The organism is Gaoshiqia sediminis, assembly GCF_025907915.1.
GTDB classification, from domain to species: Bacteria; Bacteroidota; Bacteroidia; order Bacteroidales; family Prolixibacteraceae; genus Gaoshiqia; species Gaoshiqia sediminis.
In genome coordinates this window covers 1-103,343 of sequence record NZ_JAPAAF010000013.1, presented here as the reverse complement: position 1 = coordinate 103,343, position 103,343 = coordinate 1, and the positions used below count along the sequence as shown (strand labels likewise).

General features: G+C 45.4%; 92 protein-coding genes and 1 tRNA gene. 64 read left to right on the top strand and 29 right to left on the bottom strand.

Going from position 1 to position 103,343, the window contains the following annotated elements; genetic code table 11:
- Window positions 1–273: 273 nt before the first annotated feature.
- From N2K84_RS10895 to N2K84_RS10875, 5 genes are all read left to right on the top strand, one after another.
- Entirely contained in the window at window positions 274–624 is a 351-nt protein-coding gene (locus tag N2K84_RS10895; protein WP_282591842.1) for a DUF5320 domain-containing protein, read from the top strand.
- Between the two features lie 164 nt (window positions 625–788).
- Window positions 789–1,727 (top strand): radical SAM protein, encoded by a 939-nt coding sequence (locus tag N2K84_RS10890; protein WP_282591841.1) that lies wholly within the window; start codon window positions 789–791, stop codon window positions 1,725–1,727.
- 929 nt (window positions 1,728–2,656) lie between these two features.
- Window positions 2,657–2,869 (top strand): helix-turn-helix domain-containing protein, encoded by a 213-nt coding sequence (locus N2K84_RS10885; protein WP_282591840.1) that lies wholly within the window; start codon window positions 2,657–2,659, stop codon window positions 2,867–2,869.
- 3 nt (window positions 2,870–2,872) lie between these two features.
- On the top strand, window positions 2,873–3,199 hold the full coding sequence (locus N2K84_RS10880; RefSeq protein ID WP_282591839.1) for a HipA N-terminal domain-containing protein: 327 nt from the start codon (window positions 2,873–2,875) through the stop codon (window positions 3,197–3,199).
- Window positions 3,196–4,203, top strand: coding sequence for a type II toxin-antitoxin system HipA family toxin (locus N2K84_RS10875; protein ID WP_282591838.1), 1,008 nt, complete (start codon window positions 3,196–3,198; stop codon window positions 4,201–4,203). Before N2K84_RS10880 ends, N2K84_RS10875 begins: the two co-directional genes overlap by 4 nt.
- A gap of 162 nt (window positions 4,204–4,365) precedes the next feature.
- On the opposite strand, the gene N2K84_RS10870 is transcribed toward N2K84_RS10875, so the two are convergent.
- Together N2K84_RS10870 and N2K84_RS10865 are read right to left on the bottom strand one after the other, a co-directional pair.
- Window positions 4,366–4,439 (bottom strand) — tRNA-Asn (locus N2K84_RS10870).
- A 287-nt stretch (window positions 4,440–4,726) separates the two neighbouring features.
- On the bottom strand, window positions 4,727–5,491 hold the full coding sequence (locus N2K84_RS10865) for a hypothetical protein (protein ID WP_282591837.1): 765 nt from the start codon (window positions 5,489–5,491) through the stop codon (window positions 4,727–4,729).
- Window positions 5,492–5,764: 273 nt separating this feature from the next.
- Here N2K84_RS10865 and N2K84_RS10860 point away from each other — a divergent pair, with 273 nt between their 5' ends.
- The 4 genes from N2K84_RS10860 to atpC all read left to right on the top strand — a co-directional run bounded on the left by N2K84_RS10860 (window position 5,765) and on the right by atpC (window position 11,050).
- The gene (locus N2K84_RS10860; RefSeq protein ID WP_282591836.1) at window positions 5,765–8,179 is read left to right on the top strand and encodes an efflux RND transporter permease subunit; all 2,415 of its coding nucleotides are present in this window, start codon (window positions 5,765–5,767) and stop codon (window positions 8,177–8,179) included.
- Window positions 8,179–9,162, top strand: coding sequence for a polyprenyl synthetase family protein (locus tag N2K84_RS10855; RefSeq protein WP_282591835.1), 984 nt, complete (start codon window positions 8,179–8,181; stop codon window positions 9,160–9,162). Before N2K84_RS10860 ends, N2K84_RS10855 begins: the two co-directional genes overlap by 1 nt.
- A 116-nt stretch (window positions 9,163–9,278) precedes the next feature.
- Window positions 9,279–10,790: a F0F1 ATP synthase subunit beta gene (gene atpD / locus N2K84_RS10850; protein WP_282591834.1), complete on the top strand. Its 1,512-nt coding sequence runs from the start codon at window positions 9,279–9,281 to the stop codon at window positions 10,788–10,790.
- 17 nt (window positions 10,791–10,807) lie between these two features.
- The gene (gene atpC / locus N2K84_RS10845; protein WP_282591833.1) at window positions 10,808–11,050 is read left to right on the top strand and encodes an ATP synthase F1 subunit epsilon; all 243 of its coding nucleotides are present in this window, start codon (window positions 10,808–10,810) and stop codon (window positions 11,048–11,050) included.
- A 34-nt stretch (window positions 11,051–11,084) separates the two neighbouring features.
- Here atpC and N2K84_RS10840 read toward each other — a convergent pair whose 3' ends face one another.
- Both N2K84_RS10840 and N2K84_RS10835 read right to left on the bottom strand, forming a co-directional pair.
- The gene (locus N2K84_RS10840) at window positions 11,085–12,254 is read right to left on the bottom strand and encodes a MalY/PatB family protein (RefSeq protein WP_282591832.1); all 1,170 of its coding nucleotides are present in this window, start codon (window positions 12,252–12,254) and stop codon (window positions 11,085–11,087) included.
- A 35-nt stretch (window positions 12,255–12,289) separates the two neighbouring features.
- Window positions 12,290–12,979 carry a 2-phosphosulfolactate phosphatase gene (locus N2K84_RS10835; RefSeq protein ID WP_282591831.1) on the bottom strand — a complete coding sequence of 230 codons (690 nt, stop codon included), beginning with the start codon at window positions 12,977–12,979 and terminating at the stop codon, window positions 12,290–12,292.
- A 240-nt stretch (window positions 12,980–13,219) separates the two neighbouring features.
- On the opposite strand from N2K84_RS10835, the gene N2K84_RS10830 reads away from it, so the two are divergent.
- Complete coding sequence (locus N2K84_RS10830; RefSeq protein ID WP_282591830.1) at window positions 13,220–13,810, top strand: hypothetical protein; 591 nt, start codon at window positions 13,220–13,222, stop codon at window positions 13,808–13,810.
- 255 nt (window positions 13,811–14,065) lie between these two features.
- Window positions 14,066–14,587, top strand: a complete 522-nt coding sequence (locus N2K84_RS10825) for a NanQ anomerase/TabA/YiaL family protein (protein ID WP_282591829.1) — start codon at window positions 14,066–14,068, stop codon at window positions 14,585–14,587.
- 152 nt (window positions 14,588–14,739) lie between these two features.
- Here the strand turns inward: N2K84_RS10825 and N2K84_RS10820 are convergent, their stop codons facing one another.
- From N2K84_RS10820 to N2K84_RS10810, 3 genes are read right to left on the bottom strand one after another with little or no spacing between them, the layout of a single operon-like run.
- A complete protein-coding gene (locus N2K84_RS10820) occupies window positions 14,740–15,429 on the bottom strand; it encodes a lycopene cyclase domain-containing protein (protein WP_282591828.1) in 690 nt (229 codons plus the stop codon).
- Window positions 15,430–16,263 (bottom strand): phytoene/squalene synthase family protein, encoded by an 834-nt coding sequence (locus N2K84_RS10815; RefSeq protein ID WP_282591827.1) that lies wholly within the window; start codon window positions 16,261–16,263, stop codon window positions 15,430–15,432. It abuts the gene before it with no gap.
- On the bottom strand, window positions 16,241–17,731 hold the full coding sequence (locus N2K84_RS10810) for a phytoene desaturase family protein (protein WP_282591826.1): 1,491 nt from the start codon (window positions 17,729–17,731) through the stop codon (window positions 16,241–16,243). The genes N2K84_RS10815 and N2K84_RS10810 overlap by 23 nt, the downstream gene beginning before the upstream one ends.
- A gap of 107 nt (window positions 17,732–17,838) precedes the next feature.
- On the opposite strand from N2K84_RS10810, the gene crtD reads away from it, so the two are divergent.
- Genes crtD through N2K84_RS10780 form a run of 6 tightly spaced genes read left to right on the top strand, consistent with a single transcriptional unit; the run spans window position 17,839 to window position 23,057 of the window.
- Window positions 17,839–19,308, top strand: a complete 1,470-nt coding sequence (crtD, locus tag N2K84_RS10805) for a 1-hydroxycarotenoid 3,4-desaturase CrtD (RefSeq protein WP_282591825.1) — start codon at window positions 17,839–17,841, stop codon at window positions 19,306–19,308.
- On the top strand, window positions 19,305–19,946 hold the full coding sequence (locus N2K84_RS10800) for a carotenoid biosynthesis protein (RefSeq protein ID WP_282591824.1): 642 nt from the start codon (window positions 19,305–19,307) through the stop codon (window positions 19,944–19,946). The genes crtD and N2K84_RS10800 overlap by 4 nt, the downstream gene beginning before the upstream one ends.
- A 1-nt stretch (window position 19,947) precedes the next feature.
- A complete protein-coding gene (locus tag N2K84_RS10795) occupies window positions 19,948–20,643 on the top strand; it encodes a fatty acid desaturase (protein WP_282591823.1) in 696 nt (231 codons plus the stop codon).
- Window positions 20,644–20,702: 59 nt separating this feature from the next.
- A complete protein-coding gene (locus tag N2K84_RS10790; protein ID WP_282591822.1) occupies window positions 20,703–21,248 on the top strand; it encodes a lysophospholipid acyltransferase family protein in 546 nt (181 codons plus the stop codon).
- Window positions 21,241–22,344 (top strand): glycosyltransferase family 2 protein, encoded by a 1,104-nt coding sequence (locus tag N2K84_RS10785; protein WP_282591821.1) that lies wholly within the window; start codon window positions 21,241–21,243, stop codon window positions 22,342–22,344. Before N2K84_RS10790 ends, N2K84_RS10785 begins: the two co-directional genes overlap by 8 nt.
- A complete protein-coding gene (locus N2K84_RS10780) occupies window positions 22,317–23,057 on the top strand; it encodes a tetratricopeptide repeat protein (RefSeq protein ID WP_282591820.1) in 741 nt (246 codons plus the stop codon). Before N2K84_RS10785 ends, N2K84_RS10780 begins: the two co-directional genes overlap by 28 nt.
- A 14-nt stretch (window positions 23,058–23,071) precedes the next feature.
- On the opposite strand, the gene N2K84_RS10775 is transcribed toward N2K84_RS10780, so the two are convergent.
- From N2K84_RS10775 to N2K84_RS10760, 4 genes are all read right to left on the bottom strand, one after another.
- Window positions 23,072–24,073 carry an SRPBCC family protein gene (locus N2K84_RS10775; RefSeq protein ID WP_282591819.1) on the bottom strand — a complete coding sequence of 334 codons (1,002 nt, stop codon included), beginning with the start codon at window positions 24,071–24,073 and terminating at the stop codon, window positions 23,072–23,074.
- Window positions 24,074–24,286: 213 nt separating this feature from the next.
- Entirely contained in the window at window positions 24,287–24,832 is a 546-nt protein-coding gene (locus tag N2K84_RS10770) for an SRPBCC family protein (RefSeq protein WP_282591818.1), read from the bottom strand.
- Between the two features lie 38 nt (window positions 24,833–24,870).
- Entirely contained in the window at window positions 24,871–25,971 is a 1,101-nt protein-coding gene (locus N2K84_RS10765) for a glycosyltransferase family protein (protein WP_282591817.1), read from the bottom strand.
- 34 nt (window positions 25,972–26,005) lie between these two features.
- Window positions 26,006–26,842: a UDP-2,3-diacylglucosamine diphosphatase gene (locus N2K84_RS10760; RefSeq protein ID WP_282591816.1), complete on the bottom strand. Its 837-nt coding sequence runs from the start codon at window positions 26,840–26,842 to the stop codon at window positions 26,006–26,008.
- Window positions 26,843–27,125: 283 nt separating this feature from the next.
- Here N2K84_RS10760 and N2K84_RS10755 point away from each other — a divergent pair, with 283 nt between their 5' ends.
- The 10 genes from N2K84_RS10755 (at window position 27,126) to N2K84_RS10710 (ending at window position 41,717) form a co-directional block, all read left to right on the top strand.
- The gene (locus N2K84_RS10755) at window positions 27,126–27,752 is read left to right on the top strand and encodes an RNA polymerase sigma factor (RefSeq protein ID WP_282591815.1); all 627 of its coding nucleotides are present in this window, start codon (window positions 27,126–27,128) and stop codon (window positions 27,750–27,752) included.
- Between the two features lie 66 nt (window positions 27,753–27,818).
- The gene (locus N2K84_RS10750; RefSeq protein ID WP_282591814.1) at window positions 27,819–29,015 is read left to right on the top strand and encodes a FecR family protein; all 1,197 of its coding nucleotides are present in this window, start codon (window positions 27,819–27,821) and stop codon (window positions 29,013–29,015) included.
- Window positions 29,016–29,170: 155 nt separating this feature from the next.
- Complete coding sequence (locus N2K84_RS10745; RefSeq protein WP_282591813.1) at window positions 29,171–32,419, top strand: TonB-dependent receptor; 3,249 nt, start codon at window positions 29,171–29,173, stop codon at window positions 32,417–32,419.
- A gap of 23 nt (window positions 32,420–32,442) precedes the next feature.
- Complete coding sequence (locus tag N2K84_RS10740) at window positions 32,443–33,987, top strand: RagB/SusD family nutrient uptake outer membrane protein (protein WP_282591812.1); 1,545 nt, start codon at window positions 32,443–32,445, stop codon at window positions 33,985–33,987.
- Between the two features lie 336 nt (window positions 33,988–34,323).
- Window positions 34,324–34,836 (top strand): thiol peroxidase, encoded by a 513-nt coding sequence (gene tpx, locus N2K84_RS10735; RefSeq protein WP_282591811.1) that lies wholly within the window; start codon window positions 34,324–34,326, stop codon window positions 34,834–34,836.
- A gap of 378 nt (window positions 34,837–35,214) precedes the next feature.
- Window positions 35,215–37,215, top strand: coding sequence for a PorE family type IX secretion system protein (porE, locus tag N2K84_RS10730; protein WP_282591810.1), 2,001 nt, complete (start codon window positions 35,215–35,217; stop codon window positions 37,213–37,215).
- Between the two features lie 121 nt (window positions 37,216–37,336).
- Window positions 37,337–38,593 (top strand): threonine ammonia-lyase, encoded by a 1,257-nt coding sequence (gene ilvA, locus N2K84_RS10725; RefSeq protein WP_282591809.1) that lies wholly within the window; start codon window positions 37,337–37,339, stop codon window positions 38,591–38,593.
- Window positions 38,547–39,245 (top strand): class I SAM-dependent methyltransferase, encoded by a 699-nt coding sequence (locus tag N2K84_RS10720; protein ID WP_282591808.1) that lies wholly within the window; start codon window positions 38,547–38,549, stop codon window positions 39,243–39,245. The genes ilvA and N2K84_RS10720 overlap by 47 nt, the downstream gene beginning before the upstream one ends.
- 272 nt (window positions 39,246–39,517) lie before the next feature.
- The gene (locus N2K84_RS10715; RefSeq protein WP_282591807.1) at window positions 39,518–41,062 is read left to right on the top strand and encodes a SulP family inorganic anion transporter; all 1,545 of its coding nucleotides are present in this window, start codon (window positions 39,518–39,520) and stop codon (window positions 41,060–41,062) included.
- Between the two features lie 85 nt (window positions 41,063–41,147).
- Window positions 41,148–41,717, top strand: coding sequence for an acetate uptake transporter (locus N2K84_RS10710; RefSeq protein ID WP_282591806.1), 570 nt, complete (start codon window positions 41,148–41,150; stop codon window positions 41,715–41,717).
- 126 nt (window positions 41,718–41,843) lie between these two features.
- Here the strand turns inward: N2K84_RS10710 and N2K84_RS10705 are convergent, their stop codons facing one another.
- The 8 genes from N2K84_RS10705 to N2K84_RS10670 all read right to left on the bottom strand — a co-directional run bounded on the left by N2K84_RS10705 (window position 41,844) and on the right by N2K84_RS10670 (window position 47,282).
- On the bottom strand, window positions 41,844–42,614 hold the full coding sequence (locus N2K84_RS10705) for a pyrroline-5-carboxylate reductase family protein (RefSeq protein WP_282591805.1): 771 nt from the start codon (window positions 42,612–42,614) through the stop codon (window positions 41,844–41,846).
- 18 nt (window positions 42,615–42,632) lie between these two features.
- The gene (locus tag N2K84_RS10700) at window positions 42,633–43,007 is read right to left on the bottom strand and encodes a putative zinc-binding protein (RefSeq protein WP_282591804.1); all 375 of its coding nucleotides are present in this window, start codon (window positions 43,005–43,007) and stop codon (window positions 42,633–42,635) included.
- Between the two features lie 11 nt (window positions 43,008–43,018).
- A complete protein-coding gene (locus N2K84_RS10695; RefSeq protein ID WP_282591803.1) occupies window positions 43,019–44,089 on the bottom strand; it encodes a hypothetical protein in 1,071 nt (356 codons plus the stop codon).
- Window positions 44,090–44,098: 9 nt separating this feature from the next.
- Entirely contained in the window at window positions 44,099–45,442 is a 1,344-nt protein-coding gene (locus tag N2K84_RS10690) for a permease (protein WP_282591802.1), read from the bottom strand.
- Between the two features lie 69 nt (window positions 45,443–45,511).
- Window positions 45,512–46,210 carry an aromatic aminobenezylarsenical efflux permease ArsG family transporter gene (locus N2K84_RS10685; protein ID WP_282591801.1) on the bottom strand — a complete coding sequence of 233 codons (699 nt, stop codon included), beginning with the start codon at window positions 46,208–46,210 and terminating at the stop codon, window positions 45,512–45,514.
- A 4-nt stretch (window positions 46,211–46,214) separates the two neighbouring features.
- Window positions 46,215–46,649: a nitrophenyl compound nitroreductase subunit ArsF family protein gene (locus N2K84_RS10680; protein ID WP_282591800.1), complete on the bottom strand. Its 435-nt coding sequence runs from the start codon at window positions 46,647–46,649 to the stop codon at window positions 46,215–46,217.
- Window positions 46,650–46,657: 8 nt separating this feature from the next.
- The gene (locus tag N2K84_RS10675) at window positions 46,658–46,891 is read right to left on the bottom strand and encodes a thioredoxin family protein (protein WP_282591799.1); all 234 of its coding nucleotides are present in this window, start codon (window positions 46,889–46,891) and stop codon (window positions 46,658–46,660) included.
- Between the two features lie 91 nt (window positions 46,892–46,982).
- Window positions 46,983–47,282, bottom strand: coding sequence for an ArsR/SmtB family transcription factor (locus N2K84_RS10670; RefSeq protein ID WP_282591798.1), 300 nt, complete (start codon window positions 47,280–47,282; stop codon window positions 46,983–46,985).
- A 307-nt stretch (window positions 47,283–47,589) separates the two neighbouring features.
- On the opposite strand from N2K84_RS10670, the gene rsgA reads away from it, so the two are divergent.
- A complete protein-coding gene (gene rsgA, locus N2K84_RS10665; RefSeq protein WP_282591797.1) occupies window positions 47,590–48,645 on the top strand; it encodes a ribosome small subunit-dependent GTPase A in 1,056 nt (351 codons plus the stop codon).
- A gap of 445 nt (window positions 48,646–49,090) precedes the next feature.
- On the opposite strand, the gene N2K84_RS10660 is transcribed toward rsgA, so the two are convergent.
- From N2K84_RS10660 to lysS, 3 genes are read right to left on the bottom strand one after another with little or no spacing between them, the layout of a single operon-like run.
- Window positions 49,091–50,434 (bottom strand): glucose-6-phosphate isomerase, encoded by a 1,344-nt coding sequence (locus N2K84_RS10660; protein WP_282591796.1) that lies wholly within the window; start codon window positions 50,432–50,434, stop codon window positions 49,091–49,093.
- A 5-nt stretch (window positions 50,435–50,439) separates the two neighbouring features.
- The gene (locus tag N2K84_RS10655) at window positions 50,440–51,435 is read right to left on the bottom strand and encodes an NAD(P)H-dependent glycerol-3-phosphate dehydrogenase (RefSeq protein ID WP_282591795.1); all 996 of its coding nucleotides are present in this window, start codon (window positions 51,433–51,435) and stop codon (window positions 50,440–50,442) included.
- Window positions 51,436–51,452: 17 nt separating this feature from the next.
- The gene (gene lysS, locus N2K84_RS10650; RefSeq protein WP_282591794.1) at window positions 51,453–53,174 is read right to left on the bottom strand and encodes a lysine--tRNA ligase; all 1,722 of its coding nucleotides are present in this window, start codon (window positions 53,172–53,174) and stop codon (window positions 51,453–51,455) included.
- Between the two features lie 308 nt (window positions 53,175–53,482).
- Here lysS and recJ point away from each other — a divergent pair, with 308 nt between their 5' ends.
- Window positions 53,483–55,204, top strand: a complete 1,722-nt coding sequence (gene recJ / locus N2K84_RS10645; RefSeq protein ID WP_282591793.1) for a single-stranded-DNA-specific exonuclease RecJ — start codon at window positions 53,483–53,485, stop codon at window positions 55,202–55,204.
- A 34-nt stretch (window positions 55,205–55,238) separates the two neighbouring features.
- Window positions 55,239–56,465 carry a uracil-xanthine permease family protein gene (locus N2K84_RS10640; protein ID WP_282591792.1) on the top strand — a complete coding sequence of 409 codons (1,227 nt, stop codon included), beginning with the start codon at window positions 55,239–55,241 and terminating at the stop codon, window positions 56,463–56,465.
- Between the two features lie 84 nt (window positions 56,466–56,549).
- Here the strand turns inward: N2K84_RS10640 and N2K84_RS10635 are convergent, their stop codons facing one another.
- On the bottom strand, window positions 56,550–57,059 hold the full coding sequence (locus N2K84_RS10635; protein WP_282591791.1) for a DUF4251 domain-containing protein: 510 nt from the start codon (window positions 57,057–57,059) through the stop codon (window positions 56,550–56,552).
- A gap of 688 nt (window positions 57,060–57,747) precedes the next feature.
- Between N2K84_RS10635 and N2K84_RS10630 the strand changes: the two genes are divergently transcribed.
- From N2K84_RS10630 to N2K84_RS10570, 13 genes are all read left to right on the top strand, one after another.
- Window positions 57,748–58,683 (top strand): glycosyltransferase family 2 protein, encoded by a 936-nt coding sequence (locus N2K84_RS10630; RefSeq protein WP_282591790.1) that lies wholly within the window; start codon window positions 57,748–57,750, stop codon window positions 58,681–58,683.
- A gap of 77 nt (window positions 58,684–58,760) precedes the next feature.
- Window positions 58,761–60,311 (top strand): MATE family efflux transporter, encoded by a 1,551-nt coding sequence (locus tag N2K84_RS10625; protein ID WP_282591789.1) that lies wholly within the window; start codon window positions 58,761–58,763, stop codon window positions 60,309–60,311.
- Between the two features lie 11 nt (window positions 60,312–60,322).
- Window positions 60,323–61,306 carry a nitroreductase family protein gene (locus N2K84_RS10620; protein ID WP_282591788.1) on the top strand — a complete coding sequence of 328 codons (984 nt, stop codon included), beginning with the start codon at window positions 60,323–60,325 and terminating at the stop codon, window positions 61,304–61,306.
- A gap of 1 nt (window position 61,307) precedes the next feature.
- Complete coding sequence (locus N2K84_RS10615; RefSeq protein ID WP_282591787.1) at window positions 61,308–62,423, top strand: polysaccharide pyruvyl transferase family protein; 1,116 nt, start codon at window positions 61,308–61,310, stop codon at window positions 62,421–62,423.
- 8 nt (window positions 62,424–62,431) lie between these two features.
- A complete protein-coding gene (locus N2K84_RS10610; protein ID WP_282591786.1) occupies window positions 62,432–63,394 on the top strand; it encodes a hypothetical protein in 963 nt (320 codons plus the stop codon).
- A 40-nt stretch (window positions 63,395–63,434) separates the two neighbouring features.
- The gene (locus N2K84_RS10605) at window positions 63,435–64,685 is read left to right on the top strand and encodes a glycosyltransferase family 4 protein (RefSeq protein ID WP_282591785.1); all 1,251 of its coding nucleotides are present in this window, start codon (window positions 63,435–63,437) and stop codon (window positions 64,683–64,685) included.
- A gap of 284 nt (window positions 64,686–64,969) precedes the next feature.
- Window positions 64,970–65,308, top strand: a complete 339-nt coding sequence (locus tag N2K84_RS10600; RefSeq protein WP_282591784.1) for an acyltransferase — start codon at window positions 64,970–64,972, stop codon at window positions 65,306–65,308.
- Complete coding sequence (locus tag N2K84_RS10595; RefSeq protein ID WP_282591783.1) at window positions 65,298–66,578, top strand: hypothetical protein; 1,281 nt, start codon at window positions 65,298–65,300, stop codon at window positions 66,576–66,578. The genes N2K84_RS10600 and N2K84_RS10595 overlap by 11 nt, the downstream gene beginning before the upstream one ends.
- A 49-nt stretch (window positions 66,579–66,627) precedes the next feature.
- Complete coding sequence (locus N2K84_RS10590; RefSeq protein ID WP_282591782.1) at window positions 66,628–67,524, top strand: glycosyltransferase family 2 protein; 897 nt, start codon at window positions 66,628–66,630, stop codon at window positions 67,522–67,524.
- A gap of 50 nt (window positions 67,525–67,574) precedes the next feature.
- On the top strand, window positions 67,575–68,486 hold the full coding sequence (locus N2K84_RS10585; protein WP_282591781.1) for a glycosyltransferase family 2 protein: 912 nt from the start codon (window positions 67,575–67,577) through the stop codon (window positions 68,484–68,486).
- A gap of 165 nt (window positions 68,487–68,651) precedes the next feature.
- Window positions 68,652–69,410, top strand: coding sequence for a WecB/TagA/CpsF family glycosyltransferase (locus N2K84_RS10580; protein ID WP_282591780.1), 759 nt, complete (start codon window positions 68,652–68,654; stop codon window positions 69,408–69,410).
- A complete protein-coding gene (locus N2K84_RS10575) occupies window positions 69,379–70,404 on the top strand; it encodes a Gfo/Idh/MocA family protein (protein WP_282591779.1) in 1,026 nt (341 codons plus the stop codon). The genes N2K84_RS10580 and N2K84_RS10575 overlap by 32 nt, the downstream gene beginning before the upstream one ends.
- Window positions 70,397–71,272: a hypothetical protein gene (locus N2K84_RS10570; RefSeq protein WP_282591778.1), complete on the top strand. Its 876-nt coding sequence runs from the start codon at window positions 70,397–70,399 to the stop codon at window positions 71,270–71,272. The genes N2K84_RS10575 and N2K84_RS10570 overlap by 8 nt, the downstream gene beginning before the upstream one ends.
- A 745-nt stretch (window positions 71,273–72,017) precedes the next feature.
- Here the strand turns inward: N2K84_RS10570 and N2K84_RS10565 are convergent.
- The 5 genes from N2K84_RS10565 to purE form a co-directional block, all read right to left on the bottom strand.
- Window positions 72,018–76,715 (bottom strand): cadherin domain-containing protein, encoded by a 4,698-nt coding sequence (locus N2K84_RS10565; protein ID WP_282591777.1) that lies wholly within the window; start codon window positions 76,713–76,715, stop codon window positions 72,018–72,020.
- 774 nt (window positions 76,716–77,489) lie between these two features.
- Window positions 77,490–78,653, bottom strand: coding sequence for a 1-acyl-sn-glycerol-3-phosphate acyltransferase (locus tag N2K84_RS10560; RefSeq protein WP_282591776.1), 1,164 nt, complete (start codon window positions 78,651–78,653; stop codon window positions 77,490–77,492).
- A gap of 38 nt (window positions 78,654–78,691) precedes the next feature.
- Window positions 78,692–80,692, bottom strand: coding sequence for a helix-hairpin-helix domain-containing protein (locus N2K84_RS10555; protein ID WP_282591775.1), 2,001 nt, complete (start codon window positions 80,690–80,692; stop codon window positions 78,692–78,694).
- Entirely contained in the window at window positions 80,689–81,510 is an 822-nt protein-coding gene (locus N2K84_RS10550) for a hypothetical protein (protein ID WP_282591774.1), read from the bottom strand. The genes N2K84_RS10555 and N2K84_RS10550 overlap by 4 nt, the downstream gene beginning before the upstream one ends.
- Window positions 81,511–81,672: 162 nt before the next feature.
- A complete protein-coding gene (gene purE, locus N2K84_RS10545) occupies window positions 81,673–82,179 on the bottom strand; it encodes a 5-(carboxyamino)imidazole ribonucleotide mutase (RefSeq protein ID WP_282591773.1) in 507 nt (168 codons plus the stop codon).
- A 173-nt stretch (window positions 82,180–82,352) separates the two neighbouring features.
- Between purE and hpt the strand changes: the two genes are divergently transcribed.
- From hpt to N2K84_RS10520, 5 genes are all read left to right on the top strand, one after another.
- Window positions 82,353–82,892: a hypoxanthine phosphoribosyltransferase gene (gene hpt / locus N2K84_RS10540; protein WP_282591772.1), complete on the top strand. Its 540-nt coding sequence runs from the start codon at window positions 82,353–82,355 to the stop codon at window positions 82,890–82,892.
- Between the two features lie 19 nt (window positions 82,893–82,911).
- Window positions 82,912–83,484 (top strand): adenylate kinase, encoded by a 573-nt coding sequence (locus N2K84_RS10535; RefSeq protein ID WP_282591771.1) that lies wholly within the window; start codon window positions 82,912–82,914, stop codon window positions 83,482–83,484.
- A gap of 86 nt (window positions 83,485–83,570) precedes the next feature.
- The gene (gene obgE / locus N2K84_RS10530) at window positions 83,571–84,563 is read left to right on the top strand and encodes a GTPase ObgE (protein ID WP_282591770.1); all 993 of its coding nucleotides are present in this window, start codon (window positions 83,571–83,573) and stop codon (window positions 84,561–84,563) included.
- A complete protein-coding gene (locus N2K84_RS10525) occupies window positions 84,560–85,255 on the top strand; it encodes a phosphatase PAP2 family protein (RefSeq protein WP_282591769.1) in 696 nt (231 codons plus the stop codon). Before obgE ends, N2K84_RS10525 begins: the two co-directional genes overlap by 4 nt.
- Window positions 85,256–85,257: 2 nt before the next feature.
- Entirely contained in the window at window positions 85,258–87,036 is a 1,779-nt protein-coding gene (locus N2K84_RS10520) for a MutS-related protein (protein WP_282591768.1), read from the top strand.
- On the opposite strand, the gene N2K84_RS10515 is transcribed toward N2K84_RS10520, so the two are convergent.
- Window positions 87,033–87,176, bottom strand: a complete 144-nt coding sequence (locus tag N2K84_RS10515) for a hypothetical protein (RefSeq protein WP_282591767.1) — start codon at window positions 87,174–87,176, stop codon at window positions 87,033–87,035. The two genes, N2K84_RS10520 and N2K84_RS10515, sit on opposite strands and share 4 nt — an antisense overlap.
- A gap of 343 nt (window positions 87,177–87,519) precedes the next feature.
- Between N2K84_RS10515 and N2K84_RS10510 the strand changes: the two genes are divergently transcribed.
- From N2K84_RS10510 to N2K84_RS10435, 16 genes are all read left to right on the top strand, one after another.
- Window positions 87,520–88,086 (top strand): UpxY family transcription antiterminator, encoded by a 567-nt coding sequence (locus N2K84_RS10510; protein ID WP_282591766.1) that lies wholly within the window; start codon window positions 87,520–87,522, stop codon window positions 88,084–88,086.
- 82 nt (window positions 88,087–88,168) lie between these two features.
- Window positions 88,169–89,215 carry an NAD-dependent epimerase/dehydratase family protein gene (locus N2K84_RS10505; RefSeq protein ID WP_282591765.1) on the top strand — a complete coding sequence of 349 codons (1,047 nt, stop codon included), beginning with the start codon at window positions 88,169–88,171 and terminating at the stop codon, window positions 89,213–89,215.
- A complete protein-coding gene (rfbC, locus tag N2K84_RS10500) occupies window positions 89,203–89,769 on the top strand; it encodes a dTDP-4-dehydrorhamnose 3,5-epimerase (protein WP_282591764.1) in 567 nt (188 codons plus the stop codon). Before N2K84_RS10505 ends, rfbC begins: the two co-directional genes overlap by 13 nt.
- A gap of 35 nt (window positions 89,770–89,804) precedes the next feature.
- Entirely contained in the window at window positions 89,805–91,046 is a 1,242-nt protein-coding gene (locus tag N2K84_RS10495) for a class I SAM-dependent methyltransferase (protein ID WP_282591763.1), read from the top strand.
- 103 nt (window positions 91,047–91,149) lie between these two features.
- Window positions 91,150–91,992 carry a sugar phosphate nucleotidyltransferase gene (locus N2K84_RS10490; protein WP_282591762.1) on the top strand — a complete coding sequence of 281 codons (843 nt, stop codon included), beginning with the start codon at window positions 91,150–91,152 and terminating at the stop codon, window positions 91,990–91,992.
- Window positions 91,979–92,620 carry a PIG-L deacetylase family protein gene (locus N2K84_RS10485; protein WP_282591761.1) on the top strand — a complete coding sequence of 214 codons (642 nt, stop codon included), beginning with the start codon at window positions 91,979–91,981 and terminating at the stop codon, window positions 92,618–92,620. The genes N2K84_RS10490 and N2K84_RS10485 overlap by 14 nt, the downstream gene beginning before the upstream one ends.
- A 155-nt stretch (window positions 92,621–92,775) precedes the next feature.
- Window positions 92,776–93,429: a GNAT family N-acetyltransferase gene (locus N2K84_RS10480; protein ID WP_282591760.1), complete on the top strand. Its 654-nt coding sequence runs from the start codon at window positions 92,776–92,778 to the stop codon at window positions 93,427–93,429.
- Between the two features lie 135 nt (window positions 93,430–93,564).
- Entirely contained in the window at window positions 93,565–94,680 is a 1,116-nt protein-coding gene (locus tag N2K84_RS10475) for a class I SAM-dependent methyltransferase (protein ID WP_282591759.1), read from the top strand.
- 178 nt (window positions 94,681–94,858) lie between these two features.
- Window positions 94,859–95,245, top strand: a complete 387-nt coding sequence (locus N2K84_RS10470) for a hypothetical protein (protein WP_282591758.1) — start codon at window positions 94,859–94,861, stop codon at window positions 95,243–95,245.
- A 63-nt stretch (window positions 95,246–95,308) separates the two neighbouring features.
- Entirely contained in the window at window positions 95,309–96,463 is a 1,155-nt protein-coding gene (gene gmd / locus N2K84_RS10465) for a GDP-mannose 4,6-dehydratase (RefSeq protein ID WP_282591757.1), read from the top strand.
- Window positions 96,464–96,552: 89 nt separating this feature from the next.
- On the top strand, window positions 96,553–97,647 hold the full coding sequence (locus N2K84_RS10460; RefSeq protein WP_282591756.1) for a GDP-L-fucose synthase family protein: 1,095 nt from the start codon (window positions 96,553–96,555) through the stop codon (window positions 97,645–97,647).
- A gap of 23 nt (window positions 97,648–97,670) precedes the next feature.
- A complete protein-coding gene (locus tag N2K84_RS10455; RefSeq protein ID WP_282591755.1) occupies window positions 97,671–98,735 on the top strand; it encodes a mannose-1-phosphate guanylyltransferase in 1,065 nt (354 codons plus the stop codon).
- Between the two features lie 8 nt (window positions 98,736–98,743).
- On the top strand, window positions 98,744–99,151 hold the full coding sequence (locus N2K84_RS10450; protein ID WP_282591754.1) for a VanZ family protein: 408 nt from the start codon (window positions 98,744–98,746) through the stop codon (window positions 99,149–99,151).
- A 327-nt stretch (window positions 99,152–99,478) separates the two neighbouring features.
- Window positions 99,479–100,273 carry a polysaccharide biosynthesis/export family protein gene (locus N2K84_RS10445; protein WP_282591753.1) on the top strand — a complete coding sequence of 265 codons (795 nt, stop codon included), beginning with the start codon at window positions 99,479–99,481 and terminating at the stop codon, window positions 100,271–100,273.
- Window positions 100,274–100,334: 61 nt separating this feature from the next.
- Complete coding sequence (locus N2K84_RS10440) at window positions 100,335–102,704, top strand: GumC family protein (protein WP_282591752.1); 2,370 nt, start codon at window positions 100,335–100,337, stop codon at window positions 102,702–102,704.
- 58 nt (window positions 102,705–102,762) lie between these two features.
- Window positions 102,763–103,146 (top strand): BT0820 family HAD-type phosphatase, encoded by a 384-nt coding sequence (locus N2K84_RS10435; protein WP_282591751.1) that lies wholly within the window; start codon window positions 102,763–102,765, stop codon window positions 103,144–103,146.
- Window positions 103,147–103,343 lie beyond the last annotated feature (197 nt).

Here is a 103,343-nt window from a genome sequence, read left to right as displayed (position 1 = left end):
TCGAAATTACGGATGGGACACCCATTTTCAAAATCCAGCTCAGTAAAATCAAGCCTTACAGAAGCATTTTTTGAAAAGTGCGGAAAACAGGAAAAGTTAGCGCTATTTAATGGAGATGCATAAAAAAACGGATTTCAAATATCTTTATGAACCTATGACCAAAACAAATTCTATATTTGTGTCGTATAATTTTTAGTCAGAGGCAATAAATATGAGTTTAAAAAATATTTGTTGGCTCATATAAACAGGTTAAATAATTAAAATTCTAAAATTATGCCAGCAGGAGATCGTACCGGACCCATGGGGCAAGGTTCCATGACCGGAAGGGCACTTGGATTTTGTGAGGGGAATGAAACCCCGGGTTATCACAGAGGATTTGGCGCAGGAATGGGCCGCGGTTTTGGATTTGGACGTGGGATGAGTCGTGGCCGCGGTTTTGGTTGCGGACGTCACTGGAACTGGTTTTCTACCGGCCTTGCCCCGTTATTGGGTTGGCATTCGGCTGTCAGCAAGGACGACGAAATCAAGGTACTCAAATCGCAAGCTGATATGCTGAAACGCTCGCAGGCTGACATTGAGAAGAGAATCAGCGATTTGGAAAGTCCGAAAAATCAGGATCAGTAATCTTGTTCTGCTTGGGAATTGAAGAGCCAACTGCGGGGACAGAATCTGGGGCGAGGGGAATTCCAATGCCACAGCGTGGTGGTTATATGCGTCCCAATCAAGCAGATATAATTGAGAGGTTTAAATTCAGTTAGAATAATTTATAAGCTAAAGAAGTTGTATTCATGATAGCATTTGGTCCGGTTCCGTCGAGAAGGCTCGGGTTGAGTCTCGGTATAAATAACATTGTTTCCCGAAAGGTTTGTTCATACAGCTGTGTTTATTGTCAAATTGGTGAAACCCAATCCAAATCGGCGTTACGAACTGTTTTTTATGAGCCGGGGAAACTTATTGAAAATGTTGGCAATCATTTGGAAAAGCTGGATGAAAGACATCAGCCCGACTACCTTACTTTTGTGGCCAATGGTGAACCCACACTTGACATTAATCTGGGGGAAGAAATCAGGTTATTGAAAAGATTCGGAATACCGGTAGCCGTTATTACCAATTCCTCGCTTTTGCACCTCCCCGAAGTGCGAGATGATTTGAGGGAAGCCGACTGGGTTTCGGTGAAAGTTGACACCGTAAACGAACTGGCTTGGCGAAAGATTAACCGGCCACCGGTTTTCCTGAAATTGAAAGAGGTACTTAGCGGAATCCGGCACTTTGCCAACGAGTACGATGGCAAGCTTCACACAGAAACAATGCTGGTTCAGGGTTTTAACGACTCGGAGAAGCAGATAAGAGAGACAGCGCAATTTATTTCAGGATTGAATCCGGCATCTGCTTACCTTTCCATCCCCACCCGTCCGCCAGCAGTCAAAAATGTTAAGCCTGTTTCGGAAGAAATCCTGACTGCAGCCTGGCAAATTTTTAGTGAATCAGGGATTAATACCGAGTTGCTCGCTGGATTTGAAGGAACCGACACCGGTTTCACCGGAAACGCTTTTGACGATATCCTTAACATTTGCGCTGTACACCCTCTACGTCAGGACACAATGCAGGAACTTTTAAAAAAGGATAATACGGATATGTCAGTTATTGAATCGCTGGTATTCCAGCGGCTAATAAAGAAAGTAAAATACGAAGGAATGGACTACTATCTAAGAAGTTATCATTTCTAAAATTGAGCATGGAGAGAAAAATCACTCCTAAATACTACGCCTTTTGCGGCAACTGATCGATAAACGTTGTCCGGTAGAATTTCAAAAAACAGCAGATACCAAACACGAAAAAATTAATTATCAAATTTGGCTTTTGCAGGATTTTGCCAACAATCACAAATTGTCAGCAAAAGATAAGCTCGGTAGTAATTTCATAAAATAGCATATAATCCCAAACAATTTTAGCCCTGAATTTGGGTTTGCTGGGGTGCTTACCGATAAGCGGACGTTTTCACAACAGCTTTAAGTTTTCAATGAAAAATCTATTCCGCGTTTTACTGTATTGGGGTGATTTATTCCGGGAATCTCAGTATTCAAAAATCTGTTTCCGGTCATCCTGTACACGAAAAGTCCAGACTATTTGCCACGCCATTCGTAAATTTATTAATCCGATTGGTTAGAAGTTCTGACATCAACATTGACTAGTTAATCCCTGCGCCCCACCTTCACCATCAGGCTCCTTTCTTGCTTTTACCCATTCATAAAAGAACAGCTGGAAAAGTATTGGGATAAACTCGATAAGCATCTATTGGCAAAAAACCAAAGACAGAACCAATACATGCCGGTTACCTTGATACCAATCACCGAATTGCTCCAATTAACAGAGCAGCCATTGACTTCTGAATAATCCGGACAAAACTACCCCATATTGAAGTTGCAAAATCCGGAGCATATTGACCTCCCTTCCCCAATTTCACCTGCAGGTTTCGGGTTATTACCGGCAAACAAATTACGAAACGAGAATCGAATGCCCGGAATCACATTATCATGTGATTTGTAGATGTTGAATTGATATCACCCTCTGTTTTTATTTCGATATCACATTAAAATATGATTTCTCTTGTTTTTATATACTAAAGCGATTAATTTTACCTCAAAACCACATTATAATGACAACTTCAGAAATAGGAGTGCAAATAAAAGAAAGAAGAAAGATACTTCGCATTACCCAGCCCGACCTTGCTGAAATGGCAGGGATCAGCATAAATACACTTTATAAAATTGAGCGTGGGCAGGCAAATCCAACGGTTGAGATACTGAATAAAATTGCGGATATTCTGGGGATGGAAGTAAAACTGGAAGTAAAACAACCCAAACTGTAAGCGATGCGAAAAGCGAATGTTTATAGAAATGGTGAACTGATGGGAGTACTCATCCAATTTTCACCCAACGATTACGAATTCAGGTACGATGACAATTGGTTTGCCAACGGAGATCTTCCGGCGATTAGCCTTACCATGCCGAAAAGCCAACAGGTTTACAGATCAGATTATTTGTTCCCGTTTTTCTTTAACATGTTGTCGGAAGGTGCGAACAGGCAGTTGCAAACCCGTTATTTAAAGATTGATGAAAAAGACTATTTCGGTTTGTTGTTAGCCACAGCTAAAACGGACACTATTGGAGCAATAACCATTTCGGAAATTAAAGAATGAGTTTACCAGAAATAAAATATTGTCCGGGGACATTAGCGGAAGGATTCGATACTTACAGTACAACCTGTTTAAGGAGGGTTTTTCAGGGGAGAAAAGTCAGCCATGTATTGCCTTACGCCCCACCGCAAAGCAATGAAGAGGATGCTGAAAAATTTATAGAGAACCGGAAACGGATTTCCATATCCGGCGTTCAGGAAAAACTATCGTTACTACTTGACAAAAATAAACTGCGTCTGACCGAAGAGGGGGAACAGGGAACTTACATATTGAAACCTGTCCCCAGGGATATTAGAAATGTTGATCAGGTTCCGGCAAACGAGCATCTGACTATGCAGATTGCCCGGCAGGTATATGGGTTGCAAACCGCCGAAAATGCATTGATTTTTTTCAACAACGGAGAACCTGCCTATATTACCAAACGGTTCGATGTAAAAGATGATGGTTCGAAATGGGGGAAGGAAGACTTTGCAACACTCGCCGGGAAAACAGAAGAAAATGCCGGGCACAACTTCAAATACGATTATAGTTACGAGGCGATGGGTGAATTACTAAAAAAGTATGTTCCTGCCTGGCGGGTGGAAATCGAAAAGTTGTTTTCGTTGATTGTTTTCAACTTCCTGTTTTCAAACGGCGATGCACACCTGAAAAACTTTTCACTCATCGAAACACCGGGGGGAGATTATGTATTAAGTCCGGCCTACGACCTGCTTAATACACGAATTCATGTAGATGATTCAGACTTCGCTTTGGATGGAGGATTATTTCATGACAGCTTCAAGTCGGAGGAAATGAAAAAAAGCAACCATCCCGGATTACACGATTTTCAGGAACTGGCAAGAAGATTTGAAATAAAGGAAAAACGAAGGGACAGAATCCTTCTGCTGTATTTGCAAAAACAGTCTATGGTAGAAGAATTAATCGACCATTCTTTTTTGAATGATAAAACAAAACCGGCTTATCTATTGCACTATCAGACTAAAAGGAATCATTTGAATAGCGCATAAAGAATATACTCCTGAAGCCTTTGCGAATACTGTATATTCAACAGTGTACAGTGTGATGGCAGTAAAACAAAAATGCAGAAACAACGATCGTCAATCCTCTCGTTGAAACCTCTTTAAATAAAAATAACGTGCTGAAATTCAACACGTTAATTTTATTTAGAGCTCCCCAGGTAGGACTTGAACCTACGACCTACGGATTAACAGTCCGCCGCTCTAACCAACTGAGCTACTAGGGAATTTTTTGTTTTTTGAACGCTTGCTTTGTGTTTCAAAAGCGTTGCAAAAGTAACAGCTTTTTCGAAAACAAAAAATTTTTCCTCAAAAAAATTAGCCTTCAAACAAAGAATTACCGGGGAGTTTTGGTCAATCACACAGCCCCTCCCTGGTTATTTTTCAGTATTTCAGATTTTTACTAAAGCCAGCCTTTGATTCACTTCTTTACTATTTTTTTCATGATTTTCCCAACTTGGCCTCCCCCCTTTTCAACTAGCTCAAACGTTTGACTTTTATCTCGACCGTCATGTCAGTAATGTTTCACCAACGCAGATCGCCACCAGTGAAAATATTTCCCTTCGAGGTCGGCTACCGACGGGAACGGGTAAAACAGGTAATGATCCTTGTCGCCCACAAAGAAGCCGGTTTTGATGGTGCGGTACGGAATGTCGTCGCGCAGAAAGCGCAGCACCGTTTTGGTTTGGCGACCGGGGGTTTCTTTCAGGCGTTTGATGCAGTCGCGTAAATGTTCGGGATTTGGGTAGGGCAGATCACCCAACGGCGCGTTGGGATTGTGCACCAGCTCATTTAACTTCAAATCGGCCATAAACACCTTGGGGGCCGAAACCGGCTTCGTGGTATCCGTCAGAAAACGGATAAAATCGGTAGGGTTCAACTTGCTGGCCACGCGGGTGGTGATGGGTACAAACTGCTGGTAGAGGTGAATGTCATCGGGCTTACTTTCCACAAAATCGCGCGGCTCAATCTCCAGCACACGACCATCGTCAGTGGCCAGGTATAGGTTTCGCAGCGCCCGAAGCGGAATATTCTCGAAGGTGCGGTAAATGGACAAATAAACGGAACGCTTAGGCTCCCCGTCGTCGTATTGTTTCATTTTCATGTTGATGTAGTCCTGATTCAGCTTGGTGCGGTCAGGATCAATTTCGAAGAAGATGGCTTGTCCCCGGATTTGCTTTTTGGCTCCAACAGCCAGGTAATTACCAAAATCGGACGGGGCCAGGTGGGAGGCAATCAACGATTCGGGGGTTGCCACCAAATAATAGTATTTTTTCATGGCATTCGTTTTTATACATGCTTGATTACGATATTTCAGGTAGAAAAGTTAATTACGACACGTAACACATCTTCCTGTTTGCCAACAGCATTCATTCCTGACAGAAACATTACCCATCAACAGGAAGCTTTCAGCAAACAAACCTGTTTCCCGTTGGAAGGATGCCCATTTTAATGAACATGTGCCGGAAAATTGCGAAAGATCGAAATCCTCCTTTCTTTCGTATTCTCAATATATTGACTATTTTCGCCAAGTATTTTTGAAGACTTTACTATGTGGGTTAGGCTCTCTCGAATCATCCTCCGGAACAGGATATTTTTACTCATCATGCTGGGCATCATCACGGTTTTCATGGCTTTTCAAGCCTCGAAAGTGGAGATGTCGTACGAGTATGCGCAATTGCTCCCGAAAAAGGACAGCGCCAATGTTGACTACCAGAACTTCAGGAAGCTGTTTGGCGAGGAAGGAAACTTGATTGTCGTGGGCATTGAAGATGCCGAATTTTTCAAGCTTCCGCATTTCAACCAGTGGGTACAGTTGAATAAGGACTTACGCGAAATTGACGGCGTGGAGAACCTGCTTTCGGCATCGAGCGCTTTCAATCTGAAAAAGAACGCCCCGGAACGTAAGTTTGAGCTGGAGCCGGTTTTTCCGGAAGAGATCGCCACGCAGGAGCAGCTTGACAGCCTGGCCAAAACCCTCCATTCGCTGCCATTCTACAAAGGACTGTTGTACAATCCGGCAGATCATGCCTATATGCTGGCCATTACGGTCAACAAAGATAAAATGCAATCGAAAGAACGCGAGAAGCTGGTGCTGGCCATTAAAGAACGCTGCGATACCTTTTCGGAAGAAACCGGGCTGGAGGTCCACTATTCGGGCCTGCCTTATATCCGGGTAATCAATTCGATCCGCATCAAAAAAGAAATTTACCTGTTCAGCGCCCTGGCCATGGGCCTGTGCATCATCACCCTGTTTCTCTTTTTCCGGTCGTTCAAGGCGGTGCTGATCCCCATGCTCATCGTGCTTACCGGAGTGGTTTGGGCCTTGGGCACCATGTCGCTGTTCGGCTTCAAAATTACGCTGCTCACCGGAATGATCCCTTCGCTGCTGATTGTGATCGGGATACCGAACAGCATCTATATGCTGAACAAGTACCATCACGAATTCCGCTCGCACGGCAACAAAATCAAGTCGCTGCAACGGGTCATCATCAAAATCGGGAATGCCACCTTCCTGACCAACCTGACCACGGCATCGGGATTTGCCACCTTTGTGATTACCAACAGCGAAATTTTGCGCCAGTTCGGGGTGGTAGCCTCGCTGAATATCATGACCTTGTTCCTGTTGTCGATTCTGATGATCCCGACGATCTTCAGCTTTTTCATTCCACCCAAGGAACGACACATTCAACATCTCGAAAACCGGAATGTGAAACGTATTATTGACAAGCTGGTAGATATTACCTATCACCACATCAAGTGGGTATATGCCTCGGCCTTTGTGGTGCTGCTGCTTGGATTTTACGGCATTACGCAAATCAAAAGCTCAGGCTTTATGGTTGACGACATTCCGGAAAGCGATGTCATTTACCAGGACCTGAAGTTCTTTGAAAACCATGTTGACGGGATCATGCCCCTGGAGATCATCGTGGACACCAAAAAACCTAATGGCGCCATGAACCTGTCCACCTTCAACCTGATTGAGAAGCTGGAACAGCATTTGGCTACTTACGACGAACTTTCCTCCTCCGTTTCGTTGCTGAACATCCTGAAATTTTCGAAGCAGGCCTTTTACAACGGTAAAGAACGATACTATTCTTTGCCCAGCAATCAGGAGAAAAATTTCATTTTGGCCTATGCCAATAACTCTACGCAAGCCGAAGATAACGGAATCGGCGCACTACACTCCTTCCTGGACAGCACCCAGCAAATTACCCGGGTAAGCATCCGTATGAAAGATGTGGGCACCAAACGCATGGCGGAGTTGTACAACGATTTCAGACAAGAGGTGGACTCCATCTTCCCCACCGAAAAATATAAAGTAACGGTTACCGGTTCGAGCATCACCTTTTTTAAAGGCACTCAATACTTGGTGAAGAACCTGTTTTCGAGCCTGGCTCTGGCTGTGTTGCTGATTTCCGCCTTTATGGCTATCATGTTCTATTCGTGGAGAATGGTACTCATGTCACTGATACCTAATATTTTGCCACTCATCTTCACGGCAGCCATCATGGGCTTCACGGGCATACCGATCAAAGCCTCTACCATTTTGGTATTCAGTATCGCCTTTGGGATTTCGGTGGACAACACCATCCACTTTTTGGCGAAGTACCGGCAAGAGTTGAATGTTACCGGCTGGGACATCCGTCGTTCGGTTAAACTGGCCCTGCGCGAAACAGGCGTCAGCATGCTTTATACCTTTGTGGTGCTGTTTTTCGGTTTTGGCGTTTACAGCGTATCGCAGTTTGGCGGAACCGCCGCCCTCGGCGTGCTGGTTTCACTTACCCTGCTGGTGGCCATCCTCTCGAACCTGATCTTGTTGCCCAGCTTGCTGATCGGCCTGGAACGACTGACCACCACCCGATCGTTCCGCGAACCGCTGCTGGCAATCTATAACGAAGAAGAAGATATTGAATTGGATGACCTGGAAATTCAGGAACTGCCGTTAAATAAAGAAAAGGAATAATGAAAAGCCTGACTTCTTTACAACAATTAATTGAGCGCCGGATTGAAGAAGAGGCCCTAAAAATTGGCGTCACGGCTCCTGTAAACTTGTACCAACCCATTGAATACACCCTCGGCATGGGCGGTAAACGCCTGCGCCCGGTGATGGTACTCATGGCCTGCGACTTGTTTGGCGGAACGATTGACGACGCGTTAAACGCCGCCCTGGCCGTAGAGATCTTCCACAACTTCACCCTGCTGCACGACGACATTATGGACCAGGCCGATATGCGCCGCAACCGGCCTTCTGTCCACAAAAAATACAACGAGAATGTGGCCATCCTTTCCGGAGATGCCATGTCGATTATGGCCTATCAGTATTTGCTGAAAACCGAAGGCCCGGCCTACCGCGAATTGGTCCAGCTCTTTTCTACCACAGCTATCGAAGTTTGCGAAGGACAGCAGTACGACATGGATTTTGAAGAAAAATTGGATGTTTCCATCGAGGATTATCTGAACATGATCCGGCTGAAAACTGCTGTACTTATTGGTTGCAGCTTTAAAATGGGAGCCCTTATCGGCCAAGCGGCCCCGGAAGATGCCGACCGCATTTACCGGTTCGGAATCAACCTTGGCCTGGCCTTCCAGTTACAAGACGACCTGTTGGATGTGTTTGCCAATCAGGAAAAATTTGGGAAGAAAATCGGCGGCGACATTGTAGCCAACAAAAAGACCTTCCTGTTGCTGAAAACACTCGAACTGGCATCGCCTCCCCAACGCGCCGAACTGCTATCGTGGATCGGGAAAACGACGTTCAACCCCGAAGAAAAGATTGAGGCAGTCCGGCAACTATATACCGAAGTAAACGTGCAGGAGCTGACCGAACAAACCATCAACAGTTTCTATCAAAAAGCAATGGCCGAGTTGGAAGCCATCCAGGTAGAAAAAACGCGGAAAGAAGAACTGATGCTGCTGGCAAAAACCATTATGCAGCGTGAACATTAGCCAACAGCAATTGTTGAATTGGCGGCATAAGTTTATCGAGATTATTCGAAGTGGAAATTTGTTCCTTAAGGAGGCATTTTGTAATTTCCGCATCCACAGCAATAAACGTATTTAGCATGAATCAAAATATTGGAAAAGTTGTGCAGGTCATTGGCCCGGTGGTCGATATCAGCTTTAGCAAGGCAGGGAGCGAACTCCCACAGATCTTCGATGCACTGGAAATTATCCGCGAAGGAATGAGCAACCTGGTGGTTGAATGTCAGCAGCACATTGGAGAAAATACCATCCGCACCATTGCCATGGATTCGACTGACGGCTTGCGACGTGGATTGGATGTCATCCAAACCGGCAAACCCATCACCATGCCCAAAGGACAAATAGCCCTGGGCCGTTTGCTCAATGTAACCGGCGACGCGGTTGACGGGCTGGAACAACTCCCCAAAGACGGGCTTCACATTCACAACAAACCACCGAAATACGAAGATCTGACCACCGAAAGTGAGGTCCTTTTTACCGGAATCAAAGTAATCGACCTGATTGAACCGTACGCGAAAGGCGGAAAGATCGGCTTGTTTGGCGGTGCCGGTGTGGGCAAAACAGTGTTGATCCAGGAGTTGATCAACAACATCGCCCTGGCACACAGCGGGCTTTCGGTTTTTGCCGGTGTGGGCGAACGTACCCGCGAGGGAAACGACCTGCTCCGCGAAATGATCGAGGCCAATATTGTTGATTACGGTCCCGAGTTTAAGAAATCGATGGAATCCGGGGGCTGGGACCTGAGCAAAGTAAACCAGGAAACCCTTAAAAAATCGAAACTGGCACTGGTGTTCGGACAGATGAACGAACCGCCGGGCGCACGTGCACGCGTTGCCCTGTCGGGGCTGACCATTGCCGAAAGTTTGCGCGATGGCGACGGAACACCCGGATCGGGAAAAGATATCCTGTTTTTTGTGGACAACGTGTTCCGCTTCACCCAGGCAGGCTCGGAAGTTTCGGCCTTGCTGGGACGTATGCCTTCGGCAGTGGGCTACCAGCCTACTCTGGCCTCCGAAATGGGGATGATGCAGGAACGGATCACGTCCACCAAGAATGGCTCCATCACCTCTGTGCAGGCCGTGTATGTGCCTGCCGACGACTTGACCGACCCGGCGCCGGCAACCACTTTCGCCCACCTGGATGCCACAACGGTTTTGAGCCGCAAAATCTCGGAGCTGGGGATTTACCCGGCCGTTGACCCGCTCGATTCTACTTCGCGCATCCTGACGCCTGACATTGTTGGCGAAGAACATTATCACTGTGCCCAGCGGGTGAAAGAAATTCTGCAACGCTACAAAGAACTTCAGGATATCATCGCTATTCTGGGGATGGACGAACTGTCGGAAGACGACAAAATGGTGGTTCACCGTGCCCGCCGTGTACAACGGTTCCTCTCGCAGCCATTTTTTGTGGCCGCCCAGTTTACCGGCCTCGAAGGGAAGCTGGTTTCTATTGAAGACACCATCAAAGGGTTCAACATGATTATGGATGGCAAGGTGGACAAATATCCCGAGGCAGCCTTCAACCTGGTGGGAACGATTGAAGAGGCTATTGCCAAAGGGGAAAAAATGATCGCCGAATCAGCCGGTTAACCAGGAAAATGCAGCCTATGTTTCTTGAAATCCTTACACCCGAAAAAAAATTATATGCCGGCGAAGTGGACTCGGTTCAACTTCCCGGCACCAAAGGCCTTTTTGAAATCCTGAAAAAACACGCACCGATTATTTCCACCCTTGATAAAGGGCGTATCCGGGTAATCGAACGCAGCAAACGCATGCTGTATATTGAAATTGGCGGCGGCGTTGTGGAGTCAAAAAACGAGCGTATTATTGTGCTGGCCGAACCTGCTTAGGTCCGGCCTATCCAAAAAGCATCCGTCTTTTCAATCACTTTTCTTCTTTCAACACAACCATCCGCTCCAGCGCCTGCTGTAACATGGCCCGGGTGCAGCCCAAATTAATGCGCATGTAGCCCGCACCACCTGTGCCAAACTGGACACCACGGTTCATGCCAACACCGGCTTCAAGCAGCTTGCTGTTCAGCTCGTCATCCGCCATCACCAAGGCTGAAAAATCGAGCCATGCCAGGTAGGTGGCTTCCGGTTTCATCGGGACTACCTGTGGTAAATTCTCCTTCAGCCAAGTTTCCAGAAAACGGTAATTTTCTTCCAAATAAACAACCAGCTGATCCACCCAGTCGGCCCCATGCTTATAGGCGGCCTCCAGTGCGACAGTCCCAAAAATATTTCCCATATGCAGGTGCGGAATCCTCAACGTACGTTCGTACCGGGCAAAATGCCGCTTATTGGGAATGATCACAAAGGAGGTAGTCAGTCCAGCCACGTTGAATGTTTTGCTGGGCGCCATGCAGACCACACAGTTTTGGGCAATTTCATCTGAAAGCGTGGGCAGTGGAATATGTTTGTGCCCTTCAAAAATTAGGTCGGAATGAATCTCATCCGAAATGATCAGGATCTTGTGCTTCATGCAAAGGCTTGCCAAAGCAGTCAGTTCCCCCTTTGTCCAGACCATTCCACCCGGGTTTTGCGGGTTGCACAAGAGCAACAGCTTGGTTTTCGGAGTGATCTTTCGTTCCAGGTCATCCAAATCGAACGTATAACGGCCATCCACCAGCGTCAGCGGATTCTCCAGCAATTGTCTGCCGGTTGACTTTACCGAGTCGAAAAACGGAAAATAAACCGGCGGCTGCACAACCACTTCGTCGCCCGGATTGGAGAAGGTTTCGATGGCCAGCGTTAAACCGGCAACCACTCCCGGGGAGAAAGAAATCCACTCCTTTTCTACCGTCCAGCCATGGCGCTCTTTCATCCAGTGAATAATCGCCTCGTAATAAGAATCGGGGCGAAAGGTATAACCTAAAATTTCGTGGTTCAGTCGTTCTTTTATAGCATTAATAATAAAGTCAGGGGTTTTGAAGTCCATGTCGGCTACCCACAGCGGCAGCACATCCTCCTTTCCGAAAAAATTCAGGCGGGCATCGTATTTCAAGCTGTTGGTTCCTTCCCTCGGAACCTGCTCATCAAAATTATATTTCATCTGGTCTATTTCTCCAATAATTGAGTTTTTACCTTTCAACAATCTATTTTTCTTAAATAATTGCGTCCCTCTTCCTGTTCCACTTTCAAGACGAAATCAAAGCGGTTCAGGCTTAGGCACAAGTCAAAATCGGCTGCCGGCGCCCATTCTTGCTTTTCGGGAGCAAAGAAACGGGCACCTGCCCCGGCACGGAGTATTTCCACCATTGCCTCAAAGTCAACCGGTTGGCCTTCGAGCTTCGCCTTCAGGTATTCAGCCAAAAAGGTATCCTCATCCGTTGGGTACGAACAAGCATACCCCATACACACCAACGAAAGCTTTTCGGGCTGTTGCTTTTCAATATACCGGATGATGGCGCCGGCGTTTACAAAGCTGCCGGTAATGATCCCGTCGGCGCGGGTAGCATTGGCAATGCCCTGCGTGCCGGAGCTGGTGGTGTGCACCATCGTTTTTCCATCGAGCCGGCCGGTCAGCAATTGCGAAGGCGAGTTACCGAAGTCGAAACCTTCGGGTTTTTTCTCGTTGCGCTCGCCCACCAGGATAAAGTCCGGATTTTCCTCTTTCAGGCGGTACGCCTGTTCGATATCGCCCACCGGATAAATCCGCCGGACACCATTCTGATAGGCATAACAGGCCACCGAAAATGCCCGGAACACATCAATAATCACGGTCAACCCTTCGGCCTGGCGTGCTCCATTCAATAATTGCAGGATTTGTATTTCCATTAATTTGAGATTAATTTAACATGTACATATTCTTGTTGGTACAGTTCTTGATAACTATCAACTCTACTTCCACAACACGCTAAAACACTGACCATTTTCCACTCTATATAGCAATAGTTTTCTTCTATATGTTGGACAACACAAAATTAACCTAGGCTTAACGTGTGTTTTACAGCATATGTTTTAAAGCATCTTATATTTGTAGTGTAATTAATGTTGAACTTTTAATAAGTCAAAACTATGAAAACAATTAGAACTTTAACAATGATGTTTGCTTTAACAATTCTGGCAAACATGGCCATGGCCACCGGAAACCTCCGTGTCGACATCCTTCCGTTAACAGCAGACCGCGCTGTAGTAGCTATCTCGAACAATGCCGAAAGCAAATTCGAAATCAGCATTGAAAATGCAAACGGTGAAATGATTTACTACAAGGAAACTGAGGGCAGCTTGACAGATTACCGCAAAGTTTACGATTTCTCGAAAATGGAAGCCGGTGACTACAAACTGGTAGTAAGTATTGACGGAGCTGCAAGCGAACGCGAATTCAGCGTAGGAAACAAAGCCATCAACGTTGGCAAACTGAAAAATGTGGTTGATCCCGTTTTCACATACAACGAAGATGTACTGCGAGTAGCTTACCTGAACTACCCGGGTGAAAAAGTGAACCTGATGATCTACGAAGGGAGCAATCTCATTTACACCAAAGCATTGGAAAATTCTTTCTCTGTAAATGAAGGCCTGAACCTCTCTAAATTGAAAAATGGAAATTACCAGGTAGTATTGGCTGCCGGAAACGACGTTTTCGATTATACAGTAGAAGTAAAGTAAGTTACTTCTACTTCTTTTTCCAATGCGGATCTCAAAAAGATACCGCATTTTTTTGTGCCTGCATGTTTGCCTACTCCCAGTTCTTCAGCCCGACTAGCATCTTCAAGATCAAGAAATGCCACGCGGTTTCCACTCCCCTTACAGTCATTTTTTCTTCCTCGGCTCTTTTTGCTTACCGGTTAGCAGAGTTCTTGTCCGTGAATTCGCGCAATTATCCTTAATTTTGTTTCTCACAAATCATCTAAAATGAAAGATATGAGCAACGAAAAAGAATGGTTTAACCAAGGTGAATGGGCCGAAGGAATTTCAGTCAAAGCACACGAATCCGTTGATGTAAAAGAGTTTCACAAACAATACCAGGCCAGGCCAGACGTATGGAAATCGGTATTTCAATTTCTAAAACAAGATTTGTCAGCCCTGGAAGTTGGCAAATACCCGCTGGCCGGTGATTTAGCCTTTGCCATGGTTTCGGAATACCAAACCAAGCTGCCCGAAAATGCCAAATGGGAGGCACATAAAAAGTACATCGACCTGCAATATGTTATTTCGGGTGAAGAAAAAATGGGCGTCCTGCCACTCGAAAAAGTTGCCAATCCAGAAGAATACAACGAGACCAAAGACCTGATTTTTTACGGTGAAAATGAGGGCGATTATTTTACGGCCACACCCGAAGCTTTTTTCCTGTTCTTCCCTACCGATGTACACCGTCCGTCCATTCTGGTTGGCGAATCGAAACCGGTAAAAAAAGTAGTGGTAAAAATTGCTGTTTCAGCATAAAGCATTCCTTTAAAAAAAAGATCATTGACCAGTAAGAAAACCCTGTCCGGCAAGCGCCGGATCAGGGACTTTCATCCAACACAACGAAAAGCCGCCAACGCCAATTCTCAAAATCGACATCTCCTGCTGGAGGCTATGGCGAAAGCCTGCTTTCAGTAATACCGTTGTTCCTTCAAGTTTTCGTAGATGGTGGTGTTCATCAGCAAAAGCAGAAAAAAATATCCGGCATCCTCAACGGGAATCGTCAAAATGCGGATGTTCAGGATATGGTCGGGATGGTACTCAACCACAGGCAGACCGGTTAAAACTCCGTTAACGATCAAAAAGGGAAGCATCGAAATCAGAAAAGTTGCGTAAAACTTGGTCAGGTGTTGTTTGAAGCGGTTCCGAAAAACAGTGTAGCCCAAATATACAGCGGCAAACAGAAAATTGAAAAAAGTGTAATACTGCTCCCGATGCGTCAGGCTTAAAACCGCAAAAGCAATTATCAAAACCAAGCTGAACGCGACAAAAAGGTTTGGAAACTCAATCTTCGGAAAATACGTTTTGAGCACCTCGTAAATAAACAGGCTGGCGTATGGGATGACGATAAAAAACAACCATTCTTCCAATGGCAAACCGTGGAAATGAATGCCTATTAAATAATCCGGATTGAAACTCCAGATGCTGGCTTCGGTAAATTTCACATCCCAAAGCAAAAACAAGACTGCCGGGATCAGGATAGCCGGGAAAATATATTTCCACCGGGTGAAAAAATGCACCTTTTTATCGAAACTCAGTGCCAGGGGAATCAAAATCGTGCCCAGCAACAAGCCGGCATAGGTCAACTGTTTGCATTCCATTTAAAAGATATTTAAAGCATTTCTAAAATATGCATTGGCCAAAAGATACATCTTTTTGGGATTGGAAACCCGGTAACGTTGCTTTAATATATGAGAAGGCTGTGCGCGCTTGATCTTCCTAAACAGGCGCAGGTAGTATATATACGCCAGGTAAACTCCAAACCGCACTTGCTTTTTGAGGGCTTTTATACCCTGGAAAGCCTCTTTAAAATCCTGTTCAATTTCGCGTTCGATTTTTTGTTTCGATGCCTGGTCGAAATGATTGAAGTCAATGTCCTGGAAATAAATGCGACCTTTGTATTCGAAATCATCTCGGGCATCGCGCAGGAAATTCACCTTCTGGAAGGCAGCCCCCAGTTTGCGGGCCGGCGCCACCAGGTGCCTGTATTTTTCAGGTTCTTCAAAATAGAAAACACTCAGGCACATCAGCCCAACCACTTCAGCCGATCCGTAAATATACTTTTTAAGCAATTCGGGATCATAGCTTTTTTGATTCAGATCCATCTCCATGCTCAGCAGAAAAGCGTCAATCAATTCCCTGTCGATACCATATCGCCGCACGGCATCCTGGAAGCTGTCGAGAATGGGATTGATGCTGAAACCCCGTTCGATGGCTTTGAAGGTCTCCTGTTTGAACTCGTCAAAAATCAGCTGCTGGTCCTGATCGAAAAAGGTGTCCACAATTTCGTCGGCATAGCGAACAAAGCCATAGATACTGTAGATGCCCGACCGATATTTCCGGTTCAACATCCGCACGCCCAGTGAAAAGGACGTGCTATAATTCTGAGTCGTGATCCGACTGCAATCCAGGTTATTTTTTCGATAGATGTCCATGGTCTTTATGTATTCGTTCGGTTACTAATCGTGAGCTGATAACGGTCATGGGCAATCCGGTTCCCGGGATGGTGGAAGCGCCGGTGTAGTATAGGTTATTAAATTCTTCATCTTTATTGGCCGGACGAAATCCGCCAACCTGGTTCAGGTCGTGCGCCAGACCGAGACCACTGCCGCGGTACAGGTTAAACATGCTTTCCCAATGTTTGGGGTGATACACGATGCGGGTTTCTGTGTGGGCCGCAAAATCGAAGCCTGTACGTTCGCCCATATCTTTCACAATGGCATCGGCAATCTCTTCGGCATCGCTCCAGTCGCTTTTATAGCGCAAATCGGGCACCGGACACAAAATGAAAACGCTTTCTTTTCCTTCGGGGGCATAATCAGGATTGTGCATCGACTGGATGTTGACGTAATAGTAAGGCTTGTCCAGCTTAATGCTGTTTTTGAATATTTTATGGGCATACTCTTTAAAATTCCGGCGCAGGAAATAATTGTGGTGATACATGTTTTTGACCTTGGTATCCAAGCCCAGATAGATGGTCAGCGGGGCCAGCGTCCACTTTTTGCTGTCAAGCTTTTCGGGAGAGAACTTGGGACGACCCATCACCTGCCCCCGAAAAGAAGCTGCATCGGCATTTACCACAAACAGATCTGCATCCCAGCGCTTTCCGGTCTTATCCACGAATGCTGAAATTCCCGAATGATTTTTCTCGAAACGATCTACCTCAACGCCAAAGTGCATTTTTACGCCGCGTTTATCGAGTTCAGCCACCATGCCCTCTACAATCTTATACATGCCGCCTTTTACATTGTGATACCCGTCGTGTACCAGCTCGGTGTAATTCAGCATGGAATAAACAGCCGGTGTGTCAAACGGCGTGGCACCCAAAAAGAAACCAACCAGCGAAAAAATTACTTTCACCTCAAACGAGTCGAAGTTTTTCTCCATCTCGCGCCACATCGAATAAAACATTTTGGGGCCATGCTTAATCGGAACACGAGTAAGCTGAAGCAGGTAGGAAAACAGACTGTCGAAATTCTGCTTGATAACAATATTTTCAGTGTCGTGAAAAATTTCGCCTGCGGCTTTCAGGAAACGGGCCACTTTCCTTTCCATATCTGGTTCTACCGATTGAAACTCGGCGGCCAGCTTCTTTAGGTTTTTATAGATCAAATAACTTCGCGAATCACCCTCAAAGTGAACAGCATACAGCGGATCAAGCTCAACAAACTCAAATGGCATAGGCATGCGGCAATACTCAGCCAATTCCTTAAACTCGTAACTCATGCTGAAAAAAGTAGGGGCCATGTCGAATTTAAATCCGTTCTTTTCGAGTAGATTCAGACGGCCACCGGGGCGATGATATTTTTCGATCATTTCCACCTCGTAACCATCGGTTGAAAGTCGCAGGGCAGTTGACAAACCCGCCAAACCGGTGCCGATTATTAAGACTTTTTTCTTCATGTGTTTAATAAATATGCTAGTTCATTAAACAAATAAGGCGGAAAATGTTTTAAGTAGATGATCATTTTTTTTCACCGCCTAAATAAATTTACGAAATTGCTGGAACCATGAAGCTAAAAGCAGGAATAATAGGAGCCGGAATAGGAGGCTTGGCTGCTGCCATCCGGTTGGCCAGGTTGGGATACCAGGTTGAGGTATTTGAACAATCCGCAAGAGCTGGAGGAAAGCTGAATGAGTTTCGGCAGGACGGTTTTCGCTTTGATACCGGCCCCTCCTTGTTTACCTTACCGCACCTGCTGGACGAACTGCTGGACGAAGACCTTCGTTTTCGTTATCGCAAACTCGATGTGGTAACCCAATATTTTTTTGACGACGGCACCCGGCTTTCTGCATTTGCCGATGTGGAAAAGTTTGCAACCGAAGTGGAACAAAAAACACAAGTCCCGGCAAAACGGGTTCTGCGCTACCTGAAGCAAGCGGCACAAATTTACCGGCTGACGGCGCCCATCTTCATCTTCAATTCCATTCACCGGTTTCGCAAACTATTTACCTGGCCCAACCTGGGTCGTGCGCTTCAAGCTTTCCGGCTGAAACCGTTATCTACCCTGCATGGCTTAAACCAAAAGACATTTGGCGATCCGCGGATCATTCAGCTGTTCGACCGGTACGCCACGTACAATGGGTCCAACCCCTACAAAACCCCCGGCACACTGAGTGTGATTTCGCATCTGGAGCATAACCTGGGGGCCTATTTCCCGGCTGGCGGCATGTACCAGATTGTGGAAGCGCTGCTGGCTCAGGCCAATCGGTTAGGCGTCCGGTTTTTCTACCACACCCCGGTGGAGTCGGTAATCGCAGGGAAGAAAAGTGTTTCCGGGCTGCGGGTGAAGGGTGAAAATCGCAGCTACAACCTGGTTGTCAGCGATGTGGACATTCATCATTTTTACAGAACGTTGTTACCCGATTCCAGGCGGCTAAAGAAAATGGAGCGTACAGAACGGTCATCCTCGGCCCTCATTTTCTATTGGGGAATGAAAAAGCGTTTTCCGGAACTGGAGCTGCACAATATCTTTTTCAGCCAGGATTACCGGCACGAATTTTCGTGTCTGTTCGAACAGAAGACCATCACGAACGATCCAACCGTTTACGTTTTTATCAGTAGTAAAGAAAACCTGGCTGATGCACCAGCTGATATGGGAAACTGGTTCGTGATGGTAAATGCACCGGAGGCTGCGGGACAAAATTGGGAGAAACTTCGGCAAAGAACAAGGCAAAACATATTAAAAAAGCTGCAACGGATACTGAATCAAGAAATTGAAAATCAGATCCTATTTGAAAGAATCCTGGATCCTGTAACGATTGAGGAGCTTACCGGTTCGTTTCAGGGAGCCATGTACGGGCCAAGTTCCAATAGTCCGTTTTCAGCCTTCAACCGTCACCCGAATTTCAGGAGCGATATCGCCGGTCTTTATTTTGTGGGAGGCACCGTTCATCCGGGCGGCGGTATTCCGTTGTGTCTCTCGTCTGCCAACATTGTTGCCGAAATCGTTGAAGAACAGTTAACTGAAAAAAAATGAATAAGACTGACATCACAAAACGACTGAAGCTGGTGCTGGTACTCCTCTATCTGGTCGGAATCGCCGGATTTTCGATGAATTGGAGTTACAACCTGTTTGTCTGGCTCACCCCATTTAACCTGCTGCTCACGTTGGCCATGCTGCTATGGGCGCATGAAGGTTGGGATACGAAGACGACACTTATTTTAACAAGCATTGCCCTCATCGGATTTGTTGCCGAACTCATTGGCGTACAAACGCAGTGGCTGTTTGGCCATTACTGGTACGGGCCTGTACTGGGGCCAAAACTACTGCAAACACCGCTTCTGATTGGCATCAACTGGCTGGTGCTGGCGTATGGCGTTTATGTCTTGCTGTCGCCACTTAATCTGGGAAAACTGATGCCCTTTGCCGGTGCCCTGATAATGGTACTGTTTGATTTTGTAATGGAACCCGTGGCCATATCGCTGAATATGTGGCAGTGGGCCGACGAACAAATTCCGCTGAAGAACTATTTGGATTGGTACCTGATTTCGTGCCTGATCTTTGCGATGATGTACTTTTTAAAGGTAAAACTGAGAAACAAACTAGCGGTCTGGATTTTGCTGATCCAATTCCTGTTTTTTCTCGTATTGAATTTCATCTTAAAACCAATATAGCATGGGAATACTTATTGCCATTCTAGTTTTTCTTTGTTGGGCTGCACACCTGTTGTACAGCCTGCTCCTGGTACCGGTTGCCCTCACGTCGGGATGGATGTATGTGCATGTGTTGCTGCAAGCCTATTTATACACCGGCTTGTTCATTACCGGGCACGATGCCATGCACGGTTTGGTGAGCAAACGCCTGCCGGTGAACACCATCGTCGGATGGATCTCATCGCTCTTGTTTGCAGGCCTGTCGTACCAAAAACTGCGAACCAACCACTATCAACACCACCTGTATCCGGCCAGCGAAAGAGACCCCGACTATTACGTGCAGTCGCAAAATTTTCTGGCTTGGTGGTTTGTTTTCCTTAAACGATATGCCACCATCTGGCAGTTTCTGTTTATGGCTGTTGCTTTCAATGTATTGAAGATTTGGTTCGACACGGCCAGCCTGATTGTATTTTGGATCGTGCCGGCTGTGCTGGCCACCTTTCAGCTGTTTTTTGTTGGAACGTACCTGCCCCACCGCAAACCACATCAGGAAAATATGGAGCCCCATCGCGCACGAAGCCAAAGCGGACCGCACTGGTGGGCCATGCTGAGCTGCTATTTTTTTGGCTATCACTGGGAACACCACGAAATGCCGCGTGTGCCGTGGTGGCGATTATACCGCGAAAAAGACAAACGCAAACAGGAGGTTGGCCTATGATTGCTGCCCGTCACCATCGTCTGGCTCTTTGGTTCTTCGATCTATATTTTCGACTGAAAATGAAGATGCATTTTCGCGGGATTTCCATCGAAGGAGATGAACCCGACCCCGGAAAGCCGGTCCTGTTGCTGCAAAATCATTTTAGCTGGTGGGACGGCTACTGGTCGTACTATCTGAGCCAGCATTTTTTCAAAAAGAAATTTCATGTCATGATGCTGGAAGAACAGCTGCGTAAGCGCATGTTCATCAATTGGTGCGGTGCTTTTTCGGTTCGGCCCGAATCGCACGATGTTCTGCAATCAGTGCAGTATGCGGCCCGTTTGCTGGATGGCCCGCAAAACTTGGTTTGCCTGTATCCGCAAGGCGAAATCCAGTCGCAACACGTGCATCCGGTTCGGTTTAAAAAAGGCGCTTCCAGTATTATTAACCAAGCCAATACACCCGTTCAGGTTTACTTTTGCCTGGCTCTGGTCGATTATTTCAGCCGGTCCAAACCCGCCGTCCGATTTTTCTTGCGCCACTATGAGGGAGAAACTTCTGCCACTGATCTGGAAACAGCCTACCGGATTTTTCAGGAACAATGCATAAACAAACAACATGAATGACTTGATTCTGCTTTCCTGGTTCTTACTGGGTTTTCTGATCGTCCGCACACTGATCGCCCTGGTTAATGCAGTCAGCCGGCCATACCTGAGCGAAGCAACGAAAGTTGATCTCGCCCGCGTATCCATCCTGGTTCCTGCACGAAATGAGGAGAAGAACCTTCCCCGGCTGCTGCATTCTCTACTGAAATTGGATTATCCCAACGTTGAGATATGGGTATGCGACGACCAGTCAACTGATAAAACTGCAAGCCTGTTGCAAGAGTGGCAATCCAAAGACAGTCGCCTCCGCTTTTTCCGGGGCGAACCGCTGCCGCCATCCTGGACTGGCAAAAATTTCGCTTGCCATCAGTTAGCTCAAAAAGCCAGCGGTGATTACCTGTTGTTTGTAGATGCCGATATTTCCCTCTCGCCGCAAGCACTTCAAAAGGCGCTGGCCTATTTTCGGTCGCACCGGTTGACTTTATTGTCCATCTTTCCGCAACAAAAAATGCAAACGACAGCCGAAAAGGTCAGTGTTCCGTTCATGAACTGGGCCTTACTGAATTTATTGCCGCTCCCTTTCGTCCTGAATATGAAAAACCCACTATTTGCCGCAGCCAACGGACAATTTATGCTATTTTCCGCCACGGAATATCACGAAAATCAGTGGCATGAGCAGGTGAAAGACAAGCATGTGGAAGATATCTGGATAGTACGCCGGATGAAACAGGCCGGGAAACGGGTGGCGGTTTTACTCGGCAACCAGGATGTTTATTGCCGTATGTACACCAGCTACCAGGAAGGGCTGCAAGGGTTCTCGCGCAATGTGCATGAATTTTTTCTGGGCAGCCGACTGTTGATGGTTCTTTTCTGGCTGGGGTTGATGACTGCTCCGGCCGTCATTTTTCTATCGTTTGGCCTTGCCGGTTTTATCGTTTATCTGTTCATTTTACTTCTTAACCGCCTTTTGGTGGCCTGGGCAAGTCGCCAGTCAGTATGTACGAGCTTGCTCTTTCATCCGCTCAACATGTTTTTCTTTACGCACGTCATGATCCATAATATTTGTCTAGCAATCAATCATACCGGAAAATGGAAAGGTCGTTCCATAAATATTTAAAACTGCTTACCGTTATCCTTGTCATGCTGAATTTTGTTGCACCGGCACAAAACCTGAAGGATTACCGCTGCCGTTACTTCCACGCCTACCTGGAAGGAGATATGGAACCGTGGCTGGAATGGGCTGAGGAAATCGAAGCCAATCACCCGAAAGAGCTGGACTGGATGCTGGTTGCCCTGCAAGCCCGCTATGGACTCATTGGCTATTATTTTGGGACCAACCAGAAGTCGAAAATCAAAAACGTATTGCAGGATGCCCGTTCAAAGTTGGACCCGTTATTGGAGAAACACCCGCAAGATGCCCGTCTGTATAGTCTGAAAGCTGCTTTTCAGGCTTTCGAAATTGGCTTGACGATGTACAAAGCCCCTTTTCTGGGGCCCAAGGTAGAGTCGGCCATACAACGTGCCATCAGCCTAAATCCGGAGGAACCCACAGCCTGGCTCGAAGAGGGAAATTCGTTGTATAACCGCCCGGCCCTTTTTGGCGGCGACAAGAAACAAGCGATACTCGCCTACAAAAAGGCGCTGATCCTTTTCGGCCATGATACGGTAAAGTGCAACTACCTGATCGTGTTAACCGAAGTTTTTATCATGAAAGGCTACTACGAAACCGGACAACAGCAACTTTACCGGCAAACCCGTCAAAACCTGGAAAACCAGTATGGAAGACTACCTTGGCTCGACGATTTCCTTCCCGCTGACATCATTCGTTAAACCGGTTTCCGGCATCAGTTTAGTGGATAATAAATGGCTGTAATCCATTTTTCCGGGTTGGGTTCCGATTGCGGATCCGTCAGGTATTTTTCCATAGGCCCGCCGCTGATCGTGAAATGATGACCGGTTATCCATTGCTGAATAAACTCGTGCGTCTCGCCCAGCGTTTCGTAGGAGCCGATGTGGTCAGCCTGGGCATAGTTGCCAGCTTCCCGATTTCCGGCCAGGATATCACCTGCAGGTTCGGTGATACGGTCAATCGGGATACCTGCCTCCAGGTCAACTACGCCATTGTCGATTTTATGATAGACGGAGTACGGCATGTCCACCATCATCAGCTGGTGACTGTCGATGTGCCGGGTAAGTTTTCCGTACATCTGTCCCATTTCATCGGAAATATCCTCCAGGCTTACCGTTTTCCGCAGGCTGACGTAGTTGAATGCCGGCAGCGTGACAAGCTCCACAATCGGACGTCCTTCCTGTACGATAATTTCGGAAACAGTTTTCAGGTTCTGTAGTCCTCTTTCGAAGTCGGGCCCTACCATGCGGTTGATGAAAAGCCCCATCCAACGAGCAATCGGGTTCATCCCCATATCCGCGCCAAATCCCCAAACGACAGTGGTTTGTTCATCTTCTTCCGAAAAACGAAACCAGCTTTCCGAAGGTGACTCCTCCCCGAATTCCAGCTTCAACCGAATTGAATCATAGGGCGATGAGCCGGTAATTGTAAGCTTTCCATCGCCAACTTTCGGATGGCTGCTTTTCCACGAGTAGACTGCCCTTTCACCAATGCCTCCGTTCTGGTAGGTAATTTCCATCTCCGGGTCCAACTGGTTCCAAACCGACCATTTGTCCCAGGAATATAAGTCGTTAACCTGGTTGAACACGACCCGGGCCGGGGCATGTATGCTGATACTTCGTTCGAGTTGAACCTCACGCGGAAGAAAGTAGGCAACGATGAGCAGGAAAAGAACTACGGAAAATAGTGCAGCCAGCAGTCTTATCAGGGTTCTCATTTCATTTCATTTTTGATGTTGATACTTGAAAACTTGATTCGAAACGTAAAACCGCCGCAACGCGATTTTGCGTCAAGTTAACAGTTTTATTTCTGATTATCAACATCAACCAAACCTGAGAACAAATCTTCTTTCTCTTTTCGCAGAAAAAATTAAATCAACAGATGACCTTCCATCTTTATGATAAAAGTCATTTCTCAGAAAAGGCCGGGTTTAGTTTTGCCGTCCGGCAATTTGTTGTCGGTGCACTGCTTCGGCTTCGGTCATTTTTTTCAGTTTTTTGAGCCCACGTTCCAGGTCGGGACCAAGCAAGTGGTTAAAAAATAAACCCGACAATCTGCTGAGCGGATTGTTGCCCAAATCGGCCTCCATCTGCCAGATCACTGTTGTAGTACCGTTTTCCTCGGTAAAGCGAAAACAGGTGGTTGCGTGACTGTGACGCATAAAGTCCATCACAACCAACACCGAGTCGCAAGGTGCAGCAGCCGTAACGACCACTTTGCGGGTTTGAGCTGAGGTTTCCCAGCTGTAGCCAGCCAAACAGCCGGGGCCGGCATTCAAATAGTTGACTTCGTCAGCCGGGCAGTTCGGGGTCAACCCTGACCATTTTCCCCAGCTACACAGGTCGTTCACTTGGTTGAAGACAACTTCCTGCGGAGCCTCAATGGCTATTTTTCGTTCAAAGCTGACCATTCGCGGAAGCAACAAGGTGCCCGAAATGAACAAAAACAAAATGACGATCGTAATTCGGGTTTTCATATCCATTAGGTTTGGTTGAATCTGTTTCATTTTCGGGTTTACAAAGCAGATAGTAACTTTTCTGACTTTCGGTGAATCACGTTTTTCGTCGTAGAGGTCTCCGTTAAAAGTTGGTTGACCTCAACCTTCCCTCCGGATTTTTCAAGCTGGTTCAGAATGGTTCGTTTCAGGATAGCAGCTGTTTCGTCAGGATAATTAATTTTCAGCGCTACGGGCTTTTTCAGCCAGCGACCAATGGCCTCGGTTTGACCCTGAAGTGACGGCAGCACCGGAATACCCATACTTTCCAGAAAAGCAGCATTGCAGGCCTGCTCGTATTGGTTTTTCATGGGAATGACGCAGAGTTTTTTACCCATGTAAATAGCCTCAGCCGGGGTTTCGAAACCCGCTGTACAGAGAATGCCCCGGCAATTGACAAACGATTCGCTGAAACCATCCAAAGAAACCGGACGAAAAAGAATATGGCCTTTTTGATAGGTTTCACGACTGTGCTTCGAAAAAACTTCCCAGCGTATTTGCGGGAAAGCCGACAAAGCAGTCTCAATTTCTTCGTTACTGTAGGCGGGCAGGTAAACCGTGTAATGACCTTTATCCGTTGGACGGGCCTGTCGGATGGCGGGGCGGATCACGGGTGTAAAATTATTTTCGTCGAGCGATGAAAAATGAAAGCCGTATTTCGCCTTGGCCGGTGCGTAATGTTTTAGGATGAAACGGCCCGACCAATCGGTTTTCTTCGGTTTAGGGGCCAGTGGGTGCAACACCGCATTCTGGTGGCTCAGCCCGATGCATGGTTTGCCCTTCAAGCGGCAGGCCCAGGCCGAAACCGGCTCAAAATCGCACAACACCAGGTCGTACTTATGAACGGGCAGTTTCATCAGGTCGCGCAGGAAACGCCAGGGTTTCAATTTCATCAACGTTTCGCGGATGCTCACGCCCCCTTTCTTTCCGAAAATAAAACTGATGCCATACAATTGGTAATCCACCCGAAAAGGCAATTGGATGTCTCCCTGAATGCCACTCACCAACACATCGGTATCGGCCATTTGTTTCAGCAGGGGAACAATTTCGGTGGCCCGGGCCAGGTGACCGTTTCCGGTACCCTGGATGGCATAAAGAATTTTCAGTCGTTTATTTTGCATAAATTGTGATTGTAATAGTTAAGATTGACATCGTTCATAACATATTGGCAATGGCCAGTTCGCGGAAGAGCGACTGGTACAGTTGCTTTTTGTCCGGGATATCGGGTTCGTCGGCCATGTTTTCATCTTCATCATCCGCAAAGTGGACCAACGACCACTTGCCATCGTTGTATTCGGCGGCGGTGAGGTGCTCCACCCAGTCGCCGCAGTTGATATAACGAACCGTTCCGGTTTCATTCAGCATTTGCTTGTCGCGCGGAACATGCGTATGCCCGCAAATGACCGTTTGGTAGTCGCGCTCGGATGCCACCCTGCAAACCGCATTTTCAAAACGCGACAGGTGAGGCTTTTCGCGTACCAACCGTTTTTTTATGCTTTTATAAATCAGGATTTCCTTTTTTCCGAAAAGACTGAAAAAAAGGTTTATCGCCTTGTTGATGATGGTAAGCAAGCCGTAAGTAGCAGCGCCAAATTTTGCCAGCCATTTGGCCTGGTGAATGATGTGGTCGAAAATGTCGCCGTGGATGATCCAGGTTTTTTTGCCGTCAAGTTCTAATATGAGTTGGTTCACAATTTTCAGGTTACCCATCCGCGTTTGGTTGAACTTGCGCAAAAACTCATCGTGATTGCCGGTAATGTAGAAAATGTGAGCACCTTTTTCGAGCATCTTGATCAGCTGACGCACCACCTTCAGGTGCGATTTGGGAAAATAGTTCCGGCTAAAGCGCCACGAGTCGATGATGTCGCCGTTCAGCACAAGAATACCGGGATTGATCGACTTGAGATATTTCAGCACATTTTTGGCTTTACAGGCATGAGTGGCAAGGTGGAGATCGGATATGACAGCTACTTCCAGCTTTCTGGCTTTCATAAATTTCTTCAGTTATTCACCGGTAAAGTTGCCGAACCTCTATTAAGCGGCAGTTACGCCAAAATCAATAAAAGTCTATCAAAACGGTCTGAAAACCTGTTTGTTTGTGAATTATTTCTGAACTAAGTTAACTCAACATGAAATAATTGACTGCCTTTTCACGGTCTTGGCCGCCAACACGGAAAGCCACGTCTGAAAAACATTTGTTGAACAGCATTTGGGCTTCGGACATTTTGAACGGAAACTTGTATTAATTTCGCTCAACTAAACTAACCAACATCCAATGATTGAACATTCCAAGGGAAACGACCACGAACTCTGGACCAAATTTCTTCATGGAAATGATCAGGTGTTATCTCTCATTTACCTGAGATATGTAAACGCGTTGTATGATTATGGAAGTAAAATCACGCCCGACCATAGCCTGGTGAAGGATTGCATCCAGGATGTTTTTTGCACCATCATCCGGAACCGTCAATCGCTGTCCCCCACCGACAATATCCAGCTTTACCTGTTCAAAGCGCTCAAACGCCAACTGGTGCGCGAAATCCAAAAAAGCCTGAAATACCGGGAGATTGACCCGGACAACAGTGGACGGTTTGAGATTTCTTTCCTGCAAAGTTTCGACCACACGGAATTTGAACTGTCCGATGAACAAAAAAAGGCGTTGATTTCGGCCATCGAGTCACTCACCGCCAGGCAAAAGGAAGCCATCTACCTGCGGTTTACCCGAGGCATGGATTACAAGGAAATCGCGGTGATTCTCAACCTGAATTATCAATCGGCACGGGCGCTCATCCACCGGGCCATCAGCAAACTGCGTGAAATTTTAGCCGGGAAGACCAATTATTTCAGCCAGATTTTGCTCTGCATCTTCCGAAAAACCGGGAAAGGTGTTTTACAGCAGTAAAAAATCCCTTCAAATCGTATCAACAGAAATCGGGTTCGTGCCTTTTGTGAGCAGAACTTGATTGAAATGGACAAATACACGAAATACACTACCGAGGATTTTTTAGCGGATGATTCATTCATCCAATGGCTGATCGACCCCACAGAAGAACAGGACAACTATTGGAATGCTTTCCTGCAGCAGCATCCCGAAAAGAAACACGCGATCGATGAGGCCAAGATTGTGTTTGGCATGTTTCAGCACGAACGGGAACGACTGAGTTTGGATGAAACTTACGACATCTGGAACAACATCCTGAAAACTCTCCACAATCCGGCAACCTCACGCTGGCTGAATATCCTCAAGTATGCCGCCATCTTACTGGTGGTTTTCCTGGCAGGCGGCATCAGTTATTATCTGTATGAAAGCCGGGAGCAAACCCATTTCGACTTGGCTTCGGTTCCGGTGACCACCAGCAGCGAGGCCAAAATCATCCTGTCCGACGGATCGGAAATCTCGCTCGAAAAGAAAGAGTCTGAAATTTCGTACAACAGCTCCGGTAACCAGCTGATCGTGAATAACGATACCATCCGGCAAAATCAGGTAACAGGCCGCGAGGTGATGAACAAGGTCATCATTCCCTACGGCAAGAAATCGATGATCCAGCTTTCGGACGGAACACTGGTTTGGCTGAATGCCGGTAGCCAGTTGATTTATCCGTCCACCTTCCAACGGAAAAAACGCGAAGTGGTGCTGATTGGCGAGGCCTATTTTGATGTGGCCAAAAATCCCAGCAAACCCTTTATTGTGCGCACAGCCGATATGCATGTGAAAGTGTTGGGCACCCGTTTTGACGTATCGGCCTACCCGGAAGACCCGGTGGTGGAAACCATCCTGGAAGAAGGCAGCGTGGCACTGGAAGTGGTGAGTAAAAAGTTTGCTCATTCCGGCGAGGAAGTCATCCTGAAGCCCAACCAAAAGATCAGTCTGAACAAGGAAGACGGCGTGGCCAATATCAAGACAGTAGATGTGAGCATGTACACGTCGTGGAAAGACGGCATCCTGAAAACCGACCGCGAAGATTTGGTTCGCGTGATCAAGAAAGTAGAACGGTATTACAATATTCAAATAGAGATGAAAGACCCTCTGGCGGGAGGCTATCTCATCTCCGGTAAGCTCGACCTGAAAGGAAGTCCGGAAGAGGTGCTGAATATCATTAAACTGACTGTACCCATTGACTGGACCAAGAAGAGCAACGGTGATTTTGTGATCGTAAGAAAATAAGAAACCATAAAAAAAACCGGAAAGTGTAGCGGCACTTACCGGTCAAAACCATGGGTTTTATTAGTCGTTAAACTAAACGTTTCAAATTTATGAAAAAAATGTTTTATGCACGGACCTTTCTTCCAAATGAAAGGTTCAAAAAAATGTTCCTTGTTATGAGGTTATCTGTTGTCCTACTTCTGATGAGTGTTTTCACGGCTGTCGGCGGCAGCTACTCGCAAAACACGAAGTTTTCCCTCAACCTGAGAAATACCACCATCAAGCAGGTTTTTAACGAAATTGAACAGAATAGCGAATTTATCATCGTTTATTCTGACGATTTGGTTGATGTATCCGAGGAGGTAAGCATTATCGTGAAAAACTCACCGGTTGAGAAAGTGCTGGACCAATTGTTTGCCGGCACCAAACTCGGCTACGAAATTAAAGACCGGCAAATTGTCATCACCCAACGCGAAGACCTCAGTCGATTAGCTGCGGCCCAACAGCCAGACAACGAAATTAGAGGGAAAGTGGTTGACGTGGCCGGCGAACCTTTGCCGGGCGTTACCGTGCTGGTTGTTGGTACCACTGTGGGCACCATCACCGATTTTAACGGCAGTTTTACGCTCACCATACCGGAGGGCGGCAAGACGTTGCAGTTCTCGTTCGTCGGGTTTCAAACACAGGAACTGGCTATCGGAACACAAAGAGTATTCAATGTACAGCTGAACGAAGATGTGCTGGAGCTGGATGAAATTGTGGCGGTGGGTTATGGTGTTCAGCGCAAAAGCGACCTCACCGGCGCGATGAGCCGTTTGACCGAAGAAGATATGAACAAGGCCGTGGCCACTTCGCCCATCGAAATGATGCAGGGCCGTATTTCGGGGGTAAACATCACCCAAAACAGTGGTGAACCCGGCACCGGCATGTCGGTCCGGATTCGTGGGTCCAACTCCATCCGTTCGGGACAGGAACCGTTGTACGTGGTTGACGGCATTCCTTTAGACAATGCCGATGTTACCCCAACCGGCGGGGGCGCAGCCGGTTATGGCAGCGGCGCCACCAAAAACCCGATCAGCTTCCTCAATCCGGAAGACATCGAGTCGATTGACATCCTGAAAGACGCCTCGTCAACGGCCATTTACGGAGCCCGTGGAGCCAACGGGGTGGTAATCATCACCACCAAAAAAGGAAAACAAGGTAAGGGTACCCTCACCTATGACGGCTATACCGGTATTTCGCAAATACGGGAGAAACTGGACATCCTGACCGCTGATGAATTCCGCTCGTACACCAAGGCCGATGGCACCAAGCTGTTGGACAAAGGGGCCAGCATCGACTGGCAGGATGAAATTTACGCCACAGGCATTACCCAGAGCCACAACCTGTCGTATGGCGGAGGCACCGAGAACTTTACCTATCATGCCTCGATGGGTTACCTCGACCAGGAAGGGATCGTGAAAACAACCGGACAGGAAAAACTGAACGGAAAAATCAATGTCACCCAAAAGGCATTCGACGGCAAACTAAACCTGACCGGAAGTTTGATTGCCTCGCATACAACGGATTTTCGCGCACCGATTACCGAACAAAGCGGCTCGGGCTATGAGGGCGACCTAATCTTGACGGCTTTAAAATCGAACCCGACTTATCCGATATTCAACCCGGACGGGACATACTATCAACATGCCAAAGACCAGCGAAACCCGGCAGCCATGCTTAATTTGGTGGATGACGAAACCCAAACCGACCGGATTATCTCTAACATGTCGGCAGAATACGAAATCATTAAAAACCTGAAATACAAGCTAAATGTAGGTTTTGACCGCACCGTGGCCGAACGCCGCGTAAATCAGGACAAACAACTGAGTTACCTGGCCAATAAGGGCGAAGCCGATATTAATGGCATTAAAGCAAGTAGCCGTTTGATCGAAAACTACATTACCTACTTGAAAGAAATCAATGAGCATTCCTTCAACTTTCTGGCTGGTCATGCCTACCAGTTCTTCAAAGTGAGCACTACCGAAATGAACGTGAATGGATTTGAAGTTGATGAAATCAAATATACCGACAACTTGCAATACGGTAATTTTTCATCCGCTACGGTTAACTCTTCTGCCTACGAAAACGAACTGCAATCCTTCTTCGGACGTGTTAATTACAGCTATAAAAACAAGTATATGTTCACCTTCACCGGACGTTTCGATGGTTCTTCCAAATTTGGCGAAAGCAATAAATATGGTTTCTTTCCGTCTGCCGCTTTTGCCTGGAGGGTATCCGAAGAAGATTTCCTGCAAGGAACTGGCAAATTGAGCAACCTGAAACTACGTTTGGGATGGGGATTGACCGGCAACCAGGAGATCGGCAATAAACTATCATTGCTGGCTGTTGGAACAACCCCTTCGGCGAATGGATATTTCAATGGAGTACTTAGCCCGGGAATCACTTTTATCAGAACGCCAAATCCCGAAATACAATGGGAAACCACCCTGCAAAGCAATCTTGGGATTGATTTTGGTTTCTTTGAAAACAGGCTCTCCGGAACAATTGATCTATTCAATAAATCAACAAAGGATGTGTTGTTGGAAGTGTATTCCAAAGCACCGGCAGCAACAGCAACTCAAATGCAGAATGTCCCCGATCTGAAAATCGTCAACAACGGGATCGAACTTGGCCTGAATGGTTTGTTGATCGACCAAAACGATCTGACCTGGGACCTTGGATTCAACATCGCTTATATCAAAAATGAAGTGAAGGATTTACCGGTTAAACTGATTGAAACCGGAAATGCCAGCGGGCAGGGCCTCTCGGGCACCCGCGTGCAGATTATCACCAACAACGAACCGGTGGGCACATTTTACGGCATGGTTTGGGAAGGTTTGGACAGCAATGGCATGAGCATTTACAAAAAAGATGCAGACGGTGTTGAAGTGAAAGAATCGTTGGGTTCGGCTTTGCCCGACTACACCTACAGCTTAAGCTCAAAACTGAAATACAAACGCTTTGATGTCAGTATGTTTTGGTACGGCTCACAAGGAAATGTCGTTTACAACAACACGGCCAACGCCTTGTTCCTGAAAGGCCCTCTGGACAAAGGGAACAACGTACTCAAATCTGTGCTCGAATCCAACGAAAGCCCCGATAACTCGAACGCCTTCTCGTCCCGTTTTATCGAAGACGGCTCGTTCCTGCGCCTGGCCAACGTGACTGTGGGCTACACCATCAACACAAAAGCGATCAATTGGCTGAACAGCGCCCGCGTGTATGTCACCGGCAACAACCTGCTGCTGTTTACCGACTACACCGGCTACGACCCGGAAGTGAATGTGGCTGCCGACGAAAATGGTGTGCCCTCAATGGGGATCGACTATACGGCCTATCCGAAACCGAGGACCTTCACCTTTGGTTTAAACCTTCAATTTTAATCAGAACCTAAATCCGAAAAAAGATGAAACCATATAAATTTATTTTATTCTTCACCATACTGGGACTGTTGGGCACCGTTGGGTGCACCGATCTGGAAGAAACTGTACTGGACGAACAACTGGGGGCCGAACTGGTCAATAACCCGCAAAACATCGATGCGCTGATCAACCCGCCATACGGAAGCCTGCGCCGTACCATTGAGTGGTACGACTACTGGGCTTTGCAGGAAGTCTCGACCGATGAAGTCATCATCCCGACACGTGGCACCGACTGGGACGATAACGGCGCTTGGAGAGAGCTTCACCTGCACACCTGGACTGCCGACCACATTCGGATGAAAAACGTTTGGGATGCACTCAGCCAAGGCGTTTCGCGGGCAAACACCGCCATTTACTACATCGGGCAATTTCCGCAAACAGCCACTACCGAGCAATACATCAACGAAGCCCGCTTCCTGCGTGCTTACTACATGTACCTGATCACCGATTTGTTTGGCCAGGTTCCCTACCGCGAAGCCGATGAGCTGGATTTTTCAGTTTCGCCCATGGTGATGAACAGGAAAGCTGCTACTGATTTCATCATTGAAGAAATCAAAGCCATTATGCCCAACCTGAAAACAAAGGCCGAAGTGGGTTCCGAACGGGTAACCGTGGGCGCGGCCCAGGCCCTTCTTGCCAAAATTTACCTGAACTACGAAGTGTATGCCGGCGAAGCCAAATGGGCCGATGCCATTACCTATTGCGACCAGTTGATCAATTCGAGCGTGTACACCGTGGCCGACGACTACTGGACCATGTTTCAGAAAGACGTGGCCGAACATCCCGAATTTATCCTGCGCGTTCCGATGGACGACAATGTGGACATGGGCAGCGGCAGTGTTTGGGTGAATTTCACCCTGCACTATTCGCAGGTATTTGGCAACATCACCAGTACCTGGAACGGGCCGTCAACCACCTCAACGTTCTTCCAAACCTGGGACATGGAAAATGATGCCCGTTTTTACGATGACCGCATTAAAAGCCAGACCGGATTCAACCAAGGCTTTTTACACGGGCAGCAGTACGGGCTGGACGGAACGGCTCTTAAACAACGCAATGGCAACCCGTTGATCTTTGTGCCGGAAATAAACCTGGCGAGTTCGGCTGAGAACGCCGGTATCCGCGTGGTGAAGTTTGCGCCCAATCCGGCTACCGAACGTCAGTTCTCATCGCCCAATGATGTGCCCATCATGCGCATCTCGGATATATACCTGGTTCGCGCCGAGGCTAAATTCAGGAACGGGGATGAAGACGGCGCCCTGGACGACATCAACTACCTGCGCTCGAAACGAAGCGCTGCCGGCAAAACATTACCTGCACTCACTTCACTAACGCTGGACGACATTCTGAATGAACGCGGCTACGAGCTGTATTGGGAAGGCTTGCGCCGTCAGGACCTGATCCGCTTTGGCAAATTCACCGACGCCTACCAGGAAAAACCGGTAACCGATGCCACGAAAAAACTGTTCCCACTGCCTACTTCAGCTGTTGATGTGAACGAAAACCTGATCCAAAATCCAGGATATTAATAACCGCGACCTATTGACCCATGATTGAATGCCAGCCGCTGCCGCTTGGAGCGGCTGCATTCTTTTCAACCTGAATTCAACGAAACCTCAGGACCAGCAGGGTTTTGAGCAATTGCGAATAATGACCGCTGTCTGCATACGACAGCGGTTTCGCTTTCAATGCAAGTGAGTTAACCACCTGTAACGAAGTCTTCCCGAACTTGTTTCGGGATCTTTTTCTTACCCCCTGGTGTTCTGTCCGGCGTTTTTTCGTTTTGAAGAATCGTTCGCTTCTTTTTTTAAACCAGAACTCATTCCGGTTGTTGTAATTACCGAAAAACAAAAAATCGAATCAAAATGAAAGAGACTACCGGAAAAATTACCTTCAAAGGAAACCCGTTGACCCTGTTGGGCGAGGAAATAAAAGTAGGCGACAAAGCCCCCGACTTTACCGTGCTGAGCGCCGGATTGGCGCCGGTGAAGCTGTCGGATTATGACGGGAAGGTGCGCGTTCTGGCCATTTACCCGTCGATTGACACGGGTGTGTGCCAGGCCCAAAACCGCCGTTTCAATGCCGAAGCATCTAATTTGGGCGATGCCGTCATCCTGTCGGTCTCGTGCGACCTGCCCTTTGCCCAAAGCCGCTTCTGCGCTGCCGAAGGACTCGACAAGGTGATTACCCTGTCGGATCACAAAGACGTAGATTTTGGCACTAAATACGGCTTCCTGATCAAAGAGCTACGCCTGCTGGCCCGCGGAACCGTGATTGTTGACAAAGACGGAATTGTGAAATACGTGGAGTATGTGCCCGAAGTAACCACCGAACCCGATTACGAAGCCGCGATTAAGGTTGTGAAAGAATTGTTGTAACATAAAGGTTAGAGATTTGCAAAAACAGGCTGCTCCGGTTGGAGTGGCCTGTTTGCTTAAGTGAAAATCAGTTGGGGGTGGGGGGTACTTCGGAAGTACCACTGCCCACTTCAAAAACGACTCGGGTCGATTTAAATGAACTGAATTCGGTAAAAAGATGACTCGGATCGAAAAAAAAAGAATTAAGTCAACAAAAAGAGAACTGAAGTCAAAAAAGACGACTGCAGTCGCAAAAAAGAGGAATGAAATCAAAAAAAGAGGATTGAAGTCGGTCAAAAGATGAACGAAATCGTCCTAAGAATACTTTTTCTTTTGTTGGTGCGTTTTTTCAGAACAAACAAAATTGTCTACTTTTAATGCCCTAATACGCCGGAATTCATGAAGCATCCGTTTTCAGCTGTTGTTGGTCTGTTTGCCCTCCTGCTTGTGCTTGGAGCTTGCTCGGCGCGTAAAACTTACCAGTCGGCTTTGTCGGCCTACGAAATTGGCGAATATTACCGCGCCACAGAACAGTTCCGAAGGGCTTACCGCAAAGACCAGGACCCGCAGCATCGAAGAGAGATGGCCTTCCTGTCGGCCGACGCTTACCGCAAAACCGGCGAATACGCCCGAGCTGCCATCTGGTACAAAAACGCCATCCGGCGCGGCTATCCCGATCTGAAGGCTTTGCTGCATTATGCCGACTGCCTGCGGGCTACCCAGAAGTTTGACGAGGCAGTCGAAGTTTATCAGCAATACCTCGATTCTGTTCCCGGCGATGTGCAGGCCATCAACGGGTTGGATGCCTGCCGCTACATTCCGGAGTGGGAGAAAAAACCCAGCCGCTACATCGTGAACCCGGTGCGCGAGCTCAACTCGAAATACCACGACTTCTCTCCGGTGTTCGTGGGCGGGCGCGACAACGAAATTCTGCTTACCTCCACCCGCGAAGGAGGAACCAGCAAACGGCAAAGTTCGATTACCGGCGCCCTGTATGCCGACCTGTACCGGTCCGAGTTTCAGGTGCAAAGACAAAAGTGGTCCCCTCCGCTGCTGATCGACGAGTCGGGTATCATCAACACCCCCGACGAAGAAGGGGCTGCCACGCTTACACCTCTGGGCGACCAAATGCTATTTACCCGCTGCCGTTACGACCGGACAAAAGATATGAACGCCGAGCTGTTTCTGGCCAAAATGTCGCGCGGCGACTGGTCGGAACCCATCCTGCTCCAGCTGGGAGGCGATAGCCTGATGGCGGCCCACCCGGCCTTGTCTCCCGACGGCAACACGCTGTATTTCGTGTCCGACCGTCCCGGAGGCTACGGACAAAAAGATATCTGGATGGCACAAAAGGAAGGCTCGAACTTCTCGCGCCCGGTAAACCTGGGCGACAAAATCAACACCACCGGCAACGAAGTGTTCCCCACGGTTGATCGCGACGGCAACCTGTATTTCTCGTCGGATCACCACATGGGTATGGGCGGGCTCGATGTTTTTATGGCTTCGAAAGATGAAGAGGGGCTGTGGCGCGTGCAAAACCTGAAAGCGCCCGTCAACTCGCCGGGCGACGATTTTGGCATGGCTTTCATCAACTCGGAAGACCATCGCGGATTGTTCGCTTCGAACCGCAAAGGGTCGCGCAGAGACGATGTTTATTCGTTTTACCTGCCCCCCAAGGTATTCCGCGCGGCAGGCGAAATCTTTGATAAGGAAACCGGCCAGCGTATCGACGGGGCACGCATTCGCATCATCGGCACCGACGGAACCAACTTGCGCATGCGTGCCGACGGAGGCAAATTCCAGCTGAAGCTGAACCCCGAAACCGAATATGTGTTTGCCGCTTTCCGCGATGGCTACCTCAACGACAAAGCCCGCGAAACAACCATTGGGCTGGAAGACAGCAAAGATTTCCGCGTGGATTTGTACCTCACCCCCACCGATGCGCCCATCCGTGTGAACAACATCAACTACGAATTTGGCTCGGCTGATTTAACGCCGGGCTCCCGCGCGGCCCTCGACAGCCTGGTGCAACTGCTCGAACTGAACCCCACAATCACCATCGAGCTGATGGCGCACACCGACCATGTGGGCTCCGACCCGTTTAATTTCACCCTTTCGCAACAGCGGGCCCAATCGGTGGTGGATTACCTGATTGAACAGGGCATCAACCCGGACCGGCTGGTAGCCAAAGGTTACGGCGAAACCTGGCCCAAAAAAGTAACCCGCGAGCTGGCCCGTCAACACGATTTCCTGAAACGAAACGACGAGCTCACCGAGGCCTTCATCAACGGGCTGACACCCGAGCAGCAGGAAATTGCCAAAGCCATCAACCGGCGCACCGAGTTCCGGGTGCTGTCAACCGACTTCCAGGAAAGCTTTGCTCCCGAGCCCGGCGAATAAATTTGAGATCTCCCCAGCTCTCGTGTTTTTTTGTCGAAAAAGCCGTGTACTTTTGCATTTCAATCCGCATATCCGAACAGAACACGGCGTGCGCTGTTGATTTCGATATAAAAGAGAAGACATGGCAATGAGTTATTTTCCATCTTTACAAGCCATTAACAAGGCAAAACTTACCATCAACGAGGTACTGACCGCCACGCCGCTGGCCGAAAACCTGAACTTGGCGGAGCAATTCGGAGCAAGGGTTTTTCTGAAAAGGGAAGATTTACAGATAGTCCGTTCCTACAAAATCCGGGGGGCATACAACAAAATCAAGAGCCTGACACCCGAGCAGCGAAAAAACGACATCGTTTGTGCCAGCGCCGGAAACCATGCGCAGGGCGTAGCTTATTCGTGCCAGAAGCTGGGTATTCGCGGCAAAATATACATGCCCACCACCACACCCCGGCAAAAAATCAAGCAAGTGCAAATGTTTGGGAAAGAATTTGTGGAGATTATCCTCCACGGCGATACCTACGACGATGCCAGCCGTGAAGCCTGGAAAGATTGCGACGAAACCGGGAAAACCTACATCCATCCGTTTGACGATCCGCTGATCATTGAAGGCCAGGCCACCGTGGCGCTCGAAATCATTCAGGATTCCACCTGCCAGATCGACTACCTGTTTGTGCCCATTGGCGGCGGCGGGCTGATTGCCGGCGTGGGCAGTTACTTCCGGCAAGTGAGCCCTTCCACCAAAATCATCGGTGTTGAACCGGCCGGCGCCCCTTCCATGAAAGAATCGCTGGCCCAAGACGAGGTGGTTACCTTGAAGGAAATTGACAAATTTGTGGACGGAGCAGCCGTGCAGCGCGTGGGCGACCTTCCTTTTGAAATTTGCCGACAAGTGGTCGACGATATTGTGCTGGTACCCGAAGGGCGCATCTGCACCAAAATCCTGGAACTGTACAACCGCGATGCGATTGTGGTGGAACCGGCCGGGGCGCTTTCCATTGCCGCGCTGGATTATTATGCCGATGAAATCAAAGGGAAAAATGTGGTGTGCATCGTTTCGGGAAGCAACAACGACATCACCCGCACCGAAGAAATCAAGGAACGCTCCTTGTTGTTTGAAGGATTGAAACACTATTTCATCATCCGGTTTCCGCAGCGGGCCGGCGCCTTGCGCGATTTTGTGGAATACGTGCTCGGACCCAACGACGACATCACCCACTTTGAATACTCCAAGAAGAACAACCGCGAAAAAGGCCCGGCCTTCGTAGGCATTGAGCTAACCGACAAAAACGATTTTGACGGATTGGTGCAACGCATGGCCGAACATGGTTTTGTGTATGAATACATCAACGAAAAGCCTGATTTGTTTCAGTACCTGCTTTAGCGATATGGAAATGGTGACTTGTCCGCTTTGTGCCCGAAAAGGCAATTTTCCCGCCGTCACCGGATTGATGGACCGGGTATTCCGCCGTTGTGACCATTGTGAGTTGGTGTTTGTAGAAAACCAATTTTTACCGGGCCGCGAAGAAGAGAAAGAACGATACGACCACCACAACAACAGCATTGACGATCGTGGGTATGTCAACTTTCTCGGTCAGGCTGTCAGCCCGGCCTTGCCCTATCTTTCAGAAGGAATGAAGGGATTGGATTACGGATGCGGCCCCGGGCCAACGCTCAGCATCCTGATGGAGCGCGAAGGAATGGCCTGTGCCAATTACGATCCGCTGTTTTTCCCCAACCTGCCCGAGGGACCGTTCGACTTTATTTTTGCCACCGAATGCTTTGAGCATTTTTTTGATCCCGCCAAAGAACTAACCCGGCTGAAACAACTCCTGAAACCCGGCGGGCTGCTGGTAGTCATGACCAATTTATGGGAGCGCTTTGAGCAGTTTTCGAACTGGCACTATACCAACGACTTTACCCATGTCAGCTTTTATCATGCAAAAACCTTTCAGTTTATCTGCAACTGGTATGGCTTTTCATTGCTGGAAAGCGACGGCGAGCGGGTTGTAATTCTGAAAAATAATGAAAGCTGACCCGCAAGAAATCACCAAATTGTGAATCTTGACGATTCTGCACAAACTCAATTTAATATCAATTTTTCGCAAAAGTCTTTCCCCTCCCTTCTGAACAGGCTGCGTTTTTCAGCCAAAGCCCTATTTTTGCCGCTCCTAACCTGAAAAACTAATCACCATCCTTTCCTTGCCGACGAAGGTCGCCGGAAGGTTCAGCCAACAGACATTGTGAAAAAATACCTGTCCACACACCCGTTTGGTCAGGCAGTCATTAACTTTCTTAAACCCGTTTAATGAAGCAGATTTTTAATTTATTCGACCTGAAACAAAAAGTAGATTACAAAACCGAGATACTATCCGGCTTAACCGTTGCGCTGGCACTGATCCCCGAGGCCATTGCCTTTGCGCTGATTGCCGGTCTTTCGCCCCTCACCGGGTTGTATGCCGCCTTTACCATGGGGCTGGTCACCTCCGTTTTTGGAGGCCGTCCGGGCATGATTTCGGGAGCAACCGGAGCTGTGGCCGTGGTGATTGTGGCGCTGGCCAAAACACACGGCCCCGAGTACATCTTTGCAACCGTCATCCTGGCCGGTATCTTTCAGTTTTTGGCCGGTGTATTGCGCCTCGGAAAGTTGATTCGTCTGGTGCCCCACCCGGTGATGTTCGGTTTTGTGAACGGACTGGCCATTGTCATTTTCATGTCGCAGCTCGACCAGTTTAAACATGCCGGCGCCGACGGCAGCCTGCAATGGATGAGCGGCGGAGCACTGTGGCTGATGCTCGGACTGGTAGGACTCACCATGCTCATCATCTGGGGCTTGCCCAAACTCACCAAGGCTATTCCTTCATCGCTTACGGCCATTCTTGTGGTGTCGGCCATCGTGCTGGGACTGAATATCGACACCAAAACCGTAGGAGACATTGCATCCATCCAAGGCGGCTTCCCTCCGTTCAACATACCACAACTGCCCTATACACTGGAAACGCTGACCATTATCCTTCCCTATGCGTTGATTGTGGCCGGGGTTGGGTTGATTGAAAGCCTGCTGACGCTGAACCTGATTGACGAAATCACCGAAACACGTGGCTGGGGCAACAAAGAATGTGTAGCCCAGGGAACCGCCAATGTGGTTACCGGTTTCCTTTCGGGAATGGGTGGTTGCGCCATGATCGGACAAAGCTTGATCAACATTTCATCGGGTGCCCGCGCCCGCCTGTCGGGCATTGTGGCTGCGGTGATGTTACTGGTGTTCATCATGTTTGGCGCCGGCTTAATTGAGCGTCTGCCGATGGCCGCCCTCACCGGACTGATGATCATGGTGGCTATCGGAACCTTTGAGTGGGCCAGCCTGAAAACCTTCAGCCGGATGCCCAAAACAGACGTGTTGGTGATGGTGCTCGTGGCACTGATTACCGTGCTGGTTCACAATCTGGCTCTGGCCGTGCTGATTGGTGTTATCATCTCGGCCCTGGTGTTTGCCTGGGAAAATGCCAAGCGGATCCGTGCCCGCAAATATGTGGATAAAAACGGCGTGAAGCATTACGAAATTTATGGCCCCCTGTTTTTTGGTTCGGTTACCGCTTTCAACGAGAAATTTGACGTACTGAACGACCCGGAGGAAATCATCATTGACTTCTCGGAAAGCCGGGTGATGGACATGTCGGGCATTGAAGCGCTGAACAAACTGACCGAACGTTACCTGAAAGTGGGCAAAAAACTTCATCTGAAACACTTGAGTGCCGACTGCCGCCAACTGCTGCACAATGCCAACGACATCATCGATGTGAATATCATTGAAGACCCCACTTATCGCGTGGCGGTCAACAAGATAAAATAAGAATATCTTAATACAAGCGGGATTCCAACCGATGAATTAATCCTTAGTTTTGCGCGCTGATTTTAATTACTAATTTTTCGACACCATGCACAACACAAAACTTGGCAATCCGGCGGTAGTCGGGTTAGCCGGCTTCGGTTTAACGACACTTTTACTGCAATTCCACAACCTGGGTATTTGCGAATTGGGCCCTATCGTCGTGATGGGTTTCATTTTCGGCGGAATGGCCCAATTGATTGCCGGGTTGATGGAACAAAAAACCGGCAACAACTTTGGTTTCGCCGCTTTTACCAGCTATGGCGCTTTCTGGATTGGCCTGGGTATTATCTGGATGTTGGGGCACTTCAATGTTTTTCCGTCATCCACCACAGATGTGGGTTACTACCTGGTGGCCTGGACCTTGCTAACCGCCATCCTGTGGGTAGGTTCGCTGTTTATCCACTCGGCCATGGCCATTACCTTCAGTTCTTTGTTGCTGGGTTTCGTCCTGTTGGATTTAGGCCATTTCGGTTTTCCGGTGATGAATAAAGTTGCCGCTTACGTGCTGATCTTCTGCGCCCTGTCGGCCTGGTACATGATGGCTGCCATCCTGCTGAACGAACTTTCGGGCCGCGAACTGCTCAAATCAGGCAAAGCCTGGATTAAAAAAGCATAAACGCTCTTGCCTCTTTTCAATAAGGGTATCCTGAAAGCCATTCGGAACGTCGCTCATCCTTACATAACAAGGAGGAGCAGACAAAGGCTTTGAGGATACCCTTACTATTTACGGTGTTGTCCTTTCTCAAGGCTTAATCTTCCCGAACAGCCCCATCAGCTTAGTTTGGTAGATTTCGGCAATTTGTGCTTCGTGTTCGCCAATAGGCTTCACCGGGATAAGGTCCATCACTTTTTCGGGCGACAGGCCATGGTCAAAATAAAGGTCCAGGGCGTCTTGTAAGGTTTGCCGCACAGCAGCCTTTGTTTCTTCCTCGGACAGTCCCATTGGTTCGCCCAGGCTAACCAGCTCCTTCCATTGAAACCAGAAATAAGTGGGCAACATGGCCGACAGCATGGCGTAAGCTTCCAATTTGGCTTCGGGCACTTCGAAGGTTGTTCCCAGCAACTTCAGTAAGTCCATAAGCTCACTCTTTTCCGCCTGGTTGAAACCTGTCGAAAAAGTTACCGGGTTGTAGCCTTCATTGATGTAGGAAGTAGCATTGGGGATCATCCGGGCCTTGTTCTTAGTCTTCAGTTTCGACGAAATCTTTTCCAGCGTAATTTTTGGAGCTAACGAAACCACCAACGCGTCGGCAGACACAACATCGGCCATTTTATCAAGCGTTTCCATAACCATGGGCGGGTGCAGGGCAATGAATACTGTTGGCTGACTGGCGGCTTGCTGCAAATCGCCGGCTTGAATAGCCGGAAACTGCTGCTTCAACGCTTGCAGCACTCCGGGGTCTGTATCGAAAACGACCACCGAATCAAATTCGTGTTTCTTGTTGGCAAAAGCCTGGAGAAAAATCTGGGTGACGCAACCACCACCAATAAAACCGAGTGATTTTGCTTTCATAGTTTGTTGATTTATGGGTTAAAAGATGATTTCAGCTTTATTATATACCAAATTTACAACATCTTCAGTTACGGGCGTTTGTCCTTTTTTCAAACCAAGGTCAGTCACCCTCATATAAGTATAATTTGTAAAACCAGCCTTGTCTAAAATCTGCCTGCCACAGTCAATTGGGCATCCATCAAGCATCAGGACATTTTTCGTTTTAAAATCTGCAATGGAATTTTCAATTCCGGCGCTCACCACAGCCAAACAATTCATTTTCCGCACTCCATTATCGCGTAACCTACGGGCAACTGCATCCGTAATTTGGCCCAAGTCACAAGCACCCGAGCACGAAAAAACAATATATCCGGCAGATCCGCACAAACAAGAACTATTTTCGGTAGTGTCCATATCTATTTAAGTTAGAGTTTATACTCGAAGCTCAACAACAGGTGATGCTGTTCCGACAAACTTCTTTCGTCGGGATTCCATCCCTGATAATTCAACGACAAGTTTACCCCCTTTACCGGAGAAAAATGAACGCCTGCAATCAGAGCTTCTCCGGTTCGGGAGCGCACCCCCAAATCAGATGACGGATCGTTATGGATGATGTTGGCATCCAACCGGTCAACGCGTGCAAAAAGCTCCCAGCCATGTTTCACCGCCAGGCTACCATAGATTGATATGCCAAACAAATCGCGGTTTTCAAGATGCTGGTGGTTAAACCGGTAATTATACTCTCCGCCAATCCTAAATTTTGTCCCGGGTTTATATCCCGCGAAGAACGAAATCAATTGCTGCACCCCAGATTTCTCCGGGCTTTCGGATGAGGTATGGTCATAATAGAACCGTGTTTGAATTTCTTTCACCGGAAAAAAATCAACTCCACCGGCAAACTTTACGTCACCATAAGCATCCTGATCCATGCGAAAGCCTTCCCCGTTGGTCAGGGCGGCATCAAAACCCACTGTTGAGTTCAGCTTGAAATAGCCAATCAGTCCCAAATCGCCGCTGGGTATCCCAAAGTAGCGATCCTGAAACGTAGCTGCCAAATACCGGTATCCCCAAAACCGCTCCTGCGTAATGTAATGGTTTTGAAGAATGCCACCAGCCTGGATTTTTATCTGCTCGGTTGGTTTCCATTCCAGAGAAGCAAATTTCAGCGTGACGGTATAGTAACTTCCTTCTTTCAAGCTGTTTGAAACGTCCATTTCATTCCCTGTCCTATCAGCAACTGAAATCTGACCAACCGTCGTAGGGCGTCCGGCATCAAGAATAATTCTGCCCAAAAATTGCGGGCTAAACTGGTATTCATAGCCCAGATGGGCACGCCCAAACCAAAATCCGTATTGCTTTTGTGCGTTCTTTGTTGCGTCAACATCGAAATTGCCAAAAATCTGCACGATGGGTTTTCCTTTCTCCTGCCCCGTTTCTGCTTGAGAGAAGGCGGTGGAAAAAATTAAACAAGCAAGAATAAACAAGATGTACCTCATGCCAGTGTTTTAAAATAAACCTCCGTAGATCAGACCGGAGACAGTGGCCATCACTACAACCAGAATTACGTAAACCACGGTTTTTTGGGTTCCCATGACTCCACGAATTACGAGCATATTGGGCAGGGAGAGCGATGGCCCGGCCAGTAGCAAAGCCAAAGCGGGACCTTTTCCCATGCCCGAAGCAATCAATCCCTGCAAGATGGGTACTTCGGTGAGCGTGGCAAAGTACATAAACGCACCCACGATAGAGGCAAAAAAGTTGGCCATCACCGAATTCCCGCCCACCAACCAGGCAATCCATTCGCCGGGAATAACCCCCGCGATGGCCACATCATCGTGCGTTGACCCGAGCAGAAAACCGGCAGTAACCACGCCGACAGCCAGCAACGGCATAATCTGTTTCGCAAACCCCCACGATGAGAGTGTCCATTCTTTGTTGTCTTCGTCCTTTTTATCGTACAGGGTGATGATGCTCAGGGCTGCAATAGCGACCAACATCGGCACCAGCGGCCCCAGTTTGGGGTTTGCAATGAAGGTGGTTGCCAGCAAGGCCGACACACCGGTTGCCAACACGGCAGCAAACACCCATTTCCAGTTGATTTTCAGAATGGAAATGAGCGACCAGGCCAGGAACAAGCCAAACACCCCGGTGATGTACCATTTGTAGTGCCAAATGAAATACCACGCTCCGGTGGTTTCGCCGGCAGAAGGAGCTCCCCAGTTGGCAAAAACAAGGATCAGGATGAGGGTGAAAAAGTGAAACGAAGTTTGCCACATCGGACGTTTTTCGGGAGGAGGGACAATATTCATCTGCTGGTCCTTTTTTACCTTTTCCTCTTTACGGTAAATGATTGACATGGCCGAGCCAATGACGATACTAAAAGCCACGGCGCCAATGGTACGAGCAATGCCCATTTCAACCCCCAAAATACGGGCAGTAAGAATGATGGCCAGGATGTTGATGGCAGGCCCTGAATACAGAAAGGCAATGGCCGGCCCCAAGCCAGCCCCGCGTTTGTGAATACTGGAAAACAACGGAAGAATCGTGCAGGAGCAAACCGCCAGGATAGTCCCCGATACGGAAGCCACGGTATATGCCAGCCACTTTTTGGCATTGGCACCAAAGTATTTCAGCACCGAGCCCTGGCTGACAAAAATGGAAATAACCCCGGCAATAAAAAATGCCGGTAACAGACAAAGCACCACGTGCTCGCGGGCATACCATTTTACCAAATCGAATGTTGCCGCGATGGCCGTATTGAACCGTGTGCTTTCGATAGGCAGAAAAAATGCTGCCCCAAAAATCACCGAAATCCAGATCAGTATTTTTAGTTCTTTTTTAGTTTCCACGCTTGTGATTGATGATTGATAAATGACAAATTCTGTTCGTAAAAAGACGAACACTCATTTTAAAAAATTTTAAATAAACATGACCCCCACGTAATATATCCCCACAACGATGAAAAGTATGGCCACGACGCGGCGGAACCACGTTTCGAACGTTTTCATCTTGTTGTAAACCCCTCCGATTGAACCAACCGAAAAAGCGATGAGCCAGGCAAACAGGATTACGGGAATTCCGGTGGCAAAGGCAAAAGCGATCGGCAGGTACAGACCCGACGCGCTGCTTACTGTCATCGGAATCAACATGCCGAAGTACAGGACACCACTGTACGGACAAAAGGCCAGCGCGAATACAATCCCCAGCAGCAGAACTCCCCAGAAACCTTTATTGGCGCGGTTTTCCATTTTCTCTGTCAGCGATCCGATTCCCGGAATTTTAAAACTGAGCACCCCAAGCATAAACAAACCGATCAGGATGAGCAACGGCCCCAGCAACTTTTCGCCCCAGGTGGAAAAAATACCTTCGATTCGGAATTGTTCGGCCCCGAAGAAAAACATCAGGCCAATAGCGGTATAGGAAATTGCCCGTCCAAAGGTGTAAACCAAGCCATTGTAAAACACTTTCTTTCGGCTCTCGATGTCTTTGCTGATTAATCCAATTGCCGTAATGTTGGTGGCCAGCGGGCAGGGACTGATGGCAGTCATCAGTCCCAATATAAACGCCGACAGCAGCGGGAATTGCGAATTCTCCAGAAAATTTTGCAACAACTCCATGTGCTTATTTCATTGAATCAATGGTCGATTTCAGCTTTGCTTTGTACTTTTCCGGGTTGGTACGGGCATTCAGGAAAGCATCGTTGGTTAAGTTCACCACCTTGTCCCCATTTACGATCAACAAGGTTTGTCCGCTGACTTTATACTTTTCGATGAGTGGGTTTTTGTTGTCTTCCTCCCGGTTAATGGATTGGAAAGGTACTTTTTCACCGTAATAAGCTTTCAAAGCCTCTTTGGTGACTGATTCGACAGCCTGGCAGGTTGCACAACGACGGGTGGCATGAAAGTAGTATGCTTTCACGCCGTCTTCTTCGGGTTGTGTAGTGCAACTACCATCCGTTTGAGTGAGTTCGGCAACTTTGTTGTCGCAACATTGAGCGTTGGCAGAAACGATTCCTGCCCAAATGCTAATCAACAGCATAACGGTGAGCTTCTTCATGGTCATGGTTATTTGGTTAATATCGATTTGATCTCGGCTACACTGGGAACTTTCCCTTTTACCACAATTTTCCCATCCACCACCAAGGCCGGCGTGGTCATCACTCCATAATTCATGATTTCGACAATATCTTCCACTTTAGTTACCAATGCATTAATGCCTGCTTCGGCAACTGCATCGCGGGTTGCAGTTTCCAGCGCCTTACACTTGGGGCAACCTGTTCCTAATACTTTTATGTCCATCTGAATTGGTTTTAAATTTTGAAAATCCATCTTTTTTCTTTTTTAAAACTGTTCGCAATTCGCAAAATAACGAACATGCTGGCTAAATTTTTTAACTATTTAAAAATCTCCTGAACAAGTCCTGCGCTTTCGCCCAGTTTTCGCGGTTGATGCAATATTTAATTTTGGGCGCTTCAATCTCGCCCTGGATCAATCCGGCATCCTTCAGTTCTTTTAAGTGCTGCGACAAGGTTGACTTGGCAATAGGCAGCACCTCCGACAAGTCGCCGCTGTAACAGCACGCCTGCTTGTTCAACAATTCGAGCACATACATGCGCACCGGATGCCCCATGGCCTTGGCAAAACGAGCCGTCTGAACTTGTTCTTCTGTAAATACAATTGTTTCTTCCATGATTCGGTGTTCGTAAAACTACGAACAAAAGTAGTGGAATTTCCGCTGAAAAGAAAAACCGAACCAAAAAAATTATCCATGACCAAATTAATTCCCATCGTTCTAATCCGGCAACCGGATAATTTGTAATTTTGCAAACGTATGAAAGCAAATAAATCCATACCAGCCGCGATCATTGTGTGATAACGTAATTGGAAATCGCATAAATCCAATTACCTCTCCTATTCCTTTTTCAGTAAACTTATTTATTGACCAGACTAGTTATTGCCTTCTATATGCAATTTCTGTCGCTTTTATACCATTAAAAATGATTCAAGATTACGGCTGGGATGAATATATCCACAAACATAACCGAACACACTTAAGCACAAACCAAATCGGCAGGGTCGTCTCTGTTCGGGGTACAAGCTACCTGCTCATGTCCGATTCGGGAGAATTGGATGCAGAACTGACCGGAAAGCTTTTATTTTGCCTTTCGCGGGAAGAACAACCCAAAGTTGGCGATTGGGTGAAATTCATTGCCTATGAAAGTCTGGGATTTATCACCGAAATCTTACCCCGGACGAATGAGCTGTTCCGGAAAATGCCCGGCAAGGAGACAGCCCGGCAAGTGATTGCCGCTAATATCGATTCGGCGCTCATCATACAAGGGCTTGATCATGATTTCAACCCGATGAGGCTGGAAAGATACATCGCCCAATGTATTGCCTGCAGCATAAAGCCGGTTATCATACTCAACAAGTCCGATTTAATTACCAATCAACAAGAGGTTGAAAATGAAGTGAACAAACTGCAACGAAACCTGCCGGTTTATTTTTGCAGTACGCTAACCGGAACTGGTATTCCAGAACTGACCAACAACATCTTCCAACCCAAGAAGACCTATCTGTTTATCGGGTCGTCGGGAGTTGGCAAAAGTTCGCTGATCAATATTTTAAACGGCAACCTGAAGCAGAAAGTGAATGAAATCAGTTCATCAACAGGAAAAGGGAAACACACCACAACCACCCGGGATTTGTTCCGGTTACCAAACGGCAGTTTACTTATTGACACACCCGGAATGAGGGAGTTTGGGGTTGGCTTTTCTGATGATTACCATACAAACGAAACGTTCCCGGTGATTTCAAGACTGGCGGAAGATTGTAAATTCAGAGACTGCAAACATACCAACGAAGAAGGATGCGCAGTTATTGAAGCCCTCCGGGAAAACCGGATAGACCGGGTAATTTACGAAAGCTACCTGAAACTCATGCGCGAACACATGCATTTTGAAAAATCCATCCAGGACAAGAAGAAAGAAGGAAAACGCTTTGGACGGATGGTGCGTGAGGTAAAAGATTTTCGGAAAAAGAACAAGTATTGAGTTCCGCACTGGCGAACTTTCTCAAAAGAAGACTATGGAAATCGCTTTTAGGAATTAAATGCCATTCTTTCTATTAGAAGATGTTAAACTGCTCTTTTTAGGTCGTCACCCCCCGTCCGGCCACGGCATACCGTGGCCTTACACGCCGGATAAAATCCGAAACGCCCTAAAACGGGAAAGCCAGGTACGGTCACGACACGTTGTGACCAACATGCCATAGCCACGTGGAAAGGCCATATTAACTTATCCTGCACCTACCGGAAATGCCTCAGGCATTGGAGGCTTTTGAGGCACATGTGCATTGAAAGGGTGAACTATATTTTAAAAGCGAACTTACTCAAAAGAAGGCCGGCAGTGAAACCTGCCAATCCATTTTACTTGTCAGAAAGCAAAAAGGCTACTTCCCGGTTTCTGGAAGTAGCCTTTTAAAAATATTTTGATTTGCTTATAAACGTGCTTTGATGGCTTTGGTTTCTTCCTCAAAACCCGGTTTTTCCAGCAAGGCAAACATATTCTTTTTATAGGCCTCAACACCCGGCTGGTCGAACGGATTTACGCCAAGCGTATAACCGCTCAGGCCGCAAGCTTTCTCAAAGAAGTAGATCATCTGTCCCAGGTAGTATTCATTCAGTTTCGGCAATTCGATCAGCATATTGGGAACACCGCCATCCACATGGGCAATCATGGTACCCAGTTCGGCCATCTTGTTTACTTCGTCAACCCGTTTGTTGGCCAGGAAATTCAATCCATCAAGATTTTCGGGATCGGTTGGAATGCGCACTTCGCGGTCGGGACTGGCCACCGAAATGACTGTCTCGAATAATTTGCGCTCGCCTTCCTGAATGTATTGTCCCATCGAATGCAGGTCGGACGTAAAGTCAACGCTGGCCGGGAAAATTCCTTTGCCTTCTTTGCCTTCACTTTCTCCATAAAGTTGTTTCCACCATTCGGCCACAAAGTGCAACTTGGGATTGTAATTAACGAGGATTTCAACCAATTTGCCGTTTTTATACAACTCGTTGCGAACCGCAGCATACTGAGCCGCCAGGTTTTCTTCGAAAGGAACATCCACACCGGTTGCCTTTTCCATATCAACAGCGCCTTGCACCAATGCACGGATATTGAAACCGGCAACGGCAATGGCCAGCAAGCCCACCGGAGTGAGGACTGAATAGCGCCCACCGATATCATCCGAGATTACATATGATTTGTAGCCTTCGGTGTCGGCCAGCTTACGCAGGGCGCCCCGCGAAGCATCGGTGACAGCCACAATGCGCGATTTGGCTTCTTCCTTGCCGTATTTATCTTCAATATCCTGTTTCAGCAAGCGAAAAGCAAGCGCCGGTTCGGTTGTGGTCCCCGATTTGGAAATCACCGCCATGGCGTATTCTTTGTTTTTCAGCAGCTCGCGCAGTTCGTACAAGTAGTCTTCGCTGATATTTTGTCCGGCAAAAACGATCAATGGTTTGTCGCCGCCCTTCAGTTGGGCAAAACTATCCGAAAGGGCATCAACCACGGCCTTTGCCCCCAGATAGGAACCACCAATACCCACCACCACAAACAGCTCAATCTTCTTCGCCTGAAGCGCTTTGGCTGTGGCTTCGTAGTCAGCCAGCTCTGTTTCAGAAATTGATGAAGGCAGGTTCACCCATCCCAAAAAGTCATTTCCTTTACCAGTTTTGTTATGCAGCGCTTCATTATGCTTTTTCATTGTTTCAGCATAACCATAAACTGCGTCTTTTGATACGAAATCGAAAGTCTTATCAAATTTTAATGCAATGCTTTTCATGGTAATTATCTTAGTTTTTCGGTTAATCGACGAATTTCAACTGACGGTGTCGCCCCTTCGTACAGGATGTTGTAAACCGCCTCACAAATCGGAATATTTACTTTGTACTCCTGGTTGATTTCGTGAATGGACTTGGTGGCATAATACCCTTCAGCCACCATGTGCATTTCCAGCTGGGCCGTTCGGGTGGTATATCCTTTCCCAATCATGGTACCAAAGGTACGATTTCGGGAAAATTGCGAATACGCGGTGACCAACAAATCGCCCAGATAGGCAGAACTTTTAATATCGCGGGTGATGGGGTGTACTTTGTCCACAAAACGTTTGATTTCCTGAATGGCGTTGGCGACCAGAACCGCCTGAAAATTATCGCCGTAGCGCAACCCATGCACAATTCCGGAAGCAATGGCAATGATGTTTTTCAAAACCGAGGCATATTCGGTGCCGAAAATATCGTCCGACACATGAGCGCGAATGTACGGGCATTCGAGCTTGAAGGCGAAATCGCGGGCACGTTTGATATCCGGGCAGGCGATCGTCAGGTACGACAACCGTTCCAGGGCAACCTCTTCGGCATGGCAAGGGCCGGCAATCACGCCAATACGCTCATAAGGGACTTTGTAATTTTGATTCAGGTACTGACCCACAATCTGGTTGCCTTCGGGAACAATACCCTTGATGGCCGAAACAATGTATTTGTGGTTGAAGTTCGTTTTCAGGTCGGCCAACGAGCGGTCTAAAAAGGCCGACGGAATAGCCAGCACCAAGACATCAGACTGCTCAACGACTTCGGTAATGTCGCTAAAAAAATCAATCCGTCCGGTATCAAACTCAATTCCACGCAAATAGTTTGGGTTGTGTTTGAATCGTTTAAACTGCTCGATACTATCCGGGTTCCGGAAATACCAGTTAAGGCGGTCAACATTGTTCAGGAGTATTTTTGCCAAAGCCGTAGCCCAGCTTCCACTCCCGATGATGGCTATTTTTGGTTCAGTCAACATAGCTTAGTTATCAATAGTTACGCGAGCCACTGCTTCACGTCGTCCATTGACGGATTTTCCAATCCCAGTTTATTTTTTTTGTTGTATCCGCAAAGATCGTTAAAGAACTTTCCGGGTTTTACTTCTTTCAGCGCTTCAACTTTTTTGAAGCCCATTTTTTTGACCACATCTACCCATTCCGACGGAATGCCGGCGGCTTCGAACTTTTCATCCGGATCCGCATCCAACTTCTTCTCCGGTTTCATTTGAGGGAAGAACAACACATCCTGGATCGACAGGTTGTTGGTCATAAACATGGTCAGCCGGTCAATCCCGATTCCCATCCCTGATGTTGGGGGCATGCCGTATTCCAGCGCCCGCAGGAAATCCTGATCGATAAACATGGCTTCGTCATCTCCCTTTTCCGACAACTTCATCTGATCTTCAAACCGTTCGCGCTGGTCAATCGGGTCATTCAGCTCAGAATAGGCGTTGGCCAACTCCTTGCCGTTAACCATCAGTTCGAAACGCTCGGTCAGTTCCGGATTTTCGCGATGCTTCTTGGTAAGCGGCGACATCTCAACCGGATAGTCGATAATGAACGTAGGCTGGATGTAATGGTGCTCACATTTCTCACCAAATATCTCATCGATTAATTTGCCTTTGCCCATGCTCGGATCGATCTCAATGTCGAGTTCGACGCAAATTTCACGTAATTCAATTTCCGTTTTTCCGGCAATGTCGTAGCCGGTATATTCTTTGATGGCCTCGTACATGCTCACCCGCTTGAAGGGGCGTTTAAAATTGATGATCTTGTCGCCCAACTTCACTTCGGTTGTTCCGTGCAAAGCCAGCGCCACGCGTTCCACCATTTCTTCGGTGAAATTCATCATCCACTTGTAATCTTTGTAAGCAACGTAAATTTCCATCACGGTGAACTCCGGATTGTGGGTACGGTCCATGCCCTCGTTGCGGAAGTCTTTGGCAAACTCGTACACTCCTTCAAAACCACCAACAATAAGTCGTTTCAAGTACAGCTCGTTGGCAATACGCATGTAGAGCGGAATATTTAAGGCATTGTGGTGCGTAATAAACGGACGGGCAGCGGCGCCACCAGGAATGGCTTGCAGGATGGGCGTTTCAACTTCGAGGTAACCTCTTTCGTTGAACATATCGCGCATCGTATTGATGATTTTTGTGCGCTTGATGAACACATCTTTCACCTGCGGATTGACCACCAAATCGACATAACGTTGGCGGTAGCGCTGTTCGGGGTCGGTGAACGCATCGTACACCACGCCGTCTTTTTCTTTCACAACAGGCAGCGGGCGCAGCGATTTGCTCAATACCACAAATTCTTTCACATGAACCGATATTTCACCTACCTGGGTAATAAACGCAAAACCTTTTACTCCGATAAAATCACCAATGTCGGTTAGTTTTTTGAACACCTCATTGTACAGGGTTTTATCCTCCCCCGGGCAAATTTCATCGCGATTGATGTAGAGCTGAATGCGCCCTGTATCGTCCTGCAGCTCAGAAAAAGAGGCTTTACCCATGATACGGCGGCTCATAATACGGCCAGCCAGCACCACTTCCTGAAAATTACCCTTTTCGGGTTCAAACTCAGCTTTAATTTCCGTTGCCTTTGCGTTTACCGGATACTCTTCGGCCGGGTAAGGCTCGATTCCTAACTCACGCAACTTCGCCAGTGAATTCCGGCGGATCATCTCCTGCTCGCTAAGCTCTGCTATACTCATTGGTGAACTACAGTTTTGAATTTGCTTTGAAAAAATTTGTGCAAAGATAACAAAGAAATGAATAATCCCTACTGAGGTGCTGGCTCAAACTAAAACATACTAAATCAGCTGTTTGTATTTTTCAGGCTTATGTTGATAATTTTATTGTCAGGCTAATGATTTGAAAGGATGAAATTTACACCGGACAAGATCATCTTAAATAGACCAGGACACCACATCCGGCATCTTTTTTGCTTTCCAGATCGGTCGTCATTTTCTATCTTTGGGCAATTTAAGCAGCGTACTCAAATGTTCCTGCCCCAAGCAAAATGGACAAAATTTGGAAAGTAAAGCAACAAGGCGACAGTAATGTAATCAAGCACTTATCGGCAGCACTGAATGTCAACATGGTCATTGCAAACCTGTTGGCACAGCGGGGTGTCACCTCCTTTAATGAAGCCAAGTCATTTTTCAGGCCTAAGCTTTCCGACTTACACGATCCGTTTTTGATGAAGGACATGGACAAGGCTGTTGAACGTTTGGAACAGGCCATCAACAACCAGGAGAAAGTATTGATTTACGGCGACTATGATGTGGACGGAACAACTTCGGTTGCGCTGATGTACCAGTTTCTGCGCACCCGCATCAAAGACCTCGATTATTACATTCCTGACCGTTATTCTGAGGGCTACGGCATTTCGCCGCGAAGCATCGAGTTTGCGTCCGCGGAAAAATTTTCATTGGTCATTGTGCTCGACTGCGGCATCAAAGCGGTGGACAAAATACAACAAGCCAAGGAGAAAGGCATCGATTTTATTATCTGCGACCACCACAATCCTGATCACATCATTCCCAATGCAGTGGCCGTGCTCGACCCCAAACGTCCGGACTGTGATTATCCGTACAAAGAATTGTCGGGCTGCGGCGTAGGCTTCAAGCTGTTGCAGGCGTACACCCAAAAAAACGATGTGCCTGTTGTTGAACTGTATGATCTGCTCGACCTGGTTGTCGTGAGTATTGCCTCAGACATTGTTCCGGTAACCGGCGAAAACCGGGTGCTGGCCCATTACGGGCTGAAAAAGTTGAACAGCAACCCCAGTCTGGGCCTGCGCACCATCATCCGTTTCTCGGGATTGGATGGACAGCACATCTCTGTCAGCGACATCGTTTTTAAAATCGGCCCCCGCCTGAATGCATCGGGCCGGATTGAACATGGCAAAAAGTCGGTGGAAATCCTGGTGGTGACCGACGAGGAACAATCAACGCGGCTGGGTGACGAAATCAACTCGTACAACGAAATCCGTAAAACGCTCGACCGCGACATCACCCAGGAAGCGCTCGACATGATTGCCCACGACCCGATACAGGCCGAACGTAATGCGACCGTCCTCTACAACCGCGACTGGCACAAGGGCGTGGTGGGAATTGTGGCGTCGCGCCTCACCGAACACTACTACCGTCCCACCGTGATATTGACTGAATCGAACGGGCTGGCTACCGGCTCGGCCCGATCGGTGAAAGACTTTGACCTGTATGAGGCCATCGGACAGTGCAGCGACTTGCTGGAATCGTATGGCGGACACATGTATGCCGCCGGCCTGACCATGAAGATTGACAACATCCCCGCCTTTACACGCCGTTTTGAGGAAATTGTAAGAAACTCGATTACCGATTCGCAACAATCTGAAATACTGGAGGCTGATGCAAAAATTCAGCTTTCGGAAATCACCCCGAAATTTTACCGCATCTTAAAGCAATTTGAACCGTTCGGCCCGCACAATATGACACCGCTTTTCATGACTGAAAATGTGCTCGACAGCGGAACCAGCCGGTGCGTTGGACGAAACATGGAACATTTAAAACTGGACCTGGTGGAACCTACCGGGAACTCGTCGATATTTCCGGCCATCGCTTTTAACCAGGCCAGCCATTACGAAGCGATCAGCCAGGGATTGCCTTTCGACATCCTGTATTCGATTGCTGAAAATGAATTCCGTGGAAAAACCAACCTTCAGCTTTATATTCGTGACATCTCAGCCAAAATATATTAAATCCTGTTTTTTACTAACCTTTTAAACAAGCTTTATGATTCCAGAAATGAAAAACCAGAACCAGTTCACACCAAGGAACATGGTTTTGGGAGTCCAATTTTTGTTTGTTGCATTCGGCGCTACTGTACTGGTCCCCCTGTTAGTCGGAATTGATCCTGCAGTTGCCCTCTTTACTGCGGGTGTAGGAACCTTACTGTTCCACCTGATAACCAAGGGTATGGTGCCCGTATTTCTGGGCAGTAGTTTCGCCTTCATTGCCCCCATCATCGAATCGACCCGTCTGTATGGTTTACCGGGCACTTTCTCCGGCATTATTGCTGTTGGTGTGGTTTACACGCTGGTTTCGGCGCTCGTGCGGGCACGCGGGATAAAATTCATCGAACGCCTGTTTCCTTCTACTGTAGTTGGTCCTGTTATCATGATTATCGGTCTTTCGCTGGCCAGCGTAGCCGTTGACATGGCCAAAACCCAATGGGTAATAGCCAGCATCAGCTTACTGACAGCTATTGTTGTGGTCGTCTTCACAAAAGGATTGATCAAACTGATCCCCATCTTCATTGGTATCGTGGTAGGTTATATTGCCGGACTTGCCTTGGGCGTAATCGATTTCGCCCCCATAAAAGAAGCTGCCTGGCTTACGCTTCCCGCATTTACCATGCCCGAATTCAGCTGGGGTTCCATCCTGTATATGATTCCGGTAGCCATTGCACCCATTATCGAACATGTGGGCGATATGTACGCGATTGGCGGTGTTGCCGAAAAAAACTTCATTGAGCGGCCCGGGTTGCACCGAACCTTGCTGGGCGATGGTATTGCTACCAGTTTGGCCGGTTTCTTTGGCGGGGTGCCCAACACCACTTACTCCGAAGTTACCGGAGCTATTTCGCTGACCAAAGTTACCAATCCGTTTATTTTGCGGATTTCGGCCATCACGGCGATCGTATTTTCGTTGGTGGGCAAAATCAGTGGTATCTTAAAAACTATTCCTCAGGCGGTATTGGGTGGTATCATGCTGTTGCTGTTTGGCCTGATCGCGTCGGTGGGCATCAAAACCCTGGTTGATTCCAAAACAGATCTATCGAAAGTGCGCAACCAGGTAATTGTGTCGGTGGTACTCACCATTGGCATTGGCGGGGCTGTGATTTCTTGGGGCAATTTTTCGTTGGCCGGAATTGGCTTGGCTGCCGTAGTGGGGATTCTGCTGAACCTGATCCTGCCCGGCGAATCGGCACAAGTAGTCGTTGCCGAAGAAGCCGAATAAAAGACCACCCCACTCTTCATAACAAAAAGCTGTCAAAGAAAATCCGATCGCTTCACCATCGTGAGATTTCCCTGACAGCTTTTTCTATTTTTCATCTTCCTCCGGCAGGGCCTCGATAATACCATAATAACCAACTGACTGCCGATTGTTCGAAAGCACATCAACGTGCGCATAACCTCCAACGCCGGCTGAAATCTGGATTTTGTAATTGTCTTTCGGCGTATCCACCTCCAGGTTGATCTGATAAGTTTTTTTCCGCTCGTTAAATCGAACCTCCATGCTTTTTGCCTGCTCCTTAAACTTGATGCCACCCTCAGTATCGCCGTAATCAACATGGTAAGCACGCCCGAAAAACGGCAACCACGATTCAACCCACGTACTGTCAACGGTCAGGTCGTAAACCGAGGTGAGGTCGATTTTTGGCCCCGCCAGCGGAATAACACTTTGGGCAACAAAGCGGAACTGCCGGTTTTCAATCCATTCCGTCACTTCTTTTTCTTTTTGTGCCTTTCGCTCCCTGGCCGTTAGCTTTTGGGCATAGCCAACATTCACCCCAACCAACGCCACCATCAATAAAATAATCAACCGTTTCATAATTTACTGTTTTTCAAATTCTACGAAATTCCTGGCAAAATAGATGCCGTAACTAATCAACTAAAAACGGTCCTGCCCAAGTTAAGGCTGCTTCAAAAGTCCTTAAATTCTCTCCATTCGTCACCCTGAATTTATTTCAGGAACTGTCGATCAGTGTGTTGATATCCCGAAACCCCGCCTGACCAGTCGGACAGGAAGTTCGGGACAACTTGGTCAAGAACTTTTGAGACAGACCCATGATCTTCTGTTAAAGGAAAACTGACACAACAACCACCGACATTACAACATGAACAGAACACCCAAAACCGCAATGGGTAATTTTACCTATAAAACCGGGAAGCCTCAACCCAAACACGCCATACAGCATTATCTTACAACACATTACAGTCAGCTTAAAAAAATCTAAGGGTAATCACGACTTGAAATCAATCTAAATAATCAGGAATTTTGATTTGTACATAAAGCTGAATGTCGCCCGGACAAAGCCAACAAAAAGGCAACAAGATGGGAGGCAGGAAGCGAAGCTGTGAGAAGACTGATCAGAAATTTAAAACATGGAAAGTTAATACTTCCTAAAAAAGTGATTGCGTTCGCCACACCAAAAACATAATTCCGCAAACAATCCTTTACTCTACGTCTCACGCTCTTTACCCGTTAGAATTGCAAGAAATTAAAAAAAAAAACAAACATGGACTACACTGATCTGTTGACTATTGCGATGCCGGTTTACGAAAGGAAAGAATTCTTCGTCGAAGCTTTGGAAAGCGCAATCAACCAAACCGTAAAGTGCAAAATCATTGTTGTTGACAATTGCTCGTCACATAATTTTTACGAGCAAGTTTGCAAAGAAAAAGGGATAACCTACTACCGGAATGATGAAAACATTGGTATGGCCAGAAATTTTGGCCGATGTTTCGATCTCTCGGAAACCGAATACGTCATGAATCTACAAGATGATGATATCTTGTCACCAATCTATGTTGAATCATTCGTTAATGCCCACAAACAGCATCCAAACATTGATTTATTCTTTACAAATTTCATCCAGTTCAACTCCTCCGGTGAATTTCATCACCGCCATACCCTGCCATTTGGCTACATGGAAAACGGAGAAAAAATTATTGAATATGGGATCAGATATAAATTGGGTTTCCCGTTTATGGCCAGTGTGATCAAGAAAACGATGTATTCAGGATTCTATTCCGGTTTTGGTGGAAGTTATGACTGGGTTTGGATTTATTCCATAGCAGACAAGTTCTCTTTTTATGGCGATTCCCGGGAACTCTATTGTTATCGGGCCCACGAATTGCAGGATACAATTGATAACTCTCTGACCTATCGCTTTACCATTCCTTATATTTATGATGAAATATTAAAGCAAAAAGCTAAGAACAAAGAATTGCGTCAGATTGCATCAAAACATGCATTTTGGTCGTTAATGCAACTCAAATCCATTGCTGGGAAAAAGAAAATTAAGGAATTAACTGAAAAAGAAAACATATATAGCAATTACTTGAAGAATAAATTAGACTCGGATTGGTTAATCAAGTCCATATTTTTTCTACCGAAGGAGATTGTTGATATAATATACCGGTCTATGCGCAAAATTGGAGTAACGAGCTGATTCACGAAGTAACGTTCTATGAACTCAAAAAAACTGAATTAGGTATAAATCGTCAAATAGCGAAATTTATTCCCCATATGCAGCCAGCAAAACGAGTCGTGGTCAACACGGGTATTTTGTATGCCCGAATGGCCATTACTATATTTATTTCCCTCTATGTTACCCGGCTCATTTTAGCAGCTTTAGGTGCAGCCGATTTTGGAATTTTCAATGTTGTGGGCGGGGCCATTGCTATGCTAACCTTCTTGAACACAGCAATGGCTGCAGCAACACAACGATTTATGTCGTATGCACAAGGAGAAGGAGATGCCCAAAAGCAGAAATCCATTTTTAATGTTAGTGTTCTCCTACATTTTCTTATTGCCATATTGGTTGTGCTGCTGCTCGAAGGAGTAGGCTATTTTCTATTCAACGGTATATTAAAGATTCCGGAAGACCGGGTTGAAACAGCCATGCTTATCTACCAGTTTATGCTTGTTAGTACATTCTTCACGATCATTTCGGTTCCATACGATGCTGTTATTAATGCACACGAACACATGCTATTGGTGGCGATTCTAGGGATTATTGAAGCCCTCCTAAAATTGGCCATTGCAATTTACGTTACGAATACATCACTCGACAAGTTGGCTAGCTACGGCTTTCTCATGGCCGCACTTTCGGTGTTTCTTCTTTTACTTCGGCGAATTTATTGCCATCGGAAATACCACGAAGTACAAATCCGAATCAGGAGATATTTTGACAAACTACTTTTTAAAGAAATGACCGGTTATGCATCATGGGCACTTTTAAGCAGCGCCGCCAGTATCATCTCCATGCAAGGCATTACCATTATCTTGAACTCGTTTTTCGGGGTTGTGGTAAATGCAGCACAAGGAGTGGCAAACCAAATTTCTGGTCAGTTATTAGCGTTCTCAAGCACCATGCTAAAAGCTTTGAACCCTGTTATCGTGAAAAGTGAAGGTGAAAATAATCGGGACCAAATGCTCAAGGCATCCATGACAGGAAGTAAGATATCTTTTTTCCTGCTATCTTTCCTATCGATCCCGGTAATATTTGAAATGCCCTTTATCCTTGACATTTGGCTAAAAGAAGTCCCGGAATATGCCGTTATATTCTGTCGGTTAATCCTCATCCGGTTATCTATAGGCCAACTTACGGTTACCTTCCCGACCTCAATAGGTGCTATTGGGAACATTAAAATGTTTAGCACCTGGGATTCAATAATTTACATATCCGTTTTGCCGCTAAGTTTTATTGCTTTCAAACTTGGAACACCACCACCAACTATCTATATCATTTTAATAGTTATGGTTCTTGCCCTTTCGGTCTCCCGGATTTACTATATCAATATACTTGGAGGGCTCTCATTTCTGATTTACTTAAAAAACGTTCTATATCCCAGCATGGTGGTGTCGACAGTTACGGTCTCCACTGCATCTATTCCCTACATCTTTATGGAAGAAGGGTACTACAGGCTTTCTTCTGTTCTGCTATTAAGTTCCATCTCCTTCATTATAGCCTTTTACCTATGGGGATTGAATGCAGGTGAAAGAGACCAAATTAAAAAAATGCAAAAAAGCATTATCTGTAAATTAAATGGTCATCTAAAGGTGGGTTTATCATAGACAATGCCATTTTGAAAAATCTACTTAAAAATATTATCCCACGCAGATTGCGGCAATGGCGAATGGTTTATTTAACCTTTGGCACCGATATAAAAAGATATCTTACCTTTTTAAATTACAACTTCTCGAGCCAGGATAAATACCTGGGAGTTATAGCCATGAAATATCATGTAATTGAAAAAGGATTAACGATGCCGCAGACTCGCTTTCGCTTTGGGAAAAATCACATCTTCGAATTATGCAACATTATTACCGAATACCATTTTAAAGGGTATGATATCAATCAGTTTGAAATCCAGTACGCTAGCATGGTTCTAAACGAATATAGAAATTTTCACCACGATCAACAGTATGAATTAGAACCAGAAATTTCAACTGTAATCAATAAAACCGTTGCTATAACAAATTATTCCCAAAGCTCAACTCAGTTAAATTTCACAAGCGATAGTTTTTTTCAGTCAGTCAATGACCAATTTCCTGCATTTGCCCAATCCCGGCACACCGTAAGAAATTATTCGCCAGAGAAAATTCCCATAGAAGAGCTGATTGATGCTGTCAGAATAGCTCAAAATGCCCCGTCTTCCTGTAACCGTCAGCCCGTCCGCGCATACATAGTAACCAAAGATTCTGCAATTAAAACCATACTTAACCTACAGGGAGGGAACGGTGGATTCGGTCATCTTGCGACCTCATTATTTGTTATAACATCAAATATATCTTTGTTTCAGGATGTACTGGAACGGTGGCAACCAACACTAAATGCGGGTTTTTTTGGGATGGCATTGCTATATGCGCTACACTTCAAAAAGATTGGCTGTGCAACGTTAAACTGGAGTGAAGACAAACGTAAGGATAAAAAACTACGTAGTTTTCTAAATATTCCTCCAAACGAGCATGTGCATTTTCTTATTTGTTGCGGTTATCTTCCCGATGAGTTTCTAGTAGCTGCTTCATTGAGAAAGGACGTGAAAAATATATGTGAAATAATTACATGAAATGAAAATAGGATTATTAACCCTTCACACCTTTTACAATTACGGAGCTATGCTACAAGCTTATGCTACCCAAATTGTACTTACCCAAATGGGATATGATGTACAGTTAATCAATCATTACCCTCTTGATTTGGAAAAGCAAAATGATACCGTACCGTTATCACTTCATCCCAAGAAACTAATCTTGTACTTCATATTAAAGTTCGACCGGAAGTACCAACAGAAATTAAAGCGTTTCCGTGATTTTCGAAAGGTTTTTAACCTGACCAAACGCTACTACAGCGAAGAAGAAATTTACAATCATCCTCCAAAATTTGATGTTTATATTATTGGAAGTGACCAAGTATGGAACATGGAAAACGGTATTGATCCTTTCTGTTTCCTCGATTTTGTGAAAGGACACGGTAAAAAAATCAGCTACGCGCCCAGTTTTGGCAGCAGCAGTATCCCCGAAAAATATAAACCTCGCTTGACGGAACTCCTTTCAGACTTTAGCGCCATATCTACGCGTGAGGATGATGGAGTCCGCATCATAAAAGAGGCAACTGGTCGTGATGCAGTTCAAGTGCTCGACCCCACCCTATTAATATCAAAAACAGAATGGAATAATCTAATTGGTCACACAAAGCCTCCAACTGCAAAATACATCCTGATCTATGCACTGAACGATTCGGATGAATCTGCAAAAATGGTTGAAGCAGTAAGAAACAGATACAATCTCCCGGTTTGGGGAATACCTATGGGAGTTAATGTCCCTGCAAAGTTTAAAGTAGAAAAATCATTCAAAGATGCCGGCCCATTAGAGTTCATTTCGCTGTTCATGCATGCTAAAGTAGTCTTAACAAGCTCATTTCACGGACTTGCATTTGCCGTTAATTTTGAAAAAACATTTTTCGTCGTTCCTCACCCAACCCGTAACTCGCGGCTGAACAGCCTGATGAAACTACTGGATCTTCAGGATCGGCAATACTTCACTCCGGAAATTATTAATAGCTTGAAAGAATCAGAGCTTTTTCTGGATTACTCGACGAAAATCTATATTCTGAACAACCAAAGAAAACAATCCTGCGATTTTTTAACGGCAAGCATCGAAAATATCCCACCCCTAACCAAATAATTTTTACCATGAACACCTTGTCTGCTTACATCCTAAAGGCAATGCGTAAAAGCTACAAGAATATTTGGGACCGTATAGAACTACCTAAACCAGATTGCATTCAGGAACCCAATGCCGCGGCAAAAGTCATCTTCGACCTATTGACCAGTGACAAGCCGTGTATGATTGCCCGTTTTGGCAGCACGGAATTAACCTGTTTGGCAAATTATTCAGGTATCTACCGAACCCATCAAAATATTTTCGGCTTCATCAAAGGGGAAAAACCTCCTTGGTGGTGGGATCCTAAAATAATAAGCCAAATGCAGCAATGGAGCGGATTTTTCCCTCCCGAAGTGCACAAAATTGAGCAGTTCTGCGAATTAATGATTCAAGATATTCCACTTGTTGACGTCCTCGGCTCATGGCTACATGAAGAACATCTTTTTGCAGAAGAACTATTATCTGCTGAGAAAATCGCTTTATTGTTTTTCGATCCTTTCTGGGCTATACATCCTTGGACAAAAGCCTTGGAAGGAAAGAAAGTGCTGGTCGTTCATCCATTTACCGAGACCATCCAGCAACAATACAAAAAACGGGAACTTATTTTTGAAAATAACCTATTGCCCGAATTTGAACTGAAAACCATCAAGGCAGTCCAAAGTATTGCAGGTGCTACCACCAGTTTTGCTGATTGGTTTGAAGCATTGGACTATATGAAAAAACAAATTGAGGAAACCGATTTTGATATTTGCCTGATCGGAGCCGGAGCTTACGGATTTCCGCTGGCTGCACACGTTAAGCGTCTGGGGAAAAAAGCTTTTCATATAGGTGGAAGCTTGCAACTTCTATTCGGAATAAAAGGAAAACGTTGGGAAAGCGATTACCATAATGTTTATAATTATCCTTCCTTATTTAACGCACATTGGGTCCGTCCTAAGGAAGAAGAAAAACCGACAAATGCCCAAATTGTAGAAGGCGCCTGCTACTGGTAATCATGCAGCATCAATTTATAAAAGAAATTTTTCACCGAGAATGAAGATTCTATGGATTTCCAATACATTATTCCCTGCGGTATGCCAAGAACTTAACATACCCAGCCCAGTTGTGGGCGGTTGGATGTTTTCAGGAGCTGAAGCCCTTCTGAAAGCATCTGCGGATGTCGAACTTGGTGTAGCTACTTTATATAGCGGAAAATCTTTAAAGACGCTACCAATAGATGGCATTACTTACTACCTCTTACCAAAACCAGGTTCAAATTATAGGTACAGCCACTCATTAGAACCCTTTTGGAAAAGAATAAGAGACGAATTTAAGCCAGACGTTGTGCACATTCACGGCACCGAGTACCCACACGGACTTGCCTACGTAAATGCATGTGGAAATTCTGGAGTTGTTGCATCAATCCAGGGCCTGGTGAGTATTTATGCCCAATACTATTTGGGTGGTATCCCAGAAAAAGAACTACGGCAGAACATCACAATTCGAGATATTATCCGGCTAGATTCATTATTCAAACAAAAGCAAAGGTTTCAACAGAGAGGAGCTTATGAGATCGAATTAATCCGGAATATTTCCCACATCATTGGCAGGACATCTTGGGATCAAGCCCATGCATGGGCAATAAATCCGAGAGCAGATTATCACTTCTCTAACGAAACCCTTCGAAACGCATTTTATAACCATAAGTGGAAATACGAAGAATGTGAGAAGCACAGTATTTTTCTAAGCCAGGCACATTACCCTATAAAAGGCTTACACCAATTAATAAAAGCTCTACCATTGGTTTTAAGGGATTTCCCAAAAACAAAGGTATATGTGGCCGGGAATGATTTCTTTTCAACAAACAAGTTTTGGCGCATGAATGGTTATGGGAAATACATTCGCTCCTTAATGCAAGCCAACGGAATCTCCGATCAACTCGTTTTTACGGGCATCTTATCCGAAAAAGAAATGTGCGATAGATATCTGCGCTCAAATGTATTTGTCTGCCCCTCATCAATAGAGAACAGCCCCAATTCGATTGGCGAGGCACAATTATTAGGCGTTCCATGCATAGCATCCTATGTGGGTGGCACAGCTGATATGGTTAGCCACAACCAAACCGGTTTACTTTACCGCTTCGAAGAAACAACCATGCTTGCTGAATTAGTATGCAGGGTATTTAAGGATCCTGATCTTTCCCGAAAACTATCTGATAGTGAAAGGTCCACAGCAGGAAGACGACATGATCCTGACGTAAACACCCAAACTTTAATTAAAATATACCAATCTGCATGCAACTAATAATTAGCTTTCTGTACAAATCCATACGTGCAGTTCTTATACTAGTACGCCTGCTGATTAACCATTTAATCACCTGGATCATTTTTTACGGCAACAATGTGAACTTTCAACATTTTCGAACAAACGGAATTCCATACGTTAGCATTGCCCGAAGCGGGAAGTGCACAATCGGTAAAAACCTGCGGATTAACAATGGCATGTTGGGAAATCCAATTGGACGCCCCCAACGGTGCACTTTCTTTGTTGATCGAGGAGCCCTGCTTATCATCGGAGAGAATGTGGGAATGAGCTCAACAGCCCTCATTGCCCATCACCAGATTACCATTGGGAACAATGTAAAAATAGGAGGGGGCACATGCATATATGATACCGATTTTCATGCAATCAACCCGAACACCCGAGCCCTACAAGAAACCGACCGGGAGAAAAAGATAAATCTTCCTGTTCTGATTGAAGATAATGTCTTTATAGGGGCGCATACAACTATCCTAAAGGGAGTAACAATCGGAAAAAATTCCGTTGTCGGAGCATGTTCTGTTGTTACAAAAAGTATCCCTGCCAACGAAATATGGGCAGGCAATCCAGCCCGTTTCATCAAAACATTAGGAAGAAATGATGCATAATTATCTTGAAAAAATAATTCCATTAACTATCCTAATCGTTGGTGTTGCTTCAGTCCAGGGAATGGCATCCGTCCCCATAGGTAACACAACGATCTGGTGGCTTATCCAAACGATAGTCTTGCTCATCTTTCTTGTTAGTTTACGATATGGTAATCTGGAAACAGAATCAACCTCAGTCATGGTTACCGTTAAGCTATATCTGCTTTGGAATGTTATTAGCATTCTTCGAGGTTTTTTTTTGGCAGAAGTCTACTGGGACTGGAAAGGTTTAATATTAAACACCTTTGCCTTAATACTCCCCATTGTTGCCTATACAGCCTCCAATAAAGAGATCCTTCAATCCATGCTATCTTTTTATCTAAGATATGCTCTTCCTTTCTATTTGCTTATTTTCCCGGTTCTTCCAATAGGAGCCATTGGAAGTTACTTATATCCAGTTGCATTTTTAGTCCTGTTCATTCCTGCACTCACACCTAAAGGGAAAGCGATTGTTTTTGTATTGGCCTTAAGTGGTATCTTGTGTGATTTAAGCACACGAAGCTATATTCTGAAATATGGCATTCCAATCCTTATGCTTATTTTTTATTACTCAAAATATATAACCTACTCCACTCCTCTTATAGAATTCTCTCGCAAAGCTTTCATGTTTATTCCCTGGCTATTTTTTTTCCTGGCCATTTCCGGAGTTTTTAATATATTCAGGATGGATGAATATCTAAATAAAAGCTATGTGGCTACGACTAAAAATGCTGAAGGAGAAGTAATCGAGCAAGATATTACAAAAGATTCTCGCACTTTCCTTTTTGAGGAAGTACTCAGCTCCGCTAAAAAACATAATTATTGGATAATTGGACGAAGCCCGGCACGCGGCAATGAAACGTCCTTTTTTGACTGGATGGATGCTTCGGGCAGAGGTGAACGGTTGCGAAACGAAGCTGGAATATTAAATGTTTTTACCTGGACTGGTATTGTTGGTGTAATTCTGTACTTTTTTGTTTTCTATCGGGCATCCTGGATTGCAATTAACCAATCAAATAATATATATAGCAAACTGACCGGCCTCTTTGTATCTTTCAGATGGATGTATGCTTGGGCGGAAGACATTAACATGTTCAATCTCAACTATTTTATGATCTGGGTAATGATTGGCATTTGCTTTTCTCATTCTTTCCGCAAAATGAATGATGCAGAAGTAAAACTCTGGGTAAGAGGCATCTTCGAGAAAAAGTACTACAGAAAATACCGCGAATATATCTTGGAAATTCATTAATTTTCACCGCTACCATCCCCTAAAAACACGAATTCTTGAAGTTACAATTATGCAAGAGTATAATCAAATTACCATAGCTGTTCTTCTTACCTGTCATAATCGGCGGAAGAAAACACTAAACTGCTTAGAATCTCTTTACTCTGCTAAATGTCCGACAAGGCAGTTGGACGTATTTCTTGTAGATGATGGATCAACAGATGGCACAGGTGAAGCCATAAAATTCAAATTTCCAAAAGTAGTTGTAATCCAGGGAACAGGAAATTTGTATTGGAACCAAGGCATGCGACTAGCTTGGGATACAGCATCAAAATCAAGGCAATACGATTTTTACCTATGGCTGAACGATGATACATTGGTAAAAATAGATGCCCTTATAGAGTTAATCCAATGCTTTCAAGAAGCAATGAAAAAAGACCAAAAACCGGCGATTATAACAGGAGCTTGTGAATCAACGGAAAATAAAAATATTTTTTCGTATGGAGGTAAAACTGACTTGGGCCCTGTTATTCCAAACGGTACACTCCAACCATGTAAATATATCAATGGGAATGTCGTACTAGTATCCAACGTTATTTTTAATGAACTGGGTAATCTGTCCCCAGATTACACTCATGCCATGGGAGACTTTGACTATGGACTTCGTGCAATAAAAGCGGGATATCGGTGCTACACCACCAAAAGCTATATTGCGATTTGCCCTACCAATCCCGGCATTCCAGCTTGGTGCAATCCCAATACACCATTATTACAGAGATTAAGACTTCTGAAATCACCGAAAGGGTTAAATATAAAAGAATACAATATTTTCCGCAAAAGATTCTGGGGCTGGAAATGGATTATTTATGCTCTCAAAGCTTATTTAAAAATTTTGTATCCTAGCTTATATTTTAAGATATCTAGCAAATCGATTTCAGACTTATCCAACATTCCGAAATTGAAAGTATAACCTTATATTTTACAACGAAATACAACCAAAATATATTTAAACAGCCACCAATGAAATTGCCCCCGATATTAATCATAGTATTCAATAGGCCAGATTTTGCTCTAAAGTTATTTGAAGCTTTAGCAAAACTTAAACCAGAAAAGCTATACGTCATTTCAGATGGACCCAGAAATGAACGTGAAGCGATTGATGTTGAGAAATCAAGATTAATTTTCAATAACGTAGATTGGAACTGCCAGATTAAGTATGACTACTCTTCTGTCAACATTGGGTTACGACAGCGTATAACCAGTGGTATTGATTGGGTATTTCAAAGCGAAGAAACATTAATCATTTTAGAAGACGATTGCATACCACAACCCGACTTTTTCAAATTTTGTTCCTCCATGTTAGATCGCTATGCAGATGATAATAGAATTATGGCTATAAATGGATGTAATTTAAATCCACGCCTATCAAAAACATTTCCTAACTCCTATTTTTTTTCAAAATATGCAAACTCTTGGGGATGGGCAACCTGGAAACGAGCATGGGATTTATTTGATCGAGATTTATCCGGATTTGATGATAAAGATACATTTAAAAATTTCACATATAACTTTCCCTACAGAACCAGATCCTCTCTTTATTGGCATTATAAAATGGGTGTAGTGAAAGAATCGAAGATTAATAGCTGGGCATATCGCTGGATGTTTTCGTTGTGGATTCAAAATGGATTGGCGGTAGTGCCTAAGTTTAATTTGATACAGAACATAGGAGATGATGAGAGAAGCACAAATACAAAAGGAAACCTCCATTTTCTAAAAATTGAATCGTCTCCTATTATAGAAGATGAACTCTCCCACCCCAATTTCATACATGCAAACCTCACGTATGATAAATGGCTGGAAGACTCCATTTATAGCAAATCACTTAAATACCGATTACTTTGGATGATTAAAAAGCTAACTTTTCAGATCTAAGGTTCCATGTAAATAAATCCCCCAAAAGTATTCAATCACATATATCACTACGCGGCAATCACTTTAATCTAATACTATTTTAAATTAAATTTCATATCCGCTCACCACCCAGAGAGCAATATTTGCGCTCATAATTATCAAAAAATCCATTCCAGTATCAGTTTCATGAACACCGTTAAAACAATTGGCTTCACCGTTTATTCGGATGATTTGGCGCTGATCCCGATTAGAGACAATGTGTGCCGGGTGATCAACACCATCAGCCCCAACTCGTATGGCGTTTCCACCCGGGACAAAGAATTTGAACGGGCGCTAAAGACTTCTGACTATTTGGTCCTTGACGGTGTTTACTTTGCGTTTTCTTCGCTATTGCTTCAAGGTAAAAACATTAAACGCAACCAGGGGCCCGACGTTTTTTATCATTTTATTGCCCGGTTGAATCAGCAAAACGGGAAAGCCTTTTTCCTGGGCTCGTCGGAAGGTACCCTTCAAAAAATCAGGGAACGTGCCCGGAAAGATTATCCAAACCTGACAATCGAAACCTATTCCCCTCCGTTTAAATTGGAATTTTCGGAAGAGGATAACCAACAGATGGTAGAAAGTATCAACGCCTTTCAGCCTGATATTTTGTTTGTGGGAATGACCTGTCCAAAGCAGGAAAAATGGGCCATCAAACACCGTGAACTTCTCCGGGCAAATCTGGTCATTTGTATTGGGAATGTATTCGACTGGTTTGCCGGCACCCAAAAACCGATTCACCCCATTTGGTTCAAACTCCGAATAGGTTGGTTAGTCCGGATTTTCCTTCGTCCGGAAGTATTTAAACGAAACATCGGAAACCAGATGCTATTCTTCTGGCATGTCATTTTAATATTCTTAAAAATCAAAAAATATGATACGAGGAGCTATAATTGGACTCGGTAAAATGGGTTTGTCGCATACGGCCATCATTGGGGCAAATCCCAAGGTTAAGCTGGCAGCAGTTTGCGACACCTCATCACTGGTGCTGAGCGCCTTTAAAAAATTCAGCCAGATAAAAACCTACAGTGATTACAGTAAAATGCTGGACGAAGAACCGTTGGATTTTGTTGTGATTGCCACGCCAACCAAGTTTCATTACCCGATTGTCAAATCGGCACTTGAACGGGGCATCCATACCTTTTGCGAGAAACCGTTCAGCCTGACCGTGAAAGAAGGGGAAGAACTTGTTGCGTTGGTAAACCAAAAAGGGTTGGTAAACCAAGTGGGCTACCACAACCATTTTATCGGAACCTTCCGGGAACTTCGAAGGTTGATCCAAACAGGAATACTGGGCGAATTAACCCACTTTACCGGCGAAGCTTACGGTCCGGTGGTCACCCGCGAAAAAGGAGGCACCTGGCGGTCGAAGCCCGAAGAAGGGGGCGGCTGTTTGTACGATTACGCCTCGCATGTACTCAACCTGATCCAGGAAATCATCGGGCGACCGGTAAAATCAAGCGGGATATTGCTTAAAAGCATTTATTCCAAAGGGGTCGATGATGCTGTTTATGCCTTGTTGACCCTCAACGATGGCACAAGCGGAGTATTATCCGTAAACTGGAGCGATGAAACCTACCGGAAAATGTCAACCTCCATCACCGTCATGGGCAAAAAGGGAAAGCTGATTTGCGATGCTACCGAACTGAAGATCTACCTGAAAGAGGCCGCCCCTCATGAAGGGCTCGACAAAGGATGGACGACCAAGTACATCACAGATTTGGCCATTCCGGTTGATTTTTACCTTCGCGGCGAAGAATACAGTGCCCAACTGGATTATTTTGTGGACAGCATCATTAACCGGAACAAGGCAGAATACAATACCTTCGAACAAGGACTCTACACCGACAAAGTCATTGAAATGCTTATTGACAACTCGAAAAACAACCATCATGGATAAAGTATTATTTGGCGACAACCAGTTTTTTGCCGTAAACCATGCATCCGACGAGAAATCCAGGGCACAGGCTATCCGGTTTAAGGATGACCGGGCCATCATACAGGTACTAGACCAGGCCATCGACCTGGGGATCAACACCTTCATGTGTACCACCCACGACCGTATTGCTAATGTTTGTGATCACCTGCGTGCCAACCCGGCCAAATATGCCGACTTCCTGATTTATCCCTGCATGCCCTATGCCCACAAATATGCCAATGCAGTAACCGAACTGGGCATTGCGGGCACCATCAAGCAATATGTTCCGGGGAATGTATTCAGCACCTTCGCCAAAGGGGGTTTTGCCTTCCTGAACAAAGATTTTATCAAATTAATGGAACTGCTCATTGATGCGGAGATGAAGATGTTCAAGGGAATCCAAACGCCGGTTATTTTCATCCAGAATGTGTTGGTGGATATGATCCTTGGATTGAAGATGTTTGAGGTATTTAAAGAATATGATGCCTATATCCGCAAAAAATATCAGGCCGAACCCGGGTATATCACGATGAATATGCCTGCCTTGCTGGATGCACTGAATTCGGTCGGAATTGAAAATCCGATTATTTGCAGTTCCATCAACAAAATTGGGTTCCGAATGAGCGGCGGAATTGAGATTTACGAAAAATACCTGAACGAGAAGGAGTTTCGTCCGATCGCCATGCAAGTGCTGGCTGCAGGAGCTTTGCGCCCTAAAGAAGCAATTGAATACCTGGGCAATTTTCCAAAAATTGAGTCGGTTTTGTTCGGCGCCTCCAGCCAGTCGCACATCAAAGAAACCAAAGATTTGATTGAAAAATACCTCTGTCCCATTGCAGTTGCTGATTAATGAGGGTATCGTGTTTTCTTTCGTTACTGAGCTTGTAAGGTTATAGAAAGAAAAATAAGGCTTTTTTGTACAAAAGAAAGATGACTTTATCTGTCTAATCCAAATTTCCACAAGAAATCCATTTAATTCTCTGCTCCTCTATATCTGCATCAAAGCGGCCGAAGCGGCGATCCGGCCCCTGAAGATTGGAGTACATCCTACAGTTGCCGGACAAATCAGCAGCCTGCTAACCATAGGCATATCCCAAGAAGAAAGGGATAATTTTTTCAAAAACCTTATTCTTTTTCCTGTTCTTTAACCTGAGTATAACATGAGCCAATTCTCCACAACCTTATTGACCTTATTTTTTTAGTGTATCCTAATAATGTTTCAGGAATTGTATAAAAGAAAGATGATTTTATCTGTTTATTCATTATTGCCTGTTAAAAAGCTATTTCGTCCCTACGGGACTTTGATGTATTTCTGCAACTTATTTTTCTCTACCCATATTTGATCCCTGCCGGGATCGTCTGATATGCCAGATAAAATGAGTACAGGAAAAAATAGCCCTGAATGCATTACAGTCCCGTAGGGACTTAATTTGGGTAGAATTGGAAGATCCCCAAAATTTTTGATTTGCCCTGCTCTCTCCCAATAGTTTTCGAATAGACAAAAAGCCGGATCCGGTAGTGGAAATTATACTTTTTCCCGACCGGATCCGGCTTTCTATATTTCTTAATCCCCTTGCAAGGGATAAGATTTCGACTTAGATGATCACAATCTTGCTTTGCGAAGCTTGATCTTCACAAATCAGGCGAACGATATAGGTTCCGCGTTCCAGATGAGTCAGGCTAAAGTTTTCCTCCAGATCGCCATTCGAACCATAAAGCACCTGTTTCATGATCTGTTTCCCAGTCATGTTGAAAAGTGCAAACTCGCACACTTCAGTTTTCAGGTTGTTGGCCCTCAGTGTGAATGCCCCGTTCGTTGGGTTCGGGAAAACCAACAGATCAACTGCCAGTACGTCCGGGCTGTCCGGATCCAACTCCAGGTTTTTAAGAATGTTGTTATCCACTGTGAATCCGGAAAATGAATCGATTTCGTTTCCGGCCAAGTCATACAATGGCGAAACCCCTTTTTCGTAAGAGACCAGGATTTGGTCTTCTGCCTGAAAATCGGAGTCCACATCCAGGATTACTTCTGCACCGGTCACCGTAACAGATTCAACCTGCTTGCCGTTGCTCAATTGAAAATCGATAGGTTGCGGAACGCTGCTCTCAATCAGTGGTTCGCTGAACGTCAGGATGACACGTCTGCGATTGTTATCGTAAACAATCCCTTCTTCCATGCGGCTCTTAATGATGATGTTCACCGTAATGGTGGCCGTTGCTTTTGTAGGATTAGCCGCATTATCCGTTACTTCAACATTCAAAAAAACGGATTGATCGTCTTCTGCCCGAATAGATGTTTTCACAAATAACTCTCCGGTAACCGGATCCACATCGATCAGGTTGGTCCCATTCCCTCCGGTAATCGCATATGTCATCGCGGACGGACCGCTTGCCGTTACTTGCCCAATGATGGTTCCCTGAGCCGTGGCTTCCTGAATCGCAAACACCTGATTGGTAATTTGAGGCGTGGTATTCTCAATATTATTGATCACCACATATCCCGAAAAAGAAGCAATCTCATTTCCATGGATGTCGATTATTGGACTCGACCCTTTCGTATAGCTTACAATAATCTCATCGCCATATTGATATTCTGAATCAAGATCCAGGTAGATCATTGATCCGCTAATGGTCACTTGAAGTACTTTTTTATTGCCATTCAGGGAAAAATCAGAAGCTAATTCGGTACTCTTCAGTTGGGTGGATTGAAGACTTTCGTCGTAATACAATATGACCCGCTTCGGATTACTTGCTGTAACTTCCCCTTTAACAGGTTTCCCGTTAATGACGATATTAATTGTCACATTGGCACTTGCCGACAAAGGATTTGCAGCATTGTCCGTTACTTCTACCACCATAGGCACAGCATATGTTCCGGTGGTTTCAATCACATTCTGTACAAATATCTGACCGGTAGCGGCATCCAATGAGAAAAGATCACCAGTATTTCCCTGAACAATCGCATAGCTTAGCACTTGTCCCTGATCAGCATCCGTGGCCACCACCTGAGCTGCCAAGGCGCCTGTTTGGTAGTTTTTGCGGATTTCAAAAACCTGATCCTGAATGACTGGCTGTTGGTTATCCGCAACAACAGGCTCTTGCTCAGCCAAATGAGACAATTCACGGACTTCCGCTGATGAAAGTGCGGTATTATAAATCCGGACTTCGTCCATCAGCCCTTGATACAAATAAATCGGATTTGCATCGTCTCTACCTGCACCAATTAATAAGTTGTAGCCCTGTCCTGACTCCAGCAATCCGGTTGAGGCAGCGCTGGAAATTACAACACCATCCAGATAAATGATTTTTTGAGCCCCATCGTAGGTTACAGTCAGGTTATGCCAGTTTCCATCCCACAGCTCATTCACGCCCGCCAATTCCATCCAGGGAGACGAAGTACCGCTGGTTTTAAAGGCAACTGTTTTTGTATCGGGGCGAATATAAAGCGCATAGGTATCGACATTGGGGCCGCCATGCATAATGATACCCTGATACCCGCCTGTTACAGAGGTCGGTTTTACCCACGCGCTTAAGGTAACTTCGCTTTGCACATTATCCCCAAATGCTTCACCAAGACTGATGTAACCGGTTCCACTCAGTTCGAGGCCATTGCCGTCGACTCCGGTAGTCCGGGTCGCGGTATTCATAATCGTTCCATCGTTTGAACCTTGTGAATCCACCACCGTTGAACCGGCAGATTCTTCAAACAGATATTCAGAAAAGGACGGCGACAAATCCGGCAGACTAATCGTGACGGTTGCCGAACGGGATGAAGAAACGTTTCCGGCAGCGTCTTTTGCCCAGGCGTAGAGCGTCTTGGTTCCTTCCTGCGAAAAGGTGTATGCTGTCGGTGCAGAAGTTGTCCAGCCATTGTCGCCTGCCAGGGGAGAACTAGCAGATTCCGTTAGCTTATAACCGGCAACCGCCTGATTGTCAGAAGCCGTAAAGGTACTGATCGCGATGGTAAGCGATGTGGACGTTACCGGAATAGAAAAAGAAGAAACGGACGGGCTGCTGGTATCGGCAGTTGGGGTTGAACTGCTTATTTGAATGGTGATACTGGCAGTGGCTGAAAGTGGACTTTCAGCATTATCAGTTACCTTGACTCCCAAGACAATCGTTTGACCGCTACTCACCGAAATGTTTGACTTGGCATAAATCTCTCCGTTAGCCGAATTGATCGAGAACAAACCCGCTTCATTTCCGCTGGTGATGGAATAGGTCAATGTCTGGCCCTGATCCGGATCGCTGGCTGCCACCAGACCAATCAGGTCATTGATCAATTTGTCCTCACTAATTTTAAAAGTCTGACTGGTGATAACCGGCGCTTGGTTCGTGCTGCTAATTCCATCAAATTTAGTCCCGATCAGAATTTTGCCGGTAAACGGTTTCAAGGTTAACTTTCCGGTCACTGAATTCCCGTCAATATCGCGGTAAGTATTACTCCCCAAATCAAAGGTCTTGTCCTGCTTGGTATCGTTGTAGAATAATTTTTCCGTTTCACCGGTCTTTAGGGCAGTGCCATCAAATGTTGAATTTGTATCCATCCCCATTGCTGACTTCCATTCTGAAAATGTCAAATATGGGTATGCTGATCCATCCATATCTCTAAATAGTAGAGTTCTATGATGATCTACATATTCGTTATAATTTAAAGTTAAACCAATGCTATTGCTATTTTGCATCGCCAAAGTAGCTTTAGTGGTGCCATAATTATCTAATGTTGATGCTGGGTTACAAAAAGTATTATATTGGGCAATATTTCCAATTTGATCAGATGCCTTCCGAACGTGTCTGATATTAGAACCATTGCTAAATCCAATATTATTCTGTATTGTGATGTCTGCTGTTTGATGGAGGTAAATCCCGTAATACCCTACATTGGCAATAACATTGTGTTCGATAAGAACATCGTGTGTTCGTTCATCCATATAAATGCCTGCGCCAAATACCGCCCCAAATGTATAGCCTTCGGAATTGCCGGGAACATTATCAATAACATTGTATCGAACAATACTATTCTGAGAACCTGGTTCTGAAACAGCACCCGGATTAAACGTATAAATCGCTCCACCGTCATCTACGGTGAGGCATACATCTTTAATGTAGTTATATTCTATTGTCGCACTTTGACCTCTCCATGAAATTCCATTATACCCAACACCAATTATCCGATTATATCTAAAGGTGTTATTGTCTCCGATCACACTAATCCCAATGGCTGCAAACCCATTTGTACCTGTTACCCCAAGTTTATTAAACAATCCAATATCTGTAATTTGATTATCGCTAAAAATAGAATTTGAAGAATTTTCTCCCCTAATACCATATTGGTTTGTTTCTGCGATAATGTTGTTTGTGTAAGTCCCGTAACTGTCGTGATTAACGTAGATGCCAAAGTTCTCGGGGTGAAGCATGATATTGTTATTAATCGTCAAATGTGAACAATAATCAGCGTTAACAGCTTTATCTGAATGGTGAAGGAATTGAAGGTTCTCAATCGTCACGTAGTCTTTATCATATATGTTTGTCCCATAACCGACATAAGACCCTCTCACCTGATAATTAGCAGGCGAATCGCCAGATGGTGTCCAAACATACAATGTATTGTTTGAGCTGCTATAATACCACTCCCCGGCTTGATCTAAAAACTCTAATTTATTGGTAAGGAAAAATCCTTCATTTACCCCTAAACTATAAGTAGGAGCAGAATCCAACGTAATTGTCTGACCGCTTGATCCTGATACCGACTTTGTATATAAAGCCCAAGTTATTGTACGTCCAATCCATTTTGCTCCAGTATAATTTATTCCGCTATTCAGCGAAGTCGAAGTGAACTGATTTGAACTATTCACATTGCTAATATTAAAATAACCGCTATTAGGGTATCTTGCGGCCTTTAATTTTTCACCATTAAAAAATACCTGATCTATATTATCAGAAACTGTCGCTTTATATATATTCCCCGAATGCAATGTCCATCCGGTTATTTCTGTAGAACCGTAGATTTTAGGCTTCTCTCCTGTTCCGTATGCTCCGTAAGTGATCGGGCTACCAGAGGTACCGGAGGCTTTCGGGGTAATAGTGCCTTCCCAGGCATCTCCCCGTTTAAATAAAATTTTGTCCCCGGCCCTGGGGGTTAAATTGTTTACCTTGTTTAAGGTTTTCCAGGCTTGACTTTCGCTGGTTCCTAATTTTGAATCATCTCCACCACTACTGCTCACGTAGTAGGTAGTCTGTGCCATCATGGCCATGGGTAACAAGAGGGTTACCACAAAGAGCAGTTTTCTCATCTTAAACATCTTCTTCAATACTTGTCCTTTATTATTATTTATCGAATTCCAATTTTCTCCCCTAATCCTACACATCGCGACAAACCTGTTCCTTTAGGACCATTTAATCCTTCCGCGATAAACGGTGCTTTTTGCAGACCTTCTATGCTGCCCTCAAATCAACCTCAAAATCACTCCGTGAATGACTTGAGATAATCAACTTGAGTATAATCCCACCTGGTTGAATTTCTGCAAATTCAGGTCGCCGAAAAATAAAATCAAGGCTTTGGGGGATGAAATTCCGGAATAAGTAAATTCCTCCATCATGGAAAATGATTTTTAAGTGTCTCGCCAACGTATCCCCGATGACTTTATAAAAACTCCGGATTCTGATTTCTAAGACAGAAGCTAAACGGGACTTTTTATTAAAAAAATGACACACCTTACCTTGGTTGATTGATCGCACCATAAATTCGGGATTTTTTACCGAACATGAACTTGCAATCACTATGCCACTGGCTTTCAATTCTGATAATGTCCTGATCCGTAGTTTGTTGTTATTTTTACATGAAGCCTCATTTACTATCAAAATGAACATCAATATTGCAAATTGATAATCGTTTAATCGGGGAAATTTATGATAACATAGTATTGATTTTGAGCAAAATACGCCACATCGGGGAACATCGCTTTGCTCCACGAAGACACAGACCTATTCCTGTCCATCCAATCGAGCGGCATGGGCATTTGCTGAGTCTTTTCAATCTCAAGTTGAAATACGGTTACAAAATAAAACTATGAAAGGATTTCAGAACCTTCAACCTTCTCGGCGTTTAATAACGGATTGGCATACATCTGCATAAACAAGCGCTTTTGGCAGTTGGCATCACCTTCTCCGATCGTCTTTACCAAATCATCCAGCAATTCTGAAAATTTATCCCGAACGGCATCATCCACCTTGTCGGCATGGAGGTTACTGTCGGTCAACAGATCAGCAGCCAGGTAATTATTGGGCCATAGCTTATAGTTTCGGTAAATGCAGGTATCAATATGATCGGCCAGCTGCTGAATACTTTCAGCAAGGTTTTCTGCTTGTCCAAACTTTTTCAGTTGGGCATCAATGGGTTTCCCAAATGCAAAATGAACACGCCCCTTGGGCCTCGTCAACCCGAAAGCCATACTTTTCAGGTCGTCTTCCTGGGTTTTCACAAAACCATCATGTTCACGTTTATATATTTCTTCAACTTTCGAAATACCACACGGCTCACGTTCGTAAGAAATCGACAAGGGTACGATTTGTAATTCCCGGAAACCAGACTCAAAGTCCGATTTATTGCTCAGGTTCAACATCTTCAGCAGAGCTTGCTGAGTTTGGTCAAATCCATCTTTGGTACGGCCCTCACGTTGAGCAATCCATACCGACATATTATCTTTGGTGATGGTTTTCCGAATGTAGCTTGACAAATTTTTGGAGGCCAGCAGCAATTCGCGCGCCGGCAAGTTACGTTTCACCACGAAAGCTCGGTTCAACTTAACGGCATGAAGAATCCAATCGTAAATCAGCAGATTATTGCCAATGGCAATTTCCGTTGTATTCATCCCGGCATTGACAATAATATAGTTCAAGATGGCTGAATCCAAAATAATATCCCGATGATTGGAAATAAACAGGTAACTCTTGGTTTTATCGAGATTGTCCAATCCGCTCCAGGTAATGCCACTGGTGGTTTTATCAATAATCCACTCTTTAATAAGCGGATACATAAACTTCATCTGAAGTTCATTGATGGACCGGATTTCGGAAAGCAGCTGACAAACCCCTTTCACCTTTTTCTCATCCTGAAAAATAAAATACAAAACCTGTTGGAACACGTCGTCCTTCAACAACACGTTGATGTAGTGATTGACTTCATGATCTTCGTAGGGACGAATATCATCGTAATTCATAATTTCCCTCATTCCGTTAGTTTAAGCGCCGCAAATATACGAAATGCCAATTAAATCCTGAACCGTAACTGCATTTTCACCTCGGTGCGTTTGTTCCCGTCAATTTCGGAATATCCGCTGCCAATGCTGTCGACACCGAAGAACCAGCTACGTGAAACCTTGAACCAAAGCTCTATTTTTTCACAAAATTTAACTTTTCCGGTCAGGTACGAACGTACCCCTTCGCCAGATAACGCCGGAATGGAGAACTGATAAAGCAGGTCATTTTCATAGGCATAAATTCGTGCATCATAGTCGTCAGTATTGAAATAGGCCAGCCGGAACCAAACATTTAACCCCTCATTTTTAGGCTGAAACCCTACATCCTGGCTAACCAGGTATCCGGATGAGCCATGATCGTGTTCGTAAAACGAATGTTCAAACCGGGTTTTCACGGTGATCCGGTCGTGGAATTTTCCGGTAAGTTGAAACCGAACGCCTTGCCGGATTTGATCCAGATTGCTATTGATGGCACTCCCGGTTATTTTTACCGGTTTCCGTTCATAAAAGTACCGGCCAAGGATCTGCCAGCGCTCATTTGGCTGATACGTGGTTTGCAGCAGATATTCTTGCCCTTTGCCCGGAGCCGCTGTCGTATATTTCACCCACTGGTAATTAAAATAATCGGCGTACAGGTTGACATTGATCCTGGCCGCCGGAAACAGCTTCATGCCCAGATAAAATCCTTGTTCATCGTTCACCCGGCTGTTTTCGGTAAAGGCTCCAGCCAATGGCGCATTATATTGTTTGTCGATATGACGGTACACAGCCGAAAGTTCAACCTGGTCAACCGGCTGAAACAACGCTCCGTTTAAAAAAGCCAATCCTTTTTTCGCATCGGTCGCCAGCTCACCAAACAAAAACAAACGGTTGACACTAAAATGATAATCGCCACTCAAATTGATAATTTGGTTGCCTTCAAACAAAAATTGATTGTATAAATCGTTTCTGCGCTCAAGCGGGTATTGGTAGCGCACATGAACACCAGTGAGACTAACCGAAAACCGGTTGCCCCGGAAAGAAAGGTTTCCCCCACCCGTGGCCGACCACACCGAGTTTTTGTCCTCCAACTCGCTCCCGGTGCGATGAAGTCCGCTTGTCTGAAAGGAGGTAAACACTTTTTCGTCCCCCACACTATCGGTATTGGCATCAAATTTTTTATACGAAAAGAAGGGATGGAAGCGAAACCGTCCGAACTTAATTTCGGCAGCCAGTCCCCGCAGAAAATTATTTTCGTCGGTGGACGTGTAGGGCCGGATACCTTGATTGAACTTGGCAACCTGTGTTGCACCAGCCGATTTGCCCAACGAAAACCCCTGCCAAACAGCCAGCCCCTGACCGAAGCGAACCACATAGTCCCCCACTGTCAACGTCGATTTATTTTTCCCAATCTCTGTTCGCACAAAAGCGCTGTAATAATCAAAACCGGTCTGGTTTGGCGGACTGAAAAAAGGTTCCCCGGCATCTTTTTCAGCTGTAAAACCTGCCTGAACCGAGCCTGAAGTAAACCGATACCGTAGATAAAGTTTATCAGGCGAACCGGTATACTTCTGCTCCGAATAGCCGGCTTGTTTTTCCAGCAGGCGGATGCCCCGCGTTAACACTTCATGATGTTGGTAGGTTGAGGGAGCCTTAGTATCCACTTCCCCAAAAACCACAAACTGACCAACCAATTGGGCAAGCTCCGGGGTAAAACCATCCACGGTGGCCAGCTCATAAACCGACAAAACCGGACCGTATTGATCCCGGTATTCAAGCATAGCCGCCACTTGCACCGGTGTTAAAAAATAGAGCGCGGCCAAATCAGCCATAGTAGCCATATTCAGATTTACAGGATGTTCCCGGATCGCTTGCAGCTCATTCAAAAGCTGCTCCACGTCCTGCGTTTCATCCTCGGCAAGTATTTGCTCCAACAAATCCTCCAATTGCTTCTGGTAAGCCGACTCTACCTCCTGTGCCCACATTCCGCTTACAATCAAAAAGAAATAAATAAGAGGCAAAATCTTTTTCATGGGCGCTGAAAATAAAGGGTGAACGAAGGCGACAAACCAAGGTATTGGTGGTACGAAAATGTAAGATCGGTGCACACGTTTTTATGAGTATAGCCTACTCCCAACGAGAAAAGTCCGTACTGGGTTTCCACACCACAGCGCAGGGACAACTGCTTTTTCAGCAGATATTGAATACCAACGCGCGGCTCAACTGTCGCCGATTGTTCAGCAAATAACTCTGCCGTCAATAAAAACACCTCCTGAAACGTTTTGTGCACCCCCACCCGGATTACACTGAGATATTCGACCACCAAGGTATTTTCGCAAACAGATAAACCATACGGATTAAAATATTGGAGGCCCAGGCTGAAATCAGACAACTGCAACCGGACGCCCAGATCGGCCAATACAGTTCCGGGCCGACGGTCATTCTCGGCCATAAAAAGGCTGAAATATTGAAATTGCAATCCCGCAGACAGTACCGGTGAAAGTTGCCTGGCCAATCCTGCAGAAATTTTAGTTTCGCGGTAGCCGTCATTCCCAAACTGAGAAAAGGAAAGCAAGAACCGGCTATTCTGAACGGGCAAAACCAGGAACGCTGAGCGCGTGGACAAATCCTTCAACAAAAAACGATTATCGAACAGAATACCGGCCGACAAAGCACCGGAAGCAGCCCCAGCCGGATTTGAAAACACGGAAAGCGGGGATTTCAAACTCACGGAAGCATTTCCAACCGCCTGGAACGCGGCAGGCACCCGGAACAATTCCTGTCCAGCTCCGCTCACGAACAGACAGGAAAACAAAATAATAAGCAGTTGTTTTCGTAAAATATGTTGCATAAAAAAGGTGAACTAATCAGCCCACCTTTCACACTCGCACCTACAAGTTACTATTTCTTTTCTAAACAAAAACTATATATTCTGAAATAATTGCTGACATTTTCTGTCTTTTTTACAATTTAGGCAAGAAGAAATAGTAAAAATACAATCAGGTCCGTGACCTTAATTTGTTTTGAATTTGAATTTCACTTCTGATAACTCCCTGTTCGCCTTGACAATTTTTTCTTTCAGGCTCTCTTTAAACTGAATAAATTTTGTCATGATGGCGTCATCTCCCAACGCGAGCATTTGCACTGCCAGGATACCTGCATTGTTGGCCCCATTAATGGCTACGGTAGCGACCGGAATTCCTGGGGGCATTTGCAAAATGGCCAACATCGCATCCCAACCATCCAGGCTGGCGCGAATGGGAACCCCAATTACCGGTAGCGGTGTCATGGCGGCGATCACGCCCGGTAAATGGGCAGCCATTCCGGCACCTGCAATAATCACCTGAATGCCACGATCTTTGGCACCTTTGGCAAATTTCTCCACTTCTTCGGGAGTACGGTGTGCCGACAACGCGTTAATTTCAAAAGGAATCTCAAATTCATCCAGAATTTTAGCCGCTCCTTCCATCACTCCCAAATCAGAAGTGCTTCCCATTATAATACTCACTTTTGGTTTCATCTGTTCAATTTTTATTCTTTCAAAAACTACTTAATTAATGACAAAAACCCTTTCTCTCTGGCAATATTTTTTTGTTACTTTGCAACTTTTTAAAATCTGAGCTAAGATAGTCGAAATTAAATAGATATTAAAATTCTCCCGGCTGGGGGAAATACTGCTTAAAAATCTGCAAAATGGCGAACATAACGATTTTAGATAAGGAATTCGAATTATTCATCCCCTACGAAAAAATTCGTTCGGTAGTTGAGAAGATGTCTGATGAGATGAACGCGAAACTGGAAGGCAAGAATCCTTTATTCCTTTGCATTCTGAACGGTTCCTTCATGTTTGCGGCAGAAATTTATAAACGTATTACCTTGCTCGACGCAGAAATATCGTTCGTCAAACTGGCTTCATACGCAGGCACATCTACAACCGGCGATGTAAAAGAACTGATTGGACTGAATGAACATTTGGAAGGACGCACGGTGGTGGTGTTGGAAGATATTGTTGACACCGGTATCACCATTGCAAAAGTAATCGACCAAATCAAATCGAAAAATCCGGCAGAGGTGCAGGTCGCCACCTTGCTTTTAAAACCGGATGCCCTGCAAAACGAGGTTCAACTGGACTATGTAGGCTTGGAAATCCCGAATGATTTCATCGTAGGTTACGGATTGGATTACGATGGACGCGGACGAAACCTGATTGATATTTTCAAAGTTGTTGGCTAAAACCAAAATAGATAACCACATGTTAAATTTAGTTTTATTTGGGCCTCCCGGAGCTGGAAAAGGGACACAGGCCGAATTCCTGATCGAAAGCTATGGATTGATCCACCTTTCAACCGGCGATTTGTTGCGTAACGAAATTGCGGCCTCCACACCGCTTGGCCTCGAAGCCAAACGTTTTATGGACCATGGCGAGTTGGTGCCTGATTCAGTTGTAATCGGGATGATTAAAAATAAGCTGGAAGCAAACACCGACGCCAAAGGATTTATTTTCGATGGCTTTCCGCGCACCGTGGCCCAGGCCGAAGAGCTGGATGAATTGCTGAATGAAAACGGCACGCCGGTTTCTGGCATGTTGTCGCTCGAAGTGGAAAAAGAAGAATTGGTCGCCCGGTTGCTGAACCGCGGAAAAACATCGGGACGCGCTGACGACCAGGATGTTTCCATCATCGAAAACCGCATCAATGTTTATAATGAAAAAACATCGCCGTTAAAAAATTACTACGCGGCACAAAACAAGCATTTTGGTATCAATGGCATGGGCACGATCGACGAAATTGCCGGTCGCCTGAAAGATACGGTGAACGCACTTTAGTTTGAAAATAAGGACGATATAAGGACGAATGTATTCCCTGCATTCGTCTTTTTTTGTTTACTTTGCACCTTCCCAATTTATAAAAAATGGCTGAAAGCAATTTTGTTGATTACGTAAAAATATTTTGCCGCTCCGGCAATGGAGGCCCTGGTTCCCGGCACATGAGACGAGAAAAATACATCCCCAAAGGTGGTCCGGATGGCGGAGATGGCGGACGTGGCGGACATGTCATTGTCAGGGGCAATGCCCAAATGTGGACCCTGCTGCACTTGCGTTATCAACGGCATGTTTTTGCAGGCCACGGAGAGTCGGGCGGCAAACAATGCAGCTTTGGCGCCGACGGGGATGATGTGATCATTGAAGTGCCGCTGGGCACCGTTGCCAAAGATGCTGAAACCGGTGAGTTCCTTTTCGAGATCACAAAAGATGGCGAAACGCATCTTCTGGCTAAAGGCGGACGAGGCGGACTGGGCAACACCCATTTCAAATCGGCCACCAACCAAACGCCCCGTTTCGCGCAACCCGGCGAAGAAGGCGAAGAGGGCTGGAAGATACTGGAGCTGAAAGTTTTGGCAGACGTGGGCCTGGTGGGTTTCCCAAGCGCCGGGAAATCAACTTTACTGAGTGTAGTTTCGGCTGCCAAACCCAAAATTGCCGATTATCCGTTCACCACACTTGTACCCAACCTGGGCATTGTTTCGTACCGCGACCAGCAATCGTTTGTGATGGCCGACATTCCGGGGATCATCGAAGGGGCGCACGAGGGGAAAGGACTTGGCCTGCGCTTTTTGCGCCACATTGAGCGGAACTCCATGCTTTTGTTCATGGTGCCAGCCGACAGCAAAGACCACCGCAAAGAATATTTCATTTTATTGAATGAGCTGGAAAAGTACAACCCGGAACTGCTCGACAAAGAACGCTTCCTGGTCATCAGCAAATCAGACTTTCTGGATGATGAGCTGAAGAAAGAAATCAGCCGCGAACTTGGCGACATTCCGCACGACTTTATTTCATCGGTTACCGGAATGGGGATCCAGCAACTGAAAGACAAAATCTGGCAAATATTAAACAACTCATGATCGGATTCATAGATACCATCACCCAGCTGGATCAAGACCTGTTTTTCTTCTTCAACGGGAAACATTCTCCGTTTTGGGACATCATCATGGCGCTTTTCACCCGCACCGAATACTGGGCGTTGTTGTATCTCACGATTTTGGGATTTATCATCCGGAACTACCGGGCCAAGGCGGTTGTAATTTTGGTTCTTTTGGCAGTGTCCATTGTCATCTGCGACCAATTTTCCGGACTGATCAAGGATGCCACACAGCGCCTGCGCCCCTCGCACGACCCGGCCATTCAGCACTTGGTGCACAATGTGCTGACCAAAGGCGGCCTGTACAGCTATTTTTCGGCCCACGCAGCCAATACATTTGCCGTGGCAACTTTTACATCACTATTATTCAGACGCTTACAATACGGCATTTTCATTTACCTGTGGGCGCTGGTGGTCAGCTACACCCGCATCTACCTTGGGCTGCACTACCCGTTGGACATTCTCACCGGTATCTTGTTTGGCGTCCTTACCGGCTGGGCGCTCTTTAAATTGCTGATCTTTGTTGAAAACCGTTTCCTGTTGCTTCAATTTCCAAAACTGACCGATACCAAGCTGAAAAGCAAGGAGTTCCGGTTTATCTTCATCTTATTCCTGACCATCGTCATTACCACGCTGCTGGTAGTCAACCGCCTCCAACATTTTAATTGGATTTAGACATGAATGACCGGGTGCGGGAATATGAAAAATTATTAGCCCACGATCAGCAATGCGCTTCGGATGCACAAAAGAGTATTCAACAATTAGTTATTTGGCGGCTTGCGGCTTTTTCAGGAATTGTTTTTTCATTTATTTACCTCGCCCATCCGCTCAATTGGCTTTCGGCGGCAGCGTTGCTCATCCTGTTTTTATACCTGGTGAAGGTTTTCATCAAAAAAGAAAAGGAGAAAAAGCTGCATGACAGGTTGATGCTGATCAACCAACAGGAACTGGAGGCCTTAAAGGAACGGTACAGCCAATTTGAGCATGGTTCGGAATTCATTGATCAGCACCATGCCTATTCATTTGATCTGGATTTGTTTGGCGAAGGAGGACTGTTTCAATTTCTTAACCGGACAACCACCCAGCTGGGGCGAAAAAAACTGGCAAGCTGGTTGAACAGTCCGCTACTTGACCACAAAAAGCTGCACGAAAGGCAAACGGCCTTGCAGGAATTGGCAACTTACACACGCTGGCGCCAATACTTCTCAGCCAAAGGCCATACCCACGACGAACAAGACGTGCAACTCCTGCAACAAATGGCCGGTCATGAAGCGTTACCCAAGCCCAAATTACTCCGTCGGCTGATTTTTATGCTGCCTTTAATCAGTATCGTTTTCCTCACGTTGCTAATTCTGGGCTTCATCCCCTGGGGAGTTTTCCTGCTGCCGGTAATTACAAATGGGGCTGTCCTTTACGCGTACCGAAAAACGATCAATTCGTTTTATCAGCTTTACGGAAACCAATCCAACTTGCTGAAAAGTTACACCAACTTGCTCAAATTAATTGAACAAAAAGAGTTTAAATCGTCGCTCTTCCAATCATTAAAACAACGGCTTTCAGCTCATCCAAAGAAAGCCAGCCAGATCGTCGATGAACTGCGCCAGATCATGGCCCGCTTTGATTACCGTGCGAATTTAACCTTCGCCCTTATTGCTGAGCCACTTTTTGTTTGGGACCTGATTTGTATTTACCAACTGGATCGCTGGCACCGGAAATACGGACAATACATTCGTGATTGGTTCGACATAATTGCCGAATTTGATGCCCTCTCCAGCCTGGCTAACCTAAACCACAACCTGGCAGAATGGGCCTTGCCGACTTTCGAAAGCGGCGAATTCTGCTTTTCGGCCAACGATTTGGCCCACCCGCTGATAAAGTCGTCAAAACGAATTGGAAATGATTTCCGGATGAATGGCGAAGGCAAAATCTGCCTGATTACCGGAGCCAATATGGCCGGTAAAAGTACATTTTTGCGCACCCTTGGCGTAAACCTGGTATTGGCGCTGAACGGTTGCCGGGTATGTGCCAGTTGGTTTACCCTAAAACCAACCGGTTTGTTTACCAACATGCGCACAACCGATAACCTTCAAAAAGATGAATCGTACTTTTTGGCAGAATTGCTGCGGTTGAAACAAATGCTTGACCAAATAGAGAGCGGACAGCCACTGTTTATTATCATTGATGAAATGCTGAAAGGCACCAACTCCGAAGACAAATTTTCCGGATCGAAAGCCCTGACTGCAAAGCTGATCCGTTTGAAAGCAAATGGGCTGATCGCCACCCACGATTTAAAACTCACCGAGCTGGAGAAAAGCTATCCGGCGCAAATTAGCAACAAATGTTTTGAGGTTACGCTTGAAAACGACCAGCTGGCCTTCGACTACAAACTCAGGGATGGCGTTACCAGCACCATGAATGCCAGTTTCCTGATGCGAAAGATGGGCATCACCGATTAATTTTTGCCTGAATCCTGTCCGCTCGAACCAACCGGTAAATCGACGCAAAAAACAAGTTGCGTAATTTCACCTTCGCCCACACCCAAAGCATATTTCAGCCAATGGGTAATTTTACCCATAAACACTGAAAACGCTATCAACACACCCTCCTTTTATTCTCACTGACAACATCTTACAATATTTTCAAACAAATCTAAGTGTAATCACGACTTGAAATCAAGCCAAATAATAAGGAATTTTGAATAAGCACTTTAAGATGGTATTCATTCACATTGAAAAATGAAAACAAATAAAAAAGTGTTCAGCTGTAAAGCTGTCGGATAAACGGAACCAGGTTCTGGTAAACAGACCTGCAAAACTCTCAAAAAAACGCGATCAGCTGTGGGGCAGGAAGCGAAGCTGTGCCAGACCGGCAACAAAGATCGGAAAGTTGCGAAATCAGGAATAATTCAGTTTCCCTATTGTTAAAAACAGGATTTAGTAATGAGTTTAGTTAATTCAACGTATCAATGGCTGGCTGTTTACACCCGTTCGCGATCAGAAAAGAAACTCCTGTCGGAGTTGGTAAAAAAAGGTATTGATTGCTACCTGCCATTGAAGATTGAAAAGAGGCAATGGAGCGACCGCATAAAAAAGATTGAGGAACCGCTTTTAAAAGGTTACCTGTTTGTGAAGGTCAGCAATAAGGAATATTTCAATGTACTGAACACACCGGGGGCCGTTACCTATGTTTCGTTTGAAGGGAAAGCTGCCCCAATCCCGGAAAAGCAAATCAACGACCTGAAAACATTCATGAAATTCTACAACGATCAGGTTGATGTTACGCGCGAAAGTCTGTCGAAAGGCGAAAAAGTAATCGTAGTTACCGGCCCACTGAAGGGTGTCACCGGCGAAATCACCGACTTTCGGGGAAAAAACCGGATAGCTCTGCGATTTGAAAACCTGGGATATTGTGTCCTGACAGATATTGCCCTGCAAGACGTCGAAATTTATAAACCCGATCTGATTCCTTCGCACCGGAAATTAGCAGACATGTTGACGGACTATTAAACGCGATTCAGTCCAAATTGCGGACAATAAAAAGAACCAGCAATAACATAATAACAAAATATTCTACCTAAAAATAATCACGATGAAAATATTAGTAATTGGGAATATGGGCTATGTGGGCCCGGGAACAGTTAGTCAACTCAGGTCAACCTATCCGGATGCCGAACTAATCGGTTACGACATGGGGTATTTCGCGAACCATCTTACTGACGCCGAATTCCTTCCGGAAGTAAAACTGAATCAACAAATTATTGGAGACGTCCGCCAATTTCCAGCTGGCATTCTCGAAGGCGTGGACGCCATTGCTTATCTGGCCGCCATTTCCAATGATCCCATGAGTGCCATTTACGAAGAAATAACGATGGATGTAAATTACCGCTCCTGCGTGCAAATAGCCAAAATGGCCAAAGCTGCAGGGGTAAAATCATTTGTCTTCGCATCCAGTTGCAGTATCTATGGTGCAGCCTCAGAATATCCAAAAACCGAAACCGATACTGTAAATCCGCTAACGGCTTACGCACGGTCGAAGATTGCCGCCGAAAAAGAGTTAGCGCCATTGGCCGATAAAAATTTCACGATAACCTGCCTGCGTTTTGCCACAGCTTGCGGAATGAGTAAGCGTTTGCGCTTAGATCTGGTATTAAATGACTTTGTTGCAGGAGCAATCATTTCGAAGGAAATTAACATCCTGAGCGACGGAACTCCCTGGCGCCCACTGATCAATGTGTTGGACATGGCCTTGGCGATCGATTGGGGAATCCAGCGGGAGGCTTCGAATGGGGGCGAATTTTTAATTGTAAATACCGGAACCAGCGCATGGAACTACCAGGTAAAAGATCTGGCAAAAGCTGTTGGTCAAGTAGTACCAGGCTGCCGGGTAACCGTCAAAACCGATGCTCCAGCCGATAAACGCTCCTATCAGGTAAATTTTGATTTATACAAAAAACTAGCCCCCGACCACCAACCGAAACATGACCTGATGGCCACCATTCAGGAGTTGTACAGTTCGATCACTGCCATGCAAATAAATGATCCAAACTTCAGAGACTCGAAATTTATGCGACTGAAAATTCTGGCCAGCTTGCGTGAAAATGGTTATTTGAATGAAAACTTATCTTGGACCTGGTAACCGATAACACGATGATATTTACCGAAACAAAATTAAAAGGAGCTTTTGTCATTGAGATCAAGAAACTCGAAGATGAAAGAGGATTTTTTGGGAGATCCTGGTGTAAAAAAGAAATGGAAGAACACGGACTTAATGCCAATGTAGTACAGGTCAACACTTCGTTAAGTTATAAAAAAGGCACCTTGAGGGGATTGCATTATCAAAAGCATCCCTATGAAGAAACGAAACTGGTCAGGTGCACCAAAGGGGCAATCTTTGATGTAATTGTAGATTTGAGGCCTGATTCACCAACCTATAAAGAATGGTTTGGGATCGAACTCAACGAGAACAACCACAAAATGCTCTATGTCCCGGAGAAATTTGCACAGGGTTTCATCTCGCTGGAAGACAATTGCGAAATGACCTATTTTACAACCCAGTTCTTCGCACCTGACGCAGCAATCGGCTTACGGTACAACGACCCTCAATTTAACATCGAGTGGCCAATAGAAGCAGAAATCGTTTCGGAAAAGGATAAAGAGGCTCCGGATTTCAACGAAAGTATGGTTCCCTAATTATTAGATGATAAGGATCAAAAGGCATACAAAGCATGAAAGTTCTAAACAAGTGCAATTTTTGCAAAAGCCCCCTCAATCACTTAGTCGTTGATTTGGGCATGCAACCACTATGTGAGGACCGGATAAAACCGGAGTCACTTAACCAGATGGAACCGCACTTTCCGTTGAAAGCTTTTGTATGCAACAAATGCTTCCTGGTACAGGTTCCGGAAAGCGCATCTCCCCAGGTAATTTATCGCGATTACGGCTATTACTCCTCGTTTTCAGACACATGGCTTGAGCATGCCCGAAAATATGTCCATCTCGCCATAAAAAGATTCAGCATCGACAAAAACAACCTGGTAGCCGAAATTGCCAGTAATGACGGCTACCTGCTGCAATACTTTGCAGAAAAAGGCATTCCCGTTCTTGGAATTGATCCGGCGGAAGCCGTAGCTCAGTATGCCATTAAAGAAAAAGGGATTCGAACCGAGATTCTATTTTTTGGTGTTGAAACAGCAAAATATTTGGTGAAAACCTACGGACAGGCAGACTTGATTATCGGAAATAATATTCTTGCCCACGTGCCGGATATCAATGACTTTGTACAAGGGATGAAACTTTTCCTGAAACCCGGAGGCGTAATCACGATGGAATTCCCTCATTTACAGCGACTCATTGAGGGGAACCAATTCGACACCATTTACCACGAACATTTCTCCTACCTTTCCTTCTCAACAGTCAGTGAAATCTTTCAGGAGCATGGACTTGATCTCTTTGATGTGGAAGAACTTCCCACCCACGGAGGATCTATCCGGATATACGCCCACCATGCAGAAGACACATCCAAATCTGTTCAACAAGCGGTACCTGATTTGCTGAAAAGAGAAGAATCATTGGGAATGAGAGATTTGACATACTACGAATCCTTCAATGAAAAAGTAAAAGAAACTAAACGAAAAATTCTGGAGTTTCTGATTCAGGCGAAACGTGACGGCAAGCATATCGCAGGTTACGGAGCACCTGGAAAAGGCAACACCTTACTGAATTATTGCGGAATAAGAACTGATTTTCTGGACTACACCGTTGATCGAAGTCCATTTAAGCAAGGTAATTATTTGCCCGGCACGCATATCCCGGTCTTCCCACCGGATATTCTCAAAAAAACAAAGCCAGACTATGTCTTCATTCTTCCCTGGAATTTAAAAGACGAAATTATCAGCCATCACCAGTACATCAGAGACTGGGGTGGGAAATTTGTCGTCCCTATCCCGGAACTAACTATCATCGATTAGATTTTTTCCAACAAACGATCTTTCACAGCAACTCGGGTTCATCTAGTTGAATTGAACTCGCCCATCAGAAATAATCATTAAGCAACATAAAAAAACAAGCCTTATGAAAGTTGTATTATTTTGCGGAGGCCAAGGCATACGGCTCAGAGAATATTCCGATCAAATCCCCAAACCCATGGTCCCCATTGGCTACCGGCCAATCTTGTGGAATATCATGAAGTATTATGCAAGTTACGGGCATAAGGATTTCATTTTGTGCTTGGGATACAAAGCCGATGTCATTAAAAATTACTTTATCAATTATGATGAAACCCTCTCGAACAACTTTGTTTACACAAAAGGGGGCAGAGATATTGAGCTGCTAAATTCGGATATTGATGATTGGAAAATCACTTTTGTGGACACCGGAATGAATGCCAATATCGGGATGCGTTTGATGCAGGTTAAAGAATTTTTGCAAGATGAAGAAATGTTCCTGGCGAATTACAGCGACGGATTGACGGATCTCCAACTGCCGGAAATGATTGACTGGTTTGAAAAAGAAAAAGACAAAACAGCCGCCTTTATGGCCTACCAGCCAACACAAAGCTTTCACATCGTTCAGCGGGAGGACAATGGAATTGTAAAGAAGATAAGCCATATCGGAGCCTCCAACCTCCACATAAACACCGGATATTTCATCCTTAGAAAAGAAATTTTTGACTATATGGAATACGGCGACGAACTGGTTGATCAACCCTTCAACCGACTTATCGGAGATAACAAACTTGTTTCGTGGGAACACAAAGGATTTTGGGCAAGCATGGATACCTTCAAGGATAAGAAAACACTGGATGATATTTATGCCCAGGGAAATCCGCCATGGGAAGTATGGAGCAATATGGAGAAGCCGGAAACACACAGAACTAAACTGACAAAAACATTTCCGAGCTATGTTGTCGTTTAAGTTTAAAAATGATTATCCGCTGAACATTCTGTGCCTGGGAGCACACTGTGATGACATTGAAATTGGTGCCGGCGGCACATTGCTAAAAATCTTCGAGAAATATGAAATCGGGAAGGTGGTTTGGGTGGTATTCGCCTCAAACGAAATCAGGAAAGCAGAAGCCATAACCAGTGCCAACCAATTCCTCAGCAACATACCCAATAAAAAAATAAGCGTAAACTCATTTCGCGATGGTTTTCTACCTCAGAAGCACTGGGAGATAAAAGAATATTTCGAAGAAATAAAAAAAGAGTTTATCCCGGACCTGATTTTCACCCATTACCGGGACGACCGTCATCAGGATCATCGTTTGGTGAGCGACCTGACCTGGAATACCTGGAGGAACCACTTCATCCTGGAATACGAAATCCCTAAATATGACGGAGATTTGGGTGTCCCAAATTTCTATGTGCCGCTTCAGGAAAAGCATCTTCAGGCCCGGAATAACATCCTGCTCCAAAGTTTTGCCTCCCAGCACGAGAAACACTGGTTTGACGAAGCAACCTTCAATGCGCTGCCCCGCCTGAGAGGCATGGAATCGGCCACCACATTTGCCGAGGCTTTTTATGCGCGCAAAATGGTTTTTTAAGATCAAGATCTTCTTCTGCAATGACTGTATTGCTATCTTATTTTTCAATTTCAGCGACCGAATGTTCACTATTCTGCAATGTACGTCCATGCATGAATTTTTGAATATAACGTAAATATTGCCTAGGTTAATCTGTAAGGAAAAATAAGCAACCAGTGAAACAATCAAAAAACAATCCGATTAAATTTCTAGCTAAGCTTGAAAGGAAAATCATTAAAGATCTTGAAATTCTTAACAATCATTTCCATAGATTCACCAATCACATACACCCAATTAAAGATCGCCTAGTAATCAAAATAAAGCTTTATGAAGACTTAAATGAATCACAACGAAAGTCCGTCAATTACACTTTTAGAAAAGTGTACCAGATCACGTTGGAAAAGCACCATGAAGAATGGGAAAAACCACACTATCTCGCACTAGGATATTTAAACAACAAACTTATAGCGATACGTTATATTGTACTGGCGGAAGCACTATTTGATGGCACCCCTGTAAAACTTGCCGGTACAGGAGGCTTACTAACTTTACCGTCCTACCGACGATTAGGAATTGCTGAAGAAATTTTCAGACGTGTTGATGATTATATTTTCGATAATCTTAACATTGACTGTGGACTTTTTATTTGTGGCAAATCACTAGTGAAGTATTATGAAAGATTAGGATGGACAAAGCTAACTTGCTACAAACTTTTTTATCAAAACAACGACAATAAAATTTCTCGACTTAAAAAATATGCTGTAATGATCAAATCAAAGAGCAGAATTTACAATCCAGAATTAATCGAGATTAATGGAAAACTTTGGTAGCAAGCATACCCGACCCCTTATCCACAAAGTTCAAGCTAACATTCCATTTTCTATTATACGTCAAAAAAACTAACTCCAATGAAGCATAATATCTGCCCATGCTGTCAGAGTAAAAATCTTAAAGATTTTTTCGTCTTGAAGAACGCACCAATACATAGCCTGGTAACCATCAAAAGCTACGAAGAAGCGATTGCTATCCCAAGAAAAGATATCACCTTGACTATTTGTACTGATTGTGGTTTTGTCTTCAACAGCTCGTTCGATACCAGTATTGATTTTTTCACCAACGGTTATGAGGATCAGCAAGGTTTTTCGTCCACGTTCAGAATGTTCCTGACCAAGGTCACAAACCGATTTATCGATAAATATAACATTCGGGATAAGGATGTGGTTGAAATCGGATGTGGCAAAGGTGACTTTATTAACTTGTTTTGTGAGCTCGGCAATAACCGGGGCATCGGTATTGATCCGGCTTATGTGCCCGGGCGAAACGAACCGCATCCCAACGTATCGTTTATCCGCGAGTTTTATTCCGAAAAACATGGCGAGCTACCAATGGATGCCATTACATGCCGCCATACCATGGAACACATTCACGACACCAATACCTTCGTTAAAACCATCCGGAAATCCCTTAAAGAAGGGCATGATGTAAAACTACTGATAGAAGTCCCCTGTATAGTAAGGATCCTGAATATCCAGGCATTTTGGGACATCTTTTACGAGCACTGTAGTTACTTTAGCCCGGGATCATTGGCCCGGCTCTTCAGAAAAAATAAGTTTGAGGTGCTGGATACTTATCTTGAATATGATAACCAATACTTATTTCTGGAAGCTCAACCATCGCAATCCGTACAAAGCACCGTGCATCCGTTAGAAGAAAGTGTTACGGAGCTACAGGAAGCGGTTGATGAATTTGTTGTCAAAATTAATGACCAACTGGGGAGCTGGCGAAAAAATCTCCAGGAGATGAAAGACAAGGGACAAAAAGTAGTGGTTTGGGGCGGAGGCTCAAAATCGGTGGGTTTTCTTACCCAATTTGACGATCTGCAAGTTATTGAACACGTGGTGGACATCAACCCACACATGCAAGGCAATTTCATCCCGGGTATTGGCATTCAATACATCACACCTGATCAGCTGAAAGAAGTTATGCCAGATGTAGTGATCATCATGAACGGGGTTTATAAAAATGAAATCAACACGATGCTTGCCGAAAGGGGAATGCATCCAGAGTTAATCTGCTTGTAACATCAGCTACCACAGCTTACTCCACCTCGCCTGCTCAGCTACAAACACCTCAAAATAAGCCTCCATTGACAATAATCTCCACAAGTGAATTCCGGGACATCACAAACAACGCAGTAAAATGCGGATGAACTTCCCCGTTACGTTTAGAGTACATTTTCATCTAATTAAGCCTATCAACATGCAAATAAGGCAATATTCTTATGAAACCTCGGCCCTTTGGCGAAAGTCCGAAGAATTGATGGCGGAGATATCAACCATGGAGCCTTTTCCGGAGTGCCCCGCCCATGAGCAATTCCTGTTGCTCAAAGATGTTGCCCTTACTTTACACCAAGACATTGAACAGGCTTATACGCTGAATGACCGCCAAATCATTCTGTACCACTTTTCGAAAGCGAAATCTTCCTGCCAAATCATGGAAAAAATCCTTTCGCGAATTGAGGAAATTTTCAGTCCCCAATCGGTACTCATTTCCATCCGAATTATTGAAGAAATAACGCTTATGCTGAACCATTACATTCATCTCAGCCTGATAAATATTACTATTGAAAAGAAGAATAAAGATTAAGGAATCGGACTTTCTTCCACAGGATCAATCATTCCCAGAATATTCATTGTAAAACTTTCAGCCATGTCGAAAACTGCATTGATTACCGGAGTTACCGGCCAAGATGGTGCCTATTTATCGGAATACTTGCTAAAAAAAGGATACATCGTACACGGGATCAAACGTCGGTCATCCCTGTTCAATACCGATCGCATAGACCACTTGTACCAGGAACCGCATCTGGACCATCGCAATTTCATCCTCCACTACGGAGATATGACTGACAGCATGAACCTGACGCGGATTATTCAGGAAGTGCAGCCAGACGAGATCTACAACCTCGCAGCCATGAGCCATGTAAAAGTGAGTTTCGACACTCCTGAATATACAGCCAATGCCGACGGAATCGGAACCCTGCGCATACTTGAAGCAGTGCGCCTGCTTGGGCTGAAAAGCCGCATTTACCAGGCTTCCACTTCCGAATTGTATGGTTTGGTACAACAAGTTCCCCAAACAGAAAAAACGCCGTTTTATCCCCGCTCGCCATACGCGGTTGCCAAAATGTATGCTTACTGGATTACGGTAAATTACCGCGAAGCATACGGCATGCATGCCAGCAATGGTATTTTGTTCAACCACGAATCGCCAGTGCGTGGCGAAACCTTCGTGACCCGAAAAGTTACCCGCGCCATCAGCCGCATTGCCCTGGGAATGCAGGAAAAGGTTTTCCTGGGCAACCTGTCGTCGAAACGTGACTGGGGCCATGCCAAGGATTATATCAAAGCGATGTACCTGATTTTGCAACAAGACCAGCCCGACGATTACGTGATTGCCACCGGGGTTACCACCACCATCCGCGAATTTATCCGCATGTCCTGCAACGAAGTGGGGTTGGAAGTTTCGTTTACGGGAGCAGGCGCCGATGAAAAAGGATTCCTTTCAGGTATTGACGAAAAAATCTTTACCGAAAAAGTTGGCGAAGACTATTTGGAAGGCATTAGGAAAAGGCTGAAGGAGGGAAACCCGGAAATTGTCAGTGTCGATCCGATGTATTTTCGCCCAACCGAAGTTGAACTGCTGATTGGCGACTCAACCAAAGCCCGGACCAAATTGAACTGGACACCCAAATACGATTTGGCTGGTCTGGTGGCCGATATGATGCAATCAGACATTCACCTGATGCAAAAAGACGCCTACCTGAAGGACGGAGGTTACCGGATTTTGAATTATTTCGAGTAAAACAAAAGGGTTGATTTGTTGATTTCGGCTCGTCAAATCCGTATTTTCGGGCTCTATATTATAAAACCAATCATTGAGAACGCCCTTGCATGGAGAAATCGAGTAAAATATATATTGCAGGTCATCGTGGGCTGGTCGGATCGGCTATCCTAAAACGCTTACAAGCAAAAGGATATGAAAATTTCATCCTTAAAACGCACAGCGAACTGGATTTAACTAACCAGTTGGCTGTTGCCGCTTTCTTCGAAACCGAAAAGCCAGACTATGTTTTTCTGGCCGCAGCAAAAGTAGGCGGAATCATGGCCAACAATATTTACCGGGGACAATTTATTTACGAGAACCTGATGATCCAAAACAATGTGATCCACCAGGCTTACCTGAACGAAGTAAAAAAGCTCCTGTTCCTGGGAAGTACCTGTATTTATCCCCGCGAAGCGCCACAGCCCATGCCCGAAGATAGTTTACTGACCTCTCCGCTGGAGTACACCAACGAGCCATACGCCATCGCCAAAATTACCGGCATCAAAATGTGCGAAAGCTACAACATCCAGTACGGGACAAACTTCATTTCGGTAATGCCAACCAATTTGTACGGACCGAATGACAATTTCGACCTGGAAAAATCGCACGTCTTGCCGGCATTATTGCGCAAAATACATCTGGGCAAATGCCTTGAAGACAAGAATTGGCAAGCCATTCGTGATGATTTGAACCTGCGCCCGGTAGAATCGGTTTCCGGGACTTCAACCCAAGCAGAAATTGAAGGGATCCTTAGCAAATATGGCATCAACCAACAGGCAGGCAACCATGTTGTTGTTGAAATCTGGGGCACCGGCAAACCGATGCGCGAGTTTCTTTGGAGCGAAGACATGGCTGATGCCTGCATCTTTATGATGGAAAATATCAGTTTCGGAGAGCTTATACCCGCCGGAACAACAAAAGAAATACGCAATACGCACATCAATATCGGCACCGGGAAAGAAATCAGTATCCGCGATTTGGCCGGACAAATTAAAAAGATAACCGGGTTTCAGGGTGACCTTTTATTTGACACCACCAAACCCGACGGTACCATGCGTAAACTCACCGACCCGTCCAAGCTCCATGGACTTGGCTGGAAGCACCAAGTTGAGATTGAAGAGGGTATTTCACGGATGTACGAATGGTACACCAATCAACAATAACAAATCAAGCTGAAAAGACACTTATGAAACACAATACCTACCTGATTGTGATGGCAGGTGGCATTGGGAGCCGGTTTTGGCCCATGAGCACCGAAAACAAGCCCAAGCAATTTTTGGACATGCTACACACAGGCCGGACACTTTTTCAGCACACCATTGAGCGGTTTCAGGGAATTTGCCCGATCGAACAAATCATGGTGGTTACTTCGGCAAATTATAAGCTACTGGTGAAGGAACAATGCCCGGAGTTACTGGACGAAAACATACTGGCCGAACCTTGTATGCGCAACACAGCCCCTTGTATTGCTTACGCCAGTTATAAAATCAAAAAGATGAACCCGGAAGCGAACATCATCGTTGCCCCTTCGGATCATTTGATTGAAGAACGCGATGTATTCCGTAATACCATACAAACCGGGCTTGAATTTGTGGCTTCGAACCCTGCAATTCTTACCTTGGGGATTCAACCGCGTCACCCCGAAACCGGTTATGGCTATATACAAACAAGCCAAAAAAATATTGAAATTGCTAAAGTAACGGCCTTTAAAGAGAAACCAAACCTGGCCACCGCCGAACAATATATGGCCGATGGCAGCTATCTCTGGAATGCAGGCATCTTTTTATGGTCGCTGCCGACTATTCTTTCAGCCTTTGAAAAGTATGCGCCGGAATTGTCCAAGGCATTCGAAAAAGGGATTCCGTATTATTATACCGATCAGGAACAAACTTTTGTTGATGAAACGTATCCATCGTGCGAAAATATCTCGATCGATTATTGTATTCTGGAAAAAGCTGAAAACCTGTATGTCCAAAAGGCCGGGTTTAGCTGGTCCGATTTAGGGACTTGGAGCGCTTTATGGGAAAAATCAGAGAAAAACCAGGAGGGTAACGTAGCTACGGCCAACCGTGCCGCTTTTTACGAAAGCTCGGGCAATCTCGTCCATGTTACGTCTGGCAAGAACGTGATCATTCAGGGATTAACCGACTATATTGTTGTAGAAGCAAACAATGTTTTATTGGTTTGCAATAAGAAAGAGGAGCAACGTATCAAACATTTTTTAACTGATTTCAAAAACACCGAAAACTAGTGGCAATTATGGCGTTAATCAGGAGTATTACTACTCCCCGGTTCTTAAAGATCGTTCGTACTCTTTGTATCATCTGGCTGATCACCATCCTGATCCTGTCACTTGTGCCGGTGAAAGAATTTCCGAGAGCGCCCCTGATCCCTCATTTCGACAAGGTTGTACACTTTTTCTTTTACCTGATTTTAGCCGGACTGAGCGTATTGTCCCTCCCGGCACAGAATAAATGGGGCAGACTGACGCTGATTTTCGCAGTTACCCTATCCTTTAGCTTCGTTATTGAAATCCTGCAAGCGATCTTACCATTCGGACGAAGCTTTTCAGTTCTGGATTTGGCAGCCAATTTCAGCGGAATCATTACAGGAATTGTTTCAGCACAATTGCTTATTTCGGCACAAGAGAACAACGCCAAACCATAGTCTTATACGTGTAAAACTACCTATCCTCTTCCTGCTAATACAGATTTCAGTGGAAATCCACAATCATGTTATTTTGCCTTTAGAATGAACCGTTTCCGTTGTTCTTAGAACAGGAATACGACGAACATTCACAGCGATGGAGCTAAGATCTCCAAAATGCTACCTCCTTAGAATTTTACAGAAAAGATATTTCCTCTGTGATAACGAAACAAAACACATCCTGCTGTCAACAAGAAGCAGATAAAGCTTGTTTTTCAATTAGAAGTATTAACAAGTAGTCCATATTATCCTATCACCTTTATGCGTAATATTCAAAAAAGATCAGCTATGAACACAAAAAATTGGCTTCGCATTGTCGGAATCGTATTAGTTTCAGTAAGCTTGTTTTCGTGCAGTACGAAAAAGAACATGACTTACTTTAGGGATATAGAAGGTGAAATTATAGAAAAAGGACTGCCTGTTCCACCAGCCGATCACATCATAAAGCCCAACGATAACCTTTTCATTACGGTGAAAACAATTGACCCGGAAATCAATGAACTGTTTTCGAACAATAATGGAGGAGGTGCAGCTGCTATGAACAACCAACGTTTTCAATCGTTGGCTGATCAATATATCTATGGTTATCAGGTTGATAGTCGGGGCAAGGTGTTCCTCCCAATTATGGGTGAAGTCCATCTGGCCGGGCTTACCCTGGCCGGCGCCCAAAATGAAATCATGCGCCGGGCCGGCGAATACCTGAAAGATGCGAACATTCAGGTAAAACTACTAAACTTCAAGGTAAGCCTCTTGGGAGAAGTAAGGAATCCGGGAGTTTTGTATAACTACAACAATACACTGACAATCCTGGAAGCCATCAGCATGGCAGGTGGAATAACTGAATATGGCGAATTGCGCAATATTCTGGTTATGCGTGAGGTTCCGCAAGGAACCAAGTCTTTTCAGCTCGATTTGACCAAGAAAAGCATTCTCGACTCAGAAGCCTTTTATCTTCAGCCCAACGACATGGTTTACATCAAAGCGCAAACCATGAAAAGTACACGGATTAATACAACCTTATATACGCTTATCCTATCCAGTATATCTACGTTGTTGGTTATTCTCCGATTTATGGCAGATTAATTGCCTGATACGTGTTGTGGTGTCATTTTAACGGAACTGACTGATTATAAAATCACTAAAAATGAAAAAGATCGACGAAATTAATAGCGCACTGGAGAAGGAAGACATTGAAGCTGTAAGAAAATTCCTTCACAAGATTTACCGGAACTGGTACTGGTTTGCGCTCAGTTTTCTGATTTTCGTTTCACTTGCCGTCCTAAAAACGAAAACCAGTTCTCCATCTTACCAAACAAGTACACTCTTGATTATTAAATCTGACAAATCAGCCTCTGAATTTGTCATGGACGGTTTTATGAACCCTTTTGAAGGGAAAAATACCAATATCGAAGATTATATTGGCATTCTGACTTCCTATTCGCTAAACCGCCGGGTACTCGAAAATCTGGACTGGGCAACTTCCTGGTATAGAAAAGAGTTGTTTAGAGATGTTGAATTGTATGGAAATGAACCCTTTGTAATCACCATGCAACCAGAAATGAACAACCTTGCGTATGTACCCATCTACATATCAATGGTTGATTCATCGCATTACCGAGTTACTATCGACGAAACTGTTAAAATTAATCAGCAAAACGTAAAATTAAATTATACCGCGAAGAGAAAATTTGGAGAAGCTTTCGAAAATGAATACTTCAATTTTACAGTCTGGAAAAAGCAAGAAACTCCCCCGGCTGAATGCTTTTTTATTTTTAATGACATTAGAAATCAAATTTTAAACTACTCCCGAAGTCTTGACATTCCAGTGGATCCAAAAGTCAGAACAAACCTGATCACGATCCTTCTGGAGGATAGCCATCCCCAAAAAGCGATTGATTACCTGAACGAACTTAGCAACGTTTTTGTACAGTTTGGCTTGATCGAGAAAAACAGGCAATCGGCCAGTACTGTGAATTTTATCGACGAACAACTTTCCGGGGTAATCGATACGTTAAAAGTAGCAGGTAGTAATTTTACTTCCTTTCGGTCGCGGAACCAAATCGTAAATATTGGACAAGAAGGAGATATTATCGTACAAAAGTTGGTGGAACTGGAGACTGAACGTTCGAATGAGCAGGTACGTTTGGAATATTACCTGAATCTTCAAAATTATATGAGCGATAAGGAGAAGATGAAACAGATGATATCACCTTCGGTTGTTGGGATAACCGATGCGACCGTAGCCGCTTTGGTAACTAAGCTGGGCGAACTCTACAGCCGCCGCGAGATCATCTCCTATACCGTAAAAGATAAAAACCCCAGCTATATCTTAATTAACAATGAGATCGAACTGGCAACGCGGAAATTGAAAGAAAACTTGGCAACGCTCATTAACAATTCAAAAATTGCCATTAGCAACCTGACCCGCAGAATCGAAAACATGAATGCTCAACTTAAACTCTACCCGAAAACGGAGCAGGAACTGATGAACATCAAAAGGTCATTCGACCTAAATAATGAGCTATACACTTTCTTGTTAAAGAAAAGGGCAGAAGCAGCTATTACCCACGCTTCAAATGTCCCGGACACACAAATTCTGGATCAGGCAGCCCCGGACATCACGGTACAAACCGGTCCAAGTATGACGATGAACGTAGCAGTTGGAGGATTCATGGGCTTGGCGATCCCTTTCGTCATCATCATTGTTATGAATTATTTCAATGATAAGATTAATTCGGCAGAAGAAATTGAACAAATGACATCGATCCAGGTAATTGGAAATTTGATAAACAACAACAATAAAAAGGAACCGCTCCCAACCATCAGACACCCACGCTCGGCAATTGCTGAATCATTTAGGGAATTACGAACAAATCTGCGATTCCTTTATCCGGATGAAAGCTCTAAGGTCATAAGTATAAATTCGGTTATCCCGAGGGAAGGGAAGTCGTTTACAGCGGTGAACCTGGCTTCCATGATTGCCATTAACAGCATGAAGGTTCTGCTTATCGATTGTGATATGCGAAAACCGAGTGCCCACAAATACTTATCCTGCGAAAATACAGTAGGATTAAGCACATACCTAATTGGGCAACATGAGCGGAACGAAATCATTCAGAAAACAAAAATCGAAAATTTACAATTGATATCCGGAGGGCCAGTTCCGCCAAACCCATCCGAGATGCTCGAAACAGGCCGCCTAAAACAATTGATTAGCGAATGCAGAATAGAGTATGACTACATCATTATTGACAATTCACCATTGAGCTTGGTTTCTGATGGTATTATCATCAGCCAGTTCACCGATATAAACCTCTTTGTACTACGGCAAGATTATAGCACCAAAGGCGAAGTACGTTTTATAAACCACATGAATACGGACAAATCGATGAAAAATGCAGGCATCATCCTAAATGATATTAACCTGCGGAAACATGCTCACACAGGCTATTACGGTGCAAAATACAGCTTCAAATCCAGTTACGGCTTTGACTATTATTTTGAAACAAATTAGTTATTTTAGCCGATCAGGAGATCTATAAAAATTACAAACTTATCATAACCACATACCGATGATTATTGCTGTAGATTTTGATGGAACAATTGTGGAACACAAATACCCAAAAATCGGTAAAGAAATCCCTTTCTCGATACAAACGTTAAAATTATTACAGGAAGAAGGGCATCGGCTGATACTTTGGACATACCGGTATGGAAACGAATTGGAAGAGGCAGTTTCCTACTGCAGATCCAGAGGGATTGAATTCTATGCCATAAACAAAAGCTACCCCGAGGAAAATTTTGATATTGCCACCACCAGCCGTAAAATTTCAGCTGATATGTTTATTGATGACCGAAATATTGGCGGGCTACCTGACTGGGGAAGAATTTATCAGATGATAACAGGAAAAGTATCTGCAAATTCAAAAAAGACGGGATTTAAATTTTTCAGATGAATACTCATAATTGCTCTTGTTCATAGAGACTTAAAAATCAAAAAAGCTGCCAATCAAGCAGCTTTTTTTGTACCTACCCTCGAGATCCCGAAAGTGAATGAACATCACGAACCGCAATATAACAAAAAAACCCTGTGCTCTGGAGAACACAGGGTTTGGAAAGGATGGCGACGACCTACTCTCCCACATTTCTGCAG

Excerpts from the sequence above, each read along its gene's own strand:
- N2K84_RS10875 (WP_282591838.1), top strand. The coding sequence starts at position 3,196 with ATGAGTTTACCAGAAATAAAATATTGTCCGGGGACATTAGCGGAAGGA.
- N2K84_RS10490 (WP_282591762.1), top strand. The coding sequence starts at position 91,150 with ATGAAAGTTGTATTATTTTGCGGAGGCCAAGGCATACGGCTCAGAGAA.
- N2K84_RS10615 (WP_282591787.1), top strand. The coding sequence starts at position 61,308 with ATGAAAATAGGATTATTAACCCTTCACACCTTTTACAATTACGGAGCT.
- tpx (WP_282591811.1), top strand. The coding sequence starts at position 34,324 with ATGAAAGAGACTACCGGAAAAATTACCTTCAAAGGAAACCCGTTGACC.
- N2K84_RS10510 (WP_282591766.1), top strand. The coding sequence starts at position 87,520 with ATGAGTTTAGTTAATTCAACGTATCAATGGCTGGCTGTTTACACCCGT.
- atpD (WP_282591834.1), top strand. The coding sequence starts at position 9,279 with ATGAATCAAAATATTGGAAAAGTTGTGCAGGTCATTGGCCCGGTGGTC.
- N2K84_RS10740 (WP_282591812.1), top strand. The coding sequence starts at position 32,443 with ATGAAACCATATAAATTTATTTTATTCTTCACCATACTGGGACTGTTG.
- N2K84_RS10775 (WP_282591819.1), bottom strand. The coding sequence starts at position 24,073 with ATGAGAACCCTGATAAGACTGCTGGCTGCACTATTTTCCGTAGTTCTT.
- recJ (WP_282591793.1), top strand. The coding sequence starts at position 53,483 with ATGGACAAAATTTGGAAAGTAAAGCAACAAGGCGACAGTAATGTAATC.
- N2K84_RS10685 (WP_282591801.1), bottom strand. The coding sequence starts at position 46,210 with ATGGAGTTGTTGCAAAATTTTCTGGAGAATTCGCAATTCCCGCTGCTG.
- N2K84_RS10720 (WP_282591808.1), top strand. The coding sequence starts at position 38,547 with ATGAATACATCAACGAAAAGCCTGATTTGTTTCAGTACCTGCTTTAGC.
- ilvA (WP_282591809.1), top strand. The coding sequence starts at position 37,337 with ATGGCAATGAGTTATTTTCCATCTTTACAAGCCATTAACAAGGCAAAA.
- N2K84_RS10790 (WP_282591822.1), top strand. The coding sequence starts at position 20,703 with ATGAAGATGCATTTTCGCGGGATTTCCATCGAAGGAGATGAACCCGAC.
- rsgA (WP_282591797.1), top strand. The coding sequence starts at position 47,590 with ATGATTCAAGATTACGGCTGGGATGAATATATCCACAAACATAACCGA.
- N2K84_RS10630 (WP_282591790.1), top strand. The coding sequence starts at position 57,748 with ATGGACTACACTGATCTGTTGACTATTGCGATGCCGGTTTACGAAAGG.
- lysS (WP_282591794.1), bottom strand. The coding sequence starts at position 53,174 with ATGAGTATAGCAGAGCTTAGCGAGCAGGAGATGATCCGCCGGAATTCA.
- N2K84_RS10840 (WP_282591832.1), bottom strand. The coding sequence starts at position 12,254 with ATGAAATATAATTTTGATGAGCAGGTTCCGAGGGAAGGAACCAACAGC.
- N2K84_RS10745 (WP_282591813.1), top strand. The coding sequence starts at position 29,171 with ATGAGGTTATCTGTTGTCCTACTTCTGATGAGTGTTTTCACGGCTGTC.
- N2K84_RS10450 (WP_282591754.1), top strand. The coding sequence starts at position 98,744 with ATGGCGTTAATCAGGAGTATTACTACTCCCCGGTTCTTAAAGATCGTT.
- gmd (WP_282591757.1), top strand. The coding sequence starts at position 95,309 with ATGTCGAAAACTGCATTGATTACCGGAGTTACCGGCCAAGATGGTGCC.
- N2K84_RS10495 (WP_282591763.1), top strand. The coding sequence starts at position 89,805 with ATGAAAGTTCTAAACAAGTGCAATTTTTGCAAAAGCCCCCTCAATCAC.
- N2K84_RS10585 (WP_282591781.1), top strand. The coding sequence starts at position 67,575 with ATGAAATTGCCCCCGATATTAATCATAGTATTCAATAGGCCAGATTTT.
- N2K84_RS10525 (WP_282591769.1), top strand. The coding sequence starts at position 84,560 with ATGATCGGATTCATAGATACCATCACCCAGCTGGATCAAGACCTGTTT.
- N2K84_RS10440 (WP_282591752.1), top strand. The coding sequence starts at position 100,335 with ATGAAAAAGATCGACGAAATTAATAGCGCACTGGAGAAGGAAGACATT.
- obgE (WP_282591770.1), top strand. The coding sequence starts at position 83,571 with ATGGCTGAAAGCAATTTTGTTGATTACGTAAAAATATTTTGCCGCTCC.
- N2K84_RS10680 (WP_282591800.1), bottom strand. The coding sequence starts at position 46,649 with ATGAAGAAGCTCACCGTTATGCTGTTGATTAGCATTTGGGCAGGAATC.
- N2K84_RS10815 (WP_282591827.1), bottom strand. The coding sequence starts at position 16,263 with ATGGACATCTATCGAAAAAATAACCTGGATTGCAGTCGGATCACGACT.
- N2K84_RS10890 (WP_282591841.1), top strand. The coding sequence starts at position 789 with ATGATAGCATTTGGTCCGGTTCCGTCGAGAAGGCTCGGGTTGAGTCTC.
- N2K84_RS10470 (WP_282591758.1), top strand. The coding sequence starts at position 94,859 with ATGCAAATAAGGCAATATTCTTATGAAACCTCGGCCCTTTGGCGAAAG.
- N2K84_RS10520 (WP_282591768.1), top strand. The coding sequence starts at position 85,258 with ATGAATGACCGGGTGCGGGAATATGAAAAATTATTAGCCCACGATCAG.
- N2K84_RS10860 (WP_282591836.1), top strand. The coding sequence starts at position 5,765 with ATGTGGGTTAGGCTCTCTCGAATCATCCTCCGGAACAGGATATTTTTA.
- N2K84_RS10595 (WP_282591783.1), top strand. The coding sequence starts at position 65,298 with ATGATGCATAATTATCTTGAAAAAATAATTCCATTAACTATCCTAATC.
- N2K84_RS10800 (WP_282591824.1), top strand. The coding sequence starts at position 19,305 with ATGAATAAGACTGACATCACAAAACGACTGAAGCTGGTGCTGGTACTC.
- N2K84_RS10560 (WP_282591776.1), bottom strand. The coding sequence starts at position 78,653 with ATGAGGGAAATTATGAATTACGATGATATTCGTCCCTACGAAGATCAT.
- N2K84_RS10780 (WP_282591820.1), top strand. The coding sequence starts at position 22,317 with ATGGAAAGGTCGTTCCATAAATATTTAAAACTGCTTACCGTTATCCTT.
- N2K84_RS10810 (WP_282591826.1), bottom strand. The coding sequence starts at position 17,731 with ATGAAGAAAAAAGTCTTAATAATCGGCACCGGTTTGGCGGGTTTGTCA.
- N2K84_RS10765 (WP_282591817.1), bottom strand. The coding sequence starts at position 25,971 with ATGCAAAATAAACGACTGAAAATTCTTTATGCCATCCAGGGTACCGGA.
- N2K84_RS10455 (WP_282591755.1), top strand. The coding sequence starts at position 97,671 with ATGAAACACAATACCTACCTGATTGTGATGGCAGGTGGCATTGGGAGC.
- N2K84_RS10580 (WP_282591780.1), top strand. The coding sequence starts at position 68,652 with ATGAACACCGTTAAAACAATTGGCTTCACCGTTTATTCGGATGATTTG.
- N2K84_RS10750 (WP_282591814.1), top strand. The coding sequence starts at position 27,819 with ATGGACAAATACACGAAATACACTACCGAGGATTTTTTAGCGGATGAT.
- N2K84_RS10785 (WP_282591821.1), top strand. The coding sequence starts at position 21,241 with ATGAATGACTTGATTCTGCTTTCCTGGTTCTTACTGGGTTTTCTGATC.
- N2K84_RS10505 (WP_282591765.1), top strand. The coding sequence starts at position 88,169 with ATGAAAATATTAGTAATTGGGAATATGGGCTATGTGGGCCCGGGAACA.
- N2K84_RS10880 (WP_282591839.1), top strand. The coding sequence starts at position 2,873 with ATGCGAAAAGCGAATGTTTATAGAAATGGTGAACTGATGGGAGTACTC.
- N2K84_RS10820 (WP_282591828.1), bottom strand. The coding sequence starts at position 15,429 with ATGGAATGCAAACAGTTGACCTATGCCGGCTTGTTGCTGGGCACGATT.
- N2K84_RS10795 (WP_282591823.1), top strand. The coding sequence starts at position 19,948 with ATGGGAATACTTATTGCCATTCTAGTTTTTCTTTGTTGGGCTGCACAC.
- N2K84_RS10755 (WP_282591815.1), top strand. The coding sequence starts at position 27,126 with ATGATTGAACATTCCAAGGGAAACGACCACGAACTCTGGACCAAATTT.
- N2K84_RS10550 (WP_282591774.1), bottom strand. The coding sequence starts at position 81,510 with ATGCAACATATTTTACGAAAACAACTGCTTATTATTTTGTTTTCCTGT.
- N2K84_RS10700 (WP_282591804.1), bottom strand. The coding sequence starts at position 43,007 with ATGGACACTACCGAAAATAGTTCTTGTTTGTGCGGATCTGCCGGATAT.
- N2K84_RS10710 (WP_282591806.1), top strand. The coding sequence starts at position 41,148 with ATGCACAACACAAAACTTGGCAATCCGGCGGTAGTCGGGTTAGCCGGC.
- N2K84_RS10770 (WP_282591818.1), bottom strand. The coding sequence starts at position 24,832 with ATGAAAACCCGAATTACGATCGTCATTTTGTTTTTGTTCATTTCGGGC.
- N2K84_RS10590 (WP_282591782.1), top strand. The coding sequence starts at position 66,628 with ATGCAAGAGTATAATCAAATTACCATAGCTGTTCTTCTTACCTGTCAT.
- porE (WP_282591810.1), top strand. The coding sequence starts at position 35,215 with ATGAAGCATCCGTTTTCAGCTGTTGTTGGTCTGTTTGCCCTCCTGCTT.
- N2K84_RS10895 (WP_282591842.1), top strand. The coding sequence starts at position 274 with ATGCCAGCAGGAGATCGTACCGGACCCATGGGGCAAGGTTCCATGACC.
- N2K84_RS10575 (WP_282591779.1), top strand. The coding sequence starts at position 69,379 with ATGATACGAGGAGCTATAATTGGACTCGGTAAAATGGGTTTGTCGCAT.
- atpC (WP_282591833.1), top strand. The coding sequence starts at position 10,808 with ATGTTTCTTGAAATCCTTACACCCGAAAAAAAATTATATGCCGGCGAA.
- N2K84_RS10865 (WP_282591837.1), bottom strand. The coding sequence starts at position 5,491 with ATGAAAAAATACTATTATTTGGTGGCAACCCCCGAATCGTTGATTGCC.
- N2K84_RS10485 (WP_282591761.1), top strand. The coding sequence starts at position 91,979 with ATGTTGTCGTTTAAGTTTAAAAATGATTATCCGCTGAACATTCTGTGC.
- N2K84_RS10610 (WP_282591786.1), top strand. The coding sequence starts at position 62,432 with ATGAACACCTTGTCTGCTTACATCCTAAAGGCAATGCGTAAAAGCTAC.
- N2K84_RS10855 (WP_282591835.1), top strand. The coding sequence starts at position 8,179 with ATGAAAAGCCTGACTTCTTTACAACAATTAATTGAGCGCCGGATTGAA.
- N2K84_RS10835 (WP_282591831.1), bottom strand. The coding sequence starts at position 12,979 with ATGGAAATACAAATCCTGCAATTATTGAATGGAGCACGCCAGGCCGAA.
- N2K84_RS10655 (WP_282591795.1), bottom strand. The coding sequence starts at position 51,435 with ATGTTGACTGAACCAAAAATAGCCATCATCGGGAGTGGAAGCTGGGCT.
- N2K84_RS10830 (WP_282591830.1), top strand. The coding sequence starts at position 13,220 with ATGAAAACAATTAGAACTTTAACAATGATGTTTGCTTTAACAATTCTG.
- N2K84_RS10445 (WP_282591753.1), top strand. The coding sequence starts at position 99,479 with ATGAACACAAAAAATTGGCTTCGCATTGTCGGAATCGTATTAGTTTCA.
- N2K84_RS10640 (WP_282591792.1), top strand. The coding sequence starts at position 55,239 with ATGATTCCAGAAATGAAAAACCAGAACCAGTTCACACCAAGGAACATG.
- N2K84_RS10435 (WP_282591751.1), top strand. The coding sequence starts at position 102,763 with ATGATTATTGCTGTAGATTTTGATGGAACAATTGTGGAACACAAATAC.
- N2K84_RS10885 (WP_282591840.1), top strand. The coding sequence starts at position 2,657 with ATGACAACTTCAGAAATAGGAGTGCAAATAAAAGAAAGAAGAAAGATA.
- N2K84_RS10570 (WP_282591778.1), top strand. The coding sequence starts at position 70,397 with ATGGATAAAGTATTATTTGGCGACAACCAGTTTTTTGCCGTAAACCAT.
- crtD (WP_282591825.1), top strand. The coding sequence starts at position 17,839 with ATGAAGCTAAAAGCAGGAATAATAGGAGCCGGAATAGGAGGCTTGGCT.
- N2K84_RS10605 (WP_282591785.1), top strand. The coding sequence starts at position 63,435 with ATGAAGATTCTATGGATTTCCAATACATTATTCCCTGCGGTATGCCAA.
- N2K84_RS10565 (WP_282591777.1), bottom strand. The coding sequence starts at position 76,715 with ATGAGAAAACTGCTCTTTGTGGTAACCCTCTTGTTACCCATGGCCATG.
- N2K84_RS10675 (WP_282591799.1), bottom strand. The coding sequence starts at position 46,891 with ATGGACATAAAAGTATTAGGAACAGGTTGCCCCAAGTGTAAGGCGCTG.
- N2K84_RS10625 (WP_282591789.1), top strand. The coding sequence starts at position 58,761 with ATGCAGCCAGCAAAACGAGTCGTGGTCAACACGGGTATTTTGTATGCC.
- N2K84_RS10695 (WP_282591803.1), bottom strand. The coding sequence starts at position 44,089 with ATGAGGTACATCTTGTTTATTCTTGCTTGTTTAATTTTTTCCACCGCC.
- N2K84_RS10705 (WP_282591805.1), bottom strand. The coding sequence starts at position 42,614 with ATGAAAGCAAAATCACTCGGTTTTATTGGTGGTGGTTGCGTCACCCAG.
- N2K84_RS10460 (WP_282591756.1), top strand. The coding sequence starts at position 96,553 with ATGGAGAAATCGAGTAAAATATATATTGCAGGTCATCGTGGGCTGGTC.
- N2K84_RS10825 (WP_282591829.1), top strand. The coding sequence starts at position 14,066 with ATGAGCAACGAAAAAGAATGGTTTAACCAAGGTGAATGGGCCGAAGGA.
- N2K84_RS10670 (WP_282591798.1), bottom strand. The coding sequence starts at position 47,282 with ATGGAAGAAACAATTGTATTTACAGAAGAACAAGTTCAGACGGCTCGT.
- N2K84_RS10760 (WP_282591816.1), bottom strand. The coding sequence starts at position 26,842 with ATGAAAGCCAGAAAGCTGGAAGTAGCTGTCATATCCGATCTCCACCTT.
- N2K84_RS10600 (WP_282591784.1), top strand. The coding sequence starts at position 64,970 with ATGAGCTCAACAGCCCTCATTGCCCATCACCAGATTACCATTGGGAAC.
- purE (WP_282591773.1), bottom strand. The coding sequence starts at position 82,179 with ATGAAACCAAAAGTGAGTATTATAATGGGAAGCACTTCTGATTTGGGA.
- N2K84_RS10555 (WP_282591775.1), bottom strand. The coding sequence starts at position 80,692 with ATGAAAAAGATTTTGCCTCTTATTTATTTCTTTTTGATTGTAAGCGGA.
- N2K84_RS10660 (WP_282591796.1), bottom strand. The coding sequence starts at position 50,434 with ATGAAAAGCATTGCATTAAAATTTGATAAGACTTTCGATTTCGTATCA.
- N2K84_RS10535 (WP_282591771.1), top strand. The coding sequence starts at position 82,912 with ATGTTAAATTTAGTTTTATTTGGGCCTCCCGGAGCTGGAAAAGGGACA.
- N2K84_RS10635 (WP_282591791.1), bottom strand. The coding sequence starts at position 57,059 with ATGAAACGGTTGATTATTTTATTGATGGTGGCGTTGGTTGGGGTGAAT.
- N2K84_RS10715 (WP_282591807.1), top strand. The coding sequence starts at position 39,518 with ATGAAGCAGATTTTTAATTTATTCGACCTGAAACAAAAAGTAGATTAC.
- hpt (WP_282591772.1), top strand. The coding sequence starts at position 82,353 with ATGGCGAACATAACGATTTTAGATAAGGAATTCGAATTATTCATCCCC.